108 protein-coding genes, 2 pseudogenes and 2 riboswitches (2 of these 112 only partly in view) are annotated in these 115,343 nt (G+C 38.0%); of the genes and pseudogenes, 80 read left to right on the top strand and 30 right to left on the bottom strand.

What is annotated here, in order from left to right; genetic code table 11:
- From lptA to AC1PJ9_RS17455, 8 genes are all read left to right on the top strand, one after another.
- Positions 1-459, top strand: partial view of a lipopolysaccharide transport periplasmic protein LptA gene (gene lptA / locus AC1PJ9_RS17490; RefSeq protein ID WP_263613332.1) — the 3' portion only. It extends 90 nt beyond the left edge of the window; only the last 459 of its 549 coding nucleotides appear in the window; its start codon lies beyond the left edge, outside the window; its stop codon occupies positions 457-459.
- Positions 459-1,205 (top strand): LPS export ABC transporter ATP-binding protein, encoded by a 747-nt coding sequence (gene lptB / locus AC1PJ9_RS17485; protein WP_002051056.1) that lies wholly within the window; start codon positions 459-461, stop codon positions 1,203-1,205. Before lptA ends, lptB begins: the two co-directional genes overlap by 1 nt.
- Positions 1,206-1,478: 273 nt before the next feature.
- The gene (locus tag AC1PJ9_RS17480) at positions 1,479-2,945 is read left to right on the top strand and encodes a TolC family protein (RefSeq protein ID WP_409070592.1); all 1,467 of its coding nucleotides are present in this window, start codon (positions 1,479-1,481) and stop codon (positions 2,943-2,945) included.
- Complete coding sequence (locus AC1PJ9_RS17475) at positions 2,942-5,077, top strand: type I secretion system permease/ATPase (RefSeq protein WP_311087955.1); 2,136 nt, start codon at positions 2,942-2,944, stop codon at positions 5,075-5,077. Before AC1PJ9_RS17480 ends, AC1PJ9_RS17475 begins: the two co-directional genes overlap by 4 nt.
- Positions 5,078-5,080: 3 nt before the next feature.
- A complete protein-coding gene (locus AC1PJ9_RS17470) occupies positions 5,081-6,271 on the top strand; it encodes a beta-barrel domain-containing protein (protein ID WP_263613335.1) in 1,191 nt (396 codons plus the stop codon).
- Between the two features lie 92 nt (positions 6,272-6,363).
- Positions 6,364-6,963, top strand: coding sequence for an IMPACT family protein (locus tag AC1PJ9_RS17465; protein WP_311087954.1), 600 nt, complete (start codon positions 6,364-6,366; stop codon positions 6,961-6,963).
- Positions 6,956-7,567 carry a DapH/DapD/GlmU-related protein gene (locus tag AC1PJ9_RS17460; protein ID WP_311087953.1) on the top strand — a complete coding sequence of 204 codons (612 nt, stop codon included), beginning with the start codon at positions 6,956-6,958 and terminating at the stop codon, positions 7,565-7,567. The genes AC1PJ9_RS17465 and AC1PJ9_RS17460 overlap by 8 nt, the downstream gene beginning before the upstream one ends.
- 155 nt (positions 7,568-7,722) lie before the next feature.
- The gene (locus AC1PJ9_RS17455) at positions 7,723-8,565 is read left to right on the top strand and encodes a universal stress protein (protein ID WP_263613338.1); all 843 of its coding nucleotides are present in this window, start codon (positions 7,723-7,725) and stop codon (positions 8,563-8,565) included.
- 116 nt (positions 8,566-8,681) lie between these two features.
- Here AC1PJ9_RS17455 and AC1PJ9_RS17450 read toward each other — a convergent pair whose 3' ends face one another.
- From AC1PJ9_RS17450 to AC1PJ9_RS17425, 6 genes are all read right to left on the bottom strand, one after another.
- Positions 8,682-9,350 (bottom strand): O-methyltransferase, encoded by a 669-nt coding sequence (locus AC1PJ9_RS17450; protein WP_002051063.1) that lies wholly within the window; start codon positions 9,348-9,350, stop codon positions 8,682-8,684.
- 198 nt (positions 9,351-9,548) lie between these two features.
- Positions 9,549-10,271 (bottom strand): D-Ala-D-Ala carboxypeptidase family metallohydrolase, encoded by a 723-nt coding sequence (locus AC1PJ9_RS17445; RefSeq protein ID WP_311087952.1) that lies wholly within the window; start codon positions 10,269-10,271, stop codon positions 9,549-9,551.
- 131 nt (positions 10,272-10,402) lie between these two features.
- A complete protein-coding gene (gene fdxA, locus AC1PJ9_RS17440) occupies positions 10,403-10,726 on the bottom strand; it encodes a ferredoxin FdxA (RefSeq protein WP_002051033.1) in 324 nt (107 codons plus the stop codon).
- A 345-nt stretch (positions 10,727-11,071) separates the two neighbouring features.
- Positions 11,072-11,602, bottom strand: a complete 531-nt coding sequence (locus AC1PJ9_RS17435) for a GNAT family N-acetyltransferase (protein WP_311088074.1) — start codon at positions 11,600-11,602, stop codon at positions 11,072-11,074.
- A 64-nt stretch (positions 11,603-11,666) separates the two neighbouring features.
- On the bottom strand, positions 11,667-14,312 hold the full coding sequence (gene mutS, locus AC1PJ9_RS17430) for a DNA mismatch repair protein MutS (protein ID WP_311087951.1): 2,646 nt from the start codon (positions 14,310-14,312) through the stop codon (positions 11,667-11,669).
- A 299-nt stretch (positions 14,313-14,611) separates the two neighbouring features.
- Positions 14,612-15,523: a LysR family transcriptional regulator gene (locus AC1PJ9_RS17425; RefSeq protein ID WP_311087950.1), complete on the bottom strand. Its 912-nt coding sequence runs from the start codon at positions 15,521-15,523 to the stop codon at positions 14,612-14,614.
- A 102-nt stretch (positions 15,524-15,625) separates the two neighbouring features.
- Here AC1PJ9_RS17425 and AC1PJ9_RS17420 point away from each other — a divergent pair, with 102 nt between their 5' ends.
- The 8 genes from AC1PJ9_RS17420 (at position 15,626) to AC1PJ9_RS17385 (ending at position 23,630) form a co-directional block, all read left to right on the top strand.
- Complete coding sequence (locus AC1PJ9_RS17420; RefSeq protein WP_311087949.1) at positions 15,626-16,816, top strand: MFS transporter; 1,191 nt, start codon at positions 15,626-15,628, stop codon at positions 16,814-16,816.
- 221 nt (positions 16,817-17,037) lie between these two features.
- Positions 17,038-17,976: a CDF family Co(II)/Ni(II) efflux transporter DmeF gene (gene dmeF, locus AC1PJ9_RS17415; protein WP_263613343.1), complete on the top strand. Its 939-nt coding sequence runs from the start codon at positions 17,038-17,040 to the stop codon at positions 17,974-17,976.
- 38 nt (positions 17,977-18,014) lie between these two features.
- Positions 18,015-18,195, top strand: a riboswitch (yybP-ykoY riboswitch).
- A gap of 29 nt (positions 18,196-18,224) precedes the next feature.
- On the top strand, positions 18,225-19,223 hold the full coding sequence (locus tag AC1PJ9_RS17410; protein ID WP_263613344.1) for a sodium:calcium antiporter: 999 nt from the start codon (positions 18,225-18,227) through the stop codon (positions 19,221-19,223).
- A 362-nt stretch (positions 19,224-19,585) separates the two neighbouring features.
- Positions 19,586-20,959: a putative bifunctional diguanylate cyclase/phosphodiesterase gene (locus AC1PJ9_RS17405; protein ID WP_311071790.1), complete on the top strand. Its 1,374-nt coding sequence runs from the start codon at positions 19,586-19,588 to the stop codon at positions 20,957-20,959.
- 267 nt (positions 20,960-21,226) lie between these two features.
- Entirely contained in the window at positions 21,227-21,682 is a 456-nt protein-coding gene (locus AC1PJ9_RS17400) for a hypothetical protein (RefSeq protein WP_311071789.1), read from the top strand.
- Between the two features lie 169 nt (positions 21,683-21,851).
- Positions 21,852-22,046: a hypothetical protein gene (locus AC1PJ9_RS17395; RefSeq protein WP_139887838.1), complete on the top strand. Its 195-nt coding sequence runs from the start codon at positions 21,852-21,854 to the stop codon at positions 22,044-22,046.
- Positions 22,047-22,258: 212 nt separating this feature from the next.
- On the top strand, positions 22,259-23,191 hold the full coding sequence (locus AC1PJ9_RS17390; protein ID WP_311071788.1) for an LpxL/LpxP family acyltransferase: 933 nt from the start codon (positions 22,259-22,261) through the stop codon (positions 23,189-23,191).
- Between the two features lie 202 nt (positions 23,192-23,393).
- Complete coding sequence (locus tag AC1PJ9_RS17385; RefSeq protein ID WP_311087948.1) at positions 23,394-23,630, top strand: hypothetical protein; 237 nt, start codon at positions 23,394-23,396, stop codon at positions 23,628-23,630.
- A gap of 135 nt (positions 23,631-23,765) precedes the next feature.
- Here the strand turns inward: AC1PJ9_RS17385 and AC1PJ9_RS17380 are convergent, their stop codons facing one another.
- Complete coding sequence (locus tag AC1PJ9_RS17380; RefSeq protein WP_022574763.1) at positions 23,766-24,233, bottom strand: Lrp/AsnC family transcriptional regulator; 468 nt, start codon at positions 24,231-24,233, stop codon at positions 23,766-23,768.
- A 118-nt stretch (positions 24,234-24,351) separates the two neighbouring features.
- Between AC1PJ9_RS17380 and AC1PJ9_RS17375 the strand changes: the two genes are divergently transcribed.
- Both AC1PJ9_RS17375 and AC1PJ9_RS17370 read left to right on the top strand, forming a co-directional pair.
- Positions 24,352-25,212: an EamA family transporter gene (locus tag AC1PJ9_RS17375; protein WP_311087947.1), complete on the top strand. Its 861-nt coding sequence runs from the start codon at positions 24,352-24,354 to the stop codon at positions 25,210-25,212.
- 199 nt (positions 25,213-25,411) lie between these two features.
- Positions 25,412-26,038 carry a hypothetical protein gene (locus tag AC1PJ9_RS17370; protein ID WP_311087946.1) on the top strand — a complete coding sequence of 209 codons (627 nt, stop codon included), beginning with the start codon at positions 25,412-25,414 and terminating at the stop codon, positions 26,036-26,038.
- A 27-nt stretch (positions 26,039-26,065) separates the two neighbouring features.
- On the opposite strand, the gene AC1PJ9_RS17365 is transcribed toward AC1PJ9_RS17370, so the two are convergent.
- Positions 26,066-26,956, bottom strand: coding sequence for an AraC family transcriptional regulator (locus tag AC1PJ9_RS17365; protein ID WP_311087945.1), 891 nt, complete (start codon positions 26,954-26,956; stop codon positions 26,066-26,068).
- A gap of 200 nt (positions 26,957-27,156) precedes the next feature.
- Here AC1PJ9_RS17365 and AC1PJ9_RS17360 point away from each other — a divergent pair, with 200 nt between their 5' ends.
- The 3 genes from AC1PJ9_RS17360 to AC1PJ9_RS17350 all read left to right on the top strand — a co-directional run bounded on the left by AC1PJ9_RS17360 (position 27,157) and on the right by AC1PJ9_RS17350 (position 30,660).
- Positions 27,157-27,849 (top strand): alpha/beta hydrolase, encoded by a 693-nt coding sequence (locus AC1PJ9_RS17360; protein WP_311087944.1) that lies wholly within the window; start codon positions 27,157-27,159, stop codon positions 27,847-27,849.
- Between the two features lie 770 nt (positions 27,850-28,619).
- On the top strand, positions 28,620-29,180 hold the full coding sequence (locus tag AC1PJ9_RS17355; protein ID WP_263613350.1) for a TetR/AcrR family transcriptional regulator: 561 nt from the start codon (positions 28,620-28,622) through the stop codon (positions 29,178-29,180).
- Between the two features lie 175 nt (positions 29,181-29,355).
- On the top strand, positions 29,356-30,660 hold the full coding sequence (locus AC1PJ9_RS17350) for an MFS transporter (protein WP_263613351.1): 1,305 nt from the start codon (positions 29,356-29,358) through the stop codon (positions 30,658-30,660).
- Between the two features lie 95 nt (positions 30,661-30,755).
- Here AC1PJ9_RS17350 and AC1PJ9_RS17345 read toward each other — a convergent pair whose 3' ends face one another.
- Complete coding sequence (locus AC1PJ9_RS17345; protein ID WP_263613352.1) at positions 30,756-31,193, bottom strand: DUF2147 domain-containing protein; 438 nt, start codon at positions 31,191-31,193, stop codon at positions 30,756-30,758.
- Positions 31,194-31,824: 631 nt separating this feature from the next.
- On the opposite strand from AC1PJ9_RS17345, the gene AC1PJ9_RS17340 reads away from it, so the two are divergent.
- On the top strand, positions 31,825-32,295 hold the full coding sequence (locus AC1PJ9_RS17340) for a Csu type fimbrial protein (RefSeq protein ID WP_263613353.1): 471 nt from the start codon (positions 31,825-31,827) through the stop codon (positions 32,293-32,295).
- A gap of 51 nt (positions 32,296-32,346) precedes the next feature.
- On the opposite strand, the gene AC1PJ9_RS17335 is transcribed toward AC1PJ9_RS17340, so the two are convergent.
- The 4 genes from AC1PJ9_RS17335 to AC1PJ9_RS17320 form a co-directional block, all read right to left on the bottom strand.
- Positions 32,347-33,030: a hypothetical protein gene (locus AC1PJ9_RS17335; RefSeq protein ID WP_311087943.1), complete on the bottom strand. Its 684-nt coding sequence runs from the start codon at positions 33,028-33,030 to the stop codon at positions 32,347-32,349.
- Positions 33,031-33,078: 48 nt separating this feature from the next.
- Positions 33,079-35,250 (bottom strand): TonB-dependent siderophore receptor, encoded by a 2,172-nt coding sequence (locus tag AC1PJ9_RS17330; protein WP_311087942.1) that lies wholly within the window; start codon positions 35,248-35,250, stop codon positions 33,079-33,081.
- 158 nt (positions 35,251-35,408) lie between these two features.
- A complete protein-coding gene (locus AC1PJ9_RS17325; RefSeq protein WP_311087941.1) occupies positions 35,409-35,993 on the bottom strand; it encodes a GNAT family N-acetyltransferase in 585 nt (194 codons plus the stop codon).
- Between the two features lie 49 nt (positions 35,994-36,042).
- Positions 36,043-36,861 carry an isocitrate lyase/PEP mutase family protein gene (locus tag AC1PJ9_RS17320; protein WP_311087940.1) on the bottom strand — a complete coding sequence of 273 codons (819 nt, stop codon included), beginning with the start codon at positions 36,859-36,861 and terminating at the stop codon, positions 36,043-36,045.
- Between the two features lie 314 nt (positions 36,862-37,175).
- Between AC1PJ9_RS17320 and AC1PJ9_RS17315 the strand changes: the two genes are divergently transcribed.
- The gene (locus AC1PJ9_RS17315; RefSeq protein ID WP_240060858.1) at positions 37,176-37,880 is read left to right on the top strand and encodes an SDR family oxidoreductase; all 705 of its coding nucleotides are present in this window, start codon (positions 37,176-37,178) and stop codon (positions 37,878-37,880) included.
- 121 nt (positions 37,881-38,001) lie between these two features.
- On the opposite strand, the gene AC1PJ9_RS17310 is transcribed toward AC1PJ9_RS17315, so the two are convergent.
- The gene (locus AC1PJ9_RS17310) at positions 38,002-38,322 is read right to left on the bottom strand and encodes a pyrimidine/purine nucleoside phosphorylase (RefSeq protein WP_004702576.1); all 321 of its coding nucleotides are present in this window, start codon (positions 38,320-38,322) and stop codon (positions 38,002-38,004) included.
- 238 nt (positions 38,323-38,560) lie between these two features.
- On the opposite strand from AC1PJ9_RS17310, the gene AC1PJ9_RS17305 reads away from it, so the two are divergent.
- The 3 genes from AC1PJ9_RS17305 (at position 38,561) to metC (ending at position 41,223) form a co-directional block, all read left to right on the top strand.
- Complete coding sequence (locus AC1PJ9_RS17305; protein WP_004702573.1) at positions 38,561-39,031, top strand: Lrp/AsnC family transcriptional regulator; 471 nt, start codon at positions 38,561-38,563, stop codon at positions 39,029-39,031.
- Positions 39,032-39,072: 41 nt separating this feature from the next.
- The gene (locus AC1PJ9_RS17300; RefSeq protein WP_311087939.1) at positions 39,073-39,801 is read left to right on the top strand and encodes an AAA family ATPase; all 729 of its coding nucleotides are present in this window, start codon (positions 39,073-39,075) and stop codon (positions 39,799-39,801) included.
- A 240-nt stretch (positions 39,802-40,041) separates the two neighbouring features.
- The gene (gene metC, locus AC1PJ9_RS17295) at positions 40,042-41,223 is read left to right on the top strand and encodes a cystathionine beta-lyase (RefSeq protein ID WP_311087938.1); all 1,182 of its coding nucleotides are present in this window, start codon (positions 40,042-40,044) and stop codon (positions 41,221-41,223) included.
- A gap of 176 nt (positions 41,224-41,399) precedes the next feature.
- Here the strand turns inward: metC and AC1PJ9_RS17290 are convergent, their stop codons facing one another.
- On the bottom strand, positions 41,400-42,122 hold the full coding sequence (locus tag AC1PJ9_RS17290; RefSeq protein ID WP_311087937.1) for a type 1 glutamine amidotransferase: 723 nt from the start codon (positions 42,120-42,122) through the stop codon (positions 41,400-41,402).
- 749 nt (positions 42,123-42,871) lie between these two features.
- Here AC1PJ9_RS17290 and AC1PJ9_RS17285 point away from each other — a divergent pair.
- Positions 42,872-43,084, top strand: coding sequence for a cold-shock protein (locus tag AC1PJ9_RS17285; RefSeq protein ID WP_002054492.1), 213 nt, complete (start codon positions 42,872-42,874; stop codon positions 43,082-43,084).
- Between the two features lie 166 nt (positions 43,085-43,250).
- Here AC1PJ9_RS17285 and AC1PJ9_RS17280 read toward each other — a convergent pair whose 3' ends face one another.
- A complete protein-coding gene (locus tag AC1PJ9_RS17280) occupies positions 43,251-44,279 on the bottom strand; it encodes a MerR family transcriptional regulator (protein ID WP_311087936.1) in 1,029 nt (342 codons plus the stop codon).
- Between the two features lie 242 nt (positions 44,280-44,521).
- Complete coding sequence (locus AC1PJ9_RS17275; protein ID WP_311087935.1) at positions 44,522-45,220, bottom strand: DUF1826 domain-containing protein; 699 nt, start codon at positions 45,218-45,220, stop codon at positions 44,522-44,524.
- Positions 45,221-45,476: 256 nt separating this feature from the next.
- Between AC1PJ9_RS17275 and AC1PJ9_RS17270 the strand changes: the two genes are divergently transcribed.
- From AC1PJ9_RS17270 to AC1PJ9_RS17260, 3 genes are all read left to right on the top strand, one after another.
- A complete protein-coding gene (locus tag AC1PJ9_RS17270) occupies positions 45,477-46,427 on the top strand; it encodes a 3-hydroxyacyl-CoA dehydrogenase NAD-binding domain-containing protein (RefSeq protein WP_311087934.1) in 951 nt (316 codons plus the stop codon).
- Between the two features lie 157 nt (positions 46,428-46,584).
- Positions 46,585-46,779 carry a hypothetical protein gene (locus AC1PJ9_RS17265; RefSeq protein ID WP_217486288.1) on the top strand — a complete coding sequence of 65 codons (195 nt, stop codon included), beginning with the start codon at positions 46,585-46,587 and terminating at the stop codon, positions 46,777-46,779.
- 251 nt (positions 46,780-47,030) lie between these two features.
- Positions 47,031-47,489 (top strand): hypothetical protein, encoded by a 459-nt coding sequence (locus AC1PJ9_RS17260; protein WP_311087933.1) that lies wholly within the window; start codon positions 47,031-47,033, stop codon positions 47,487-47,489.
- A gap of 102 nt (positions 47,490-47,591) precedes the next feature.
- Here the strand turns inward: AC1PJ9_RS17260 and AC1PJ9_RS17255 are convergent, their stop codons facing one another.
- Positions 47,592-47,834, bottom strand: coding sequence for a DUF6130 family protein (locus tag AC1PJ9_RS17255; protein WP_409070591.1), 243 nt, complete (start codon positions 47,832-47,834; stop codon positions 47,592-47,594).
- 38 nt (positions 47,835-47,872) lie between these two features.
- On the opposite strand from AC1PJ9_RS17255, the gene AC1PJ9_RS17250 reads away from it, so the two are divergent.
- A complete protein-coding gene (locus AC1PJ9_RS17250) occupies positions 47,873-48,286 on the top strand; it encodes a TetR-like C-terminal domain-containing protein (protein WP_311087931.1) in 414 nt (137 codons plus the stop codon).
- A gap of 110 nt (positions 48,287-48,396) precedes the next feature.
- Here AC1PJ9_RS17250 and AC1PJ9_RS17245 read toward each other — a convergent pair whose 3' ends face one another.
- The 3 genes from AC1PJ9_RS17245 to AC1PJ9_RS17235 form a co-directional block, all read right to left on the bottom strand.
- Positions 48,397-48,825: a GNAT family N-acetyltransferase gene (locus tag AC1PJ9_RS17245; protein ID WP_311087930.1), complete on the bottom strand. Its 429-nt coding sequence runs from the start codon at positions 48,823-48,825 to the stop codon at positions 48,397-48,399.
- Between the two features lie 125 nt (positions 48,826-48,950).
- Positions 48,951-49,628: an HAD family hydrolase gene (locus tag AC1PJ9_RS17240; protein WP_311087929.1), complete on the bottom strand. Its 678-nt coding sequence runs from the start codon at positions 49,626-49,628 to the stop codon at positions 48,951-48,953.
- A 162-nt stretch (positions 49,629-49,790) separates the two neighbouring features.
- Entirely contained in the window at positions 49,791-51,038 is a 1,248-nt protein-coding gene (locus AC1PJ9_RS17235; protein ID WP_311087928.1) for a serine hydrolase, read from the bottom strand.
- A 709-nt stretch (positions 51,039-51,747) separates the two neighbouring features.
- Here AC1PJ9_RS17235 and AC1PJ9_RS17230 point away from each other — a divergent pair.
- From AC1PJ9_RS17230 to AC1PJ9_RS17190, 9 genes and pseudogenes are all read left to right on the top strand, one after another.
- Complete coding sequence (locus tag AC1PJ9_RS17230) at positions 51,748-52,308, top strand: TetR/AcrR family transcriptional regulator (protein ID WP_311087927.1); 561 nt, start codon at positions 51,748-51,750, stop codon at positions 52,306-52,308.
- 200 nt (positions 52,309-52,508) lie between these two features.
- Positions 52,509-55,571 (top strand): DUF2345 domain-containing protein, encoded by a 3,063-nt coding sequence (locus AC1PJ9_RS17225; RefSeq protein WP_409070590.1) that lies wholly within the window; start codon positions 52,509-52,511, stop codon positions 55,569-55,571.
- The gene (locus tag AC1PJ9_RS17220; RefSeq protein ID WP_311087925.1) at positions 55,568-56,998 is read left to right on the top strand and encodes a hypothetical protein; all 1,431 of its coding nucleotides are present in this window, start codon (positions 55,568-55,570) and stop codon (positions 56,996-56,998) included. Before AC1PJ9_RS17225 ends, AC1PJ9_RS17220 begins: the two co-directional genes overlap by 4 nt.
- 2 nt (positions 56,999-57,000) lie before the next feature.
- Positions 57,001-58,068 carry a PoNe immunity protein domain-containing protein gene (locus AC1PJ9_RS17215; RefSeq protein ID WP_311087924.1) on the top strand — a complete coding sequence of 356 codons (1,068 nt, stop codon included), beginning with the start codon at positions 57,001-57,003 and terminating at the stop codon, positions 58,066-58,068.
- Between the two features lie 52 nt (positions 58,069-58,120).
- Positions 58,121-58,192: pseudogene (locus tag AC1PJ9_RS17210) on the top strand (hypothetical protein); the annotation flags it as partial.
- A gap of 2 nt (positions 58,193-58,194) precedes the next feature.
- Positions 58,195-59,262 (top strand): PoNe immunity protein domain-containing protein, encoded by a 1,068-nt coding sequence (locus AC1PJ9_RS17205; RefSeq protein WP_311087923.1) that lies wholly within the window; start codon positions 58,195-58,197, stop codon positions 59,260-59,262.
- Positions 59,263-59,511: 249 nt separating this feature from the next.
- Positions 59,512-59,829: a hypothetical protein gene (locus AC1PJ9_RS17200; protein WP_308960640.1), complete on the top strand. Its 318-nt coding sequence runs from the start codon at positions 59,512-59,514 to the stop codon at positions 59,827-59,829.
- 212 nt (positions 59,830-60,041) lie between these two features.
- On the top strand, positions 60,042-60,986 hold the full coding sequence (locus AC1PJ9_RS17195) for a DUF4424 family protein (protein ID WP_311087922.1): 945 nt from the start codon (positions 60,042-60,044) through the stop codon (positions 60,984-60,986).
- A 91-nt stretch (positions 60,987-61,077) separates the two neighbouring features.
- On the top strand, positions 61,078-61,875 hold the full coding sequence (locus tag AC1PJ9_RS17190) for an SDR family NAD(P)-dependent oxidoreductase (protein WP_311087921.1): 798 nt from the start codon (positions 61,078-61,080) through the stop codon (positions 61,873-61,875).
- Here the strand turns inward: AC1PJ9_RS17190 and AC1PJ9_RS17185 are convergent.
- The gene (locus AC1PJ9_RS17185; RefSeq protein ID WP_019458644.1) at positions 61,872-62,474 is read right to left on the bottom strand and encodes an HvfX family Cu-binding RiPP maturation protein; all 603 of its coding nucleotides are present in this window, start codon (positions 62,472-62,474) and stop codon (positions 61,872-61,874) included. The genes AC1PJ9_RS17190 and AC1PJ9_RS17185 overlap by 4 nt on opposite strands.
- A gap of 164 nt (positions 62,475-62,638) precedes the next feature.
- On the opposite strand from AC1PJ9_RS17185, the gene AC1PJ9_RS17180 reads away from it, so the two are divergent.
- The 13 genes from AC1PJ9_RS17180 to AC1PJ9_RS17120 all read left to right on the top strand — a co-directional run bounded on the left by AC1PJ9_RS17180 (position 62,639) and on the right by AC1PJ9_RS17120 (position 75,316).
- On the top strand, positions 62,639-62,947 hold the full coding sequence (locus AC1PJ9_RS17180; RefSeq protein WP_004702533.1) for an HvfA family oxazolone/thioamide-modified RiPP metallophore: 309 nt from the start codon (positions 62,639-62,641) through the stop codon (positions 62,945-62,947).
- Positions 62,948-63,016: 69 nt separating this feature from the next.
- Positions 63,017-63,880 (top strand): HvfB family MNIO-type RiPP peptide maturase, encoded by an 864-nt coding sequence (locus AC1PJ9_RS17175; protein WP_311087920.1) that lies wholly within the window; start codon positions 63,017-63,019, stop codon positions 63,878-63,880.
- The gene (locus AC1PJ9_RS17170) at positions 63,831-64,592 is read left to right on the top strand and encodes an HvfC family RiPP maturation protein (RefSeq protein WP_311087919.1); all 762 of its coding nucleotides are present in this window, start codon (positions 63,831-63,833) and stop codon (positions 64,590-64,592) included. Before AC1PJ9_RS17175 ends, AC1PJ9_RS17170 begins: the two co-directional genes overlap by 50 nt.
- On the top strand, positions 64,589-65,209 hold the full coding sequence (locus AC1PJ9_RS17165; RefSeq protein ID WP_311087918.1) for an RNA polymerase factor sigma-70: 621 nt from the start codon (positions 64,589-64,591) through the stop codon (positions 65,207-65,209). Before AC1PJ9_RS17170 ends, AC1PJ9_RS17165 begins: the two co-directional genes overlap by 4 nt.
- A complete protein-coding gene (locus tag AC1PJ9_RS17160; RefSeq protein WP_004702527.1) occupies positions 65,203-65,382 on the top strand; it encodes a zf-HC2 domain-containing protein in 180 nt (59 codons plus the stop codon). The genes AC1PJ9_RS17165 and AC1PJ9_RS17160 overlap by 7 nt, the downstream gene beginning before the upstream one ends.
- 90 nt (positions 65,383-65,472) lie before the next feature.
- Positions 65,473-66,384: a LysR family transcriptional regulator MumR gene (mumR, locus tag AC1PJ9_RS17155; RefSeq protein ID WP_004702525.1), complete on the top strand. Its 912-nt coding sequence runs from the start codon at positions 65,473-65,475 to the stop codon at positions 66,382-66,384.
- Positions 66,385-66,725: 341 nt separating this feature from the next.
- A complete protein-coding gene (locus AC1PJ9_RS17150) occupies positions 66,726-67,979 on the top strand; it encodes an NRAMP family divalent metal transporter (RefSeq protein WP_077164203.1) in 1,254 nt (417 codons plus the stop codon).
- Between the two features lie 34 nt (positions 67,980-68,013).
- Positions 68,014-68,778, top strand: a complete 765-nt coding sequence (locus tag AC1PJ9_RS17145; protein WP_114271545.1) for a LamB/YcsF family protein — start codon at positions 68,014-68,016, stop codon at positions 68,776-68,778.
- Between the two features lie 12 nt (positions 68,779-68,790).
- A complete protein-coding gene (locus AC1PJ9_RS17140; RefSeq protein WP_311087917.1) occupies positions 68,791-69,597 on the top strand; it encodes a putative hydro-lyase in 807 nt (268 codons plus the stop codon).
- A gap of 32 nt (positions 69,598-69,629) precedes the next feature.
- Entirely contained in the window at positions 69,630-71,213 is a 1,584-nt protein-coding gene (locus AC1PJ9_RS17135) for a 5-oxoprolinase subunit B/C family protein (RefSeq protein ID WP_311087916.1), read from the top strand.
- Positions 71,213-72,931 carry an acetyl/propionyl/methylcrotonyl-CoA carboxylase subunit alpha gene (locus AC1PJ9_RS17130; protein WP_311088073.1) on the top strand — a complete coding sequence of 573 codons (1,719 nt, stop codon included), beginning with the start codon at positions 71,213-71,215 and terminating at the stop codon, positions 72,929-72,931. The genes AC1PJ9_RS17135 and AC1PJ9_RS17130 overlap by 1 nt, the downstream gene beginning before the upstream one ends.
- A 303-nt stretch (positions 72,932-73,234) precedes the next feature.
- Entirely contained in the window at positions 73,235-74,455 is a 1,221-nt protein-coding gene (locus AC1PJ9_RS17125; RefSeq protein ID WP_311087915.1) for a chloride channel protein, read from the top strand.
- A gap of 561 nt (positions 74,456-75,016) precedes the next feature.
- Entirely contained in the window at positions 75,017-75,316 is a 300-nt protein-coding gene (locus AC1PJ9_RS17120) for a hypothetical protein (RefSeq protein ID WP_000025441.1), read from the top strand.
- Positions 75,317-75,394: 78 nt separating this feature from the next.
- Here AC1PJ9_RS17120 and AC1PJ9_RS17115 read toward each other — a convergent pair whose 3' ends face one another.
- The gene (locus tag AC1PJ9_RS17115; protein ID WP_000214749.1) at positions 75,395-75,697 is read right to left on the bottom strand and encodes a helix-turn-helix domain-containing protein; all 303 of its coding nucleotides are present in this window, start codon (positions 75,695-75,697) and stop codon (positions 75,395-75,397) included.
- Between the two features lie 578 nt (positions 75,698-76,275).
- A complete protein-coding gene (locus AC1PJ9_RS17110) occupies positions 76,276-76,518 on the bottom strand; it encodes a hypothetical protein (RefSeq protein ID WP_238973404.1) in 243 nt (80 codons plus the stop codon).
- A 762-nt stretch (positions 76,519-77,280) separates the two neighbouring features.
- Between AC1PJ9_RS17110 and AC1PJ9_RS17105 the strand changes: the two genes are divergently transcribed.
- The gene (locus AC1PJ9_RS17105; RefSeq protein ID WP_311087914.1) at positions 77,281-77,835 is read left to right on the top strand and encodes a TetR/AcrR family transcriptional regulator; all 555 of its coding nucleotides are present in this window, start codon (positions 77,281-77,283) and stop codon (positions 77,833-77,835) included.
- A gap of 52 nt (positions 77,836-77,887) precedes the next feature.
- Here the strand turns inward: AC1PJ9_RS17105 and AC1PJ9_RS17100 are convergent, their stop codons facing one another.
- A complete protein-coding gene (locus tag AC1PJ9_RS17100; RefSeq protein ID WP_077164194.1) occupies positions 77,888-78,319 on the bottom strand; it encodes an SRPBCC family protein in 432 nt (143 codons plus the stop codon).
- Positions 78,320-78,544: 225 nt separating this feature from the next.
- A riboswitch (guanidine-I (ykkC/yxkD leader) is annotated at positions 78,545-78,640 on the top strand.
- A 28-nt stretch (positions 78,641-78,668) separates the two neighbouring features.
- Between AC1PJ9_RS17100 and AC1PJ9_RS17095 the strand changes: the two genes are divergently transcribed.
- Genes AC1PJ9_RS17095 through uca form a run of 3 tightly spaced genes read left to right on the top strand, consistent with a single transcriptional unit; the run spans position 78,669 to position 83,686 of the window.
- Positions 78,669-79,409: an urea amidolyase associated protein UAAP1 gene (locus AC1PJ9_RS17095; RefSeq protein WP_311087913.1), complete on the top strand. Its 741-nt coding sequence runs from the start codon at positions 78,669-78,671 to the stop codon at positions 79,407-79,409.
- 15 nt (positions 79,410-79,424) lie between these two features.
- Positions 79,425-80,078 (top strand): urea amidolyase associated protein UAAP2, encoded by a 654-nt coding sequence (locus tag AC1PJ9_RS17090; RefSeq protein ID WP_039255520.1) that lies wholly within the window; start codon positions 79,425-79,427, stop codon positions 80,076-80,078.
- A 2-nt stretch (positions 80,079-80,080) separates the two neighbouring features.
- The gene (gene uca / locus AC1PJ9_RS17085; protein WP_311087912.1) at positions 80,081-83,686 is read left to right on the top strand and encodes an urea carboxylase; all 3,606 of its coding nucleotides are present in this window, start codon (positions 80,081-80,083) and stop codon (positions 83,684-83,686) included.
- Positions 83,687-83,726: 40 nt separating this feature from the next.
- On the opposite strand, the gene AC1PJ9_RS17080 is transcribed toward uca, so the two are convergent.
- A complete protein-coding gene (locus AC1PJ9_RS17080; protein ID WP_311087911.1) occupies positions 83,727-84,263 on the bottom strand; it encodes an NAD(P)H-dependent oxidoreductase in 537 nt (178 codons plus the stop codon).
- A 92-nt stretch (positions 84,264-84,355) separates the two neighbouring features.
- Between AC1PJ9_RS17080 and AC1PJ9_RS17075 the strand changes: the two genes are divergently transcribed.
- The 6 genes from AC1PJ9_RS17075 to AC1PJ9_RS17050 all read left to right on the top strand — a co-directional run bounded on the left by AC1PJ9_RS17075 (position 84,356) and on the right by AC1PJ9_RS17050 (position 88,914).
- Positions 84,356-84,709: a winged helix-turn-helix transcriptional regulator gene (locus tag AC1PJ9_RS17075; RefSeq protein WP_000024061.1), complete on the top strand. Its 354-nt coding sequence runs from the start codon at positions 84,356-84,358 to the stop codon at positions 84,707-84,709.
- Between the two features lie 86 nt (positions 84,710-84,795).
- Positions 84,796-85,335 carry a hypothetical protein gene (locus AC1PJ9_RS17070; protein WP_311087910.1) on the top strand — a complete coding sequence of 180 codons (540 nt, stop codon included), beginning with the start codon at positions 84,796-84,798 and terminating at the stop codon, positions 85,333-85,335.
- Between the two features lie 171 nt (positions 85,336-85,506).
- Positions 85,507-85,632, top strand: a complete 126-nt coding sequence (locus AC1PJ9_RS17065) for a hypothetical protein (RefSeq protein WP_001000625.1) — start codon at positions 85,507-85,509, stop codon at positions 85,630-85,632.
- Positions 85,633-85,636: 4 nt separating this feature from the next.
- Positions 85,637-86,071: a CopG family ribbon-helix-helix protein gene (locus AC1PJ9_RS17060; protein ID WP_001118705.1), complete on the top strand. Its 435-nt coding sequence runs from the start codon at positions 85,637-85,639 to the stop codon at positions 86,069-86,071.
- Positions 86,072-86,083: 12 nt separating this feature from the next.
- The gene (atzF, locus tag AC1PJ9_RS17055; RefSeq protein WP_311087909.1) at positions 86,084-87,895 is read left to right on the top strand and encodes an allophanate hydrolase; all 1,812 of its coding nucleotides are present in this window, start codon (positions 86,084-86,086) and stop codon (positions 87,893-87,895) included.
- The gene (locus tag AC1PJ9_RS17050) at positions 87,892-88,914 is read left to right on the top strand and encodes an ABC transporter substrate-binding protein (RefSeq protein WP_311087908.1); all 1,023 of its coding nucleotides are present in this window, start codon (positions 87,892-87,894) and stop codon (positions 88,912-88,914) included. The genes atzF and AC1PJ9_RS17050 overlap by 4 nt, the downstream gene beginning before the upstream one ends.
- A 52-nt stretch (positions 88,915-88,966) precedes the next feature.
- On the opposite strand, the gene AC1PJ9_RS17045 is transcribed toward AC1PJ9_RS17050, so the two are convergent.
- From AC1PJ9_RS17045 to AC1PJ9_RS17030, 4 genes are all read right to left on the bottom strand, one after another.
- A complete protein-coding gene (locus tag AC1PJ9_RS17045) occupies positions 88,967-89,848 on the bottom strand; it encodes an ABC transporter ATP-binding protein (protein ID WP_001000088.1) in 882 nt (293 codons plus the stop codon).
- Entirely contained in the window at positions 89,848-90,792 is a 945-nt protein-coding gene (locus tag AC1PJ9_RS17040) for an ABC transporter permease (protein ID WP_311087907.1), read from the bottom strand. The genes AC1PJ9_RS17045 and AC1PJ9_RS17040 overlap by 1 nt, the downstream gene beginning before the upstream one ends.
- Before the next feature lie 95 nt (positions 90,793-90,887).
- On the bottom strand, positions 90,888-91,289 hold the full coding sequence (locus AC1PJ9_RS17035; protein WP_199987111.1) for a hypothetical protein: 402 nt from the start codon (positions 91,287-91,289) through the stop codon (positions 90,888-90,890).
- The gene (locus AC1PJ9_RS17030) at positions 91,282-92,622 is read right to left on the bottom strand and encodes an MFS transporter (protein WP_262770800.1); all 1,341 of its coding nucleotides are present in this window, start codon (positions 92,620-92,622) and stop codon (positions 91,282-91,284) included. The genes AC1PJ9_RS17035 and AC1PJ9_RS17030 overlap by 8 nt, the downstream gene beginning before the upstream one ends.
- A 98-nt stretch (positions 92,623-92,720) precedes the next feature.
- Between AC1PJ9_RS17030 and AC1PJ9_RS17025 the strand changes: the two genes are divergently transcribed.
- The 17 genes and pseudogenes from AC1PJ9_RS17025 to tagF form a co-directional block, all read left to right on the top strand.
- Positions 92,721-93,617: a LysR family transcriptional regulator gene (locus AC1PJ9_RS17025; RefSeq protein WP_311087906.1), complete on the top strand. Its 897-nt coding sequence runs from the start codon at positions 92,721-92,723 to the stop codon at positions 93,615-93,617.
- A 103-nt stretch (positions 93,618-93,720) separates the two neighbouring features.
- Positions 93,721-96,351, top strand: coding sequence for a type VI secretion system Vgr family protein (locus AC1PJ9_RS17020; RefSeq protein ID WP_311087905.1), 2,631 nt, complete (start codon positions 93,721-93,723; stop codon positions 96,349-96,351).
- Positions 96,348-97,289, top strand: coding sequence for a hypothetical protein (locus AC1PJ9_RS17015; RefSeq protein WP_311087904.1), 942 nt, complete (start codon positions 96,348-96,350; stop codon positions 97,287-97,289). The genes AC1PJ9_RS17020 and AC1PJ9_RS17015 overlap by 4 nt, the downstream gene beginning before the upstream one ends.
- A 4-nt stretch (positions 97,290-97,293) precedes the next feature.
- Entirely contained in the window at positions 97,294-100,071 is a 2,778-nt protein-coding gene (locus AC1PJ9_RS17010; RefSeq protein WP_311087903.1) for a T6SS effector BTH_I2691 family protein, read from the top strand.
- A complete protein-coding gene (locus AC1PJ9_RS17005) occupies positions 100,072-100,863 on the top strand; it encodes a putative type VI secretion system effector (RefSeq protein ID WP_311087902.1) in 792 nt (263 codons plus the stop codon).
- A 3-nt stretch (positions 100,864-100,866) separates the two neighbouring features.
- Positions 100,867-101,650, top strand: a pseudogene (locus AC1PJ9_RS17000) (putative type VI secretion system effector).
- A 3-nt stretch (positions 101,651-101,653) separates the two neighbouring features.
- The gene (locus AC1PJ9_RS16995) at positions 101,654-101,884 is read left to right on the top strand and encodes a hypothetical protein (RefSeq protein WP_311088079.1); all 231 of its coding nucleotides are present in this window, start codon (positions 101,654-101,656) and stop codon (positions 101,882-101,884) included.
- Positions 101,885-102,485: 601 nt separating this feature from the next.
- The gene (locus AC1PJ9_RS16990) at positions 102,486-103,175 is read left to right on the top strand and encodes a hypothetical protein (RefSeq protein WP_311087901.1); all 690 of its coding nucleotides are present in this window, start codon (positions 102,486-102,488) and stop codon (positions 103,173-103,175) included.
- Positions 103,176-103,191: 16 nt separating this feature from the next.
- Entirely contained in the window at positions 103,192-103,695 is a 504-nt protein-coding gene (gene tssB / locus AC1PJ9_RS16985) for a type VI secretion system contractile sheath small subunit (RefSeq protein ID WP_004702470.1), read from the top strand.
- The gene (gene tssC / locus AC1PJ9_RS16980) at positions 103,688-105,169 is read left to right on the top strand and encodes a type VI secretion system contractile sheath large subunit (RefSeq protein WP_004702469.1); all 1,482 of its coding nucleotides are present in this window, start codon (positions 103,688-103,690) and stop codon (positions 105,167-105,169) included. The genes tssB and tssC overlap by 8 nt, the downstream gene beginning before the upstream one ends.
- Before the next feature lie 49 nt (positions 105,170-105,218).
- Positions 105,219-105,722, top strand: coding sequence for an Hcp family type VI secretion system effector (locus AC1PJ9_RS16975; protein ID WP_000653195.1), 504 nt, complete (start codon positions 105,219-105,221; stop codon positions 105,720-105,722).
- 79 nt (positions 105,723-105,801) lie between these two features.
- A complete protein-coding gene (tssE, locus tag AC1PJ9_RS16970; protein ID WP_039255167.1) occupies positions 105,802-106,278 on the top strand; it encodes a type VI secretion system baseplate subunit TssE in 477 nt (158 codons plus the stop codon).
- A gap of 16 nt (positions 106,279-106,294) precedes the next feature.
- Complete coding sequence (gene tssF, locus AC1PJ9_RS16965) at positions 106,295-108,106, top strand: type VI secretion system baseplate subunit TssF (protein ID WP_311087900.1); 1,812 nt, start codon at positions 106,295-106,297, stop codon at positions 108,104-108,106.
- Complete coding sequence (gene tssG, locus AC1PJ9_RS16960) at positions 108,070-109,068, top strand: type VI secretion system baseplate subunit TssG (RefSeq protein ID WP_311087899.1); 999 nt, start codon at positions 108,070-108,072, stop codon at positions 109,066-109,068. The genes tssF and tssG overlap by 37 nt, the downstream gene beginning before the upstream one ends.
- The gene (locus tag AC1PJ9_RS16955) at positions 109,065-110,477 is read left to right on the top strand and encodes a hypothetical protein (RefSeq protein ID WP_311087898.1); all 1,413 of its coding nucleotides are present in this window, start codon (positions 109,065-109,067) and stop codon (positions 110,475-110,477) included. The genes tssG and AC1PJ9_RS16955 overlap by 4 nt, the downstream gene beginning before the upstream one ends.
- Before the next feature lie 30 nt (positions 110,478-110,507).
- The gene (tssM, locus tag AC1PJ9_RS16950; RefSeq protein WP_311087897.1) at positions 110,508-114,347 is read left to right on the top strand and encodes a type VI secretion system membrane subunit TssM; all 3,840 of its coding nucleotides are present in this window, start codon (positions 110,508-110,510) and stop codon (positions 114,345-114,347) included.
- A gap of 37 nt (positions 114,348-114,384) precedes the next feature.
- On the top strand, positions 114,385-115,343 hold the 5' portion of the coding sequence (gene tagF, locus AC1PJ9_RS16945; RefSeq protein ID WP_017398210.1) for a type VI secretion system-associated protein TagF. Its footprint extends 1 nt past the window's final position; the window shows 959 of its 960 coding nt (coding positions 1-959); the start codon lies at positions 114,385-114,387; only part of the stop codon is in view: it crosses the right edge, with 2 bases visible at positions 115,342-115,343.

The following is a 115,343-nucleotide window of genomic DNA, read 5'->3' as shown; positions in this document are numbered from 1 at the left end:
TTTGCTTTGCCGTCTGACCGTAATCAACAAATTTCATTGGTCGCAGACCGTGCAACTTATAATGACAAAACTGGTTTGACGACTTACACAGGTAATGTTGTGATTGAGCAAGGTACGATGAAGCTTCAAGCTGACTCAATTGTTGCGAATCTAAACTCGAAACGTGAAATTCAAGTGATTACCGCAAAAGGTCGTCCAGCTAAGTTCCAGCAGCAAATCAGTGCCAATAAAGGTGTTGCACGTGGTGAAGGACAAACCATTGTCTATAATGCAGACACAGGCATTATTACTTTGTCTGGTGGCGCATACTTATATCAAGATGGTTCAAGTATTCGTGGTAACTCTCTGAAATATAGTATGAATAAAGGCGATGTTGAAGCTCAAGGTTCTACTTCAAACCGCGTACAAATTATTATTCCACCTTCAAGTTCTAAAAGTTTCCCAGGAGCGCGTGACTAATGCAGCAAGCTCTTCAACAACCGCAAACTTTGTGTATTAAACACTTAGCCAAAAACTATAGTAAGCGTTGGGTTGTCAAAGACGTCTCTTTTAGTATGCAAAGTGGACAGATTGTTGGTTTGCTTGGTCCTAACGGTGCCGGAAAAACGACCAGTTTCTATATGGTCGTTGGACTTGTGCGTATGGATAAGGGCGAGATTCATCTTGATGACTTGGATATGTCAGACCTAGCGATGCATGAGCGTGCACGTAAAGGTATTGGTTATTTGCCTCAAGAAGCTTCTATCTTTAGAAAATTGACGATTGCTGAAAATATTATGTCGATCTTAGAGACGCGTAAAGATTTGAATAAGCAGCAACGTCAACAGCGTCTTCATGAGTTGCTAAATGACTTTAAAATTAGCCATATTAAAGATTCATTAGGAATGAGTGTATCGGGTGGTGAGCGCCGCCGTGCGGAAATTGCGCGTGCTTTGGCAGCAGACCCTAAATTTATGCTCTTGGATGAACCGTTTGCTGGTGTCGACCCAATTTCAGTGGGTGATATTAAAGATATTATCCAGACCCTAAAAGACCGTGGCATTGGTGTACTCATTACCGATCACAACGTTCGTGAAACTTTAGCGATCTGTGAGCGTGCTTATATCGTAAGTGAAGGCTCAGTGATTGCTGAAGGCACACCACAAGAAATTTTAGACAACGAACAAGTACGTAAAGTCTATTTGGGTGATGATTTTACAGTTTAATTGAAGTCATTAATCTAATTGGTTAAAAAGAGGTCAAGGCCTCTTTTTTGTTTTTTGAGGTTTTGTAAATAAAAACAATTACATATACCAATCATTTAATAAAAAAATAATGTGTGATTTATTCGACCAATTATGCTGTTTTCATTGAAAAACTATGTAGAATGGAGATGCTTTTAAACGATAACAAACAAGATCAACAAGATAAGCATGATTGGATATAACCAAAGAAGAGTAGAAGGGAAATGTAGAAAGCAGGCTTTCCTGAAAGGGCTGATGCTTCTAAGTACACTACATGTACCTGTTGTGATATATGCTGCTAAACCAAGTGAGCAATACCACACCCTGAAAGAAAACTTGTCACAACTTTTTGTCCCTAAAAGTAGTGATGATTTCAAAGTTGCCAAGATGCACGAGCTGAGTAATTTCAAGCTAGATCGTTCTATTGTGCAGGAATTTCCAACTGTTCAACTTAATGATAAGTCGGCTTCATCTTTTTCTAACTTGCCATCTCGAACGATGACGTTGCAAGATGCGGTAAAAATTGCCATTCAGCGTAGTCCAGATATTTCACAATCTATTGCAACTTTAGCGGGTCAAAATTCAGGAGTTGACGTTGCTAAAGCCGGTTACTATCCCCAGCTAGCAGGCGGGATTTCAACTGGTGATTTAAGCAGTGGAGAACGTGGTAGGCAGCTACTTACTTTAAGTGCCACTCAAATGCTTTATGACTTTGGTAAAGTCAAATCAGGTGTTGATGTTGAGCAAGCTAAGGTTCAAGTTGAACAAGCCAATGTTTTGGTCAGTGTTGATACTCTAGCTTTGGATGTTGCACAAACTATTGTCAATATTCAGCGTTATCTTCAGCTTAATAAAATTGCTGAACAGCAAATTGCCGGTATTCAACGTATTCAAGACATTGCTAATCTACGTGCAAACGCTGGTGTCGCGAGTCAGGCAGACCCAATTCAGGCGCAGTCATACTTACAAGCAGCGCAGTCTACCCTGATTGCTCAGCAATCATTGTTACGCCAGTATCAACAGCATTTAAGAACACTACTCGGTGCAGATGTTACTCGTACTGGATGGATTATTTCCGAAGATCTAGTTAAGCAATCTGATCTTTATGGTGAGCCTGAATTTAATACTATTCCTAAAATGATTGCCGCGCAGGCAAGTGTTGAGGTCGCTAAAGCACAAAAAGAACAAACCCGTTTAACACGCTATCCGACCTTAGCCGTGAAAGGCTCAGTCAGTCAGGCGCTTAACGGTAAAAACCCAAATAATGACAAGGATGATGGTTTATATAGTTCGGTTATGCTTGAAGCAACAAGTCAGTTTTACCAAGGTGGTGCAACCGCTTCACAAGTAAAAATGGCAAGTTATGCAGAAGAAGCAGCTAAATCTAAAGTCAATTCTGTTTATTTAGATGTGTTAGACCAAATTAGAACAAGTCGTGAACAAATTGAAAATAAACAACGTCAAATGCAGGTTTTGGTAAGCCGCCAAGCAACGACGGTTCGTACACGTGAACTGTACCAAGAACAATATAAGCTCGGTACTCGCTCACTGGTCGATTTATTAAATGCTGAACAAGCCATTCATAGTGCAAACTCAGAACTCGAATCAGCACGTTATGACATTTATAACAGCATTGTTCAGTACATTGCAGCAACAGGACGTTCCCGCCAAGCCTATGGCTTAAATAATATTTCAATTCAGGGGTTCGAAGTACAACCATGATGACAAAAATAAATTACCAGCCTTGGTTACAGGCGGTCTTAACTATTGCCAAACACTATCGAATAGAACCGTCAGAAGAAAGAATTCGTTTACAACTTGATTGGAACCAAAACCAGAATCTAGACGATGTCTTACAGTTAATGACACGTCAGGTCGGTTTAATTCTTCGTAAGGCACCCTTTTCTTTAGACTTGTTAAATCCATGGCGTTTGCCGGTTATGGTGGAGTTTAATGATGGGCAAGTTGGTGTAATCGATAAAGCAGATACGCAAGGCAATGTCAGTATCCAGTTCAGTGGAGATCAGGGCCTTTCTCAAAATTTATCATTAGACGTTTTAAAAACGACACTGAAAAATGTCTATATTTTGCGTCCAGAAACGTCTATTCCAGATGCGCGTATTGATGAATATATCAAGCCGTACGAAGCAAACTGGTTCTGGTCCATCGTTTTAAGAGACTGGAAGCGTTATATCGATATTATGTTTGCCTCTTTAATTGCCAATATTTTGGCACTGGCAACCATTATTTTCTCGATGCAAGTCTATGACCGTGTTGTGCCATCTCAGTCGATTCCGACTTTATGGGTACTGGCAGGTGGTGTACTGATCGCGGCTCTGTTTGAGTTTACCTTGCGTGTTTCGAGGGTATATTTATCCGATATTATTGGTAAACGTGCTGACTTACGTGTCTCAGACCGTGTATTTGGCCATGCTTTACGCATTAAAAATAAAGATCGCTCGAAATCTACAGGTAGTTTTATTTCCCAGATTCGTGAACTCGAAGGTGTTCGTGAACTGGTGACTTCGACCACTATTAGTGCAATTGCAGATTTTCCATTCTTTTTCTTATTCCTGATTATCTTTGCGATTATTGGTGGGAAAATATTCTGGGTCATGTTGCTTGTTGTGCCTTTGATGATCTTGCCGGGTATTCTGGTGCAAAAGAAATTGGCCCAGCTTGCTCAAGAAGGGATGAGAGAATCTTCAATCCGTAACGCAATTCTTGTAGAAGCGGTGCAGGGTATTGAAGACATCAAGCTATTACGCGCTGAATCACGTTTCCAAAATCAGTGGAACCACATGAACGAAGTTTCAGCCGACATTGGTATGAAACAGCGTAAAATTGTAGGTACCTTAATGGCTTGGACCCAAATGGTTCAGGGGTTAACTTACGCTATTGTGGTGTTAGTTGGCTGTTTTGCGGTAATGGAAGGGGAAATGACCACGGGTGCGCTCGTTGCGTGTTCAATTCTTTCTTCACGTATGTTGGCACCAATTGCCCAAATTACAGGGGTTTTAGGTCGTTTACAGCAAGCAAAAGTTGCGAAACAAAGTCTCGATGAGCTCATGCAACGTCCAATTGATCAGGCTGATCGTGCTCATTTAGTTCATAAAGCTGTTTTAAACGGTAATTACGAATTAAAAAATGTGATGTTCCAATATGGTGATGACGACCCAAAACCAAGTCTTGCAATTCGTCATTTGCAAATTCGTGCTGGTGAAAAAATTGCAGTTTTAGGCCGTAATGGTGCTGGTAAGTCAACCTTGCTTCAGCTTTTATCTGGCATGCAATCTCCAACTCAAGGTGCTGTGCATTTAGATGGTTTAGATCTTTCTTTAATTGACCCATCTGATGTACGCCGTGATATGGGATTACTAAACCAAAATGCCCATTTATTCTACGGAACAATCCGTGAAAACTTGACCTTGGGTGCACCGCTTGCAACCGATGAAGATATTCTTCGTGCTTTGGTCGTGACAGGTGCATTACCTTTCATTCAAGAGAAGAAAGAAGGGCTAGATCACTTAATTTTAGAAGGTGGTGTCGGTTTCTCTGGTGGTCAAAAACAAGCTTTATTACTTGCACGTTTATTAATTCGTCAACCGAATATTCTATTGCTCGATGAACCAACAGCAGCCATTGATGATGTTGCCGAGAAGCAACTGATTGATCATCTAAAAGGCTGGCTGGCGCATCGTACATTGATTGTGGCAACACACCGCCGCGCTGTTTTAGAACTGGTTGATCGTATTATTGTCGTGAATGAGGGCAAGATCGTAATGGATGGGCCAAGAGATCAGGTACTTAATCAATCAACAGCCCAACAAAAACAAGTAAGCCAAGGGGGATAATTCATGAGCGAACAACAACAAGAACTCACCCGTTCAATGAATGTATCTTATAGTGAACCACCATTACCGCGTGCCAGTTTAGTGATTTGGATTGTAGGTATTGGGCTCGTTAGTTTGTTTATTTGGGCATGGTTTTTCCAGTTAGAAGAAGTATCTACAGGTACAGGTAAGGTTATTCCATCGTCTAAAGAACAGGTCATCCAGTCTTTAGAGGGTGGTATTTTAACTAAGCTGAATGTACAAGAAGGTGACATTGTTCAAAAAGGCGAAATCCTTGCTCAATTGGACCCAACCCGTTTTGCGTCAAATGTAGGTGAGTCGAGATCTTTATTGATTGCAGCTCAGGCAACCGCAGCGCGTTTACGTGCAGAAGTAAACGGTACACCGTTAGTTTTTCCTGAAATTGTAGCGAAAGATCCAAAGCTTGTGCATGAAGAAACAGCATTGTATGAGTCTCGTAGAGCTGATTTACAGCAAACGCTTTCAGGTTTAAAGCAAGCATTAGAGTTGGTTCAACAAGAACTCGCCATGACTGAACCTTTGGTTGCTAAAGGTGCTGCCAGTGAAGTCGAGGTTTTACGCTTACGCCGTGAAGCGAATGATTTACGCAATAAAATGAATGATGCACGTAACCAATATTACGTTAAAGCTCGTGAAGAGTTATCTAAAGCAAATACTGATAGCCAAACTCAACAACAAGTCGTGATGGGGCGTAATGACAGTTTAGAGCGTGCTGTATTTAGAGCACCTGTGCGCGGCGTTGTAAAAGAAATTACAGTGACAACGCATGGTGGTGTCGTTCCGCAAAATGGTAAGTTAATGACGATTGTTCCAATTGATGAACAGTTGCTCATTGAAGCACGTATTTTGCCACGTGATATTGCGTTCATTCGTCCTGGTCAAGAAGCTTTAGTGAAGATTACAGCTTATGACTATTCAATTTATGGTGGCTTAAAAGGTAAAGTTACCGTTATTTCTCCAGACACAATTCGTGATGAAGTTAAACAAGATCAATTCTACTATCGCGTTTATATTCGAACTGATACAGATAAGCTCTACAATAAACAAGGTAAAGCTTTTGGTATTACACCGGGTATGGTGGCAACGGTAGATATTCGTACTGGTGAGAAAACTGTACTCGACTACTTGCTTAAACCGTTTAATAAAGCGAAAGAAGCATTACGAGAAAGATAATAGTAAAAGCCCCGAAATTCGGGGCTTTTTTATGGGTTTGCTTCTACTAAATTCACGCTATAATTTGATTTTTATTATGCTTTATTTAATTTATGGCTTTTACGATTGCAGCACCGGTTACATTTGAAGAAGAAATTAAAAAAAGTAGATTTCAGGCGATTGCTGCGCCAGTAGAAAATGAACAGCAAGTGAAAGAATTTTTAGAACTAAATAAAGATATATCGACCACCCATCAATGTTGGGCGTGGAAAATTGGACATAACGTTCGCTTTAATGATGATGGTGAGCCATCTGGTACAGCAGGACGTCCAATCTTGGCTACGATTGAAGGTAATGACTTAACGAATATCATCGTTATGGTGAACCGCTGGTATGGCGGTATAAAACTGGGAACAGGTGGTTTAGTACGGGCTTATGGCGGTTGTGCTGGGCAATCATTATTATTAGCTGAGCGAATTGAACTCATTGCAAAGAAAACCATTCACTTTTCTTGTCATTTTAATGAATGGGCAATTTTTCAATATGAGCTTACGCAGCAGCAAATAGAATATCAGGAAACTTATACCGCAACAGGTGTAGATATTGAAGCGAGACTGCAAGTCCACCAAATTGAACCACTTGCCTTGAAGCTCCGCGATGTCACTCGTGGCCGTGAAGAATTAAAAGTTGAGGAGGAATTAACTGATGACTGACTCCTTACTCAAATACCGTGAGCAACATAAGCACCGTTTAAATTATATGCCATGGCTATATTGGACGCTAAAGCCTAAACATCGCGCTTGGGCAGAAGAATGGCAAAAAGAATATCAGGCGTATTTAATGGATATGGAAACAGTTGAGATAGGAGAGAACTGTTTTATTTCACCGTTAGCCCATATTTTTGCCGAGCCGGGTCGCAAAATTACGATTGGTGATAATTGTTTTATTGCGGCTGACTGTAGTTTGCATGGACCGCTTGAGATTGGTAATGAAGTCGCAATTAACCATCATTGTATATTAGATGGTGGTCGAGCTGGTATCAAACTACATGATCAAGTGCGTATAGCTGCTTATTGTCATCTCTATGCATTTGATCATGGTATGCAACTAGACCGCCCGCTTTACCAACAACCTGTTCGATCTCAGGGAATCGAAATTGAAAAAGATGTTTGGCTGGGGGCGCATGTTGGAATTAAAGACGGTATTAAAATTGGTAAACACGCCGTTATTGGTATGAATAGTATGGTCACCAAGGATGTCGAACCCTACCATATTGTGGGGGGAAACCCAGCAAAATTTATCCGTTTAAGAGAATAATACAGTCTTAAGAGTGTAATAAAATGTTTGATCTATAAACAAAAAAGCGGATTTTAATACATAAACCTTAACATACGGATTTTTATCTATGTTAAGTTAAAGCTAAGTTATAGAAAAATCTCCAAGGCAAATAGACCTGAAGAAGAGAGGCAAAAATGAACCGTGTGATTGCGTGTATTGACTCATCACCTTGTATTAATGCTATTGCAGATGCAGCGGCTTGGGTTGCGAAAGCGACTGGACGAGAGCTTGTGTTATTACAAATTCTAGATTATTACCCAGCAAGTTATCACTTAGGTGAAATTAGCGGTGTAATCGGCTTTGAAAGCAATGCAATGTTGCTTAAAGAGTTGGCTGAATTAGAGCAAAAGCAAAGTGAACTCGCTTTAGATTACAGCAATAATTTACTTAGACATATCTCTGACTTAATTAAAGAAAAACACGGTATCACTTGCTCAAAAATTCAGGAAAAAGGGGATTTTCTAGAGCAAAGTTTTAATCTCTTACATGAAAACGATATTGTTATTTTGGGTAGGGTGGGTGAACGAGCTGCCGAAAAACATAAACCTATTGGTAGTAATGTCGAGAACTTTATTCGAGGCGCAAATTGCACAGTTTTGACGATTGGCGAAAACTTCAAAGTACCGACTCGTTTTATATTCGCCTATGAATATTCTCCTACGTGTCAAAAAATGATGCGCCGTATTGCACAAAGTGATCTATTACGGACTTTACAGTGCCATTTAGTATATGTGGGCGACCATCCTGAAATATTGAATGAGCCAGAGCATTACCTGAAAGAAGCAGGCCTAGATGTAGTGACTGTTTACCGATATGGTGATGTAGCCCAAAATATTCTTGAATATCAACAAGAGCACGGCATTCAAATTATTGTGCTCGGTGCATTTAGCCATAGCAAAATTCATCAGTTCTTCTTGGGAAGTATTGCAACGACCATCTTCCGGAACGCGACTGTGCCTTTACTTGTGGCTAAATGATGAGATCAGCATATAGTTATCCGCAAATCTTGTGGATAACTATATGGAAAAGCAAGGGTAATAAAAGTAATTGATTGATTATAAATAATAAAATAAAAAAGATGATTTTTTGATCATTATTTCACAATTGCAATCGCGAAGCCGTCATGACCTTTTGAGCCAACCGTTTGCAAAGCTGTGCAAGACAGAATTTGCGGGTGGTTTTCTAGAGCTTTAAAGGTTTCACGGATACCTTCAATACTTGGTTTTTTGTTTTCAGGATTCAAAATATCACCAGCACGAATGACATTGTCTAGCACAATAATCGTGCCTGATTTTGAGAACTTAAGGCTGAGTTCTAGATATTCTGGATAGCCCTGTTTATCAGCATCAATGAAAATAAAATCAAAAGGTTCAATTGACTGTGGGTCAATTGCAGAAAGTATATCTGCAGCGCGGCCTGCTTTTAGCTCAACTTTTACAGGAAGATTGGCATGGTCGATATTTTTTTGAGCCATTTCTGCGTGAGTATCACGGCCTTCAATGGTAAGTAAATAGCCATCTTCAGGGAGTGCGCGTCCTAACCAAATCGTACTGTAAGCAGCAAAGGTTCCAATTTCTAAGACACGCTTGCACTTATTCATCTGAATGAGCATTTGCAAGAACATCCCTTGGTTTGGAGCAACTGCAAGATGATTTGAAAAGCCGTGTTCGTCGGTATTTTTTAATGCAAAGTCGAGTCGAGGATCTTCGGGAATTAAATGTGAGTCGATATATTCGTCAATGTCTGTCCACAACTGCTGCATAGTCAAATTTACCTGTATGTTGATAGGCGTATTTTAAACGTTTATGACTAGAGTGCAAAAATCTTCGGATTAAGAAATTTTGGTTGATTAGGGAATGAACAAATTAGCAGTTAATTTAAGAGTGTTTCTTTATGAGAGCATTTAAAAGAGAGGAATAAAAAATCCCCTTATACTTGAATGCATAAAGGGATTTTAATTTTAGAAATTACACATTGAAGTATTGCGGGTTAAGTCAGGTCCCCAAGTACGATAGCCTTGAGTATCAATATGGATTTGTCCTGAACTATATAAACCAATACCTAAGTTTAAACTTTGACCATGTTGGGCCCAGAACTGACACAATTTAAACTTGGTGTTTTCAATAAACGCATAGTCTTGTGGCTGTGGAACTTCTGGTCCAATACGGAAATCGATGGCAGAGTTAAACAAATGTTTAGAAGAACTTGCACCACCAGCACATTGGTTTAAAGGTAAGTCACGATAAACCGAAGTCACTTCAAAGTCGGTTAAAACTTTGGCAGCAATTAAATATTTAAAGACACGTAAGGTTGATAAAGAATTATTCCAAAGTTCGCGGTTTGGTACAGCGTATTCCGAACTGCCACATTTTTGCCAATCACGAGCTGATCTTAATAATTCAAAACTTGGTACGATGCCTGCTACGTCATGACGTGCTAGAAATTTTTCATACTCGCGGACGCGTTCATAATGATCGCCAGCATTTAACCAAGAGCGATAGGAAGCAGGCTCAACTTTAGGCGGAATAGGATGTTCGATAATAACGCGTTCTTGAGGAATGAAGATGCGTTTACCACTTGGAGAGGTTTTGCCTGTTGTTGTGTGTTGGGGAGAGCTGGCACAACCGACCATAATCGCAGGGATTATGCATAGGGGCAGCAGACTCTGCAAAAACTTCCGCATAAGAAAAATCAAAAGCTTAATAAATATTGCGCCTATTTTAATGCAAAACAGTGCACAAATTACGAGGAATTTGCAATGAAATGTTTGAATAGGGTATAAAAAAGATCAGCAGTTGCTGATCTTTTTTGAAATTATTTTTCTAGATACTGTAACTTATCTGGTTTGCCGTTCCATTCTTCACGGTCAGCAGGTTGGTCACCAATTTGAGTAATGTTAGGCCATTTTTGAGAAAGTTCAGCATTTAATTCAATAAATACTTCTTGACCTTCCGGTAACTCATCTTCAGAGAAAATTGCATTTGCAGGGCATTCTGGTTCACACAATGCGCAGTCAATACATTCATCCGGATTAATCACTAGGAAATTCGGACCTTCGTAAAAACAGTCTACAGGACAAACTTCTACGCAATCTTGGTATTTACATTTAATACAATTTTCAGTGACAACAAAGGTCATGGCGACAGCTACCTAAAAAATATGGTTTCATTTCGAATAGCTTATTTTAGGCAAAAAAGGGGTAAACAAACAATTGCTTTTATTGATATTGTTTATTTATACATATGAAGATAAGTTAAAACTTTGATATTTAAAACAATGTTGTAGGCTTAAGATCAGCCAAATTGTAAATTTAAGATAATAATATGTTTTTAAAAACAACAGCTTGAATAAATTTTTTCTAATGACTTTAAATGTCATTTGGGTCAAGGTATCTATTTGATTAGATACCTTAAATACAACTTTCACCTTTGAAATTTGTTTTTATGACATATTGATAGCCAAAAAATCGTTAAATAATGAACTTTAAAGCATACAAAGCAAATGAATGTCTTCTGGTTCAAGCTCCCATAATTGCCGATCTGGATGTTTTAATACTGCCGCACCATGCTTCATATAAAAGTCGACTGTACGTTTACTTGGCGTAGCTGAAATATAAAGTTGAAGAGCGCCTAGTTGCTTGGCCGATTCTTTTGCCGCTTGCATGAGCTTTGCACCAATGCCTTGACCTTGTTGATCGGCATCGACATAAAAATATTGCAGTAATTTTGCATCGGGATAATCAGCAATGCGTTGATTTGATACGACACTAATGCCCACGAGTTGTTCAGCCGTATTAAAAGCACCTACAAATAAAGCACCTTGTTGATAGAGTTCTTTTAATTTTGGTGGATCATTTTCTAAATGATATGCATCCCAATGCTTAACATCATAAAAACAATCTGTTAATTCGAGTTGATCTTGTTTTTGTATGTAGAGTTGGGTAATCAGTTCACGTCGACTAATTTGTTGCCAAATTAAATCGATCTCTGTGTATTGTAGTGGCCTTAAGAAAATAGAAATTTTATTCTCCTTCAAGTAAGAGCAAACATGCCCATAGACATGTTTGCTCAATCAATAATTATGATTTAAGTGCAGCTTTTAGCTCATAAAGTTGTTCAAGTGCTTGGCGAGGCGTCAAGTTATCGACTTCAATTTGCTTAAGTAAGTCTAGAGCAGGTGACGGTACTTCGATTTCAATCACTTTCTCTATGACTTGAGTATTTGATTTCGCGTCCGAATCTAAAGTTGCAAACAAATCATCTTGAACACTGGTTTGTAAGTGTTGCTGTTGTTGCTTCTCTAAAATGCGTAAACGTTTTTGAGCTTCTTTAATAACATTAGCAGGAATACCAGCTAATTTCGCAACTTGTAAACCGTGACTTTGACTTGCAGGTCCTTGTTGAACTTTATGCAATAAAATCAGGTTGCCATTTAACTCTTGTGCCGTTACATGATAGTTATCAATTCCTGCTTCACTACCTAACTCAGTCAGTTCGAAATAGTGCGTGGCAAATAGACATAGACATTTTACGCGCTTGGTTAAATCAACTACACAAGCCCATGCTAAAGAAAGTCCATCGTAAGTACTAGTACCACGACCAACTTCATCCATTAACACCAAAGACTGATTGGTTGCATGGTGCAAGATTTGTGAAGTTTCAGTCATCTCGACCATAAATGTCGATTTACCAGTCGACAAATCATCGGCAGAACCAATACGCGTAAAAATACGGTCAATAGGGCCAAGTTTGGCAGCTCGTGCAGGAACATAACTACCACAGTAAGCCAGTAAACTGATTAATGCAGTTTGACGCATAAAAGTAGATTTACCGCCCATGTTTGGACCAGTAATAATCGCCATACGGTGCTGAACATCAAGGAACGTATCATTTGGTGTAAATGGTGCTTTACTTAACGCTTCAACCACTGGGTGACGACCACCTTGAATTTTAATACCAGTTTCTGGGGTAAATTCAGGACGAGCCCAATTGTTTAAACGTGCTTGATGAGCAAAGTTTGCAATTACATCAATGTGTGCAATTGCTGAACTCATCATTTGTAGATGAGCAATATTTTCGCGAAGGTTTTCAAGTAAAGCTTCAAATAATGCTTTTTCACGCGCTAATGCACGAGATTCACTTGATAAAACTTTATCTTCAAAGCTTTTTAGCTCAGGCGTAATGTAACGCTCTGCATTTTTTAATGTTTGACGGCGAATATAGTCGGCAGGGGCTTGCTCAGCTTGAGCACGTGTAAGCTCAATGTAGTAGCCACTCACACGGTTATAGCCGATTTTTAAGGTATTAATGCCCGTGCGTTCACGCTCTTTTATTTCTAAATCAATGAGGAATTGGCCTGCATGATCACGAATTTGGCGCAATTCATCGAGTTCTGCATCATAACCTTCTGCAATTACATTGCCATCACGAAGTAATACAGGCGGATTTTCGACAATGGCTGCCATTAAATGTTGATGCAACGATTTAAAGTCACCTAATTCCTGATCAAGTTGTCCTAGTAATTTAGACTTTTTCGATTGAATAACAGGCGCTAAAGCATTTCTTAAAAAGGGAATTTGCGCGCAAGCATGACGAAGCTGAACCAAATCACGTGGTCGCGCACTACCCAGTGCAACACGGCTAAGCACACGTTCAATATCGCCAATTTCTTTTAGCACTAAGCGAACTGGAGTTTCATGATAGCCTTGAATGAGTTGTTCAATCGCATCTAAACGGGCATCGAGTAATGCCGTATCACGAACAGGCTGCATGAGTGTGCGGCTGAGTAAACGGCCACCCATTGCAGTTTGGCAGTCATTCACCAGTTGGAATAATGATGTTCCGTGTTCAAACAACGGTTCAATAATCTCTAAATTACGGCGCGTGATTGGGTCAAGCGCAATAAAGTCTGTGCTTTGTTCCAACAAAATTGAACGAATATGCGGTAACGCCGTTTTCTGAGTTTCTTTGGCATAGTGAATAAGTGCCGCAGCAGCAGCTTTAGCTAAAGGTAATGGATCGAGTCCGAAACCAGAAAGCGTTGATACAGAGAACTGGTCACATAAGGTTTTTTGTGCATTATTTAAATTGAAGTCTACATTTGGGCGCTTAGTTACAGGGCAATCTAAATGCTTTTTAATTTGTTCGATAATGTTCGGATCAACCAGATCTTCATCAATCAAAATTTCACTTGGCATGAGGCGTGCCAGTTCAATTGGAAGTTGTTCAGGTTTGTAGTCTTGTTGTTGAACTTTAAAAATACCCGCACTTAAGTCAAGTAACGCAAAACCGATTTGATTTTGATGAATACATAGCGCAACAAGGTTGGATGACTGATAGCTTGTGAGTAGTGCGTCGTCAGTTAATGTACCAGGTGTAAGAATACGAACAACTTTACGCTCAACAGGACCTTTACCAGTGACTTCACCGACTTGTTCGCAAATGGCTACAGTGCGGCCTGCTTTTACCAAACGTGCTAAATAACCTTCGGCTGAATGGTAAGGGACACCCGCCATTGGAATTGGGTTACCGTTTGCTTTACCACGATGGGTTAGGGTAATTCCTAAAAGTTTGGCTGCTAAATGCGCGTCTTCAAAGAAAAGTTCATAAAAGTCGCCCATACGATAAAACAGCAACGCATGTTGATAATCTTTTTTGACCTTGAGATATTGCTGCATCATTGGAGTGTGGTTAGAGAGATCAGCCATGATTTCAGCGCTATTCATGCGTAATAAACCCTTAAAAAATCAATAATATTTTACGTTTGGTCATCTAGCCAATTCTACCAACTTCTGTGTGAATTGGACTTAATCTAAGAAAAAAGTATACCTTTTCGTGTACTTTTTTTATGTCAAAATTGAGTCAACAGTGTGTGAGCTTAACTTAATTTCTCACGGTTGCCATCTTAACAAATTGCGACTGATTGGCAAAAAGGATTCCTAAAATGAGCGAGGAAATAAACAGCAAAAGAAAGCGATCTTTGGGGAAAGATACTGTTTTACGATTGTGTGTGAAAAGATAATCCTTATAAGGATATATCACTCAATTTCTGCTGTATGAAATCAATCAGTGCTCTTGTTTTAGCGGGTAAATAACGACGATTTGAATAAAGTGCAAACAATTGCAATGGGGCTGCCGATTGTTCAAACTCTATCTCGACTAGCCGTCCGTCACTAAGATAAGGTTGGCAAGCTTGTTTCGATAAAATTGCGAAACCGACACCTGCTACAGCAGCTTGGCCTGCCATTTCTCCGCTGTTTACCCGATAGTGTCCTTTAACCTTGATGGTCTCGAACTCATCCTTTTTATTAACAAATTGCCAAGGAGCACCTTTGAGCGCACTGACTGTTGTAATACACGGTAATTCTTCAAATTGCTGGATATGAGTAGGCGTGCCATAACGCTGAATGAGAGAAGGAGCTGCCACAATGGTGCAAGGGATAGTCACCAGATGACGAGCGATGTAGTCACTGTTATCCATTTGACCGCGGCTAATAATAATAGCTAAATCCAGATCATCTCGCAGAGACTCAAAACCCGACAAATTTGTGACACAGCTTATTTCTAGTTCTGGATACTGACAGGCGAATTCTGCAATCACAGAACCTAGCAATGCAGGGCCTATTTCAGTGGGAATACAGATTCGTAAAGGACCTTTGAGCTGCATTTGCCGCAATGTTAACTCTGTCTCCGTTTGCTCAAGCGCTTCGAGTAATGGCTTTGCTCTGGTATAGAGTAGCTGCCCCGCCTGAGTGACTTTCATATGTCGGGTGCTGCGCTCAATGAGCTGAAGATCGAGTTTTTCTTCTAACTGAGAAATACAGCGACTCACGTTTGATGTTGGCATTTCAAGGAGTTTCGATGCACCCACAAAACTTTCTCTTTCAACCACAGCAACAAACACTTTCAGGGTATTAAAATCCAGAGCCGGACGCATCAATTGTCCCATATTTGATAATAATAAATGCAATTTTTACCATATAATCAATACTATTGATAGCAGTTAAACTCGGACATCTTTTATCTATAGGTTACTGCGATGTCCCTAGCCAAACAGACGTTTAATCATAAAGCCCTCATGTGGATAGCCACTGTCATTGCTTTCGTCCAGTTCACGAATGCACTGGAATATATGGTGTTTAATCCTATTTTTGTTTTTATGGCGACAGATTTTGCAGTGCCAGTATCATTCTCAGGTTATGTTTCAGGGATGTATACGCTTGGCGCGGTCCTTTCAGGAATTATTGCTTTTTACTGGATTGATCATTTCAATAAAAAGCGGTTTTTAATTATCAATATGGCGCTGTTGGGTCTACTAACACTTTTAACTACCTGCACATCTAGTTTTAGTCTTCTACTTGCACTTCGATTTTGTGCAGGGTTGGTCGGCGGTACCACCATGGGAGTGGGTATCAGTATATTAATAAACAACGCACCGCCTAATTTACGGGGGAAAATGTTAGCGACGGTGATCGCGTCATTTTCAATAGTAAGTATTGTTGGAATGCCCACCATATTATTTCTATGCACTCACTATGGTTGGCATGTGGCTTTGTGGCTCATAAGTGCATTGTGTGTGTTGGCATTGCCACTTATTGTATCGTTTATACCCAAAGACCAAGTCTCTTTAGATACGGTTAGTGCGTCGCCTTTAGATGCAGATACTCTACTGTTTGCCTCTGCTAATGCGCTCGTACAGTTTAGCCCTATGCTGGTTATTCCTATTTTGGCACCCTTAATGATTCAACAGTTGGGCGCTTCGCAAGACCTACTGCCTTGGCTATTTTTTTGCGGGGGCATGATAGGTTATTTATCTACAAAAATAACAGGGGCGTTAACCTCCCGTTTTTCTGCTTTGGTACTGGCTACAGGTTCAACTATTGTCTTTATACTAAGTTTGCTTATACCAGTGCTAGGCTATGAGCATGCAGCGTTATTTATTAGTTTATTTCTCGGTGCATCTTACAGTCGTTTGGTGTCATCTTCAGTGGTTACGATTCAGTTTCCTAATGATCGGCAACGAGCTGGATTCTCTTCATTACAAACATCAATCATGTATCTGATGACAACCGTCGCATTTTTCCTATCCGTTTTTCTATTACCAGACCATGACATGGCACCACAAAGTGTAAATAAGTTACTGGCGATATCCGCAATTTCAGCAGCAGGCTTCCCAATTCTCGTTATTATTCTGCAAAAGAAGCTGGCTAAACGTGTGCCCATGAGCTAATTCTAAAGCCACTATTTTTCCGTACATTAAAATAGTGACGATTAAAAAAAATTGGCCTCTGGCTCATTACCCATTTTCTTGAAATTACATTTAGGCGTTCTGGTACATGAGCCTTGAAGGTCAAATACTTATTAAAATTTTCCTTGCCTCAATAGAGAGACAATATATTTCCTTCCCAAAAAATATATACTATGGGGGAGTATCATCAAAAGACCATAAATATGGAAATTAACAGTAATTTAGAACGCTACCACTCTCATCAGTTCGATGAAGGAAACCCGCTGGCTCAAAAGAAAATTTTGATTGCAACGATTTTAACTGCCGTGATGATGGTCTTTGAAATTGTGGGTGGCTGGGTCTTTAACTCCATGGCTCTTTTAGCTGATGGCTGGCACATGAGTTCACATATGGTTGCTCTAGGGCTGGCTTATGTGGCTTACAAAATGGCTCGTCGTTATGCCTACGACAAACGCTTTAGTTTCGGAACTTGGAAAATCGAAATTTTGGGTGGGTATAGCAGTGCAATATTATTAATGGTCGTTGCACTTTTAATGGGGTTTCAATCTATCGAACGGTTACTCCATCCTGTTGATATTCATTATAATGAAGCGATTTCTATTGCTGTTGTAGGTTTGGCAGTCAACTTAATCTGTGCGTGGTTATTACATGATAATCATGAACATCACCACCACCATCATGACCATGAGCATAGTCACCACCATCATCATGATCACCATCACGATTTAAATCATAAAGCTGCGTTTCTACATGTGGTTGCCGATGCCGTAACGTCTGTATTAGCCATAGCCGCACTTATAGCGGGTAAATATTTTGGGTGGAATTTTTTAGATGCTTTATTAGGTATTGTAGGGGCGATACTTGTTGCACAGTGGTCGTGGGGACTTTTGCGTGACACAGGAAAAACTTTATTAGATGCTGAAATGTCACATCCAGTTGTAGCTGAAATACAAGAAGTGATTGAGCAATTATCCCAAGTAAAAATTACAGATTTACATGTATGGAAAGTCGGTAAAGGAAAATTTTCATGTATTTTGGCTTTAGAAACGGACCGAACAGATTTAACACCTGATTCAGTTAAAAAAGCCTTGTCTATCCATGAAGAAATTGTACATGCCAGTGTAGAAATACATTTTGTCTGACCATCTCTGTAGAGTTAGGATGAAATCACTGGTAAAATCCTCAGCATTGTCATTGGGGAGTAGCCATTCCTAGTACCCGCTAGGAAGACCACGTCAACAAACTTGAGATCAGTATCTCATGGCGTGTTCAGCCACTGTATATACAGTAAGAGCTAGGCGAGACCTTTGGCCGCAACGTACTTTGCTAGTCGGGCGAGGAGCGTTGTCGCGCCAATGGTTTCTTATTTCGCCCGGCTGGAACTATTCCTATGCTCCTCACGTTCATCTTATTCTTTTTGTCCGCCGCGGCAATTTACCTAGCCTGTGAATATTTCGTCAATGGAATTGAATGGTTTGGTAAACGTCTTAATCTTGGTGCAACCGCAGTAGGTTCAGTACTCGCAGCTTTTGGTACAGCGTTACCTGAAAGTGCGGTGACCTTTATGGCCGTTGTGTTTGGTAATACCCCAGAACAAAAAGACCTTGGTGTTGGAGCTGCAATGGGTGGTCCATTGGTTTTAGCAACCTTGGGTTACGCCGTTGTAGGTCTGGTATTAATTCTTCATCGTAAAAAGTTAGCTCGAACTTCGCATAAAGTACAAGTTGATTACGGTCGCTTAAGCCGAGATCAAGTCTCTTTCCTTGCCATCTTTGTTTTAAAAGTAGCACTTGGTTTAGTCGCGTTTGCCATTAAGCCTTGGTTAGGTATTCTATTTTTAGCGGCCTATGCAGCTTATGTTTGGCGTGAGATTAAGGAAGCAGATACATCTGCCGATGAAGAGGAACTTGAACCTCTCAAGTTTCGTCCAAACGCAGCCGAACCGTCACTGGGGTGGGCTGGCCTACAGGTATTGGTCGCTTTAGTCGTCATTAGTATTGCGTCGCATACTTTTGTGGCTCAGCTTGAAGCAATTGGTACAGCGCTAAGTTGGCCACCACATTTGGTTGCTTTATTACTGAGTCCAGTTGCGACCGAATTACCTGAAATTATGAATGCGCTGATTTGGGTACGCCAAGGTAAAGAGCGTTTGGCTTTAGCGAACATTTCTGGTGCCATGATGATTCAGGCCACCATACCAAGTGCTTTGGGTATATTTTTCACACCGTGGCGCTTTGATACGTTGCTACTAGCATCTGGCATTATTACTGCACTGGCGATTGTGTTTTTATGGAATTTATTCCGCCGTGGTGCGGTCGATGATCGATCATTAGTTGCAGTAAGTGCTTTATATGGCGTTTTCGCAGTTTTGGTTGTGATTTATCTCTAATACGCATTCATGCGTTGCAAGGTGACCAGCGCGTTTCAGCTATTTTCATGACTATTGAACGGCTAATCTTATACACTCACGGGTGTATAAGATTACGATACAGAAAATTCTTTAGAATTCGCCTAATTTTTCACTAGTTAGGGGCTGTACCTGAGCCGTAGACGCATGTATCGTTAAGTCTTGATACTTTAAAATTAAAAAGTGTTCGAAACGCAGTATCGTTCAGTTAAACCGCTGAACTGTAGCGACGCTGTTGAAGAACACCAAATCTCAAAATGAATAGTACAAATAAGAAAGGAATAAAATATTACGTTTTATTGGTAAATATTGAGATGGAGTATCAATGACCAAGCTGGGGGTCTTTGAAGAAATATTTTACGGTTGATTTATTTATGATAGCTTCGTCTTACTTTAAAAAACGCAAGAAAAATTACCGTAACGTAAAAGACCAGCAGCTTACAATTGCAGCCAAAGCAAATATCTTTATTTGTATTATTTTTTGTTTGTTTTGGACTATTTATTTCGCATTTGCACACATGTGGCTGATTGTTTGTATGGATATTGGTTTCACACTAGTTTCCATGTTTAGCCTTTTTCTCATTTATAAAAACCGTATTTCGGCGGGCATACTTTTATCACAAGCGGTTCTACTGATTTTCCCAGTCGTTTTTTGCCTGTTTTTCGATATTGCTACACCTCATCGGCCTCAAGTGGCGCATTTATTTTTGCCTGCCGGCGCAATACTGGGGTATTTAAATTACCGCCGTGATCCAAGCTTTTTACAAATCATTTTAATTTTATTATCGATTGGGTGTTTTATATTTTTTAGTGGTACGTCTTTTACGCTTAATAGCGCAGTACCTTTGTCGGAAGATATCCGTAATCATGGTGGGTGGATTGCAACTTGTGTGGCTACTCTCATGATTTGTATATCAATTTATACCATGCAGTTAGAGATACAAATAGAAAATAGCATGGTGCATGACCTACGTTTAGCACTCAGCAAAGAACAATTTGAGCTTTTCTATCAACCGCAAATCAATTCCTCTGAACAATTAATTGGCGCAGAAGCCTTGTTAAGATGGCATCACCCAACTTTAGGGTATATTCCTACGCAAGATTTTATTCCTGCAGCAGAAAGTTTTGGATTAATGCCAGAGATAGGCGAGTGGGTGTTAGTTCAAGCCTGCAAAGTTTTACAAGACTGGAGCAAAAAAGAGGAAACTAAAGATCTTACACTTTCAGTCAATATTAGTGCTGACCATTTCATGCAACCACTTTTTGAGCAAACTATAATCGCTATGGTTGAAAGATATGGCATTACTCCATCTCGACTCATTTTAGAAATTACTGAAAATATAGCCTTAAATAACTGTGCAAGCATGATCGAAAAAATGAATTTCTTGTCTAGACATGGCATTCAGCTTTCACTTGATGACTTTGGTACAGGTTATTCATCTTTAAGCTATTTACAGAAAATGCCCATTAGCCAAATCAAAATTGATCGTAGCTTTGTAGAGGCAGCTTTGGATGATAAACGCAGCAATAAACTGGTCACGGGTATTATTAAAATTGGTCTAGATTTAAACCTTCGCGTGCTGGTAGAAGGTATAGAAACGGCTGAACAATTTAGTGCTTTTAAAAGTAATGGCTGTACCGAGTTTCAGGGCTTTTTATGGGGCTGTCCGATGCCTTTAAATGACTTTATCAAACAGTTGCCGCATTTTAATAAATAAGCAAAATAGCTTTTGATAAGAAACGTAGTTGATAAAAGAGATTTGATTTTATTTGTTGGAAAGATAACGCAATGAAGTTTGATATAGCGCTCTTTCTCTATTGAAATTAAATAAAACTTAAAAATAGCTGTTTAATAGCCATAAAGTAACATAATATAAACAATACTTACTCAATGTTACACAAACCTACAAGTTGAAATATAACTTGAATCATACTTACTTTGAGAGACCACCTAATACCGCTTCAAAGATAAGGGAAAAACCTTAATGCCACAATACTTAGCTATTGCAGAAAGTGTGTATAGGAAAGTTAAAGACGTTGAGCTTTTTTCAGATGACACTATTGAAAATCTTAATAATTTAATGATTTTTATACGCAAAGAGATAACGGGGAGTGTATTCAAATTAAAGTATAACTACATTGATTTTGAAGAAGCTTTAACAAAACCATTAAGTGAATGCAAAGTAAAAATAGATGTTAGCCTTATTCCACACCATAGTATGGAGGACGAATATATTTTATGGCTAGCTGGATTTATTGAAAAAATTACGGAAGGTGGGCCTAGACCACCGCCACCTATTAAGAAATATATTCCTGAATTTATTAGCCTCGAGTCAGAACTAGATTTTTTGAATATTCCAAAGGAAAAAGTTTTAAATGAAGGCGAAGAAATTAAGAACTATTTTAATTCGGAAACATTTATCAAAACTTTGAAAAAGTAATTGTTGAATGCACTCATCAATAAAAGCCGCCTTATAGCGGTTTTTTATTGAGTTAAAGAATAATGAGTGACTTTTAGCTTTTAATGATTTCTAGTGAACAAAATCTTTAAAAATTTTCTTTATTTGTTCTATAGTGATGAAATCTTAAACTTTTGAATAGAACGTTGTTATGGCAAGAGAATATAAATATTACCAAGTAGGATCTACTCACTACAACCTTGAACAAGTTGTTAAATTTACAACCAGTGCCGATTTGAGATCTGTTCTAGTTCGGTTTACAGATGGCTCAGAAGTAGAGTTTACTTTTGAAAGTGAAGATGAGTATTCAGAGTTTCTGCAAGTGATGAGAGGGTTAGCATTTTAATTTTTGTATATAATTTATATAATCATTAAAGTAGTTAAATTTTTATAAGTAATTGTTATTTAAAATATAATAAGGAAATAAATATAAGAGGTAATGTTCAGGAAATCTAAATCTTCTAAAGAAAATAAGTCTAATATTAAGACACACTTTGCAAACGCGTGTAGATTCGGGGTGTGTTAGCATGATTTCCTATACCTCTAGATATTTACAGTATGACGAAATCTGAACCGCAGTATCAATCTGGGCAGTTTCAATTTTCCTTTCTATCATTAAAGTATTGGGGTATCTGGTTTACAGCTTTTACTCTTATGTTTCTTGCGTACTTGCCTTGGGCAATCCAGTGGCGTTTAGCAAAACTTTTTTCAAAAATTGCTTGGACTCTATTAGCTTCAAGAAGAAAAACAACTTTAAGAAATTTAGAAGCTTGTTTTCCTGAAAAAACACCTGAGCAAATTGAAACCAAAGCCAAGTCAGTTTTTACAGATACAATGATTGGTATATTTGAAGCCTTAAATGCTTGGTATTGTCCTGCATGGTTTAAAAAAAGGGTTCATATAAAAGGTTTAGAACATCTGGAACAGAATCGGGATAGGGGTGTTTTGTTGTTAGGCACACATAGCACTTTATTAGATGCTGGAGGCGCTGCTTGTACCTTATTTTTCGATATGGATGTGGTGTATAGACCCCAAAATAATCCTTTTATGGATTTTCTCATTCATCGTAGTCGTGCTCGGGTTTATAAAAACCAAATTGCGAAAGACAATATGCGTAGCTTAATTGCGAAACTGAAAAATGGTCATGCAATCTGGTATAGTCCTGATCAGGACTTTGGTTTAAAGCAAGGTGTCATGGCATCATTCTTTGGAATACAAGCCGCAACAGTAACGGCCCACCGAAGACTCATGGACATTTCAAATGCTGTCGCAATCCCATTATATTTTTATAGAAGTGGGGATATTCGAGACCCTCAATACAATGTACTGATTGAGCCTAAACTTGAAAATTTTCCAAGTGAATGTGAAGTGAATGATGCTGAACGCGTCAATAAAATTATTGAAAATCAAATTCGAATCGCGCCAACACAGTACATGTGGTTTCACAGACGGTTTAAAACTCGTCCTGTCGGTGAGGCAAAGTTCTACTGATTAATTTGAATATCATCTTTAGTGACTTAAGTTTTAAATTTTTATTATTTTCAATGATCTATTTTATGTTGCTTAAACAGCGTATGAAGTAGATCAGCTTTGCTTAGCCAGCCTTACACTCCCGTACAGATTATCACTTGTTTCTAGCTGTACATTTATGTATTACTTTAAATTCCAGTACTACAATAAAAAGGAATTTTGTATGAAGTACATTAAGTATATTTTTGCCGCATTAGTCATCGCGCTTTCTGCTCCGACTTTTGCAAAAGGCCATGGTTATCACGGCTCACATCATGGTTATGGTCATGCTTATCACGGCAGCCATCATGGTAAAGCATATGCTTATCATGGCACTCATCATGGTAAGGGTTACTATCATAATAAAGCACATGGCGATCATGGTTCTGATATGCATAGCCACGGACGCGGTCATATGTAATTCAACGCACTACAAAAAATCCCGCCATACACTGCGGGATTTTTTATGACATCGTCTTACGTAGTTATTCTCTTGATTTGTTTAGGTGGGTAAAACTCTAACTACTGTAAGGTCTTAAAGCTTAGATTGAAAAGTTTAAATATTTAACTCAAAGTTTACCTTTACGCGATCTAAAACAATAAGTGTTCTATAGGTTTTGACGTCTTCATTATCAGCGAAATGTTTTCTAACCAAACTTTCAAAATGAGATAAGTTGTTGCTCAGCATGATAATGATAAAAGAGACCCCGCCATTCACAAAATAGCACTGCTGAATTTCTTCAACGGAAGCAAAGTACAGTTTTGCTCTGTCCATAACAACAGAACGGTCTTCGCTCAGTCGGACTTCAATAATAGAAGTAATTTTTTCACCAAATTTAAGCGGATTTAAGATAGCGCAATTTCTTAAAATAATTTCCTTTTCTTCCATACGCGATATGCGCCGTTGAACAGACGCAGCGGATAGTCCAATTTTTTCAGAAATTTCTCGATGAGAAGTTTTATTGTCTTTTTGCAGTATTCTTAAGATTGCGTAGTCAAAATTATCTAAAGAAATTTCTGACATGAGTAAATCTCTCATTAAGCTTTAAATATAGAGTTATTTAATCGTTATATTGAGAGAAATAGAAGAAATATATTGATTATATAGAACTAAAATTTCAATCATTCCCAGAGCGGTAAATATGATGATTGAGACAAATTCCAGACAAGGCATAGCATTTGCAGCCGCATTTTTATCTTTAGTTTCTGTGCAAATAGGTGCATCAATAGGAAAAGTCCTTTTTCCAATTCTTAGTGCAGAAGGAGTGACCTTAACTCGACTTGCTTTGGCAGCATGTTTCTTATGGATTGTTTATAAACCTTGGAGAGACTGGAACAAACAGACCAATTGGAAAAATCTCATTATTTATGGATTAATCCTAACCTTAATGAATACTTTAATTTATAAAGCATTTTCTTATATGTCTGTTGGCATTGCTATTTCCATTGAGGTGTTGGGACCACTTACAGTTGCTATTTTAATGTCTAAAAATAAATTAGATTATTTTTGGGGTGGATTATCTATTATTGGTTTGCTTTTTTTACCTATGGGCAATTCAAACCATAACTTTAGTTTTATTGGTATGACGTATGCGCTTGTGGCTGCCGTGGGTTGGGGACTGTATATTATTTATGGCTCTAAAGTTGCACAAGGTGGTGGCAGCTCGGTTGCAACAGGAATGTTTCTAGCGGCTTTGTTTGCAACGCCTTTAGGGGCAACTCACTTTATCCATATTTTTGATAGTTATAAGATTCTTCTTACCTGTTTACTCATGTCGATGCTCGCGAGTGCTATACCATTTATATTAGATATGGTTGCTATGAAAAAACTGCATCCGCGAGTTTTTGGAATATTAGTGAGCGCATCACCAGCGGTGAGTGCTTTAGCCGGGTGGCTGATTTTAGATGAACGATTAAATCATTTTCAAATCATTGGGATCGCAATTATTATGGCATCGTGTGCCGGATGTTCTTATTTTTCTTATAAACGTAATGCTGCATAAACCTGTTCTTCTATGATGGCTTATTTCTAAAGCTGGATGAGTCATTTGAGGGGGAGAGAAATAATAAATAGAGCCCCCTTAAAAAGGCTGTCTCTGTACAAAAAGAATATAAAAACAGCAAGTAACACTTACTCAAGTATCATTTTAATCTGATTGATATTTATACAATATAGTTACCAGATCACAAGGATATGAACTCATGAAATTTCTAAAGTTTTTAACTTTTAGCACGATTCTTACGTTATCCGCACATAGTTATGCGACAGTGGGCGGTGGACAAAAAATTGAAGTATTGGGCTATCAGCAAAAAGAGAAGAAGCTTTATGTATTAAGACATTATGAAGATGGTCGAGGACGTCTACCACAACTCTATTATTATCTATTAAATAGTAAATCGCCTGATAAACTTATCGAAGTTAAATCTCTCTATATCAATCCAAAAACAAATAAAATTGATTATGATCAAGATAGTACAGCGTTTAATAAGGCGCTTAAAAAAATTAAAAGGAATTTAACTCCTTTGATTGTAAGTAATAGTAAGACCGTAAAAATTCAAACAATAAAAACTCATCAGAATCAAGTATCGTCTTGGTTTGATCCTTCAGGAAAGATCACGCAATATAAAACAGAATATGTTGTAAAATCGCCGTCTTTACAAAGTAAGACCCATGTTGCGGTTCATTACACCAAAGCAATAAAAATTTCCCAAAATTATAGTGTGCCTAAACACAATAAGAGGTTGGTTGTCGTTAAATATTTGGGGGTTCCAGAAGAAACTGGTTACGATATTGAAGACCCTGTTTTACTGCTACCTATGAAAAAATAAGTTGAAGTATCGCTTTTTAACCTTTTATTATTTAGCTTTAGTTACTGAAATTTCTCTAAATTTTCTTGGGCTATAACCATAAGTTTGAATAAAAGATCTGGTAAACGCAGCTGGTGAAGAATAGCCAACTAAATCAGCAATTTGTGAAACACTTTTATTCGTTTCAATTAAATATTGTTTTGCTAACTTCATTCGCCAATGTTTGAGATAATTAATTGGGGTAGTACCGACCAATTCTATGAAATTTTTTGAAAACTTTGATTTAGATTGATTCGTTTCTCTGGCAAGAATTTCTACGGTCCACTCTTCAGTAGGATCAGAATGCATTAAGAATAAAGCTTTGCTAATAGAAGGATTCTGCAAAGCTGAAATCCAACTTTTATGGTTAAGTGTTTCTTTATTTAGCCAGAATCGTATTGACCACACTAACAGCAAATCGATAACACTTGAAAGCATAACCTGACTACCTAAAGAAGGTTGATCAAGTTCTAATTTTATTGCAGCTACTGTCATTGGTATCCATTCAGCAACTTTACCATCTTGGTCGGAGGGAACGACTATATATTTAGGCAATCCTTCAGCGATTGTTTGTCCATATACACCATTTAATTGAAAAACACATGTAATAACAATTGGTTCTGCAGCTTTATCTTCTATAATTTCGATAGAATGCTTAAATCTCGAAGGAATAACGATAACATCTCCGTCGTTTACGATCTCATTTATTTTTTGTTCATCACTTTTAATTTTAAAACTACTTCCTTGAAATATATGAATATACGAATAATCACTATCCAGAAAAACAATATTTTTATTTTTATAATTTTCGACTTGATAAATTTGTCCTGATATTTTTGCATTCTTATAAATATCAAAAAAAATATCAGTTAATTTATTTACATCTTGCTCATTTTCCATCTCACTACATCTCATCGAAAAAAATGTTTCTGCAAAAAAATATGCTGTTTTGGTAATTGTGGAAAGTAGTTTTATAACAAATAATCATTTTACGGAGATTTTATAGTTTGATATTTGATCAAATTATCGAAACTTTATGGATAAATATTTTTAATTTAATTTATTAAATTCAATGTCATAGAAAAATCTAGGAGTAAACGATGAGTAATAAACCAACAATTATATTAGTACATGGCTTTTGGGGAGGTGCAGCCCACTGGAGTAAAGTTATTATTGAACTTTCCCATAGAGGCTTTACCTCATTACATGCAGTTGAATTGCCTTTAACTTCACTAGCTGATGATGTTGAACGTACAAAGAAAATGATAGCTCAGATTGATGGCGACGTAATATTAGTTGGACACTCTTATGGAGGTGCCGTTATTACTGAGGCTGGTAACCTTCCAAATGTAGTTGGTCTAGTCTATATAGCAGCGTTTGCTCCTGATACAAATGAGAGCCCAGGGGAGATTACGCAAAAGCATCTACCTGTCGCTGCTCCTAATTTATCACCAGATAGTGATGGTTACCTCTGGCTTAAAGTAGACAAATTTCATGAAAGCTTCTGTCAAGACTTAACAGAAGATGAAGGTCTAGTGATGGGAGTAACACAAAAAGCTCCGTTAGCAAGCACCTTCGGCGACACGATTTCGTCACCTGCTTGGAAAACTAAACCTTCTTGGTATCAAATTTCTACTCAGGATCGAATGATTAGTCCAGAAAATCAAGAGTTTATGTCTTCTAGGTTAAATGCTAAAAAAGTTATTTCTTTAGATGCGAGCCATGCTTCATTAGCTTCCAAGCCAGTTGAAGTTGCGGATTTAATAAATGAAGCTGTTTCTTTTTTTAATTAATAAAGTTATTTAATTTAAATAGATAATCAAATTAAGAAGTTAAGAAAATAATAATTTTTTTAACTTCTATTTCAGTATAAATATAAGTTCATCTCATAAGAGTCATCGCTAGCAATGTGTATTATTGTTAATGAAAAGTTAATTATAATGTTTTGAATTCACCTCTTTATAAACCCAATTTAACAATAACCTACTCATTGTTTAGCCTTACTTTTTTACTGATCTAATTTAAAACAAATGTCATTTTGTGTGCTTGACGCCAATAAACTTGGGCACTATTCTTTGCCTGCTGGCCACATTGCCAGTCGGTTTTAGCAGACCGTGATGAAAGATCGCATCAGAGTTATTCCGTCTGAGGAATACTCTTATGTGTAAACTCCTAGTCTCCTCCCGTAGCGGTAGGACGGGAGAGGGACACCTTCGGGTGTGCTGGTTATATCTTTCACCAGTCTGCTAACCCTTTCTCGTTCTGCCACCATAATTTTAATGTCGGCAGAACTCCCAATAAAAAAGGAGTTGGCTTTGCACATCCATCATTTCTTGGCACCCTTTGCCAAAAGCTATAACGATACAGCTTAAAAATTTACAGCAGCTTGAACTCCATAAGGTTTTCAGGCTTTAAGTCATTTTTACTTAAAACTTAGCAACAACAAAACTTGAGATGTGCCAAGCACAGTCTTTACGGCTTTGCTGTGCCTTTTTTTCTCCCAAAAGGGACACAGGCTTTTTATCTCATTTAGAAACAACAAGAATTTTATAACGGTAAAACTATGTCAACTTTAGAACTATCTTCTAAGAAATTACAGGTTATTCAAACCGCAATCCAACTCTTTACCACTCGTGGCTTTCACACCTCAGGCGTAGACCTGATTGCTAAAGAAGCCAACATCACCAAATCCACGTTTTACAAATATTTTGGCTCGAAAGAACGCTTAGTCGAAATGTGCATCGCCTTTCAAAAAAGCTTACTCAGAGAAGAAGTGCTCGCCATTATTTACTCAAGCCGTTACTACACTTCAAAAGACAAACTCAAAGAAATTATTGTTTTACATACCAATTTAAACAGCCTGTATAACCTTTTGCTTAAAGCTATTTTTGAAATAAAACTGCTTCATCCGCAGGCTTACCGTATGGCGATTGAATATCGAAAATGGCTGCGCCATGAAATTTTTGATCTGATTTTTAGCGGAGAAATTAATGAGCCAAAATTTGATGCCAACATGGTAGTAAACCTGATTGATGGTTTGCTGCTACAGGTTTTAAGCTCGAACAGCATTGAGCATAGGGATATAGCCGTAGAGTGCTTTTTTAAGTCGACTTGTTTGAAGTAAAGGGGATTATTTAAATAATAGGATATATGGTTTGCTTGGGGTTTTGTGAGATGAGCAGACCATAGACGCCGTGCGATGAGGTGTGTTATTTTGTTTTACGCTAATCGTAAATAGATTACGTATATCATAATTAAAATGAAATTAATTTAAAGCGCCTCATGGAGAAAGGAATACCATGAAAGAAGTTGCATTGAGTGATTTGATCAATCAGCAGAAAGTTGGACCTTATCAAAAATTTATTCTGGTTACCTGTTTACTGCTCATGATTATGGATGGTTATGACATCCAGTCCATGGCTTACGCAGCCCCAATGATTATAGAAGACTGGGGCGTTCAAAAAACCATGCTAGGCGTTGTGTTTAGCGCAAGCTTATTTGGCTTATTTGTCGGATCATTTTTATTAAGTTCACTTTCCGATCGGTTTGGTCGCCGTCCGATACTACTCATCTCGACCTTTATGTTTTCGGTATTAATGCTGTTGACACCCCATGTAGGCAATATTGAACAACTGACCGCAATCCGCTTTGTTACAGGAATTTTTTTAGGCGGTATCATGCCAAATGTGATGGCTTATAGCTCCGAAATTGTTCCATACAAATCTCGTATTTTTACCATGATGGTCATTTCTTGTGGCTATACGGTAGGGGCAATGTTAGGGGGCGGTATATCCGCCTTATTAGTTCCTTGGGGCGGATGGCAGTCGATTTTTTATTTTGGCGGAATTATCCCTCTAATCATTTTCTTTATTACATTCTTTAAGTTGCCAGAGTCTTTATATTTTTTGAGTGAAAATAGCAAAAACACGCCTAAAATTTTGTTTTGGTTAAAGAAGTTTTATCCCACATTAACGTTTAATTCAGAAATAAAAATTATCAATAATACTGAAGTTCAAGCTAAAAAATCACCGCTTGAGTTGTTTAAAAATAAGCGTGCGTTTTTTACCTATTCCATCTGGATTATCAGTATTTTAAATATGATCAGCCTTTATTTCCTGTCGAACTGGCTACCGACTTTGGCCAAAGAGTCAGGACTTTCATTAAATCAGGCATTAATGATCGGCTCCACTCTACAATTAGGCGGGACGATTGGTAGTGTGGTGATGGGCCTTAAAATTGATAAGACTGGATTTTATAAAGTATTAATTCCTGTTTTTTTGGTTGCAGTGATTAGTGTCGCTTTAATTGGCTATGCTGTTAGCCATATCGTTTTATTGTTTATTATTATTTTTATTGCTGGTTTTGCCATTGTGGGTGGACAACCTGCCATTAATGCCTTATCTGCCAGTTATTATCCAGTTTCACTTCGTACTACAGGGGTGGGCTGGAGTATCGGTATTGCCCGTTTGGGTTCGGTCATTGGGCCGTTATTTGGTGGGTACCTCTCTCAATTTTTGGTCATTACCCATTTATTTGTGATTGCTGCCATACCTTCGCTATTCGTGATTATTATGCTGATTATTCAGGCTAAGTACCGATCATAACACTGTCTACATACAGAATTTACATAGTGCACATATAGACTGTAATTATGATCGGTGAATAGCTACAAAGAGTGGGTCACAAGCTACTTCATGAATTATTTAACTCGATACCACGTTTGGTTTCGGCCAATTGCAGAAATACCAATGTAGCCACGCGCGGTGAGTTTTTCACCATCTGGCGATACAGTTACGCTAAAGCGATAGGTCTTGTCTGACTGAGGGTCGAGAATAGATCCTTTGTCATATTTATTTTTACCTATACTTTTTAAATTTTTGACGATGGTTAAACCAATTAAAGATTTGTTTTTATAAGTACCTTCACACATCGTACATTTGTTGGCTTCGCTTGGAACAAGGATTTTTTCAATATTCGCAAAGAGAAGACCGTTTTTGTCTTCGCTAAATCTAACTAGTGCTCTAGGTTGATTGGTTGCATCATCAATCGTTTTCCAAACACTGCCATGTAGTTTGTCCGAAGCAAATGAATGAATCGAATAAAAGCTAAGTAAAAGTAATAATAAATATTTTTTCATATCAATGGATTCTCGATTTAAAGGTGGATGATTTTAGCCGCTAGAATTATTCATTTTAAATTTAACTTCACAGTTTTCTTAGTATTCAATCTATAAGCTAAACAATATGTAAAGTTATATTCTATCGGGGATTATATTATTTTGATGCCTTTTTTTATGCAATTGCGAGAATGGACAGAATTCTTCGGTTTTTAAAGATTTTTATTTATCCATGCTTTTTACACACTTCTTCAATGCTGTATACACAAAGAAGTGAATAATGAGATTTATAAATTTTTAAGTTTAAAAGCTGTTTATGACACGTCCTCAATTGAACCTCAAAAAGAAAATAGGCTTAGTTTTATTAGGATTTGTTGCTTTGTATTGGATTTCGTTTCCTATTCTTCCTTAGAAAATTAATTTATATTGAATGGAAATAAAAAATATTAACTACTTTTTAAACTAAATAAATTACGTTTAATTCATCACAAATTATAAAAATAATATGAAAATCATGTGATTATTATTGATTGACAGTAGGTGATATTAAGTTTTATAACTTAATGACCCTGAAACTGTTTCTTTAGTAAAACAGAAAAATGACATTATAAAGATGAGTAGAAATTAGAACAAAAAAAGATAAGGAGAAGAAATGAAAGTCATTAAATACGCCTTATTTTCCCTTATGGGAGTGTTGATAATAAATAACGCAGAGGCTGGAAATGCATCTACTTCATTAAAGGTGAGCTTAACCATTGTAGACACTTGTGAAGTTTCAACCCAAGGAAATTTAGACTTTGGTTCAGTTGTACGCGCTCAGCCAGTCGCTGCTGCAAGAACCGATGTATCTGTCCAATGTAGCCAGAATACGCCATATCAAGTGGCGGTCACCTCAGACAATAACTTTGAACTTAAGTCAGCTACCAGTCCAGCATCTGTGGCATATGTGCTGTATCAAGATGCTGGTCATACTCAAATTTGGGGCGGGGCAGGAAGTAACATACACTCAGGTGTAGCAACAGGTATGAAAGAAAATATTCCTATACATGGAGTAATTACATCGAGTACCAATGTTCAGGCTACAAAGTATGAAGATTGGGTGCGCGTAAATGTTGTTTATTAATTGCAGCTCTACAAAGGATAATGAGAAACCTTGAGAGCTGCACAAATAGTTTTATTTATTGGTGAGCCATTCAATTGAGGCATCAAACAGTTTTAAGCCGTCGTCAGATAGATTGGTAAATGTGTCATTGTTAAGAAAAAACATAAGACGTTTTGCAGGCGCTAAAGATTCATAATCCATGGTTGCACCTTTCTCATATCCCCAAATTGCTACTTTTTCAGGTTGTCCATAAATCGTTGCGATAATGGTGGCACCTAAACCCGGCTTACCCCAACTCATAGGGGCTTGAGCTTTATATACATTGCGAGTCCCCGCAGGAAGCTGTGCAGAGAGGGGATGTGGTGCATTGACCAACCACAAATAACGCTCTTTCTCGACTTCACCAAAATCGGTATTAATACGTTTACCTGTCATAGCCAAATCATCAAGATAATCGTTTTCCCACGTCATGAGTGGAATGGGAAGTTGACGCCAACCAGATTGAAGGTTTTTAGAAGCAACTGTAGAAGAAATAATGACTAAGTCTGTGTTCTTTAAACTATTTGGTGAAACAGATTGATCTAACACCTCAACTTGGTAGCCCTTGCTTTGCAAGTATTTTTGAATGGCAATATCTGTACTCGCCGATGCGCCTTTAACTTGAGAGATGAGGGCAATTCGTGTTTGAGCATAAATAGAAGATGTCCATACACAGAGTGCACTGACCATCATCAGGGTAGAAAGAAGCTTTTTCATAATGTTCTCAAAAGAGCAGTGATTTAGGCACTGCTCTGATCCCATGTTTTAAAATTTAAAGGTTGCGCGTAATACTGCTTGGCGAGAGTCACCTTGAGACACAGCTAAATTATTGACGCTAGCTGTGTAGTAGGTTTTGTCAAAGATATTATTTAAGTTAAATTGGAACGTGACCGCTTGTTTGGCAATAGTTGTGTCATAACTCACAAAGGCATTGGCAAGGGTATAGTCTGGCAGGTCAAAGGTATTTTCCGAATCGCCCGCACGTTTACCCACATAATTACCGCTTACGCCAAAACGTAAATTACCGTTGTAAAGTTCACCATAGTTATAGGCCAATGCTAAAGAAGCAGTGTTTTTCGCTACATTATTTAAGCGATTGCCTTCAAGGCCACTTTCATCTTCAGTCACTTTCGCATCTGTATAAGCATAGGTGAGGGTTGCATCAAGCTGGTCAGTTACACGTCCTGTTAGGTCAAGTTCAGCACCTTTAGAACGTACCGCACCTGTCGTATGCAGTTCAACTTCACCAGTTGATGAGTTAGTCACTTTAGCTAAAACGTTACGTTTTTTAATATCGTAGAGTGCAAAGTTAGCTTTGATACGGTCATTTAACTCATATTTCGCGCCAACTTCATAAGACTTGGCTTGTTCAGGTTGAACATCAGAGTTAATAACAGCATCGCCACCCAAAGGTGCAATAGAAGAAGACGGTTTAAGTGACTCGGTATAGCTGCCATAGAATGAAAGCTGGTCATTCCATTTATAAACTAAACCTGCATGTGGTAGCCAAGCATCATCGTTAGTGTTGGTATTTTCTTTAAACGGTCTGCCACGTCCAGCCGTTTGTTGATAGTTCAGGTAACGACCACCAAGTACAGCAATCCATTTTTCATTTAAGTGAATTGCATCTTGCACATAAAAACCGTAAGTGTGCAGTTTATCGGTTTGGTCACTATCTGATGCGACAACATTTTGAGATGGCTCAACAGTTCCATAACTTGGATTTAAATAATCTAAAGTTGAGGTGTTGCCACGAACCATATCTGGACGGAAATACTTACGGTATTCGATGTCTGAACCGAATTGAATATCATGCTTTAAACCAAACAAACTGGTTGAACCATTAATATATGCTTGAGCATTACTGTCTACGCTTTGGGCATTTAAAGTCGCATCGGTACGGCGTGTCACGGTGTGTTTAGCTGTATCTAACTTGGTCACACGTAACTGGTTGGCATCATAAGTTTCGTAGTTGTAGGTATAGCCGAAGTGAGCTGACCAGTTATCATTAATTTGGTGATCTACCAACAATTGCGCCAAATGATCTTCGCCTTTCATTTGGTTAAACGCCTCATCTAGACGTTGGTATTTAGAGATGGGTAGGGCTTTATTGGTTTTCGGGTCAAAAACGGTAGAGCGGTCAAAAGGTACATCAAAGTGACGGTATTGATAGCTTAGGTTCACTTTAGTTTGACCATTATCCCACGCTACAGACGGAGCAATTAAAGTCTGTTTGAGATTACCAAAGTTACGCCAATAGTCCGCATCAGAATGATCGGCAATAAAGCGATAGGCAAAGTTACTATCGCTAATTGCGCCTGTGGTATCTATGCTTGCACCTAAACCATTTTTACCTGCTGCAAAGCTTGAGCCGTAAACGGAAAGTTCAGTTTTCTGGGTAGTCTCAGGTTTTTTTGTAATGACATTGACCACACCACCCGGGTCCATAATGCCATAGAGCAATGAAGATGGGCCTTTTAAAACTTCGACTTGTTCAACTGCCGCATTCATGGTTCGGCCTTGCACAATTGGCATACCATTTACGGTAATTGAACCGTCACGGTTATCACCAAAGCCGCGTTTCATTACGGTGTCTTGTGTACCGCCTAAAGTATTACCCTGCGTAATGCCGCTGACTTGGGTCAGTGCATTGTCCAAGTTTGCAGGCAAATAATCTTTCATGTATTGCTTAGATACAACGTTTACGGTTTGCGGGCTTTCTAAATTTTTTTGTTTGCCTCTGAGGGTCGACGCCGTTTGTGTTGCGATATAACTTGAGTCTGCTTCAGCCTGAACTTTAATCGTTTCTAGTTGTGCTGGTTGAATTGCAGTTGCTTCTGCCCAAGACATCATCGGGATGAGGGATAAAAGTAAGGGGCTACTATGTTTTAAAATTTCAACAGTAATTAAATTTTTACGCGGGGAGAAAGTAAACATAAGTATACCTAAGTGATATAAAAATCGTGAAAGGCTAAAAAAGAGCGACTATTCAAGCGAACAAACAGGAGTGCCGACTAGACTCAAAAAAGTGTGTAAAGTATATATAAATGAGACTCATTTGCAATGTTTTGCAGGCAATAAAGCCGCAGGAAAAATTAATAATAATTTAACTTTTTAATTAGATTATCTTTTATGCTCGGCCACTCTTCATCAATAATACTGAACCTGACTGAATTCCTTTTTCTCCCATCAGGCATAATTCGCTCATTTCTAACCACACCTTCTTTCTGGGCACCGAGTCTTAAAATCGCATTCTGGGATTTTTCATTAAGTACATGTGTTGTGAACTGAACTCTAATGCAATTTAGCTCTTCAAAGGCATATTGAAGCAGCAAATATTTTGCTTCTGTATTTGCGTATGTTCGCTGCCACGATTTTGAGTACCAAGTACTTCCAATTTCTAATTTTAAATTTTTTCTATCTATTTTCCAAAATCTGGTAGACCCAATAACTTTTCCTGTAGCAATATCTTCGACTACAAAAGGCAGAACCGTACCAGCTTGGTAACCTTCAAGTGCATGGTGAATATAGTCATTTACTGTTTCTGCTGAAGGAACTACAGTGAAAGGAAGGTTCCATAGTTCTCCATCTGAAGCAGCGGTAATAAGGTCTTTTGAATCTTCAGTAGTGAATAGGCGTAGTCGTATACAATGGCTTGAAAGCGTTATGTTTAAAGGCATAACAGAGGTCCTAGCTAAAAGGTACTAAATAAAGAGGTTTATCCAAATCTTATTTAAATCGACTATTAAGATCGCCACTTGAAACCGAAGTATTGAGCGAATGGAAATTACCTGACTCGGCAATCGCACTTGCTGTTTTAATAAAACCATCCCAAGCTGAACGAGCTAATGCTCCACCAAGACTAATACGTCTTACACCTAAGTCTGCAAGCTCTGCTGCTGTTAAATCACTATCCCAACCAATTAAAACGTTTACAGGTTTTGGTGAAACGGCATTCACCACAGCGATGATTTGTTCACGAGTTTTAATACCAGGCGCATACAGGCAGTCAGCACCAGCTTCTGAATATGCTTTTAACCTGTTAATGGTATCTTCTAAATCGGGTACACCCACAAAGAAGTTTTCAGCACGACCAATAAGCATGACGTTAGTTCCACTTTGGTCGATTGCTAAGCGTGCTGCTCGTATTCTTTCAACTGCGTCAGGAATATCACGAAGCGGCTTTTCACTATTTCCAGTCGAATCCTCAATAGAAATACCCGCTATACCTGTATCAATTGCCATCAGAACATTTTCAATGACGCCTTGAGTGGTATCTGAAAAGCCACTTTCAAAATCAGCATTTATAGGTAGGTTGGTGGACTGAACCATATAACGTAGATGAGCCAAAGTTTCATCTCGGTCGAGTTGACCATCGGCCTTTCCGCAAGACCATGCATAACCTGAGCTTGTTGTTGCCAGTGCTTTATAGCCCAGTTGTTCGAGTATTTTTGCGCTGCCTGCATCCCAAGGGTTGGGTAAAATAAAGCATCCGTCTTTATGGAGATCGCGGAAAATTCTTCTTTTCTCATCGACTGAATTTTTCATTATTTCCTACTCTTTTTAATGTATTTACTTAAACTTAGCCACTCAATTTTGTCTTTAAACTAAGAGCTTGAAAGATCAATTCAAGTCGAATGACTATAACAACTTTTTAACGTATACAAATACAACCACTTCTTAATTTCAAATAAGAAAATCAAAATAAAGTCATGTCCATTTTGGAGATATTGATTATAGTTTTCTTGAGTTTATATAAATCTGCTTATCGTCATAAAAAATCATAGTGAGTGTTTTATTATTTTTGTAGTTAACAGGGGAGAACCAACCAGAAACTATTTTATGTCTAATAAGGATCCGCTATGAAAAACACTTATTTAGTTACAGGCGCTACGAAAGGTATTGGAAAAGCAATTAGCGACGAACTGTCCTTGCAGGGGCATCACGTGATTGGTATTGCCAGAAATATCGACCATATAGACTTTCCCGGACAGCTTTTTAGTTGTGATTTATCCAATATTGAACAGACTGAAGAAACCTTAGCTTTAATTGCTAAATCTCATGTCATACATGGAATCGTAAATAACTCAGGAATTAGTTTGCCCCAACCTTTGGGCCAGATTTCCTTCCTTGCCTTAGAGGAAGTTTGGAACTTAAATGTAAGAGCTGCTATACAAGTGACTCAGCATTTTGTTGCGCAACTAAAAGAACAGCGCTTTGGGCGAATTATTAATATTGGCAGCAGGGCAATTTACGGAGCAAAACAACGGACAGCATACTCGGCAGCAAAAAGTGCATTGGTCGGGTGTACTAAAACTTGGGCACTTGAGTTGGCTGAGTTTGGTATAACGGTAAACTGTATCGCGCCGGGGCCAATTGAAACGGAACTTTTTAGAAAAACCCGACCCGTTGGAAGTGAAGCTGAAAAAGCGATATTAGAAAGTATTCCTTTGGGAAGGATTGGTACTCCACAAGATGTTGCACATGCAGTCGCTTTTTTATTATCAGATCATGCAGGTTTTATTACTGGCCAAGTTCTCAATGTTGATGGTGGTGGAAGCTTATAGATAATTGTAAAAGTGCTTAGGTACTAAAAATTTAAACTTCATCTTGTCTAGTTTTAAGAAAAGATGAACATATTCATAGGAAAACCACATCCTATGAAAGGTATGACTTTGTAATTTTAATTCATTCTAAATGGCAGACGTAATCAATAACTTCATCTGTGATAATTTTAAATTTACTATTTTCTGGAACATTAAAAGACTCACCACTTGAATAGACTTTAGTATCCGGATCATCGCCAATTTGAACACTACATTTTCCTGAAATAATCTCAATGCGTTCCGAAACGTGGGTCTTAAAAGTTAAAGCTTTCTCTGTTGGAAGAATCACACCTAAAGTCTTTTTTGTACCGTCTTCAAGTTCAATAACATGGCTAATAGAGTGTCCTTCGTAATGAACATTCGCTTTTTTTGTTATAGAAACAGCATCAAATTGATTTGGCATTTTTCTTGTCTCTTTTATTGTACCGAATATGTACAAGATAATAATAAAAGCTCATCTAAACTTTCAAGCTTTAAAAATAGATTGTTAGGTAGACAATAGAAATAAATGCGTCTCGAATGCACGAAGATCATTTAAAATATAGGTAAATATCTTTTTTATTAAAATTAGAATAACAATCTAATATATTGTTCATTGATTTGATTTATTGCAAATACATAGTGCAGAGAAGCTTGAAGGTATGAAGTTAAATTTAGATAAATATGACCGTGTAATATTAGATCTTCTACAGAAGGACTGCACATTAGCAATAGGTGATATTGCTGAAAAAGTGGGATTAAGCAATACGGCTTGCTGGCGCAGAATACATAAAATGGAAGAAGAGGGTATTATCCGTGCAAAAGTCGCTTTGCTAGACCGTAAAAAACTCAATATTAATGTGATTGTGATGGTGTTTATTAAAACTGCACAACACAATATTGAGTGGATTCAAAAATTTCATTCTCATATCTATAGCATAGATGAAGTTATTGAAGTTTATAGAATGGCAGGTGAAACAGATTATTTACTTAAAGTCGCCGTATCGGATGTTGCTGAGTTCGATAAAGTTTATAAAAAATTAATTGAAATTAATGGTTTGGCCGATGTGAGTTCTAGTTTTGCCATGGAGCAAATTAAATATACGACAGAACTTCCTTTAAATTTTTTCTAATAAAAACTGCGAATACTATTAAAAATTAAGGACCAGCAAAAATGCTAGAAGCTAAGCCTTATTTACGTTCGGTACAAATTAAAGCAAATATGCAGGCAGACTGGTCAATTTATCCTTTTGCGATACCAGCCGTTAATGATATTGAACAATTAAGCTTCCATCCAGACGTTACTTTTTTCGTTGGTGAAAATGGCTCTGGTAAGTCGACGATTATGGAAGCCATCGCTTTGGCACTTGGCTTTTCCGAAGAGGGCGGCACTCTAAACGTGCGACTTAATTCAGCGAGTAGTTCATCAGGGTTATTTCAGTATTTAAGAATGATTAAAAGCTTTAAAAAGCCTAAAGACTATTACTTTTTAAGAGCCGAAAGTTATTACAATGTCGGCACATATATGAATGAACTGAACTATGTAAAAAGTTATGGTGGCAATATCCATGCTTGTTCACATGGGGAAAGTTTTTTAAAGTTGCTGACCAATAAATTACAAGGTGAGGGGCTTTATTTATTAGATGAACCTGAAGCAGCTCTTTCACCTACTATGCAATTTGTCGCTTTGTCGGCTATTCATGAATTATGCAAAAAACAGTCACAACTCATCATTGCAACACATTCCCCAATTTTACTGGCTTATCCCAACGCTAAAATCTATCACTTTTCTGACACTGGAATCCGTGAAATCCAGTATGAGCAAACGGAACATTTCCGCGTGATGCATGATTTTTTAAATAATTACCAAAAACGTATCCAGCAAATCATGGATGAAGAATAGTGTGAAAAGTACCTTTCAGAACAGCAAGTTCGAACAACAGGCAGATCAATGCAAAGGACGCTATAAAATCATATTTTGCTCTTAGAAATGAATATTAGATTAAAATTCTAATTTTAAATAAAAATAGGAAATAAAAATCTAATATCAGGATAAAAAATAGAAAAGATTAAAATTTATATCCATTGAAATCTCACTATCATCAATTGGTAATAAAGTTGATATGTTTCTCGGAATATAAAAGTGAATCAATTCAGTACAGATGTCATTAATTTAGGACGAACACCCGAGCGCTTTGATGGTCTAGTCAACACACCTGTTTTTCGTGGTTCTACTATTGTTGTAAATAGCTTTAGTGAGTGGGAAGAATTTAAACGAAATGGTGGAGTATATCGACATTATGGCCGTTTCGGCGCCGCAACAGCTAAATCTTTTGAAAGTGCAATCAGTGCGCTTGAGGGTGGTGCGGGTAGTATGGTGTTTCCATCTGGCTTATCGGCATGTACACATACACTTATGGCTTGTGTAGAAACAAATAGTCATGTCTTGATTGCCGATAATATCTACGGCCCAACACGAAATTTTGCTGACAATATCTTAGTTCGTATGGGGGTAAGTGTTGAATATTTTGACTCTACCAGTCTTGAGGCATTAACCGAAAAAATTAATCATCGTACTAGTGTGGTGTTTATTGAGTCTCCGGGTTCAATGACATTTGAATTGAGTGATGTAGCAGCAATTTCTGCAATTAGCCATCAATACGGCGCAAAAGTATTAGTTGATAACTCTTGGGCAACGCCGTTACTTTTTCAACCGTTAAAGCATGGTGCTGATATTTCTATTCAGTCCGTAACCAAATACATTGGCGGTCATTCTGACATTCTAATGGGTGTGGCTACTGCAAACGCCGAAACATATGAACAACTCGCTAAAACTGGACATTTGTTTGGTGAGACCACAAGCCCAGACGACATTTATTTGGCTTCACGGGGCTTGCGAAGTTTAGCGGTAAGGTTAAAGCAGCATCAAGATAGTGCTCTAACTATTGCTCAATTTCTAGCAACACATCCGGCTATTAAGGAAGTGCTTCATCCTGCCTTAGAAACTAGTCCTTATCATGATTTGTGGTTAAGAGATTTTCATGGTTCATCTGGAGTATTTGCTTTTTATTTAAAAGAATCTGAACCTTCCTATGTGCAAAAATTCTTTGATTCGTTGCAATTATTTCACATTGGTTTGTCTTGGGGTGGGTTTGAAAGTTTGATTTTACCTGTTGGGCAAGCTTATCGAACTCATACCAAACTACCCAAAGATGGCTATTTGGTGCGCTTAAATATTGGACTAGAATCGGTGGTCGATTTACAAAAAGATTTGCAACATGCCCTACAGTGCGCAGAACAAATGCGTGTTGAAAGTGTGATATAGCCGTCTTAAAACCTAAAAGCTAACTTTGCATATCAGCCGCTTCATGTGTGACAGGCGCTATTATTTTATTAGATGTTGTATAGCGACCATCTACTACTTGGGTCTCTATTGCTAACTGCATGACAGCTCAACTCACTTCACGAAAGAAAGCCCTGATAAAAGGGCTTTACTGTGATTTAGTTGAGTTGTAAATATTCATATTTTAATTTATCTAGAAAAATAAATAGATTTTGATTCATTTCTTGGTAATCGTGTTTTCTTAATTCTTCACGGGTGTTAACAAATTTATAATCATGAGCTTGATCGAGTTCAGTTGCTGAATGTTGAATGAGTAATTCGACGACTTCAGGGGTTAGCTCCATATGACACTGCAAACCATAAACTAATTTCGAATATTCAACGATTTGTCGCGGACAACCTGCACTAAAAGCAATAATTTTTGCATCGCTCGTTAACCCGGGCATATCATTGTGCCAGTGGCCAACCTCTGTCATTTTTCCTAAATGTGAGAATAGAGAATGTTTAAAACCGTACTCTGTCAGCATAATAGGAAACTTACCAATCTCTCTTTCAGGGCTATGTTCAAACTTGGCACCTAAAGCTTCACCGATGAGCTGTGAACCTAAACATATCCCTAAAACAACTTTGTTTGCTTGGATGGCTTTCCTAATGACAGCTTGTTCAGCGAGTGAATTAAAATGAGAACATGCTTCAATGGTCGTATCTGGACTTTGCGGCCCACCCATCACAATAAGAAAATCAATTTCTTCAACCGTAGAAGGTAATTCTTCATTTAAATACACTCTTGAATATGTCATTTTGAAGTGATTATTTTGACCCCAAATTTCATATGCACCAGGTGCTTCAAAATCTTCATGAACAATAAAATGTAGGCGCATGATAGTCCTCAAAATTTAAAGAGTGTATAGATAGGTTCATTGCTAGATATAAGCCAAAGATAGGTTACGGAGCCTATGGCCTAATGAATACATCCAGTTTTTTAAAGTTATATGGTCCAGTGAAAGGGTGATGTGCCTATGAAAAGGCGCTTACAACAGACTGTTTATTTAATAATGATTTTAACGATACTGGTTAAAATATAATAATGATTGAATTTTTATTTTAAAATTAATTTGATTTATATTTATTCTAATAGTGTTTTTAATAATATTTATATTCTTATATATTTTTAACCGTGATAGTTTTTGAATAGTATAGGGTAATCATAATATTTAGTAATATTATAGAGTAGGACAGAGACATAGCCTAAGTTATTGTAATTAATCAATACTGTTAAGCCGGATAAAGGTTTTAAATTAATATAAATCTAAGATTTAAGAAGGGGCTATAACAAATAAAATGTTATATGTTTAGATCATAAAGTGTAATTATTTGTACAGATGTAAACAAATGTTTAGTATAGTCGTAATAAATAATTCATATAAAAAGTTTGTATAAGTGATTTTTTGGTGTATAATTAGCTTAACTAGAAAAAAGACTTATTAGTTTAGTAAATCCTCTTTTAGTATCGAAGCTTTATTCATAATCCTCCGTTTTTAAGATCTTAAGCTCAATTCGTTATTTTTTCCAAGTTAAACCCGTCATGTCTCATGACATTAAGTTCTTAAAATTCAATAGGATGTATATCATGTCTAACAACACAGCTACTGGTACAGTTAAGTGGTTCAACGAAACTAAAGGTTTTGGTTTCATTCAACAAGATTCTGGTCCAGACGTTTTTGCTCACTTCAAAGAAATCGCATCTTCTGGCTTCAAAACTTTACATGAAGGTCAACGTGTGACTTTTAATGTTGTGCAAGGTCAAAAAGGCCCTAGCGCTACTAACATTATTCCACAGTAATTATTTCTGTAGAATAAATAAAAAAAGCCCTCTTTAGAGGGCTTTTTTTTGGCAATAAGGTTTAGCTTTTCTTTCTCGATTTTAAATTCGATATTGAATAATTACTTTAATAACCTAGGGAAAACCACCCTTATTAGTATAAAAAGAATGATTTAACCTGATAGAACTAAGCACTGCGCATTAAAGCTGCTACTGCTTTTTCCAGAAATTGTAGGGTAACTGGTTTGAGCCAAGTGCCGTCCGCAAGGCTCGGTTCATTTTGCATTGCCTTACGAATTTTTTCTTGAGTACTTGGGTTATTACCAGCATAGCCTTGTAGCATAGAAAGCCATTGTTGAGCCAAACGCCGTGCACCTTCACTATCTGGTTGGACTTCGGCATCAATCAATTTTTCAATATCGACCAACAATTGAGGCCATTTTTTCATCTCACGAATGTAGTTTTCTTTTAGAAAAGCAAATTCATTGTCAGATAAATAGCGGGCAAAAATACTCAGCTTACTTTCAGAAAACGCTTGAAGTAAAAACTCAACAACTTCTGGTGTAACTCCTAATTTTTCCTGAAATTCAGGCTCGGCTGAATTTATGGCATTTAATTTAACAAGCCATTCGGGGTTAGCTCGCGTATTATGCTCAAGAGTTTTCATCCACTTTCGTGCCAGATCTTGAGCGGCTTCACTATTAGATGGTTCGCCAGCATTAAATAGTGCATTTGCTGCCTGAGTTAACTCTTGCCATTCTTGGTGACTTTTACTACCTGCTTGTAAGAAAGTAAGTTTTTCAAGCTCTTCTTTCGTAAAGTATTTCTCAAACATTGCTATAAGCTCCATTGTTTTTAGCCAATCCTCCAAACCAAGTTCTTCACCACTCATAATCTGAGATTTCAATTTACTGAGCTGATTTCGCAATTTCTTTTGCTCGTTCAGTCTCTGATCAATTGCTTGAATCTGCTGATCAATAATGGGTAAAAGCGCAAGATTGGGGTCTTCAAGAACCGTATGGATTTCGGCTAACGACATTCCCATTCCTCGTAATGCTTGAATTTGATGCAAACGAGTAATGTCTTTACGGGTATATAGTCGATAACCAGCATCGGAACGGACCGAAGGCTGAAGTAAACCGATATCGTCATAGTGATGAAGAGCACGGACAGTAAGTCCTGTTTGTTTAGCCAATTCACCAACTTTTAACAGCATCTTTTTAGCTCCTTCTTCCTTAGGCATGTTTTATGCTAGGGGCTTACGTTACGTGAGGGTCAACTACTTTAAATCATAATTTTTCATTATTTTCGCTTTAGTAAATATTCAAATTTATTTTATTCATTATTGGAGTGAACGACGAGAAATTAGAAATGCTTTTTAATATAAATTGACTTTAAGCCAATTCAATAATGAAAGAACAAATATTTAAGTCTTTAAAATTAGCAATATGTCGGAAATTAACAGATGAGTAGCAACCGATACTCGTCATCTTTTTCAATTGGAGCTCGATGAACACAAGGCAAAACCTTTTGAGTGGGATGATCTACTGCTAAACGCCAAATATGTCCCGTACCTAAATTTACAGGTTGGGCATTCGGTTTAGGCTGGTAATGTAAATCAAAAAAATACTCTGCTAAAAAGCTTTCAAATTCCGCTTCTGGGCCGTCGTGTAATGCTTTGAGTTTTTCTCTAATTTCTGGAATTAAAACTTTTTGCTCAACCTGATCATTAAGCACAATATCGCTAGCCGCACCGTGATAAGTACATAAAAAAGTATCAGTTTCTATAGGGGAACGATCAACATGAAATGAATAGACATCTGTTGAAATAAAATCTAGCTCTTCATCACGTTCATAATGTTTAAGTAAATTAAGTACAGGTGATGCACCCATATCAGTTAAAAGCTGCATGTCTTTTAAAATAACGTCTCGAGCCAAATTACCTTGTTCTGAAAGCTCAAGTGCTAACAGGTCTTCAGTAGAAATTTCGGTAATATTTTCTTTTAACTCAAGCTTAGCCACAATTTCTTTAAAGTCGCCAAGCAAATTTCTGTGCCAACAAATAGCATTCTTATCTCCCTGAAAATGTGTATTTACAAGTTCAGCAAAAGTAGACACCACTTCAACTTGCTTGTGGTCAGAAAATGTATTTGTCATATGAAATTTAAATCGCTCAAAACCCTGCCAATCATACACGTTTAGCGCTTCTAGGGCTGCAATCTTTAGCCGCAATTTTAGCTGTTAAAAATGAATATAATGCAAGAAAAGTACAATAATGATATGAACTTTGGGTTCAGCTTGCCTATTATAAAATGGCTTTAAGTAACCAAGATAAGATGATAAGTCGACTATTTTTATGGTCGTGTAAGGAAATAAGGACAGTTTTTAAAAGTAATAGGGTCGCGAGGAAACTATGGAAGAAATTAAAACAATCGGTGTGGTTGGTGTTGGTGTCATTGGCGCAAGTTGGACAGCATTATTTTTATATAAAGGCTTTAAGGTAAAGGTATATGACCCATACCCCATAGATGAAGAATTATTTAAAAAGAGAATACAAGCAAATTTAAAAGATTTACGAGATTTAGATTTGCAAAAGCAGTCTAGCCATTCTTTACAAGATGTTCTTTCAAATCTAGAGCTTCACAACAACTTAAAAGATGCCGTAACCGATGTCGATTTTATTCAAGAAAATGCACCGGAGCGTTTGGACGTAAAGCAAAAGTTATATCAAGACATCACGTCATATTGTCCACAAAAGACACTGATTGCCTCAAGTTCTTCAGGCCTAAAAGTTTCAGACTTTCAAAAAGAAGCAGCTCATCCCGAGCGTATACTTTTAGGCCATCCATTTAACCCACCTCATCTGTTACCTTTGGTTGAAATAGTAGGCGGAAATTTAACAGATCCACAGTTTTTAAAGCACGCTTCCGAGTTTTATCAAGGACTAGGCAAACACCCGATTATTTTAAATAAAGAAGTAAAGGGGCATGTCGCGAACCGCTTGCAAGCGGCCTTATGGCGAGAAGCTTTTTCCTTGGTTAAAGAAGGAGTGTGTTCAGCCGAAGATGTTGATATCGCAATTACCAGTGGGCCAGGGCTGAGATGGGCATTATTTGGCCCCTATATAAATATGGAGCTTGCGAACCAGAAAGGCTTTAAAGAGGCAATTCATCACCTTGGGCCACCTATGACCGAATGGTGGAATGATATGCAGGCTTTCCAACACTCAGAAGAAACGACAGAGTTGTTAGAAGAACAAACCAAAGAGCTTTTAACACATTATAAAGATGTCGATTTATATCAAAAAAGAGATAAAGGGCTAGTCGATATTCTTAAACTAAGACAACAGCTAGAGTTAGATTAAACTCATTTTTAGAAGTGCCAAACAGGGCTTTACTGCAATGTTTGGCTTTTTTATTGTGGCGTATTTCGGTAGTATTCCTATTCTTCTTTCTGCTCAAAACTTATAAAGAGCTTGCTGTATGCTTAAGCTTTTTATGGTCATAAATTTACTCAGGTATATGAAACGTTACTACAAGCAAACTGAATCGGTGGCTTCACATTGGACGACCGAACAAGACTGTTTTTTAATAGAAAATAATTCTCTTTCTATAGATGAGTTAAAAGAACATTTACCATTTTCTGAAGAAGAAATTAGAGTTCGTAGATCAGTTTTGGGGTTGGTAAGACGAGATCAGCAAATGCGACCGTATTAATTTTACCAAATGGTAAATTTTAATTGAAAATAAATATTTCAAAACATCTTAATAATTTAGAAAAATTGCGGATGAGTTATCAAAACCATACTTTTTTTATGTGATTGTTTAGTGATGTTTACATAAGGCTTTAACTACTTACTTTCGACTATAATAATGTTTCACTCCTTTACATTTGTTTCACCATAATCAGAACCATAAAACATTTTAAGATCAAAACTTTATAACAATTGAGATTGAGGAGGGTAAAAATGCCAAAGTATTTAGCCGTGGCTGAAAAGGTTTATAAGAATATTAAAAAAGACGACTTATTCACCAATGACCTTACACAAAATCTGAATTGTTTAATCAGTCAGATACGTAAGGCCATTAAAGGGACTGAGTTTAAACTTAAGTTTAATTATATTGATTTTGATGAACAGCTCACCAAGCCTCTTAGTGAATGTAAAGTCAAAGTCGATTTAAGTGTCATGCCTAAGTTTGAAAATGAAGGAGAGTATTTACTCTGGTTAGCAAGTTTTATCGAGCGGATTACAGAAGGAGGGAAACCCAAATTTCCACCAATTTCACAGCTCATCCCGTACGGATTTAAAATGACGAAAGAATCATTTCCTGTGACAGCTGCTCCTCAAAAAGAAGAGCATGCGGATATGATTATTAATTATTTTAAATCGAAAGATTTTCTGAAAACCGAGAAAACTCCTTCATAAAAGAATATAGAAGTATTCGTCCACCATACTTCTATATACCTGCTGGTTTATACTCAGCGACCGCCTTCTGGGGCGGTTTTTTTATGGGTGCACCATTACTGGTCAATGGGGATGCGTATTTCTAGAATCTATGTTTGTGGTTACAAACGTCAATGTCTGATGATCTAACACTTGATGTGTTGCATCAGCTAAATCAATGGAAACCGTATGTTCACCGGGAGCTAGTCCCTGAAGGACGATTGGCTCTTCAGATGCTTGTACCCAATGCCAAGAATTGTGATCAAGCGAAACGTGCAGGTGGCCGAGTTTTGGTTTAACCGCGAGCGCCGCATCTCCATTTTCCATCGAGAACTGCACTGCTGAATGCGGTCGCAGAAGAGGCTATGGTTCGTCTCACCATGCAAATCGATCAGGCACTCACACAAGCAGCGAGTCTCTCACCCTTAGAGCAATACCGTGCATTGGGACAGGCATTCCTGATTTGGGCCTTTGAAAATCCGCATCACTTTCAAGTGATTTCCACACGCGCCGTCATCGATTTCGAGGGAAGTGGGCTTCGGGCATCCAACGACAAGATTCGTCGTCAGATGCGACAACTGTTGAATGATGCTGTATCGAGTGGAGAGCTCGTCGGTATTTCGGCTGAAGATGCCTTGTTATCTACTCGTGCATTGGCTTATGGCCTTGCCCGTATGAACATTGATGGGCAGTTACAGAGTTGGGACGTTGAGTCAGGGAACTACCTTGGGCTTGCACAACGTCTGATCAATGAACAAATTGATCGCCTCAAACGTTGAGATTTCATTCTGATTTCTAAGTCGTGCTCAATGTCATAAATAGGGTGGGCAATGCCTACTGGTTTATACTCAGCAACCGCCTTCTGGGGCGGTTTTTTATGAGTTTTACATCATTTACTTCTTTCTAAAAGTAAAACAGGTTTGTCGTAATTACTATTACACCACTCATGTTTTTTGATTACAGCTTGAGGAACCTGAGCCATGTCTTTCACGGGAACAAAACCCATCGAACCGTAAAAACTTTCTAGTTCTGCAAAAGGTAGACAGTAAAGCACAGAAAAATCCGAGTTTTTAATTAAGAAATCGACCACTTTACGGGCGATGCCTAACCCTTCATTGTCAGGGAAAACATAAATTCCACCGAGTTCGCCGCTATTCGAATCAATAGACACAACTCTACCTTGTCCAACAGTTTTATCACCAATAGAGGCGAGTACAATAAGTTCATCTTCATGTGATGGAACAAAATCAACCTCAGCATAACGTTTGTTTATAGCTTTGATATCAGCAGCGTTAGCAAGTCTTAATGAAATTTCCATTACTCTTCCTATAAGTACTATCTGTAATTTTTAAGTTTGGCTTTTCGATGATAGCTATAAAACTCAAAATAGGCTAAATACTTTATCAAAGCATTTAAATTAAGCTTTTTATAATATTGATTGGCTTAATAAAGGGGATTAGTAACTAATCTCTTAATTGTTTCTTCAAGTTCATCGTAATGATTAATACTTGCATCAGAAAGAGGGTGTTCAAGAGTGAGAGTTGGGTGGAAAAATATTGTTTGCATACCCACTTTTTTGGCACCTTCTATATCTGCTTTGGGATTGTCTCCAATAAAAATGCAATCGGATGGTTTACAGCCCAATTGAGTGCAAGCATATAGATAAATTGCTGGGTCAGGTTTTCTTAAACCTATGGCTTCAGAAATCACGATAGTTGAAAAATAATCTGTTATTCCTAAAGCATAAAAATTATGTTCTTGAAACGGTGTTTTTCCGTTTGATACTAAGCCCAATGTATATCCTTGAGCATGAAGGTTTTGAATGGTTTTTTGAGCATTTTCAAAAGCTGTAGAGAATTTATTAAAATTATTAATATAAGACTGTAGCAATTCATTTGTATCATATCCTTTAATATTAAAGTCTTTAATTAATTGATCATAAACAATATCTTTCCAAACACTTCCATTGTTATCTAACTTGATGAAGCTTTTAATAAAAGACTCTTTTAATTCTTGTGGTACTAATTTGAAGAAGTTTACTTGCCAATTTAGAAATTTTATAAGCGATTCATTGCGATTAAGAATGGTTTGGTCTAGGTCAAACAAAAGTACTTTTTTCATTTTAAAATCTTTAAGAAATAGATTAATACTTATAGCGAATTTCTATTTATTGTTCAGTTTAATTAAAATACTTTTACGATTCTTTTCTGAATAACTCCAAATCAAAAACAACCCATCATAAGGCGTTGCTAAATGCCTTCTAGTCATGATGGGTCTTTATAGTTAAGGATTCATAGAATCAACGGCTTGAAGTATGCCTGTAAATAATATTGCCAGTTTTGACTCAGGCTGCGGCTCATTTCCATTTGCGGTAAATACTGCACAAACTTTATGACCTTTTTGAGTTTTACCAATCACGGAAAAGTTAATCACGCCGTATTCGGAACCACCTTTAAAACCAATTTTTTGCCAATTTAAATTTTTAAACAATGGATTTAAAGAACTGTTCAGAGCAGGGGCATCTTGAACACTTTCAAGCAGAGGGCAAATCTCGTTGGCTGACATATACCATTCAGCATCTTGCCAAGTCGCCGATTTTCCAATGCTACTCACACTCGGTAGCGGGAGTTTGCCTAGCTCAGAGAGCGCTTCTAGACGAGCCGACTTTGTACCTGTTTTAAACTTATTTTTTAGCTTTTCATTACTTGGATCAATCAGTTGAAATAGCTCTCGTGTTGTCAGCATCGGGATGTTTCTAGGTGACAACGCTTCTATACGAGGTTTCTTTAATACCTCTATCAGGCTATCGGTTGCTGTATTATCGCTAATTTGTATCATTAACTGCGCGAGAAGTTCCAGATTTACAGGTGTACCATTAGGCAAGTTTTGTAAAACTCCAGTTGGCAATGAGCGATTCTTTTCTTTTAAAGAAACAATAGTTTCTCTTTTTAATTCGCCTTTTTTTATCGCATCTTCATATGCTTTTAAAACAAGTAACTTAAAAGTTGAACCCACAGCCATCGGGGTTTTATCGTTTTCAACAACCACAGGTTTGTTATCTACAACAACTAAAATAGAGGTTTTACCGACTGCGTTTTCATGTAGTCCTTTAACCATTTCGTCTAGGCTTACGGTCTTAAAATGAGGCGCGCTAAACCAAAGGGTGCTAATTTGCCCTTGCTCATCTAAGCTAATTGAAACAGGTAGTTCTCCTTTCTCGAAATCAATCGTCCCAGAGCCATTTGAAACATTAATACTTTTAAGCGTGCCTAAAGAGGCTTTTAAATCATCAACGATTTTTTGAATTTGTGTTATGGAAACTTGTCCTAAAAATTGAGGACTAAATAAAGCAGGTTCTACGGGTTTATCTGCAAAAATTGATGAAAGCTTAGTCGATAAATTATCCATTTTTTGTTCTGTCGCTGCATGAGTAATAGAAATAACAATAGGGGAAACATTCAAAGCCATAACGCCTACAGCAAAAAATAAAGCTCTAGTTGTGTACATTTTCTTGGTGAGAAAGTTCTTCATTAAATGTCCTCTTATATTCAGACTCATCTACAGTTTTTTATAAATGGTTTTAAAATAAACATTCATTTTGACCCATCAAAACTTATATATCTATATAAATTTCTTCGATTTTATAAACCCTAATTTAATAATAAAACTAAATTATTTACCCTTACTTTTTAATGATTTATTTTAAAGCAAATGTCATTTTGTGTGCTTGACTGCACGTAACTTGGATAATATCCTTTCCGGACTGGCCTACATTGCCAGGTGGTTTTGACAGACCACTTAGGACCGCATCAGATTTATTCCTTTCTGAGGGATACTTCTATGTGTACTTCTCGTTCCCTCCCGTAGCGGTAGGACGGGAGAGGGACACATTCGTGTGTGCTGGAGTCCTACCAGTCTGTCAACCCTCTTCCGTTCTGCCACCATAATTTTAATGTCTGGCAGAACTCCCAATAGAAGGAGTTGGCTTTGCACATTCATTATTTCTTGGCTCTCGATGCCAAAAGCTATAACGACACCACTTAAATCATCTTTAAACAGCTTGATGACCTTTAAGGTTTTCAGGCTTTAAGTCATTACGGCTCAAAAATTTGTATCAACAATAAAACTTGAGATGTGCCAAGCACAGTCTTTACGGCTTTGCTGTGCCTTTTTTTCTCCCAAAAAGGGCACAGGCTTTTTTCTCTTTTAGAAACAACAAGAATTTATAACGGTAAAAACTATGCGAAATTTAGAAACCTCTTCCAAAAAATTACACATTATCCGTACGTCTATTCGACTATTTACAACTTACGGATTCCACACAGCAGGCGTAGATCTGATTGCCAAAGAGTCCGAAGTTCAAAAAGCTACGCTTTACAACTACTTTCGTTCAAAAGAGGGTCTGATTGAAATGTGCATTGCCTTTCAAAAAAGTTTACTTAAAGAAGAAGTGCTCGCGATTATTTATTCGAGCCATTACCGCACGCCTATCGATAAACTCAAAGAAATAGTGGTACTACATGTTAACTCTAATAGTCTGTATCACTTGTTACTTAAAGCCTTTTTTGAAATTAAAGTAGCTTACCCGCAGGCTTACCGTATGGCAGTTGAGTATAGGAAATGGTTGCTTCATGAGATTTTTGATTTGATTTTTAGCTTAGAAATACATGCGTTAAAACCAGATGCTGAGATGGTTTTAAACTTAATAGATGGTTTAATGTTTGAGTTTCTAGGTACAAACAGTTTGAAACACAGGGATGTAGCCGTGGAGTATTTCTTTAAGCCTATGTGTTTAACATAAATGAATTTTTTAAATTAATGGTAGAGCTTGGGATTACTGAAGTGCGAGCATTGTAGGTGAGTAGCGCTCACCATTAATTTAGTATTAATTAAGTGTAATTCATCAGCATGTAAACCTATTTTTAAATACCATAAAATAGACAGTTCTGTATATTTTGTTATAAAATATAGTTGATTATGACCCCAATTTATAAAAATGTAATGTTTAATAATATTTCCCAAGTTTTAGAGAGTATAGGTTTTCTCTCACAACATCGTTCGGTGTATCTCCAGTTTTCAGATGCATCACTGAATAGTCAGGTTTTCTTACAACGTATAGATGGGCAACATTCTCTTAATCAGGGCATGACAGCCGAGCTGATTTGCTTATCAACTAATGCCCATATTGCACTCAAGACATTTATTGGAGTGCGGGTTGCTGTTGACCAAGTAACAGATCGAGGAAGTTTTTTCCGTACTACAGGTATTATTACAGGAGCATCACAGGGGCAAAGTGATGGTGCTCTAACCTTATATAAACTCACCATAAGTGATCCAACTTATCTCTGGCATAAACGCAGAAACAGTCGTGTGTTTATGAACAAGAGTGTGAAAGAAATTAGTGAGATTCTTTTTCAGGAATGGCAGGGGAAAAGTCCATTATTTGCATCTAGTCTGACTTTAGATTTGAGCGGGTTGAAACAGACCTACGATGTCCGTCCTTTTGTAATGCAGCTCAATGAAAGTGACTATGACTTTTTAACTCGTTTATGGCGTAGTGAAGGCATTAACTGGCTTATTGATGAAACTGAGCTTACTGTACCAAGCAATACAGATCATATTCAGCCACAAAAGTTACGTCTTATTGATGACAATAACCAATATCAAGCTTTAACAAGAAGAACAATTCGCTACCATCGAAGTCATGCAACTGAACAATTTGATAGCATGACCAGCTTAATGGCTGACCGTAGTTTACAGCCGACTTCTGTTTTTGTGCAGCGTTGGCAGTCAGATGTATTAGAGCAAAAAGATGGGGTGGGTAGTGTACAAAGCAAACATGAGCATAGTTCTAACTATGACAATCAAAGTTTAAGTCTTGAAGATGCATGGCACTTTAGTCCGGCATGGATGCAAGATTTAAAAGGTGAAGATGATGCAACCTCAGCAAGTAATCAACAATTAGAAAAGTTCAATCAGAACTTAAGCGCTTACCATGATGCCCAGTCTAAACAGTTTATTGCCCAAACCACTGTACGAGATACCCAAGTTGGTTACTGGTTTGAGCTGAATGAACATCCTGAAATTGATCTTCATGACGGTGCGGATAAAGAGTTTCTAATCATTGGTAAGCATTACTATAACCAAAACAACTTACCGAAAGACTTAAACCAACAAATTCAAGCTTTAGTTCAACAAAGCCATTGGCAAGCGAGTCAGACAGACGAGCGCCAAGGTAATGAACTGATTTTACAACGCCGTAATATTAAAGTCGTTCCAGAGTATCAACCTTTGGAAAATCGACCTAAAGCCTCTGTACAACGTGCGCGTGTAGTTGGACCAGAAGGTGAGCAAATTTATGTTGATCAATGGGGACGTATTAAAGTTCGTTTCTTGTTTACCCGAGCTGATGACCACCGCCATGATAGTGGAGCAGGAAGTAACGACAATGACACAGACTCGGCTTGGGTTGATGTTTTAACCCCATGGGCTGGAAAAGGTTATGGGGTACGGTTCTTGCCACGTGTCGGTGAAATTGTTGTGATTGATTTCTTTGACGGTAATGTTGACCGACCATTTGTGGCAGGACGTATTCACGAAGCTGAACGCTACCCGACCCAGTTTGACCAGAAAGGACACCTACCCGACACTAAAAAGCTGAGTGGTATTCGGTCAGAAGAAGTAGGTGGCAAAGGTTTTAACCAACTACGTCTTGATGATACGACTGGACAAATTAGTGCTCAGCTACAAAGTAGCCATGCGGCTAGTCAGTTAAACTTAGGTAACTTAAGCCATCCAAAAGACAAAGCGCAAAGTGATGGTCGTGGCGAAGGTTTTGAACTGAGAACTGACCAGTGGGGTGCTGTTAGAGCAGGTAAAGGCTTACTCATTACCACTCATAAACAAGATCAAGCTCAAGGCACACATTTAGACGCAGCCGATGCCAAACAACAAATAGAAGGTGGTCTTAATAATGCTAAGGCACTTAGCGAAGTGGCTAAAAACCAGCAAACTGACCCATTGGAAGTATTAGATAATCTAAAAACTTTCTTAGAACAGATTGAACAGCAAGATAAAGACAAAGCGGCCGCATTCAAGCAAGCCTTGATGGTATTAACTGCACCTAACAGTATTGCGGTAGCGAGTAATGAAGACATACACCTAAGCGCAGATGGTCAGTTAAGCCAAAGTGCCGGCGACAGCATTAATATAAGCACTCAAAAGAACCTGATTGCACATGCTCAAAATAAGATTAGCTTTTTTGCAGCGCAACAGGGAGCACGGCTGTATGCGGGCAAAGGAAAAGTTGAAATACAAGCCCAAGGTGATGGAGCAGATTTAATTGCTCGTAAAGGCATTCAGATTATTTCAACAGAAGACAAAATTGCTATTAATGCTTCTAAAGAAATTGTGATTACAGCCGGTAGTTCTCAAATCAAGATTAATGGCTCAGGCATTTTCCCTGTCACTGGCGGTAAGTTTGAGGTGAAAGCTGGGCAGCATGTGTTTATGGGGGGAGGGGGTGCTTCTGCTAATTTACCTGCTTTACCTCAGTTGAATATGCCACTTAAAGAACTTGAACTTAAATATGTATATGACGATTTAAAACCAGTTGCTCAAGCCCCGTATAAGCTTATATTTCAGGATGGCACGATACAAGAAGGCCTTCTGGATAGTAGTGGTTCTGCTAAAGTTCAGATTCCTGCTGATAAAATCCAGCCTAAGGTCTATTACGGTTTTAGCAATATGGAGGCTAAACCAGATCAACCCAAACAGCAGAATAGCTTTAAAGATAAAAAAGTGATGAGTATTGTGGCAGCAGAACAATTGATCGAACAATATAACAAGCAAGAGCTTGACCACTTATTAGATGAATATTTCCCTGATGAAATACAAGCGATGATAGATGGGCAGGGTATTGAGTACGATGATCATATTAATGATTATGTGGAAAAAGATTTAAAACAACAAAATAACCCAGATGATGCTATTGCTGATCATGCAGAAGAAATCCCATTGAGTGAACAAGCAGCTCCACATGTGGGGCTTGGGGAAGATTTATGAGTACAGCCGTTGCAAAATCACCTACTAAAACGATTAGAGTAACCCAGAAAGGGGAACAATCGGCAGCAGACTGGATAAAAGGTGTATTAGACGGGAGTGGGTCAAGCCCGGCACAAATTATTGTAGCTGTTGTGATTGGCTGCATCCCTTTTGTTGGTCAAGGTGTTGATGTTGGTAATGTGATTGTTTCAATTGTCAAAATTGCAGAAAACCCCAACAATAAAGATAACTGGTTTGACCTAGTCTTTAATTTAATTGCGTTTGTTCCTGTAGCTGGAGATGGACTTAAAATTGTATTTAAGCAATTGCGCTCAGGTAAGGCCATGGGGGCGATATTAGATGCGATCCCTAGCAAAACCATGCGTGGCAATGTTGAAAAATGGTTTCGTAACTTAAACTGGAGCGCTTATACGAAAGAGTTGCAGACCACTAGTAATAAAATGATTGATGGCTTAATTGATGTTTTTGATAGCTGGATGACCAGAGCAGTCTTGGGACAAGCGCGATTAAAGACACTTGTGTTGCAACTGAAACAAATGAAAAAAGTTGCGAACAAGCAAATCGAAATGGTGATGCAAGATTTGCAATTAGCCCATAAAAAAGCTTTGGCAACACCATACCCGAATACCACAGCGAAGGCACCCGTTCATACATCGGGTTCAAAGAAGCCTAACTCCACTTCTGCGCCACGTACACAGCAGAATGGTCAGGTTCTTAAAAATACCAGTGGTAATACAGCCAAGACAGGAAGCAAGAATACATCAACCAAAAGAGAATCAAAGAAGCGTAGCAATCAGGAACTAGGTTCGGGTGGTGAACACATCACGGATTATTACTTTGTGAAGCGGAAAAAGAATCGCAGCAAAATTAATAATAATGGTGTGTTGTATGAATATCATGATACTGGTCACAATGGTATTGACCATGTCTGGCATAGCAGTAGTATTGGGCATAAGTACCGTGTTACAGATAGTAAATCGACGAATTTGGCTAGCCATAAAAAACTGATGACCCCTAAAGCTGCAATGGCTGCTTTAAGAATGGGTTTAGATGTTTACATGAAATCTGATCAGGAAAGTAAAGCAAAACGGTCAGTAGGTACAACAGTTGGTGACGGTGTGCAAATGTCACATCTTTGGATTTCGAAAAAAATTGGTAGTGCTAAAATTATTCCTGCGCATGATGAGTTGGAAGATGATATTGAGGCTTGGAGAAGAGTTAAGTTTAAAGCAAGTACTGAAAAAAGAATGGGTAAAACAGTTGCGGTACAGTGCCCTTATGATCGGAGTTTAGTGACGATTACGGGAAATCTATTTGATCATCATAGTCAGTGTAAAGGTCTGGATAAACCAAAATGTACCCGTACCGTGACTGCACATGCGATTACTTTAGAATTTGTAATGCCAAATGAAATGCTGGAGCGTTAAGAATGTCAATAACAGTCAATGATCAAGAAATAGATTGGCAGAAATGGTTAGGATTAGAGGTTACCGATGAGAATTTATTTAGAGATAATCTTTTAGAAAAAAAAATGTATCACAAAAGGTTTGATACATTTATAAATGGTTTGTATTCAGTTACTGATGGCTTTAGTAATTATAAAAAAGAAAAGAAGTTTGGTGGTTATATTGCTGCGGGTCACCAACGTTTATACGATGCTCTGAACTTAATGTCTTTGCAATATTCAGCGGGTGGGGACATTGGTTTCATTAAAGAGCTTTATCCTTACTTACTGCATTGGACTGAAGAATATGCTGAAACCAGTCATTTATATAATTTAAGCCCTGATGCCGATGGGCGTTATGTTTGGCATATTAGCTTAGGTACAGAAGACTACTGGTATATTGCTTTACGTTTAGTCTGTTTTGGTTTGTTGACTGGCTATGCTGATCAAATGTATCGGATTATGCCGATTATTGATTATGTTGAAGCCACACCAGAAGGGCAAGAAAAAGATGGTTTAATCGAGCGACTGGTTGCCCCATTTGTAGCAGACCGTGGAACTCCACCTGATGAAGCTAGACGACATTTGCCTTATCGAAAGTTAATTAAGGTGTTTAATGCTGCACCTGAGCAACGCCCCGCTTTAATGCTGCAATATTTAGAAGGTTGGTATGAGGCGAGCCGTAGAGAGCCTTATCATGATCAACATCCACAAACAGATATCCGTTCAGGAAGAAATTATTACGGCTATTGGTCATGGGAAGCGGCAGCGGTGACATGGCTGTTAGATATAGATGATGCTTTATACCGTGATCATGAGTTCTATCCAAAAGACTTAGTAGATTTTGCGCGTACACAATCAAATGTAGTTCCAAATGAGGAACAGCCAGAACGTATAAAAGTAAAAGGTGGCGAAGCTTGTATTAAAACAGGTCATTGGATTACTCCAGCTAAACCCGATACACGACTTTATTTTACGCAAGGTGCAATCTTGCCGATCCTTTCAGAAACGGACTGGGGTGAAGTGTATTGGTACTGGGATGGTGAGAACTAATTAAATGCTTGTAAGGGCATTTCTATTTAGATATTTACAATTTCAACAGACATGTACCCGTACAGTGACTAGACATGCGATTACTTTAGAATTTGTATTGCCCAATGCAATGCTGGAGCGTTAAGAATGTCAATAACAGTCAATGATCAAGAAATAGATTGGCAAAAATGGCTAGACTTGGAAATTACTGATGAGAACAATTTTAGAGATAATCATTTATTAAAACAGGATTATCATGAAAACTTTGATGAGCTTGTAAATGGATTGTATTCGGTTACTGATGGCTTTAGTAATTATAAGAATGAAAAGAAGTTTGGTGGATACATTGCTGCGGGTCATCAGCGTTTAAGAGATGCTTTAGATTTGATGTCTTTACAATATTCAGCGGGTGGGGATATTGGCTTTATTAAAGAGCTTTATCCTTACTTACTCCATTGGACTGAAGAATATGCTGAAACCAGTCATTTATATAATTTAAGCCCTGATGCTGGTGGTCGCTATGTCTGGCATATCAGTTTAGGTACAGAAGATTATTGGTATGTTGCTTTACGTTTGATCTGTTTTGGTTTGTTGACTGGCTATGCAGACCAAATGTACCGGATTATGCCGATTATTGATTATGTTGAAGCCACACCAGAAGGGCAAGAAAAAGATGGTTTAATCGAGCGACTGGTTGCCCCATTTGTAGCAGACCGTGGAACTCCACCTGATGAAGCTAGACGACATTTGCCTTATCGAAAGTTAATTAAGGTGTTTAATGCTGCACCTGAGCAACGCCCAGCGTTAATGCTGCGATATTTAGAAAGCTGGTATGAGGCGAGTCGAAGAGAGCCTTATCATGATCAACATCCACAAACTGATTTGAGGTCGGGCGTTAGCTATTATGGCTATTGGTCATGGGAAGTAGCCGCGGTGACATGGCTGTTAGATATAGATGATGCTTTATACCGTGATCATGAGTTCTATCCAAAAGACTTAGTAGATTTTGCGCGAACACAATCAAATGTGGTTCCAAATGAGGAACAGCCAGAACGTATAAAAGTAAAAGGTGGCGAAGCTTATATTAAAACAGGCTATTGGATTACTCCAGCTAAACCTGATACACGACTGTATTTTACGCAAGGAGCCATATTGCCAATACTTTCAGAAATGCACTGGGGTGAAGTGCATTGGTGCTGGGATGGTGAGAATTAAATGAGGACTGAGATTATTAGTTATTAAAATGTAACGATAGTAGTCAAAGTAAATGCTGGCAAAAGAAAGAACTCAAAATAGAAAGGTTGGCAATCACAACAAGTTTTTTGGAACTTAACAGATACCTCAACTATCAATAAATCTGACAGAATCTAACTTTTAGTATCAAATAAAAGCAGTTATCTTAATTCTACTTGAGCACAAACTCTTATGATGCTCACCTTTTCGTTAAATTTTTAGGTATTTAAAATGAATAAAATGCATGTAACTTTGGCTGTAGTAGTCGGTTTAATTGTTGGTGGTGTGATCGGTGCTCTAGGTTATTCTAAAACTGCCGCACGTTATGATGCGATGACCACCGCATGTGTAATGGTCAATCAGGCAGTTGAACACGGAATTTTAAAGCCTGAACAAGTAAAAGAGTTAGGTGAGCTTACAGGTCAAACCCTTAAGAAAGATTATGCTTCTGTGGCATCAAAATTTAAGTTTTCTGAAAAGCAGTTAAGTAATGCTTCTGAAGGTTCTAATTGTAGCCAGTTTATTGTTGGTGTGAATGCAGCGAAGTAATCACGTGTAAAGCTATAAAAGAATAAATTCGCTTCATTTATTCTTAATTTAAAATGCATCAATCACATTTAAGGGTGGTTGATGCAATCTATTTACCCTATTTTATATTGGTATGGTTTAGAAGAATCAAAAATATTAACAGCACTTAATCTTAAAACAGCTATCATTTAGGTTGATATTTCATAATCAAAAAACGATATAGAGACTTTAAAATGAAAAAGCTTGTAATAATCTTAGCTGTTTTGATTCCACTTTCAAGCTATAGCTTAGCCAATGATTCGACGGGTTATGTCGGTACAGGGGGCATTCAATATCTTAAAAATTCACAAATTGAGATGCAAAGTGAAGATCTATTTATTAGTAAAAAACGAATTAAAGTCGATTATCTATATAAAAACCTAAGCAATAAAGACGTCACTGAAACGATTTTATTTCCGCTACCACATGTAGATAACTTTTTTGAAGCTGATTTTGCAGACACAGACGCACTTTTAAAAAGCTTTAAAATTGTAGTGGATGGTCAAAATATAAAACCCGAAATGCATGTCAGAACGTTTATTCAAAAAGATGAAAAATCACCTTTAATGGATGTAACCGAAGAGTTTAAGCAATGTGGCTTTACTGAAAAAGACATGCTGAATCCATGGATTCGTAGTAACTATGATTATTTGAATTATCAAGATAAGCTAAACAAATGTAATAAACCACAAATGCAGAAAATTTTAGCCCAATTTGAAAAAGATGATGTGATCCCGTGGTCATCTCAAGTCATTTATAGCTGGAAGCAAACCTTTAAAGCCAATAGTTTGACTAAAATTCATCATGAATATAAACCTTTGGTCGGTGGTTCTGTTGCGCTATATCCAGACGAAGATAGCAAGCAATTTTGTATGGATAAACAATTTAAGCAGGGTCTTAAAAAAGCTCAGGCAGAACATTCGCCGTTTAGTGCTTTAGGCTATATTTTGACGACAGGTGCTAACTGGGCAAAGCCTATTGAAAAATTTAAGTTAACAATTGAACGTGATAAAGGTGAACTGGTTTCATTTTGTTGGGATGGCAAAGTCAACAAAATTAGTCCGACTCAATTTCAAATGACCAAAACCAAGTTTGTACCAAAACAAGACTTAGACGTTATTTTTGTTCATCTGCCATAAGCTCATACAAACTCTAAACTGTATAAAATTGCATCACTTTTGATTGTGTGTCATAACCTAACCATGGCGCACAATAACAAGAGGATGCCGCATGTTGCTCAAGGGAAAAGTAGCAGTAATTTTTGGAGGCAGCGGTGCAATTGGCACTGCGATTGCGCAGGTTTTCCTTCGTGAAGGAGCGCATGTTTATTTATGCGCAAGAGATTTAAATAAACTGCAAAACATCGCGGCACAACTACAAAAATACGAAGGCGCGATACATATCGTTAGTGTTGATGTGCTAGATAGCCAAGCAACCAGTGAGGCAGTTGCTCAAATTGCCCAAGCGACGAATGGCTTAGATACCGTCATTAATGCGACGAGTTTTATACATAATCAAGGGAAAGAAATTTTTGAATTAAATCTTGATGAGTTCGTCGGGGGAATAAATCCATTTCTAACGGCGCAGTTTAATATCTCTAAAGCTGTGGTTCCTTATATGGGCGGTAAGCGCGGTGGAACCATCATTTCAATTGTGGCACCTTCAGCACGAATGGCAATACCGGGGCATTTAGGACATATTGTGGGCTGTGCTGGAATTGAGGCCTTTATTAAAGCTCTTGCCAGTGAGCTAGGCCCTAATAATATACGGGTACTCGGTGTGCGCTCACATGCAATTATTGATGCTGTTCAAGCGGGTTCTTATACACGTGAATTGTTTGAGTCTAAAGCACAGGCCATGGGACTCAGCATAGGACAATGGCTTGAAGGTGCTGCTCAGGGTGCTATGCTAAAGCGATTACCCACACTTTCACAAGTTGCAGAAACCGTTGCTTTCCTTGCATCAGAGCATGCGAACTCAATGACCGCAACGGTTGTAAACATGACTGCTGGTGCAATAATCGATTAGTGCAGTTTATTTTTAATCCAATAATCTAAACTAAAATAACGGCCGCCTCCAAGTACAAGTAGAGCAAATAGCATCACCATATAGGTCGCGGCAAATTCAATTCCGTTATTTAAAATAACAAACGAGCCGCTCGATGTAAGCCAGTCATAGTTGCCATAGTTCTGTAGGATTTCACGAGCTTTATCTAACTTTTCAGCGGAAGCCAATACTTGCATGTTGGCAAAGGGTGCATGCGGATCAGCAATTGCTTGCCATCCATTCGGGAGGTGTACCGTAAATATTGCAACCAACATGGTAATAATGAGTGGAATACTAATTAAACGGGTAAATAAACCTAATGTTAAAAGTATTGCACCTGCTAGTTCAGTTGACGTTGCAAGCACGGCCATTAAATAGGGAAAAGGAAGGCCCAATCCACCATCTGAACTGCCGAACCATTCGACAATGTCGTTGAAGTGCATCAGTTTATTTGTACCCGCCATCCAAAATATAGGAACTAGATACAATCGAATAGCCAATGCGGCAATGCCGTCAATATGTTGTAAAGACTTACCGAGGTTTTGATAATATTGAGATAAGCCATAAATAAAGTTCTTCATGATAATTTCACATCCAATGCGATTGAATAATAATTAGTCGGATGGAAACTGTATTTCTTACATAAAAAATTTTTTTATTTACGGTGTAATAAAAAAGGATTTGGTCCGTCTAACTTTATGTACATGTGTACAAACCGAGAAATTAGCATTAAAGGAATACGAAAATGAACAAACTCAACTCAATGACTTCAGTGGCAGCATTATTAGCACTTTCAGTTGCAGGTGCTACGCAAATGGCTGTAGCAGCAACCAATACAACAACTGAAGTACATGCAACTAAAGCAGCTGATGGTAAATGTGGTGAAGCGAAATGCGGAGCTAACAAAATGAAAAAACATGAAAAATCTGCGGAAGCAAAATGTGGAGCAGCTAAAAAAGCAGCAGATGGTAAATGTGGTGCAACTAAAAAAGCAGCGGACGGTAAGTGCGGTGCAGATAAAAAAGTTGCTGATGGCAAGTGTGGCGCTAAGTAAACCATCTGATCATGGATGATGTCGGCCTTCTATTAAGTGTCGGCATCATTTCCAAAAGGAGAAGTCACCATGATGCAGTTGAATGGTGTAGGGCTTGGTTTAAGACGTGACTTTATTGATGCGTTTCTAACGGCAAAAACATATCCCGACTTTATTGAGGTTGCCCCAGAAAATTGGCTAGGTTTTGGTGGTCGACATGCAAAATTACTTGCACAGTGTGCAGAAAAAGCACCGTTAATTTGTCATGGCTTGTCATTATCTATTGGAGGACCGCATCCACTTAATCTCGAATTTATAGGTCGAGTAAAAAGCTTTTTAGAACAATACGAAGTACCAATTTATTCTGAACATTTAAGTTATACAAATGATGGCGGCTATTTATATGATTTGTTGCCAATACCCATGACGGAAGCCGCTGTTAAATATGTGGCTGAACGCATTTTGCGTGTACAGGATATTTTAGGGAAAAGATTAGTCATAGAGAATGTTTCTACTTACGTCATGCCGAATGCCGAAATGAGTGAAGCCGAATTTATTCGTGAAGTGATTCAACATGCTGACTGTGATTTGCTTCTTGATGTAAATAATGTCTATGTCAACAGTACCAATCATGGTAGCGATGCATTCGGATTTATTCAGAACATGCCAAAGGAACGAATTCGTTACTTACATATTGCTGGACATGAAAAAGTTCAGAAGAACTTATTAATCGATACCCATGGGGCGGAAGTTTGTGACCGTGTTTGGGAGTTGTTGAGATATACCTATCAAGTATGCGGAATAAAACCGACATTATTGGAACGCGATTTTAATATTCCATCATGGCAAGAATTAGAAGAGGAACTCGCCAAAATCAAACTCATTCAACAACAGGAGACTGGCTATGAAGGAAAATCAAATATCCTTCCAAACCATGCAACGTCAGTTTTGTGACTGGATTAGAGATCCTGATTTGGAAATACCTCAAGCACTTCCTCCTCAAAGAATGCAAATTTATCGGGATTTACTTTTTAATAATGTCAGTTCATTTATTAACTTAGTTTATCCTGTCGCTCGTGCGATGTTGCCAGAGTTAAAGTGGCAACAAATACTCTCCGAGTTTTTTCAAAAAGCTGAGTGTCGTTCACCTTTATACAATGATATCTCTTTAGAGTTTAGAGAGTATTTAACAGAGCAACAGCATCCAGTATTACAAGAGTATCCTTGGTTGGCTGAGTTATTACAGTTTGAATGGCTAGAATTATATTTAGACACTGTTGAAATTGAAAATGTTGTTTTACATGAAAATTATGCTTGGCAGTTAACCACCAAAGTATGGGTATTGGTTTATCAATATCCTGTTTATAGGTGGACGACTTTAACGACACAAGAACAAGTTGAGCTTTCACCGGGTGCAGTCATGGTCTGGCGCGATGATCAGGACAGAGTATGTATTGAACAACTCTCTCCATTGTTTGCTATGCTAATTGAATATTTAACTCAAAATATAACGTTAACTGACCATGATATTTTTGCACTCATTCGATCTGTACTTGTTGACTTGACCGAGCCTGAAATTTATCTGCAAATTCAAGAACTAAAAAATCTACTAACTCGGCTACAATTAATTCAAATTCCCAATGATTTAAAAGAGGTACAAGGATGACTTCAGCCGCGGCATCACGTCATGACGACCTAGGGGATCAACTGCATAATCCAGCCTTTTTACAAGACTTAAGACAGCAAATGATTAAATTTGCTTTTTTACAGTTGTCTTCGTTTCCGCAAGCTGAGGATGTAGTGCAAGAGGCATTAACGAGCGCTTTTCAAAATTTAGATTCATTTAAAGGGCGGGCTGCGTTTAAAACATGGGTATTCGCGATTTTAAAAAATAAAATTATTGATGTGGTTCGGCAAAAGTCACGCTTGGTCGCCATGTCTGAATTATTTAAAGACGAGGAAAGCGAACTCAGTGTTGATGAATTGTTTGATGCTTCAGGACACTGGCATAAATATGAAGCACCTCAAGCATGGCAAAGCCCTGAAGAAATGATGGAGCAGTCAGATTTTTGGATAATTTTTGAAGCCTGTTTAGATCATTTGCCTGCCAAATATGCTCAGGTTTTTATGATGAGAGAAGTGGTGGAACTGAGTACTAACGAAATTTGTAGCAAGCTGGAGTTATCTATTTCAAATTTTAATGTGTTGATGTATCGAAGTCGTACCCGTTTACGGGAATGCTTAGAAAATAAATGGTTATTGAAGGAGGATTGTTCATGTTGACATGTCGACAAGCCACTCAACTGTTGTCTGAAAAACAAGATAGACCGCTTTTTTTACGTGAGCAAAGTAGTTTACAACTGCATTTGTTGGCATGCCGATCATGCCGCCGTTATGCAAAACAGATCAAAACAATTAGTCAGCTTTCCAAAGCATTTAAAAATTTGGATAACTAACTTTAGTTAAAAATTTATTTATTGCTGGCCTTAACATGTTAAAAGCTTACATACTATAAAAGTAAAGGAATTTTTAAGACAGGATGAAACGTGAATTTAAAGAATCTTGAAGCATTTTATTGGGTTGTGACGTTAAATAGCTTCAATAAGGCGGCAATTAAATTACAAACGACGCAGCCTGCTGTCTCTCAAAAAATCACATCTCTTGAAAATGAATTAGGTTTTAAGGTTTTAGACCGAAGCTTGCGGCAGTTTAAACTGACCCATAAAGGTATGACTTTATTTAAATATGCCGAAAAGTTTATGCGTTTAGAAACCGATCTAGTCGCAGAGCTTACCGAAAACCAGCATCTGACGGGAACCATACGTTTAGGCGTTTCCGAAACCATTGTGTATACGTGGCTGGTTGAATATATCGAAAAAGTTCAACAAGAATTTCCAAAAGTTTCGGTCGAAATTGTGGTTGACCTGACACCTAATTTACAAGAAGGCGTTCGTACAGGTGACTTGGACATGGCCTTTTTACTTGGCCCAACCTTGGCTTTTGAATGTATTGAGCAGTCCCTTTGTAACTTTGAACTGAGTTTCTTGGCAGCACCATCGTTTAAAGGTGGAATTGGACAAATGTCTTTTAAAGCCTTAATGTCGCATACCATTTTAACTTATCCAAAAATTACCTATCCCTATAAAGAATTAAAGGCCAAAATGAAAGAACAGGGCATTGATGAGCCCCTTTCAATTACCAGTTATTCATTAGCGACGTTGTTGCGTCTTGCTGAGCAAGGTTTAGGTATTGCAGTCGTACCGACTTTAACGGCTTTAAAGGAAATTACCGACGGACGATTGGAGATATTAGATACACCTATTCGCTTAAAAACCTTTCATTTCACGTCTATTTATATTCACGGAAATGACGTTGCCTTGAAAGAAAAATTAACTGAGGTCGCTGTTAAAGTCTCGGCGAGTGCCATGAAAAGGTTGAATGAGCAAATTAAAAAATAAGCAGAGTTGGTAATCTTTTCATCTCATTTTTCTTCTCTAAATTATCGCTGCTTGTATGTAAAGTCATAAAAGCAGCTTATGTGCTTCGATAAGTAAAATTTATCCTGAGTTTTAATTAAATTAAAAAATAATAAAAATTAAATACTTATAAATTTAAATTTATGTAAAAAGTCTTATTGTCCGTAGGGATGAGCTATGTTTTTATTTGAGATACAAGATTTGATCACCGATTAAGTTGATTGGGGAATAGGGAATCTTTGTCATTTTAAAGGATTAAAGAATATCGTTTGGGACAAAAATGATGTTCTTGGTTCAACTTGAAATAGCGTTGTTAAGCTCAAATGGATGAGGAACGCATTAATATGTCTTTACTGAAATCTTCTTTTTTATCAGATCGCCAATGGGCCATTGTTGCCTCAATCTTTATGATGGCGACCTCTGCAATGGGGCCAGGATTTTTAACCCAAACTGCTGTATTTACAGTGAAGTTAGGTGCTGCATTTGGCTTTGCAATTTTAGTTTCCATTCTCATTGATTATGTCGTTCAACAAAACATTTGGCGAGTAGTAACACTCACTCAAATGCGTGCATCAGATATTGCCAATAAAGCATTACCGGGTAGTGGTTATTTACTGGCGTTTCTGGTGATTTTGGGCGGTTTTTTCTTTAGTGTCGGTAACATTGCAGGTGCGGCTTTAGGTTTAAATGCACTTTTTGGCCTAGACACAAAGTGGGGCGGTATTTTAAGTGGTGCCTTAGCCATTTTGATTTTTGCATCAAGAAAAGCAACGCTTGCCATGGATAAAAGCATGATCGTGTTGGGATTGCTTAAAATCCTGCTGATTATTATTGTTGCTGTCATTGTAATGCCTCCAGTTGGGCAAGCTGTACATCAAACCTTTGCTCCAGATCATATCGACTTTGCCATTATTACCACCATTGTTGGCGGTACGGTTGGTGGCTATATCTGCTATGCAGGCGCACATCGTTTACTCGATAAAGGCGCGGTTGGCCCTGAGAATATTGATGAAGTTGCTAAAGCTGCGACCAAGGGCATTATTGTTGTCGGTATCATGCGCTATGTGCTGTTCTTAGCATTCTTAGGTGTGGTGGTGAGCGGTGCAACTATTGATTTAGCCAGCCATGATGCCAATCCGGCAGCTCAAGCATTCCAATATGCAGCGGGTACATTTGGTTTTAAATTATTTGGTTTAATTTTCTGGGCAGCAGGTATCAGTAGCACCATCGGCGCAGCATATACTTCGGTTTCATTCTTTACTGCATTTAAAAAGAATTTAACGCCAAAACAAACCAACTATACGACCATTACCTTTATCGCATTGGCTTTATTGCTGTATGTGTTATTGGGTGCAACTCCGGCAGGTCTACTCATTTTTGTCGGTGGTTTTAACGGTTTGGTGTTGCCAATTGGTCTTACAATTTTTGTATACGTTGCTGCTTGCCGTAAAGATTTAATGGGTAATTATAACTATCCCAAATGGTTGCTTATTTTGGGTGGTTTAACATGTCTGCTGACGTGGTGGATGGGTTATATGTCATTTACGACAGTATTTAACTATTTGACCAAGCTTTAAGCCAGACTGCGTAAAGTAATAAAGGAATAATGTCATGTTTGTAGATTTAAATAGTGATTTGGGTGAAAGCTTTGGCTCATGGAAAATGGGTAATGATGACCAGATTTTACCAGTCGTGACCAGTGCCAATATTGCTTGTGGCTTCCATGCTGGCGACCCGCTTGGCATTTTAAAAACGGTTCGTAAAGCAGTTGAGCTTGGTGTGACCATTGGCGCTCACGTGTCTTATCCAGACCTTGTAGGTTTTGGTCGTCGTAATATGGATTTGTCACGTGATGAACTGATTGCCGATGTGCTTTATCAAATTTCTGCACTCGATGGCTTGGCTAAAGTGGCAGGTTCAAAAGTGCAATATGTTAAACCACATGGCGCACTTTATAACACTATTGCACATGACCAAGCACAGGCAGCGGCAGTAATTGATGCGATTAAAATTTATAACCCTGAACTGGTTTTGGTGGCTTTGGCTGGGTCAAACTTAGTCGAGCAGGCACGTGCGGCTGGTTTAAAAGTTGTATCTGAGGCATTTGCAGACCGTGCTTATAACAGCGATGGTTCATTGGTATCTCGTCGTCTAGAAGGTGCGGTTTTGCACGACTCGGCATTTGTAGCAAGCCGTGTGGTGTCTATGCTTAAAAATGGTGGGGTCGAGTCAATTGATGGCGTATTTACCCCAATTCAAGCCGACACCATTTGCTTACATGGCGACACTGACGGTGCGCTTGAGATGTCGGCAGCCATTAAAGCCGAGCTTGTAAAAAACAATATTGAAATTCGCCCGTTTGTAAATAAAGCATAAGGATGAGCAACCATGTATAAGGATATTAAAGTCGACCCAGCTCAGCTTGAAGCCGCGTTAAATGCGCGTTTAAAAATTCGTGCAGGTTTTGATAAACCGACAGCAGGCATGGCTGCGGGCATGACGCAGGTCAACATGATTTCGGTGCCAAAAGAGTGGGCATATGACTTTTTGCTTTATGCACACCGTAATCCGCAAAGCTGTCCAGTGCTTGATGTGCTCGAAGAAGGCATCTATGCAACTAAGCTTGCGGCAGATTCAGACATCCGAACCGACTTTCCGCGTTATCGCATTTGGAAAGATGGCGAAATGATCGATGAAGTGACCGATGCGAGTGAGATTTATAACGCGCATCCTAATTTGGTGACTTTCTTAATTGGTTGTAGTTTCTCGTTTGAAACAGCTTTGCAAGAAGCGGGCATCGAAGTGCGCCATATTCATGACGACACTAATGTGCCGATGTATTTAAGCAATATCAAGTGCGAACCAGCAGGGCGAATCTCAGGAAATATGGTGGTTTCCATGCGACCAATTCCATCTCATCAAATTAGTGAAGCAGTGAAAATCACTGCACGTATGCCAAGTGTGCATGGAGCACCTGTACATATTGGGCACCCTGAAAGCTTAGGCATTAAGGATGTAAACAAGCCAGACTTTGGCGATGCTTCCCGTATTGAAGCAGGTGAAATCCCAGTGTTTTGGGCATGTGGCGTAACACCGCAAGCTGCGGTGATGAATTCGAAAATTCCTTTTGCGATTAGTCATGCACCTGGTCACATGTTTATTACTGATATTCCTGACCGTGCTTGGATTGGCTAATTGGACTAAAGAAGAATTAAAAGGATAAGCAAATGCGTTTTTTATCGGTAAACGCCGATTGTTTCCTGATTGAGCTTGCGAGCCTAGAAGAAACTTTGGTGTTATACAATAAATTGCAAAATACGCAATTGAATGGAATTAAAGACTTAGTCCCCGCTGCAAAAACAATTTTGGTTTTTTTCAACGAGATTGAAACCAACTTTAAAACGCTGGTTGCTTCAATTCAGAGCCTCAAAGTTGATTCTGGATTTGAGCGCAGTAGCCAAGAAGTGATTGTTCCGATTCGTTACGATGGCGAAGACCTTGCTCAGGTTGCCGAGCTACAAGGGTTGTCTGTAGCTGATGTGATTAGAAAACATCACCAAAGTGTGTGGAATGTGGCTTTTATTGGTTTTGCGCCTGGCTTTGCTTATATGAGCAGTCCCGATAAACCTTTTACCGATATTCCGCGCTTAACGGTTCCGCGTAAAAAAATACCGTCAGGTTCTTTGGGCTTGGCTGGAAAATACTCTGGTATTTACCCAAAAGACAGTCCTGGTGGCTGGCAGCTGATTGGGACTACATCAGAAAAAATGTGGGATTTAGAGCGTAAAAATCCTGCACTACTTTTACCAGGCATGAATGTACATTTTGAAGATGTTACGCATAGTCCAACCACTGTAAATGTACCGCAGCAAATCACACGTAAGGTTGAGCCGAAACAATCTCTGCCACTATTTACGATTACTGCGCCAAGTTTACAGATGCTCATTCAAGACGAAGGGCGCCTAAACCAGACCAATATTGGTGTTGGTGTGGCGGGTGCAATGGATTTGTCTGCGATGCATAGTGCTAACCGTATTGTCGGTAATCCAACTGATACACCTGTCATTGAAGTTTTAAATGGTGGCTTAAAAGCCAAAATGCAGCATGCTGGCGTTATTGCGGTGGCTGGGGCTATTTCAAACATTCGTGTGAAATTTACCGATGGTCAAACCGCAGACTTTGCAAGCTATCAACCGATTGATCTGGATGAAGGTGATGAATTTCAAATTCAGCCACCAACAGCAGGCTTAAGAAACTATCTGGCAGTTCGGGGTGGTATAGACGTTGAACCAGTACTCAATAGTGCTTCGTTTGACAGCTTGGCAGTGTTAGGGCCAGAGCCTTTAAAGCTTGGAGATACCATTTACCAAGGAAAAGTGAAGACAGCCAACATTAATGTAAATGAAGTGGGCAAAAGCGACTTACCAAAAGCTGGCGAAGTCGTTGAGCTAGACATTGTGATGGGGCCACGCACTGACTGGTTCGAACAAGACAGTATTGAACTGCTCTGTCAGCAAGAATGGCTGGTAACCAATGAAAGCAACCGAGTCGGGCTAAGACTTTCAGGTGAGCAGGCTTTAACTCGCAAAATTACCTACGAGTTGGAAAGTGAAGGTACATGCATTGGTGCTTTGCAGATTCCACCGAGTGGTCAACCCGTTTTGTTTATGAATGATCACCCTTTAACTGGTGGCTATCCGGTCATTGGCTCTGTTGCTAAACACCATTGGGACTTGGTGGCACAGATTCCGGCAGGTTGCCGCATCAAATTTAAAAAAATTGCCGAATTTACAGATTTTGAGAATGAATGATGAATACAGAAAAATTATTGATTGCTAACCGTGGCGAAATTGCCGTTCGTATTATTCATGCTTGCCGTGATATGGGCATTTCATCGATCGCGTTATATGCAGATGATGACATTGGCAGCATGCATGTCGAACTTGCAGATGAAGCATGGGGCTTGGCTGGTGCAACTGCTAGCGAGACTTACCTAAATATTCCTGCCATTATTGAAGTTGCTAAGAAATCAAAAGCGACGATGGTACATCCCGGTTATGGTTTTTTATCTGAACGTGCCGAGTTTGCCCAAGCCGTGATTGATGCAGGCTTAAAATGGGTAGGGCCATCACCAAGTGCTATTGAAAAACTGGGTGATAAAATCGAAGCGCGTAAAATTGCTGCTTCGGTCGGTGCGCCATTAGTTCAAGGTACGCAAGATCCACTCAATAATGCAGATGAAGCTTTAGAGTTTGCTAAACAGTTTGGTTTACCGATTGCCATTAAAGCGGCGTTTGGTGGTGGTGGGCGCGGCTTAAAAGTTGCGTGGAAACTCGAAGAAGTGAAAGAGCTTTATGAGTCTGCAGTACGCGAGGCAAAAGCTGCCTTTGGTCGTGGTGAATGTTTTGTCGAGCAATATCTCGATAAACCGCGCCATGTAGAGGCACAAGTCATAGCCGACCAACATGGCAACATTGTGGTACTGGGCACACGTGATTGCTCGTTGCAACGCCGTAACCAAAAGTTAGTCGAAGAAGCGCCAGCCCCATTTATTAGCGATGAGATTTACCAGCAAATTTTAACCTCGGCAAAAAACATTTGTCAGGCTGCAAACTATGTAGGTGCAGGTACAGTCGAATACTTACTAAGTCGTGACGGCAAGCTTTCATTCTTAGAAGTAAATACGCGTTTGCAAGTTGAACACCCAGTGACTGAAGAAACTTCAAAAGTCGATTTGGTGGTTGAGCAAATTCGCGTGGCACAGGGCCATGAGCTTTCGATTAAAGAAACACCAAAAGCACAAGGTCATGCGATTGAGTTTCGTATAAATGCCGAAGACCCAGCACGTGGGTTTATTCCAGCCTTTGGTGTGTTGAGTTTATTTGAAGCGCCGTTTGGTAACGGTGTACGCGTGGACACTGGTGTTCGTACTGGTTCTCTAGTGTCTAGTCACTTTGACTCACTCATGGCAAAACTGATTGTGACTGGCCCAACTCGTGAAGTTGCAATTGCTCGCGCTAAACGTGCTTTAAAACAATTTAAAATTGAAGGCGTAGCTTCGGTTTTAGACTTTCAACGCGCGGTACTCAACGAGCCTGACTTTACCGAAGAATTTAATGTACATACGCGTTGGATCGAAAATGATTTTAAACAAGAGTTAAAGCCGACGAAACGAGGCATTCCAAACCATCAACAACCAATGCTACTCAGCTACATTGAAATTGATGGCAAGTTACACCGTTTAGGTTTACCTGCGGGTATGTTTGCACAAGGCCCAGCAACTGCCGCTCAAGCACAAACTGTCGAGCCAGAAGTGAGTGCCGAGCATTTACTTGCCCCAATTAATGGTGTGATTAGTGCTTGGAAAGTTGAAAATGGTGAGCAAGTAACCGAAGGGCAAGTGGTTGCCATTATGGAAGCTATGAAAATGGAAGTGCAGGTACTGGCACACCGTATTGGTGTGATTCAGATTGGTGCAGAGAAGGGTGCAACCTGCCATGCAGAAACTGTGATTGCGACTATTAATTAATATTTAAATAGGCCATTTGGCTTGATGATGCTTGTAGTTTGATCAAGTCAAATCGAATGTTTATTAATTAACTCAATCAGGCATTTTTCAGGTTTTCATTAACCATTTACAACTTGAAAGCCTGTACGGGTTATGAGATATTTGTCACAGATTAGTGGTATAAATATTGATCACTGTATTTAAAGCTCGCTTATGCGAGCTTTAATTTTTAGCCCAGTTTAAGCATTTCTCACTTAATGAGCTGGCGGCATAAAAATAATTTGAGAATTTGGCACTCACTCAAAGGCGAATTGAAGAAAGCGAATGAAAATTCTACCTTCATCTGAATATGATCAAATTCTAAAATACAGTGTCTATTGGCTCGTCATCTCGATTGTGATTGGAGTCGTAGCTGGACTGGCATCGACCTTAATTTTTGTCGCTTTTGATATTTCAAACAAAGTCCGAAGTTTACATCACTGGCTCATCTACTTTTTGCCTTTCGTGGGTTTTGGTATTGGTTACCTCATTAAAAAATATGGTTCACCGATTGAACGGGGAACACATTTACTCCTAGATGAAATTCACCAGCCGAAGTCGTTTATTCCAAAACGAATGAGCCCTATCATTTTTATCACTTCAATTTTAACGCAACTGTTTGGTGGTTCGGCAGGGCGTGAGGCACCAGCGGTTCAGCTTTCAGGTGCCTTAATTGACCACCTAAGCCATATATTAAAAATCTCGGAAGATAACCGAAAAATTTGTTTAATCGCCAGTATTGGTGCAGGCTTTGCAGGGGTGTTTGGCTTGCCTTTGGCAGGTGCAATTTATGGTTTAGAAATTACCGCTTTAGGTAACTTAAGATACTCAGCCATTTTCCCATGTTTTGTGTCGGCGCTTATTGCATCGACTATCCCTGAGCTATTCGATATTGTTCATCCGCATATCTACTATGTGATTAGCGAGTTTCCAGCCATTCATTTTGGCGTGCTCATGAGCTTAATCGCGGCAGGGTTAGTCTTTGGTTTAGCTGCGCGTTTCTTTATTGCAGCCATTCACTTGGCAAGTGATCTCTTTTATAAATACATTCGCTATTTGCCATTAAGAACCATGGTCGGTGGTATTGTGATTATGTTACTTACTTTGTTCACTGCGCATCAGCAATATAACGGTTTAGGTACAGATAAGATCATTGCATCTTTTTATGTACCGATTGAATTTTATGACTTTTTTAACAAGACTGTTTTTACCGCCATTACTTTAGGTTCGGGCTTTAAAGGTGGTGAAATTACGCCGTTGTTCTATGTGGGTGCGACATTAGGTAATGCTTTAGGGGCGGTTTTAAACCTACCACTTTCATTGCTTGCAGGCTTAGGGTTAGTCAGTTTGTTTTCTGGGGCAAGTAAGGCACCGTTAACGTCTATTATTTTAGCGATTGAACTATTTGGAATGAATGTTGCCACTTACGCCATTATTACTTGTTTATTGGCAGCGTTATTTTCAGGGGATTGTGGGTTGTATCGCCGTAAAAAGTTGATGGATTGATTAAGGCTTTGTAAGGAGTTGAGTGGTTTCAAATTGCTTAACTCCTATTAACTCTCTTTTTTTTATAACAATGATAAAAAATGGCATATTAAATGCTTAATAAAAATTGATAAGCAAATGAAAAGAAATGAAGTTCTATCTCTTGTTGGGAACTATAATGAGAAATAGAAAATTATTTTAATATTAAAAAAGGAATAACTTAAACTGTGCCAATATTTATTCTAATACTTACGTTTTTTGTAGGTTTACTTGTTGGGCGATACACTATATTTTTAATTGAAAAGTCTTTGTCTGTTTTTTTATATGCTGTTAATAAATTTTTAAATAAATATTTAGTTCTTTTACTTTCAATTGTTTTTTGCTTTCTCTTTTTCTCTATCTATTTAACAGGAGGATTGATGCTGTGGCACATTCTTAGTGATGGAATAACAGAACTGGGTAAGCTTGTATATCTATCTGGATGGGTAGTCGGAGCAATATTTTTTGGATTTCATCCGGAAGATAATAATTTTAAATGAGGGGTAAGTAGTTAATGTAAAAATTAATATGAAAGAGGGTGTTATGTCTATATTAGGTTTCGCTATTTTTTTTATATTCTTATATGGCATTGGCTATTTTGTAGTTAAAGCAGGGTGGAAGCTTCGCTATTTAGCGCCAATATGGTTTTTATCGTTTTTTATTATCACTCTATTTGTTTTAGCAATTTTATTTCCTAAAGATTGGACCAATGCGCACTTTTTTACTATAGATGGTCCTAATCACTTAGCACTTCTTTCTTTATTAATATCTTCATTTTTAAGTTCACTTATTACGTTTATTTTAGTTTTGGTTGTGTGGGCTATTCGGCATGATGTCTTTTAAATTAATCTGATTAAAAGGTCGGAATATAGTTTAAATAGAAGGAATTTTTATAGCTCAGTATATTAAAAAATAATAAGACTACTTCTGGTCTTTCATTTTCTGGGTCATTTCTAGTACGGCAATAATATTTGCAATATCAATTTTTTTTGAGAGCTCTTCAAAATCATTTATTAACTCTTCTGATTCTGTAAAGTCATCTAAGGTAACATTAAACAATTGAGCAGCTTTTTTTAAGACTTTTGAAGATGGTTTTTTTTTGCCTGATTCAATTAGAGAAAGGTAAGTAGGCGTGATGTCTAAAGCCGTAGCTACTTCTAAAGCTTGTAGGTTATGTTTTAACCGTAAGCCTTTTATTTTGAAACCTGAAAAATATGTTGTCATAAATGTCACCTGAAGAATTTAAAAAGAAAATTGATTCTTAATATTTAATAACGAGACTTAAAGTGAACTAGGGAAGCCCACATCTGAGCACTACTTTGATTTGGTTCTGACATGCAAATCAAATATTGGGTATGTTGAGGATAGTTGGATAAAAATAGAGGTATAAAATCTAGGCTCAGTTCTATAGGCATGTATAGATATCTAGTTAAAGAAGACAAAGCAGTTCTAATAGCTCTCTCTACTCTTAAGCTGTATGGAATAAGAATTTCCAATCCAGTTGATACTATTACCATCTTATCACCTTCTATTTCGATCTTTTTCGACTGAATTACTAACTGAAATAAAAAAATGTCAGTTTTTTTATTTCAAACAAGAAAATGATTGCTCCATTTTCTTGTTTATATTCAGAGTATTAGTTAGAAATTTCTGTTGCAGGGTTCTGGTTCAACGTCTTCATACGCTAACTCCTCTTTACTAAAATTTTATTTTTCAAGATATTTACCTCCATTATCTTGAAGTCCAAAAACTTATAGGGCAGAAAATAACGTGTTCTATTGCAAGAAGAACTGAGGTCGCTGTTAGAAATCATTAAAAATTTTCTCTAAAATTTCCATAAGTTTCAAAAGATTAAAACTCATATTAACAACTGTATGTAAGTCAACAGGAAAATCTTGATTACTTGGACTTTCTAAAACTGATGAATTTTTTATATATTCATCAATTATTTCAGCAAGTTGAAACTCTTTATGTTTCCGTAAAACCTCAGCTATTTTCTTCAAATCATTAACAGCTAGAAGGATTGTTTCTTGTTCAACATTCATTTGGATGTCCTTAAACTAGGGCAGAACTTGAAACAATCACCTCTGTATATAAGTAATTTGTCGAAACTATCTAAGAAGAATATTATTACGGTGAAAAGTTAAAATCAATATAAAAGTTAAAGTATTTAACTTTTAGAAAATAAATTTTAATAAGGAATAACTTTTTTAACCTTATTTTAATCTCATCATCCAACCGCTCTACTTTAATACAATTGTCATTTCCTACGCTTGACGATAACAAAAGCGAATACTATCCTTTGCGGGCTGGCCTACATTGCCAGTTGGTTTTAGCAGACCATCAGCCAAAGTACACGAAAAAGTCTAACTTTTTTGTGGAAATCCCTGCGTGCCCCCTCTGCGGCGGAACGGGAGGGGGACACCTTCGGGTGTGCTGGATTCTTTGGCTCCAGTCTGCTAACCCTCTTTCGTTTCGCCACCATTATTTAGCAGTAATGCGGTGAAACTTCTTTTATAGCCAAAGGAGTTCGCTCATGCGTACTATTTCTTCTCATTTATTGGCCTTTGCCAAAATCTCTCTATTTATACCGTTTAAACAGTCTATAAATCGGTTTAATCGACTCTAGGTTTTCTGCACCTTAAGAATCGTTTCGACCCAAAAATCATAGCAACAATAACCCCGAGATAGGCGAGCACACCTTTATTGTGCCGCTTTTGCATGCCTGTTTTTAGCACTCATTTTAAGAGTGACGGCATTTCTATCTCTTTTACATACAACAAAAAATTATTTTAAAGGGTACAACTATGTCACCTTTAGTACTTTCTACACGTGCTTTAAAAGTTGTGAATAAAGCAATTGATTTATTTCATCACCACGGCTTTCATCTCGTTGGTGTCGACAGAATTATCAAAGAGTCTGAAATTACAAAAATGACGTTTTATCATTACTTTCAGTCCAAAGCGCGATTTATTGAAATCTGTCTACTTTTGCAAAAACAACGGCTTCAAGACAAAGTCATTGCAACGGTTGAATATGACCAAGACTCAAATGTGAGAGACAAACTCAAAACACTATATGACTTACATACAGACTTAGAAGGGCCGTATTACCTGTTATTTAAAGCCATTTTTGAAACTAAAAATAATTACCCAAACGCTTATCAAACTGCAGTGAGATATAGAATGTGGCTCACTAATGAAATCTATAGTCAGCTAAGAATGCTTAAAACGGATGCTTCATTTCACGATGCCAAACTACTTTTACATATAATTGAAGGAACCATTATTCAAAGGCTCAGTCATACCGATGTAGATGAAAGAGACAAGCAATTCGAATATTTTATAGCAATACTTTCGTAGAAATATTTAAAAAATAAAAGCCCATAATAGGGCTTTTATTTATTAGGATGGGTTAAAACTTAAGTTTTTTAAGACCACGGCTCACGCCATTTTCTAAGGCCGCTTTAATAATCGGGCCAATAAAAGGAACGCGACCTTTAAAGCTAATGGTGTAATTCAAACGAGTTCGGTTATTTCCCAAGTCAGTAAATTGCATCACACCGCGATGCGCCTTAATTGGGCTAATGCCGCTTGTAATCGCGTACTCGATCAGTTCATTTTCTTTATAGACTAAATTTGTTTCAACAAATGAAGGTGTAAACGGAATAGACATCTTGCGGGCAGAGCCAACACCGTTACGTGCATCCTTGCCATTACTAATACGAGTGACTTTAGCAGGAGCAAAAAGTTTGCTTAGGTTTTCATGTTCACTCAAGGCTGCAAAAACCTTGTCTATAGGTGCATCAAATTCTTGTACGATGTTGATTTTTTGAGTTTTTAACATCTTGTTCCCTCTAAAGTAAATTTGACATGAGTAATTGTCAGAATTTGGATATTAGCACGCTTTTTAATAGTGTGGAATTTTTGTTCAGTTACATTTAAATGCACAATTTTGAGTGCAGTTTTTTATTTTTGAACTCAAATCGCACCTAAACGGCTCAAGTTTAGTATTACTTTTAATCAAAATCGTAATACTAAGCTGGCATGTCCTTTGCATAGTCATAAACAATCAAAAGTGATCTAGGGTTCCGATACTTTACGTATGACTGGACCGAGAGTTCACGGTTCCTAGCGAACTACACGGAGGGATAAAAGCCCGGGAGGAAGTCTAAAACTATCCGACAGGAGTAGCTATGAACACTGCAAGTTATCATAACAATCAGGCGATTTGGACCGAACTTTTACCCGGAGGACATCACTGGTCGGGTCGTATTCAAAAAGGAACTATTCTTAGATTTACATCGCTTGGCGCTCAGGCAAATGTTTCTTTGTTTTGTGTAAATGCTGCCGATGTGCTTGAACGTTTTAACATGCCCGACAGTTTAAAAGGGCAACATACCGCCTATTTAAAAGCTTCCAATGTGCTGTACTCAGACCTTGGCCGTGTCATGGCTTCCATTGTTCATGATGATCATGGTTGGAACGATGCACTTTGTGGCCCAAGCCGACCTGAACAAATTGAAAAGCAATTTGGCAATCGCACATTTCAAGATGCCCGCAATGATATGTACCAAAATGGCTTAGACAGCTTACTCATTGAAATGTGTAAATACGGACTTGCCAGCCAAGACCTGAGTGCCACGGTTAACCTATTTTCAAAAGTTGCACCAGATGAAAACGGCGCTTTGTCTTATGTCAGTTCTGATAACACCAATCAAAGCATTGAACTGCGTTTTGAAATGGACTGCCTGCTATTTTTATCTGCTACGCCGCACGGTTTAGACACCAGCCAAAGCTATCAACCAGCCGATATTCAACTCAGTTTATTTAAAGCCAATTCTTTAACAGACAGCGATATTTGTCGTGATGCATGTTCGCAAAATCAGCGTGCGTTTCAAAACACAGCCCGCTACTACGCGCTTAGCAATATTTAAATCAGGAGAAGCATCATGACAGTTTTACAATCATTTGAAAAAGCAGTTTTAAATGAAGTTTGTCCTGCGGGTGAAGCGTGGATGTGCGAGGTTAAAAAAGGCCAATATTTTCGAATTATTGACCTTGAGGGAAATCAAGCGGTCGATACTTTGTTTATGAGTGCCGAAAACCCGACTGAGCGTTATAGTGCAATGGATACTTTGGCTATCAACCAACAAATCTATTTAGAAAAGGGCACCAAGCTCTATAGTAACTTTGGCCGACCAATTGCCGTTATTCATGATGATAACTGCGGTCGCCATGACACTATTGGCGGTGCCTGTTCATGTGAAAGTAATACGGTTCGCTATGCACATGAAACCTACCCAATGCATAGTTGCCGTAACAACTTTATGTATGCCTTGGCAAAACACCCGATTGCAAAAAAGCATGGATTAAATGTCCGTCATATCGGCCCAAACATTAACTTCTTTATGAATGTGCCAGTAACACCAGATGGTCAGCTTAAATTTGATGACGGAATTTCAGCGCCGGGTAAATATGTCGAAGTTCGGGCGGAAATGGATTTAATTGTTTTAATTTCCAATTGTCCGCAGCTCAATAACCCATGTAATGCCTATAACCCAACCAAAATTCAACTGGTTGTCCGTGAAGCGGAAGGGGTATAAGCATGTTTAAAAAAGTTCTAATTGCTAATCGCGGTGCTATCGCATGTCGCGTCATTCGCACCCTTAAAAAACTCGGGATCGCTTCGGTTGCAGTTTATTCTGAGGCCGACCGTGATTCATTACACGTGACTTTAGCCGATGAAGCTTTCCTAATTGGCCCTGCGCCTGCGCACCAAAGTTATTTAAATATTGAAAAAATCCTTGAGGTAGCAAAACAGTCGGGAGCAGAAGCCATTCATCCCGGTTATGGTTTTTTGTCTGAAAATGCCGAGTTTTGTGATTTGTGCGAAAGCCAAGGTATTGCGTTTATTGGGCCTACTTCAAGCCAAATGCTCGACTTTGGTTTAAAACATACCGCACGTGAACTCGCTATTAAAAGCAATGTGCCTTTACTTCCGGGTAGCTCATTACTTGCCGATGAAGCTGAGGCGTTATTTGAAGCAGCCCGTATTGGCTATCCAGTCATGCTGAAAAGTACCGCGGGCGGTGGTGGTATTGGCATGCGTCTGGTATGGAATGAAACCGAGTTAAAAGATGCTTATCAAACCGTGTCTTATTTAGCTCAGGTCAATTTTAAAGATGCAGGTTTATATTTAGAAAAATTTGTACAACACGCACGCCATATCGAAGTGCAAATTTTTGGTGATGGGAAAGGGCAAGTTTTAGCGTTGGGTGAGCGTGATTGTTCGGTGCAACGCCGTAATCAAAAGGTGATTGAAGAAACACCTGCGCCACATTTAAATGAGCAACAACGCGACTACCTTCAAAAAGTTGCGATTCAACTCATGCAGTCGGTGAACTACCGCTCGGCAGGCACGGTTGAGTTTGTCATGGACACCGAAACCCAAGAGTTTTATTTCTTAGAGGTGAACACCCGTTTGCAAGTCGAGCACGGCGTGACCGAGCAAGTGTTTGGTGTCGACTTGGTCGAGTGGATGGTTACCTTAGCAAGCGGTGACTGGTCAGCACCGACTGAAAAGTTAGAGCCAATTGGACATTCCATTCAGGTACGTCTTTATGCCGAAGACCCAATTAAACAGTTCCAACCAAGTGCGGGCTTACTCACCCATGTTAAATTTGACCCGCAAGCACGAGTCGAAACATGGGTAGAAACAGGGTCAACGGTGTCGTCTTTTTATGACCCAATGATTGCCAAAATCATTGTGACTGCTGCAACACGGGACCAAGCCATACAGGCAATGAGCGCTAGTCTTGCCAACACGCAAGTCGCAGGCATTGAAACCAATCTGGAATATTTACAAAATATTATTGCTTGCGATGTGTTTGCTTTAGGTACTCAAACCACTCGATTTTTAAATACCTTTGAATGGAAAACTCAAAAAATTGAGGTGTTGCAGGCTGGTATTCAAACTGCCATTCAAGACGTAACAGGTCGGTTAGGTTATTGGGATGTTGGTGTGCCGCCATCAGGTGCCATTGACCCACTCAGTTTAACTGTTGCAAACCAGCTTCTAGCTAATGAGCCAAATACCGCAGGGCTTGAATGTACCTTGCAAGGGCCAACTTTAAAGTTTCACTGCGACAGCCAAATTGTGATTACGGGCGGTGACATGCCTTCAAAACTTGATGGCGAACTTGTGCCGATGTGGCAAACCATCAATGTGAAAAAAGGCCAAATTTTAAAATGCGGACTTATCCGTTCAGGTTGCCGTAGCTATATAGGCGTGAAAGGTGGTTTCGATGTTCCTGACTATTTAGGGTCACAGGCAACTTTCACTTTAGGGCAGTTTGGTGGGCATGCAGGCCGTAATTTATTAATTGGTGATATGCTGCCGATTACTGAATATTCCGCTCAAATGACTACAGCTCTAGCTCAAGCACAAATTCCTAGCTTTACCCAAAGCTGGGAAATTGCAGTCATGTATGGGCCACATGGCGCACCAGATTTTTTCACCAAACAAGATATTGATACCTTCTTTGCCAATGAGTTTGAGATTCACTATAACTCAAGCCGTACAGGCATTCGCTTAATTGGTCCAAAACCTCAGTGGGCACGTGAAGATGGCGGTGAGGCAGGCTTACATCCATCCAATATTCACGACAATGCTTATGCGATTGGGGCAATTGATTTTACGGGCGATATGCCAATTATTTTGGGTCCGGATGGTCCGAGCTTAGGCGGCTTTGTCTGTCCTGCGGTAGTCATTCATTCCGAGCTTTGGAAAATCGGGCAGCTAAAAGCAGGCGATAAGGTCAAATTTGTACCCGTGAGTTATGCGCAAGCAAAAGCACTCGATCAAAAATATCATCAAACCTTAACCGCGACCGATACAACGCAGATCGATTTCAACCCAATCATTCAAGCAGAACCCGACACTTTAAAAGATGCCGTTTTGGCAACTTTAGACGGTAAAGCTGATTTACCAAGCGTGACCTATCGACCAGCAGGAAATAGCTATTTGTTGGTGGAATATGGTGAGTTAGTACTTGATCTAAATTTACGCTTCCGTATTCATGCACTCATGCAATGGGTCAAAGATCAAAACATTCAGGGCATTATCGACCTAACACCAGGCATCCGTTCACTACAAATTCATTTTGATTCAATCCAGCTCGATCAACGTGAACTTTTACAGAAACTTCAGCAAGCAGAAGCCGAGTTACCTGACATTCAAAATATGCAGGTGCCTTCACGGACTGTCTATTTGCCTTTGGCTTGGGAAGATTCGCAGACTCAACTTGCCACCGAGCGCTACACACAAATTGTTCGTCCAGATGCGCCGTGGTGCCCAGATAACGTCGAGTTTATCCGCCGTATTAATGGATTGGCTTCCAAGCAAGCAGTTAAAGATGTGGTCTATAGCGCAAACTATTTGGTGATGGGTTTAGGCGATGTGTATTTAGGTGCACCCGTTGCCACACCGCTCGACCCACGCCAACGTTTAGTCACTACAAAATATAACCCTGCGCGAACTTGGACACCTGAAAATGCTGTAGGTATTGGTGGTGCGTATATGTGTGTGTACGGTATGGAAGGACCGGGTGGCTATCAGTTTGTTGGCCGTACCACTCAAATGTGGAGTCGTTACCGTAAAAATGCCGACTTCGAAGATGGCAAACCGTGGTTATTACGTTTTTTTGACCAAGTTAAGTTTTATGAAGTTTCTGAGACTGAACTTTTGCAAATGCGTGAAGACTTTAAGGCGGGCCGCCTACAACTTCGTATTGAAGACGGTGTACTCAATTTAAAAGAATACAACGAGTTTTTAAAAACACATCAAGACAGCATTCAAGCCTTTAAAGACATGCAACAAGCCAATTTCGAGGCTGAACGTCGCCGTTGGCACGAAGCAGGTTTACAAGAATATATCTCTGAAAGCCTAGATGCTGTAGATGAAGGTGAAACCGTGGTTATCCCTGAAGGCGGTTGTGCAGTCGAATCACACATGCCGGGGTCAATCTGGAAAATCGAATGTGCATCGGGAGATATTGTTGAAGAAGGTGCAACCCTTGCGGTGATTGAGGCAATGAAAATTGAAATTCCAATTATTGCGCCCGAACGCATGAAGGTTGAAACCATTACCATTGAAAAAGGGCAAACCGTAAAAACAGGACAAGTGCTATTTACATTGGCACCTGTGGCCTAAATTAAAAAGAGAGCATCGATATTGATGCTCTCTTTAAATCTTATGCTTCAGATAAATGCTTTAATACTTTATGACCATGTTCAACCGCTTCTAATTTAATTTTTGACTCTGGGTTACCTGATAAAGGCGAAACGTCATAAAGCAAGTAAGTGGCGCTTAACTGCATTTGCGTATATTGAATTGAATATTGAACCGCTTTTAAAAAGCTATCGATTAAGTTTTCTTGGTCGTTCACCATGTTGGCTTCTGTTTGGCCGACCGTCATACTAATAATGACTTTTTTGTCTTTTAATTTATCGCCCTGAGAGCCATAAGCAAACTGATAAGTAAAAACTTCATCAAACCATAATTTCAAAATTGCCGGCATATTAAACCAGAACATTGGATATTGCAGGATGATGGTGTCATGGCGTAGCAACGCTTTTTGTTCAGCACTCACATCAATTTTATAGTCCGGATAAAGCTGGAAAATATCTCGGACTTCAAGGTCCGGATAGGTTTTTATAAGTTCATTCACTATCGTTTTATTTGCAATTGATTGAGTGTAGTAGGGATGGGCCAAAATAAGTAAAGCCATAATAATGCCTTGTAGCTATAAAAATCATAGTCACTATAATTTTTATAGTATGGGTGTACAATAACTATCAAAGTTGATAGGTGGCGTTAAAAATGGCAAATACTGAAAATAAATGTGAAATCACCATGAATGGAAAAACTTATCCATGTCATATCAGTATGGCTATGGATTTGGTGGGTGGAAAATGGAAAGGCGTTATTTTGTATTATCTAAAAGATGGGCCAAAACGTTTTAATGAAATCAATCAATTAATGCCAACGATCACAGAAATGACCTTAAGCCTTCAACTCAAGCAATTAGAGCAAAGTGGCTTAATATCTCGAACCGTTTATGGTGAAAAAGCACCGATTAAGGTGGTGTATGAAATGACTGAATTAGGTCAATCTTTTAAACCTGTTCTAGAGTCTTTATCGGTATGGGCACATACGATGATTAATCAGTCATAAGACTAAAAATATTAAATTATTGAATAGATTAGACTATTTTAGTGATATTTAATATTATTCTTCATGAATAAAAAAAGGAAATTATTATGAAGAGAATATTATTACTATCATTTATTTTTTTTAATTTACTTACTTCGACATATGCTCAAGAAGTAAAATATAAAAATATTGTAGTTAATTTAAAAGATCACTGGGATATTAGTAAAGGTCAAAATGGAGAACTTGTTGCAATAAAACAGGAGAGTAAACAGGCAATTATAATTTCAATATATTATCCCAAAGGTATAGAAGAAGGTATGCAATATCTGGTTGCTTCTCTACAAATTCCTAAACAAGGATTAGTAACAATGAAAGGGGTAACATTGGTTAATGAGGATATTAATATTCCATTGAGTAGTGGTATGAATTATCAAGCGAATGTTTTTACAACCAACTTTGATAAACGTTTTCTTATCAGTGCTTCATCAGGTACTAATGCTGGAGTTGTCTTAGTAACATATGAAGGCGAAGGTAACGATACAAATAAAGCAATTAATGATTTTAAAAGTTTAATAAATAATATAAAGATAGAGGCTCCTAAAGATGGATTCCTTTTTAATCAGAATGATTTATTGAAACATAACTAAGGATTAAAAGAGATAGCCCCATCCCTGTGCATGGGGCTTTTTTTTGCCCAAAAATCACTCATAAATTCCTACCAAGCCCATCAAAACGACGCTTAAAAACTGGCACATTTTCTGCATCTCTTATCAGTAATACAAAAACTGAATTTGGTAATACCAAACTAGAGGTGCGATATGAACGATGTAAAACCTGTGGTTCAACCAAAGCCAACTTTAAAAGCCTTTTTAGTCGAATTGCTCAGCGTACGTGCAGGCGTATATATCAAGCAAAACAATCAGCCGCCTAAAACAAAAGGATAAGACTGTGGCAAAACAAAAGTTGGCTCGAATCAGTATTACCGTACCTGAAACAACCCTCAACGCACTCGATCAAAAAATTGTCGAGCAGAACTATGAAAGTCGCTCGCAAGCCATTGTCGACATGATTAATAAACACTTGATTGCAGAGCAAGCACAGGCTAATGAAGTCATGGTTGGCACCTTGACGCTGCTTTATGACGCTAGCCAAATGACCTTACGCAATCAATTGGTCGATTTACAACAACAGTTTTTAGCGCAGGTGATTAGTTCACTTCATATTCAGCTCGACCAACAAAAGATATTGCAAGTCATGTTAATGCAGGGCGCAAGTTCTGAGCTTAGACAAATTAGCCAGCAATTTATTGTGCTGAAAGGGGTAATCAAAGGACATCTAGAATTGATGGATGCCGTCATGCCGCCTATACAGCAAAATGACTAAATGAGGAGTAGCGTGTTGAAAAATTTATGGACCATCCAAGACTGGAAAACAGCATATCAAAATGGACAAATCTATCTTGAAGATTTGATTAGTTACGTTGCAGAAATTAAAAATGATGACCATGCATGGATTGAAATTGCATCGAACGAGCAGATTCAGGCACAAATTAATGTTTTAAAAGACCAGAATGTTGCTGACTTACCTCTATACGGTGTGCCATTTGCAGTTAAAGATAACATTGATGTTGCAGGTTTTCACACCACTGCTGCCTGTAAAGAGATTCAATATTTAGCGACTCAAGATGCTACCGTAGTAGCCAAACTGAAAAAAGCAGGGGCAATTGTGGTTGGTAAAACCAACCTCGATCAGTTTGCGACTGGGCTGGTTGGCGTTCGATCTCCATACGGTGCAGTAAAAAATAGCTTTAACCCTGAATATATTAGTGGTGGTTCAAGCTCGGGTTCGTCAGTGGTGGTTGCCAACGGTATTGTACCTTTTAGTTTGGGTACAGATACGGCGGGGTCAGGGCGTGTTCCTGCGGGCCATAACAATATTGTGGGCCTTAAGCCGACAAAGGGCTGGTTTTCTACCACAGGTTTAATTCCTGCATGTCGGACCATTGATGTCATTTCTATTTTTGCGCTACATATTGATGATGCTTGGACCGTTGCCAGTTTAATGCAGGGTTACGATGAAATAGATGAATATTCACGAGCACATCCAGCCAATGTACCGACTCAATTTTCTAAACAAAAAATTGCTATTCCAGCTCAGCTTAAATTTTATGGTGATCTTGAATCTGAAAAAGCCTTTTTAGTTGCAGTCGAGCGTGTAAAAAAACTAGGCTATGACGTTGAGAGTATTGATTTCAGTGCGTTTAATGAGCTTGCTGCTGCACTGTATAACGATGCTTGGGTAGCGGAAAGAACAGCCGCCGTTGAACGCATGACAACACGTGAAAAGGCTCATCCAGTTATTGCTCAAATTATTGCGCAGGCAGATAAATTCAAGGCAACAGATGCACTTCAAGCTGAATATAGCCGCGCCGTTCTGGCTCGAAAAATTAATTTGGCATTACAGCCTTTTGATGCCTTGATGGTTCCGACAGCGCCAACCATTTATACCATTGCCGAAGTTGAAGCCGACCCATTGACTAAAAATGCGCACATGGGGGCCTATACCAACTTTGTCAATTTTGCCGATCTTTCGGCTTTAGCTTTACCTAATGTGCTCCGTGAAGATGGTCTACCAAGTGGGGTAACCTTCATTGCACCAGCTTGGCACGATCAGGCACTCGCTAATTTTGCGCAGCTTTGGCAAACCGAAACATCGCTGAGTTTAGGTAAATCAACTCAACATTATCAAAAAAGTATAAACATCCAGTCGAATCATTCAGTGCAGCTTGCTGTTGTGGGAGCACACTTAACAGGCATGCCACTTAATTTTCAGCTGACTAGCCGCAATGCAACTTTGCTTAAGAAAACCCAGACCGCAGAGACTTATAAACTCTTTGCCTTAAAAAATACCACGCCACCAAAGCCGGGGCTGCAATGCGATGCAGCAGGTACTTCAATTGAAGTTGAAGTGTGGGATGTTCCATTAGCAAATTTTGGAGCCATTATGGCTGAAGTACCTGCACCTCTTGGCATTGGGAACTTGAAATTAAAAGATGGAACATGGGTCAAAGGCTTCATTTGTGAAGCGTATGCCATTCAAGATGCAACCGATATTAGCCATTTTGGAGGCTGGCGAGCTTACGTACAGTCACTCAATCAAACCGCTCAAAGTGTTGTTAGTAAAAATGTTGGGGAAGTTTCTATATGATTAAAAAAGCGTTGTTATCCATATCTATTTTATCGGCAGTTGTATTGGGTGGGTGTGACAATACCGCTAAAGTGCCCGAGGCTAAACAAGACGCTCAGGCATCTACAAATACAAAACCAATTACCATTGGATATAGTGATTGGCCGGGCTGGGTGGCTTGGCAAGTGGCTATTGAAAAAGGCTGGTTAAAAGAAGCAGGGCTAAATGTAGAGTTTAAGTGGTTTGATTATTCGGCTTCTCTTTCGGCCTTTTCGGCAAATCAGCTCGATGCTGTGTTGGTCACCAATGGCGATAACTTGGTAACTGCTTCTGGCGGTACGCAAGGCATGATGATCATGGCAACAGATTATTCTGCGGGCAATGATGTCATTATTGCAAAAGAGGGCATTAACACCATTCAAGACTTAAAAGGAAAATCGATCGGCGTCGAAAAAGGTTTGGTTGATCATCTTTTACTAGCGACAGCTTTAATCGACCATAACATTAAAGCTGATGACGTGAAGTTGGTAAATTCAGCGACGAACCAATTACCTCAAGTATTTAATAGCCCAGATATTTCCGTGATTGCTGTTTGGCAACCTGTTGCAGGTCAGGCATTAAAAGCAGTGGCAGGCTCTAAAATTATTTATACTTCGAAAGACAAGCCGGGTTTAATTTACGACACATTAACAGTCAACATGGGCCATTTAACAGCTCATCAAGAGGAATGGAAAAAAGTCATTCAGGTGTGGGATAAAACAGTTAAATATATTAATGACCCTGCAACTCATGCCGATGCGGTTAAAATTATGGCAAATCGTTCAGGGGTTGACCCAAAACAATATGAGTTGATGGTTAGCGGTACGCATTTATTAGATATCAATGCCAATAAAAAAGTATTTACTAAATCTCAAGGCTTTGACTCGATTTATGGCTCTAGCTATCACGTCAATAAATTTAACGTCGAAAACGGTATTTATAAAACTGAACAAAATGTAGATGGGCTGATTTATCCAACACTCATCGAACAACTTAAATAAACCCCATAAATAAAAAAAGCCCAAGATGAACTTGGGCTTTTTTATGTCTGACTTATTTTTCTGTACTGACCTGAGTCATACGCGGTATTTTTGGTAAATCTTGTAAAGCTGGGTCAAGCTCATCTTCTTCGGCGTGTACCAGATAATCTACCCGTGAACGGAGCTGTTTAAACTCAGGAGTACTCATTAAATCGAGTGAGCGTGGACGCGGCAAATTAACCTCAATAATTTCTTTAATTTCACCAGGATTGGCTTTAAGTGCCACAATTCGGTCTGCCAGTAAAATAGCTTCATCCATGTCATGGGTCACAAAAATAATGGTGATATCAATGTTTTGCCATAAATCCATCAAGTGCTTTTGCATTTTTTGACGGGTGTGTGGATCGAGTGCACCAAAAGGTTCATCCATGAGTAAAATTTTAGGTTGATTAACCAAAGCTCTAGCTATCGCAACACGCTGTTTCATGCCACCAGAAAGTTGGTGTGGATACTGATTTTCATATTTTTCTAAACCAATAATATTGATCCATTCACGTGCTTGAGCTTCGGCTGTCATTTGACTAGCGCCGCGCATTTGCGGACCAAACATCACGTTTTCTTTTACAGTTTTCCATGGAAAAAGGGTATAGCCCTGAAACACCATGCCGCGTTCAGGACATGGGCCTGTAATGCATTCGCCGTCTACTAAAACTTCTCCGCTATGGTATGGGTCTAAACCTGCAATAACACGGCTTAATGTCGATTTGCCGCAGCCAGAGGGGCCAATCACACAAATAAATTCTCTTTTATGAATTTTTAAATCGAGCTTATTTAAAACAGTGCGTTCGCTTTGACCATGCTTAAAGACTTGGCTCAGTTGTTTAGCTTCTAAAATAACAGGACGTTCATAAATTTTTTGAAAGTATTCATGTGCGTTAAATGTTGAATCGTTCATTATTTTGCTCCTACTTTCCAAGTGAACATCCGCTCACCTAACTTCATTAATAGCCAATCACAGACCAGACCAATCACCCCAATAATCAAAATAGCTGCATAGACATTGTCAAAGTTTTGATAGCGTGCCTGTTGGGTAATAAACCATGTAATACCCGAGGTCGTACCAATCAATTCTGAAACAATTAAATAGGTCCAAGCCCAGCCCAGTAACACACGTAAGTCACGGTAAATATCAGGTAAGGCAGCAGGAATCACCACATGAAATAAACTTTTGAGCTTATTGGTGCCAAGCGTATAGCCAGCTTCAATTAAGCTTCGATCAACCATTCGGGTGGTATTGGCAATAATTAGAATTTGCTGAAAGAGAGTACCAATCACAATAATGGCAATTTTAGGTGCGTCATTAATCCCTAAAATTGCTACAGCAAGTGCGCCAAAGGCGGGAGCTGGTAAGTAACGGAAAAACTCGACAAAAGGTTCCGTCAATAGGGATATACGCTTAGAAAAACCACACAAAATACCCAGTGGAATCCCAATCAGCGAAGAGATAAAAAAGGCTGAAAAAACCAGTTTAATACTGTGCCATAAACTTTGATGAAACCACGGCGAATCAGGTTGTTCTGGTGGTGTGGTAAAGGCGGTGACCAAAGCCTTAGCGACTTCATGGGGAGCGGATAAATAAATCGGATTGACCAAAAGACCTTGTGGTGGTGCAGAATTTCGATTGACTGCATTTTGTGCTTCGAGATAGAACACATTTTTATCAATGCGACTTCCTACTTGTAAGTAAGAAACACTTCCCGAACTCGTGATTTGTACTTGAGGATGCCAAACAAAAGGTAAGTAACTGATTGCGCACCAAAGACATATTGGAATAACGAAAGAACAAATACTGAGAATCAGCTTGTTCTTTCGCGTAAATTCCTTTGCAACATAACCCATATCGAGAGCTCCCCATTTTGATCAGTATTACGATTTTCATAAAACGTAATATTGTTAAGCAAAATAGGTGCCATCTTTAAGATGCTCCAGATGGGTTAAGAAGACAAGGGAACTAAAGTTTCATGTAAATAAATCCAATAACATTTTTCGTCTTCTACTTTAATGCAGGCTGTCGAAGTGCGTAATGTTTCGGTTTCATCAGTTTGTTGATGTTCCTGATATTGCACCCAACAATAATTTTCAAATTCGTATAAAGCTGTACTCTTAAGAATGTCGATTTTTAAAGAAGGTTTTTTTCCGATATTCTGACTAAATAAACTATTCACTTCTGCGAAACCAATGCTGTGACCTTGAACTGTTACCATCTTAAAATTTTGATCAAAGCTATCTAAAAGCGGGCTCAGACTTTGCTCTGCATTTTTTCCTGTAAATACATTTTCGATCAAAACATGTAGGTCAATGACACTTTGAATGGCTTGATCCATTTGTTTAGACATGGGTTTTCTCCTTTAAAACGGGAATGAGTGAAAGTAAGCAGAGTAAAGCTGCAATTAAAAAAGTATGTTGATAGCGAAGTAGATCGCTTGAGCCAGACATCAAGTTATATATCGAAATGAGAACGACAGTACCGACACTGAATGAAACTTGTCGATTAATATTCCAGAGCACACTTCCTTGTAATAAATCTTGGCCTGAAAAATCAATCAGTGAGCTAATTTGGGCAATGTTGGCACTTAGACCGCCACCCATACCCATTAATAAATAAGCAATCACTAAAAAGCTCAAAGGGCTAGTGTTTGAAATACAAAATAAAAGAAATATGCCAAGGCTATGTAGGGTTATTCCAATAATAAGAAGATACTTTTTTCCTAACCGTTGATAGAGCAGACCGCCACTAATCATGGCAGTGAGTGCCCCAGTTGCATAGAGCAACATGAATAAACCGGTTTGTTTTGCATTAAAGCCAAAGTTAAGCTGTAAATTAAAAATATTGAGTAAATTAACGCCTGTAAAAATACCGGGAACGGCGTAATAGACAATAAATGCATTACGTAAATTTTTATTTTTTAATAACTCAAGATTAAGAACAGGATGGGAAATTCTTTTCGCATGTCGAATGTAAAAAATAAGCATTCCAATTGAAATTAGAAAACTAGTTAGAGCGAATGAGGCGTTATGGTAATCACTATAAAATGAAAAGGAGAGTAATAAAGATAATAGGCTTATATTAAAAATAACCAAGCCTTTTATGTCTGGTTTTTCACTCGATACATTCTCTGTTTTTTTAATCCATAACCATGCCAGAGCTGCTGCCAGTAAAGAAAAAGGAAGGTTTGATAAAAATACCCATCGCCAATTTAATGAATCAATAATCACGCCGCCAATCGCAGGTGAAAAAGCTGGTGCAATTAAAGCAATTGCCATAATTAATGTAGAAATACGTTGGCGTTCTTGGTTCGGGAATAATGCATATACGAGTGCTTGTCCTACTGGAATTAATAAGCCTCCAGCTACGCCTTGAATAAATCGCCAAAAAATTAAGCTATAAATCGATTCGCTAAAGCCAATAAAACAGATGCTTATCGAAAATAACAGCATCGAATAACACAATAATTTTTGGTTCCCAAGTTTGCTGGCTAACCATAAACTCATGGGCATAATTAAAATGAGACCGAGAATATAAGCATTTGTTACCCAAGCGACCATGGATTGGCTAACTGAAAATGACGATGCAATATTAGGTAATGCAATTGCAGACATAAAAATGTTGATGCAATCAATAAAGAACCCAAGTAAAAACACTGTTGCTATTTTATATCGATAAGACATACCTACCTCCGTGCAGGCAGGGTAAGATCCAGCTCTTTTATTGTCGATGCAAGCGAAGTAAAATCATTGTTTGATAATTTTAAACAATTGGCCTAATTGTGCAAAAAAACCTCAAGCAAATTACCAGTTTTTTACAAGTCGTTGATTCTGGCTCTTTCACCAAGGCTGCTGAAATTTTAGGCTTAAGCCGATCAATGGTGAGTATTGATATAAAACAATTAGAAAAGCAGCTCAATACAAGCCTATTAATTCGCAACACCCGTAATATTGCATTAACTGAAATTGGTCAGCATTTTTATGAGGATTTTAAACAAATCCAACTTCAGATTGATGAGGCATTTGAACGAAGCCAACACTTAGGTACAAGCATTACAGGCACTTTACGGTTTTCGTCTACCAATGAATTTGGCCAACGTTTCATTTTGCCTTTACTTCCTGAGTTTTGTCGGCTTTACCCAGATTTACGTTTACAGTATTCGTTTAATTCATCGCTTGATGATTTAGTGACTGAAAAATTAGATCTGGTTATTCGGCTAGGGAATTTAAAAAACTCATCTCTAAAAACTCGAAAAATCGGAGAATATCCAATTTATCTTGTGGCTACTCCGCAGTTTATAAAAGACCATCCTATAGAAAATATATCTGATTTAGCGAATGTTCCTTGGATTGGCCACACTTTATTAAATTGGCAAGATTCACAATATATTTTGCAAAACAGTTTAGGGGAGCAATATTCATTACCTTTTATTCGAAGTCAGTATGAATCAAACTCGGTGACTGCAATTCATCAAATGGCTCTTTCATCTTTAGGTTTAGCGATTTGTCCTGCATGGTTAGTTGATGAAGATATTCAACAAAATCGCCTAATTCGGTTATTTCCTGATTTTTCGTTACCGCTACAAAGTATTCAATTACTTTATCCTCATACCTCTAATTTACCGGCCAAAACGAGAGCATTTATAGATTATTTAATAGCCAATCTTTCTTTCAGTTAAACTAAAAAATATCTAAGTCATGGAAGATAAGCTAATTTATATAAATAGACAATTCTGTCTGTTTTTTATAAAATATCGATGATTATGACTCAGTTTTATAATAATGATGTCCTATAAAATATTTCAAATTTTAGATAGTTTAGGTTTGGTCGCACAGAATCGTGTACTTCATGTGCAATTTTCCAACCCATCATTAAACAATCAAGTCTTCTTACAGCGCATTGAAGGCGAGCATACGCTCAACCAAGGTAGCGTTGCTGAATTACTGTGTCTGTCGACGAACGCGCATATCGCATTAAAACAATTTATTGGCTGTCAGGTTGCTGTTGATCAGGTCACTGACACAGGCCAGTTTTTTAGAACAACAGGTATTATTACCGAAGCGAGCCAAGGCCAAAGCGACGGCTCACTCACCATTTATAACTTAACCTTAAAAGACCCAACTGCACTCTGGCATAAACGCCGTAATAGCCGCGTGTTTATGAACAAAAGCGTGCGCGATATTAGCGAAATTTTATTTAAAGAATGGCAGGGGAAAAGCCCGTTATTTGCCTCAAGTCTAACGCTCGACACAGCAGGCTTAACGAAAGACTACGATGTGCGTCCATTTGTGATGCAGTCAAACGAAAGTGATTATGAATTCTTAACCCGTTTGTGGCGTAGCGAAGGCATCAACTGGCTGGTCGATGAGTCGCAACTTTTTGTTGCTGACCCGAATACGTCCATTCAGCCACAAGTCTTACGCTTAATTGACGATAACCAAAATTATGAGGCCCTTGAACGCCGTAACCTACGCTACCAACGCAGCAGTGCTACAGAACAGTTCGATACCATTACCCAAGTCAAGGCAGAACGACGTTTACAACCGACTTCGGTACATGTGCAACGTTGGCAAGCCGATACCCTACAACAAGAAGAAGGCAGTGGCAGCGTACAAGTTAAGCAGCAGCACAGTGAACACTATGACAATGCAAGCTTGAATCTTGAAGATGCATGGCACGTTAGCCCAGCTTGGATGCAGGACTTAAAAGGCGAAGACCAAGCCACAGCTTCAGGTAATAGCCAGATTGAACAGCTTAACCAGCACATTAATGCTTACCATCACTTGAGTTCTAAACAATTTACCGTTTCAGGTAACGTCCGTGATGCACAAGTGGGTTACTGGTTTGAACTGAATGACCATCCTGAACTCGACCAACATGATAGTGCGGACAAAGAATTTTTAATCTTAAGCAAGCACTACTATAACCAGAATAATTTACCGAAAGAATTACAACAGCAACTTGAGCGTCTGTTGCCAAAAGACAAACTCAAGGCAGCTCAACTCGACAGTCAAAACCCTGAGCAGCGCCACTTTGCTGAACTCAATGTCGTTCGACGCAACATTAAAGCTGTCCCAGAATATAACCCGCTAGAGCACCGACCAGCAGCTTATCCACAGCGTGCTAAAGTGGTTGGGTTAGAGGGCGAAAGCATTCATGTCGACCAGTGGGGACGCATTAAAGTCCGTTTCCTGTTTACTCGAACTGATGACCATAGTCATGACGGTGGAGCGGGAAGTAACGACAATGACACCGACTCCGCTTGGGTGGATGTGCTGACCCCATGGGCAGGTACGGGTTATGGAACACGCTTCTTACCACGTGTCGGCGAGATCGTGGTGATTGACTTCTTTGACGGCAACATTGACCGCCCATTTGTAGTGGGGCGTATTCACGAAGCTGAACGCCATCCAACCCAGTTCGACCAGAAAGGCCAACTACCTGATACTAAAAAACTCAGTGGCATTCGTTCCGAAGAAGTCGACCGCAAAGGCTTTAACCAACTCCGTTTTGATGACACCACAGGTCAAATCAGTGCTCAGTTACAAAGTAGCCATGCGGCCAGCCAACTCAACCTCGGTAACTTAAGCCATCCAAAAGACAAGGCAGAAAGCGATGGTCGTGGTGAAGGCTTTGAACTCAGAACTGACCAGTGGGGCGCGGTACGAGCTGGTAGTGGCTTACTTATTAGTACCCATAAACAAGACCAAGCTCAAGGTGTACACCTTGATGCAAATGAGGCCAAACAACAAATAGAAGGCAGCCTCAATAACGCCAAAGCACTCAGTGAAGTTGCTAAAAATCAGCAAACTGACCCGTTAGATATGCTTGAGAATATTCAGATTTTCTTAGAAGTTCTCAAACAAGAAGATCCTAAAAAGGCTGCTGAGTTTCAATCAGCAGTGATGCTGCTGGCATCTCCAAAAAGTATTGTTGTAAGTAGTAATGAAGATATACACCTTAGTGCAAATGGACAGCTCACTCAAAGTGCTGGAGATAGCATTAATATGACTACGCAAAAGAATATAGTAAGTCATGCGAGTCAAAAAATAAGTCTATTTGCCGCCCAAGAAGGTGCTCGGCTTTTTGCTGGTCAAGGTAAAGTTGAAATTCAGGCGCAAGGTGATGCTTTGGATGTGATTGCTCGAAAGGGCGTGCAAATTACTTCAACCGAAGACACAGTTTTTATTACTAGCCCAACTGAGATTAATCTGACAGCAAATGGATCTCAAGTAAAACTGAATAGCTCGGGTATTTTCCCTGTCACAGGTGGTAAGCTTGAGGTGAAGGCTGGGCAGCACTTGTTTATGGGAGGCTCATCAATAAATCCACCTGCATTAGATTTACCAGACTGTTCGGCTAAACAGACTCAAGCTGCTCAAAATGGTTCAGCTAAGGTAGATTTATCATGAGCTTACCTGTTTTCAATACAATCCAATACGATGATTATTCGAAAGATATTACTTCTAAAATTGAAGAACAGTGCATCCAAATTCTGAACAAATATGGTCAGATTATTTTTTTATTAGATACTACACTGAATGATTCTATTTTTAACGGTGTAATAGATAATCTATCAAACAAAAATATTGCATATATTCCTTTAGCGCATAAAAAAGAAATTGCAAAGTCAAATCTCTTTTTTATTTGTATTGATGATAAAAAAGTATTTGAGCAGGTCAAAGAGGACTTATTGCAAAATCTATCGAGAAATAAAAATATTACGAATGATTGCTATTTTGTTCATGGGTTTGGCGTGGCGAAGACACGCTCACTTGAGGAATTGCGAGATCAGATAAAAACTAAATTAGTGATTTCTGATCAAGGTAAAAAAATTCTTTTCCGTTGGTATGATCCTAGAGTCATGATCTACTTGGATGAGATTTTTAAAACAGAATATATAGATGGCTTATTGGATGGCTTTAAAGAATGGCATTTTTTACACCCAAAAGGTCTATTTAGTTTTAAGACTTATGATGAATCGCGATCAATCTTGAATCTAACAAAAGTGAACCTTGAGCAATCTATAGATTTAGATTTAATTGAAATTGCTAATAATGTATTTCAACAATTAAATGAATTTGAACAAGTTGATCTAATAAAAATTCATCCAGTTGAAATCCATCAAAATCTTAAAGAGGCTTACTATGATTATGGTCTTCAAAATTATTTAGATTTAGTCACATACGGCCTTTATAGCCAAATTATACATAAAAATTTTATAAAGCATCCTGTGGTAACCAATGTGCTCTACGACCATTGTGTAATGAATAAAATGTCTTTTACAGACGCTATGGATTATGTATCGAAAGACTTATATGAACAGATAGCTAAAGAGTTGAATGGATAAAAAGATGACAGCAAATCAAAAAATGATATTGGGTAAGTCAAAAACGAATAATTCATTTAATGAAATTATTGCTCAGCAAAAACAGAAGCAGGGTCAAATTCCTGTTATGGGAAAAACAGCAACAGTGGGTGATATGCGTAACCCAGCAGTTGCTAAAAATATTAATAAGAAGATTGAAGAAAGTGAAATTGCAAAGTCGGCAAAACAGTCAACTGCTGCAAATATGCAAAATAGTAGTGCGGGACAAACACAGAAAGAGTGTTCAAACTTTTGCCGTAAAAAAGGCTTTAATATTTTACCTTTACGATACACTGTTGTTAAAGATAATCCACCTGCTTTACCTGCAACATTAGGGAAAAATGTCAAAGATATTCAGTTAAGCCATCTCAAATATGCGGTTGAGATGATTGATACTGGTTATATCTATCGCTTAGTAAAAAGAACATCTGGAGCTTTGGAGTGGGCTGGGTATAAAGTTACTCCAAATGGACATTTGTCTTATTTTCCTGTAGGTAAAGAAGCTCCTAAAAGTGTTCCAGAGTTCGCATGTAAAGGAGCAGGTCATAGTTTTAATTCATCTGTGATAGCTGTAGAAAGTAATCCTAAAGATGAGGCGAAGATTGCATATATTATTCATACGCATGTGCCTATGAGTAAAGCCAAAATATCCGAATATGAAAAAAATGCTGATAAGTTTGTAACAGAAGGAAAATGGCAGAAAATTTTAATTAATGGTGGAAGTGCACAAGAACATTGTATTGCTGCAAGCCAATTTAAAACTACGGTTTATAATCTAAACAGTTTTGGTAAAAACCGTATCGATGCGACATTAAATAAGTTTAAAGATGAGCCTAAATCGCTTGCCTGTATGGCTTTATATGATCCTGTAGGAATTACAAGAAAATTAAATACATTGCGCAATTCAGAATTTAAAAAAGTAATGGATTTTTTAGCAAAAAAAGAAGGAGATTTTACAAACGAGCACCGTTTACATAGTTCTCAATGTATTGATAGTATTAAAATCTGTTTAGAAAATAAATTGTTAAATGAACGTAGCCAATTGAGTAGTCAGGTAACCAAAAGTCAAGTATTAATGGGTTTGTGGGATGAACTACCAAAGAACTTAACAGATGCTGATGATATTAATTATGAGTTAGAAAAAATATATAAAAGAAAATCAAAAGAAGAACAAGAGAGGCTATTAAAGGAGGCTCAAGAGAAACAAAGAGCAAATAAAGGTCTCTATACTGAAGATATGGGTAAATTAAGTAGGAGGGACGGAGAGCAGATTTGGGTTAAAAAATATAAGCCAAATTTAGATATGGTGGCTAAAACAAATTTTGATAAAAAAATTAACGCATTAATTCAAGAGTGTTTAGCTGGAGCAAGAGCTATAGGAGATGACCATATTAAATGGTTATTGTCTAAGGCTGTAATAAATGCCCTTCATGCTTATGATGATCAAGTGCAAGTTCCATATGGAAATATTTTTTATGTTCATGCGATGGATATGATTAATGGGATGAGTGGGGTGCAGAGTGGACAAGCATTACTTGAAACTTGGTTAGGTGTAGAAAAAATTGCCAAAGAAAATATTTATATGAGGGCAATTTGTTATAACCAAGAAAGTTTAAAAAATAAATATAATGCAGCGGCACCAAGTATTATCGATATTTCTTGGGATGATGGACAAAATGCAGCTAAAACTGCGATTGCAGCATTTGTTGCGGCAGATAAAGCTTGGCAAGAATGGGCAGCAGATAAAACCAATAACGGTTATATGTTACATGGGCAAAAATTTAGCCTATTAAAAACGTTTTACTGGATGTCTGAACTGACCCAAAGTGCAGTGAAATGGAGTATGAAATATACGCCAAGTTCAGAATTTGCAAAAAAACTTGGGCGATTAACGTTTTATACTTTTGCTCATAGTGGGGCATTGGTTGAGCATGTTGCAAAGAACTCTCTGTATTATCTTATCCCAGTTCAAACTTTAACGGGTAGGGTTAAGCTGACACCTGAAATGGTGCAGAACAACTGGAAAAAGTATTCTTCATCCGCAACCAACCCAAGTAAAGCAGCCAAACAAATTGATCGGATAATTGCAAATAGTTCACCAAGTGCAGGTCTGCGTGTATCTGGTGTGGTTGCAATATTTGAGCTGATTAACTTAGGAACACAGATTTCTAAATTTAATATCGATCCATCAGTAGATAATGCTCTTTCATATATGTCAGGTATGATGGCAACAACTGCTGCTATTTTAGAAGTAGGTAGTAGCTCAATGGAGAAGTTCTCATTTGCAGAGCGCGCCGCGTATATTGCTAAGTATGGTGCATATTTTGCGATTGCAGGTGCAACGGTTTCTTTAATAATTGATGGTAAAAGTACATTTAAGGCTGCAATGGAGAGAAATCCATATGCAATAGCACTTAACGTTACAAAAGCTTTCACTTCCTTTGCGACATTGGTTGTTGGTTTCAGTGCATTTTTGAATTTGCCAGTTATGAGAAATACAGCCTTGCACTATACGATTGAGCGTTACGCACTTGGAAGAGCAATTTTGGGTATACGAGCGTTACAGGCAGGTGCGATGTTAAGTATCGCTGGCATTGCACTTGTTGCCTTGGAAATTTATTTAAAGAATTATGTCTTAGACAACGCAATGCAAGACTGGTGTCAAAAATGTGCATTCAAACTAAAAAAGGAAAATGGTGAAGATGCTTTTAAAGACGTTAAGGAAGAGGAAAAAGAGTTTAATAGTGCTGTGGTGAGTGTTTAGATGAAAGATTTAAAGTTAAATCTAAAACTGGTAGAAGGTCCGATTCATTCTCTAGAGAAGGCTAAGTCTAAAATTCCAGTGAATCAGAATATTGGTGGAATTGCGGCTGGGGCTGCTTTTGCAGGTGTGCTCGCTGAGAGTAGTTCGTTGCTGACCAGTGCACCTATATTGGTAATGGCTGCTAAGGCTAAGGATGGTATAACTTTTATAGGTGAAATAGAGGGGTATCCATTAGTAGGACAATTTACCACAGCACGTTTTGAAGAAAATGACGAATTAATTGCTGTAATTAGCGAAAAACCTGTGGATGGACGTCATCAAGTTTATGCAATTGTCGATCCAAAATCTGGTTTGCTTTATATGATCTATGAAATGGGTCGTTCAGTAAAAAAGGGTTATAAAGCGATTATTATGCAAACGTATTATTTCACCCTAATTTGTTGGGGAGGGATGTCAATAATGCTTTTACTTTTTTACATTTTTGATTTCAATTACTCTTGGGACTCTTTTCTATATTTAATGATGTGGATACTTATAAGTATTTTTATCTGTATTCCATTGATGGCTTTTGTAAATTATTTTGGTTATAGAAAATCATATGAGAATTTTGGTACATTATCTGAACAAATATTTGAAAAATTAGGTTTTGAAGATCCTAAAGAGCAGGATTTTTATAATGATTATTTAATTAATGATGGAATCAACATCAGTGTTATGGATTATAGAAAAAATCTGAAAGGGAAAGACCCTTATCCTCAGGATTATTTTAGTAAGAATACAACAAGCGAATAAGTAGTGGAACATAAATTAAACCTTAAGTTAGTTAAAGGTCCAATACATTCTTTAGAAAAAGCTAAGTCTAAAATTCCCGTAAATCAGAGTATTGATGGAATTGCGGCTGGAACTGCTTTTACAGGTGTACTTGCAGAGAGTAGTTCGTTGCTTACCAGCGCTCCTATACTAGTAATGGCAGGTAAAGCTAAAGATGGCATCACCTTTACGGGGGAAATAGAGAAACATTCTTTACTAGGGCAATTTACGACGGTTCGTTTTAAAGAAAATGATGAACTGATAGCTGTAATTAGTGACAGCCCTGTAGATGGTCGCTATCAAGTTTATGCAATCCTCGACCCTAAGTCTGGCTTATTATATATGATTTATGAAATGGGGCGTTCAGTAAAAATGGGTTATAAAGCCATTTTTAAGCAGACTTATTATTTTACATTGTTGTCATGGGGTTTTCTCTTAATTTTTATTTTATTTTATTTTTAATTTTTCTTATTCTGTGAATACCATTTTATATTTTCTAGAGATTGTTGGCATTACTTTATTTGTTAGTGTAGCAATTTCTGGTTTTGTTAATTATTTTGGTTATAAAAAATCGTATGAAAATTTTGGAGCATTATCGGAGCAAATATTTGAAAAGCTAGGATTTGAATATCCAAAAGAACAGGATTTCTATAATGATTTTTTAACGGATGATGGTGTCCAGATTAGTGTAATGAAGTATCGAAAAAATTTAAAAGGTAATGATCCTTACCCTCAAGATTATTTTAGTAAGAATACAACAAGCGAATAAGTAGTGGAACATAAATTAAACCTTAAGTTAGTTAAAGGTCCAATACATTCTTTAGAAAAAGCTAAGTCTAAAATTCCCGTAAATCAGAGTATTGATGGAATTGCGGCTGGAACTGCTTTTACAGGTGTACTTGCAGAGAGTAGTTCGTTGCTTACCAATGATTCTAATTTGTCAATATCGTTTAAAAAAATTAAAGATAACTGGATAATTTTTAATAGAAACTCTAATCTATGAAAAAACATACGAAAGTATAAGAAGTTACCTAGAAGGCAGTTCGTTATCACATTTTGATACTAAGATTAGAGAAGATACATAAGTATCTTCTTTTATAAATATTAATTTTAGACGTGCTCAATTTTTTTATCAAAATAAAATAAATAGACAGATTAGTCTTGACAAGTTTATTTGTTTTATGTAATGAGTTAAATTTCGTAAAATTAGCTGGATTGTTACTAACCAGATAGAAGTAAATTTTAATTAATATATGATTAAATATTCTTAAGAAATTGTTTCAAAAACTAAAAATTCTTATATTTGAAATAAAATTTTAATAATTTTAAATAAGTTAAAAAATGATATTTATTAATAACTTATTTTTAATTACAAAAAATAACATTATTATTTTTTTGTTAGAAAAACTTTATTAAGCTATATTTTATAAGCATCTAAACTATTTACTTTTAGTTTAGTTTGATATGAATTTTATATAAAATATGTTTAATTATATGATAAACTGCGTTCAAATTTTTTGAATATAAGGTTTAAGCCTGATTTTTTGATATTTATAAAATGTTAATTTTTCAGTAAAACCTTGATTAAATAAGAAGATAGAGGAATGAAAGTTGTGTTAAAGCAAAGTGTTTTGATACTTTTTTTAATTGGTAACTGTGTTGGTTTATCTTGTGCACAAGCTGCAGAATTAGAACCTATAAAACTAAAGAAAAGCTGTATTAAGAAAAACCCTATAATTGAAGGTCAAACTGATCCTGAGTTATTAAGTCTTTTTAAACAAGTATGCGATACAGATAATTCTACTCAAAAGAATGATTTATTAGCTAAAGCAGCGATGCGGTTTTATCAGACTAACCAACCAGTTAAAGCATTAAATTTAGCTAGTCAATTACAGAGCCAAAACGTTCGTGGTTCATTATTAACAGATGTATTGTTTTTATCTGGCGTAAGCATTGCAAATAGCTCTTTGCAACAAATGCGTGGTCAGGAAATGCGATATTTAACGAATGACGTAACATATCCTCCTGCAAAGCAATTAATTGAAAATATTCATACAGCAATGCCTGCACCTGATCCATCGAATTTCAAAGCGAGCTCGGAAGGTGGTTCGGCTGATAATGAAAAAAGAAGTTATAGAAAACAAAATGTAGTACGTAATCGAGTCTCTACTCCTCGAACGACAACTAAACATACAGTAACTCCAGTAAAAACACCTGCGGTTAAACCAAAAGCAGCGCCTGTTGCGAGTGTTAGTAAATCAAAAAGTTCGCCTTTTGACCCTTTAACTAAATAATCTGGGATAGAACCTTATGGCTAAAAGAGAAAGCGTACAAAAGAAGCTTCAACGAATTCGACCTCCTCGTGTTCAGCTTACTTACGATGTTGAAATTGGTGATGCAAAAGAAGCAAAAGAACTCCCGTTTGTTGTTGGTGTAATGGGTGACTTTTCTGCAGCATCTGAGCTTGAACGTACAAAGTTAAAAGATAAAAAATTTATTAATGTAGATTTAGATAATATCGATGAAGTAATGGAGTCGTTGTCTCCACGAGCGGCTTTTCAGGTAGATAATACGCTAACTGAAGAGGGTGGACGAATGGCCGTTGATTTAACATTTAAGTCAATGGAAGATTTTCGTCCAGAAAACGTTGTTCAACAAGTTGATCCATTAAAGAAACTCGTTGAAGCGCGTGAACGTTTAACTGATTTAAGAAATAAAATTTCTAACAGTGAACGTTTAGAAGATTTGCTTGATGAAGTCCTTAAAAATACTGATCAAATTCGTAAATTAAGTGCGGAGGCTGATCATGAATAATACTCAATCAGCAGCGATGCCACTTGTTGAAAATGAAGAAGTTAATCTTTTAGATTCGATTGTTGAGCAAAGTCGTATTGCACGAAATGACGAAGAGCATACGCGTGCTAAAAGTCTAATTGGTGAACTTGCTAAAGAAGTCATGGCTGGAACCATTACTGTTTCTGAAAATATGACTTTATCAATTGATAAGCGTATTGCAGAAATTGATGCACTGATTTCAAGTCAGTTAAGTCAGATTATGCACAATGAGCAATTTCAAAAAATTGAATCAACGTGGCGTGGTCTTTATTACTTCTGCCAAGAAACTCCTTCAAATCCGCTCATTAAAATTCGTATGTTAAATACGACAAAGAAAGAGTTGGTAAAAGATTTTCAGGGTGCTACAGACTTTGATCAAAGCACTTTATTTAAGAAAATTTATGAAGAAGAGTACGGCTCTTTTGGTGGTGCACCATATTCAGCATTAATTGGTGATTTTGAGTTTGACCGCACACCATCTGACATGTATTTGCTTGAACAAATTTCTCATGTTGCAGCAGCAGCGCATGCGCCATTTGTTTCAGCAGCTAGCCCAAGCATTTTAGGCCTTGAGTCATTTACAGATATTGATCGTCCTAGAGATGTTTCAAAAATCTTTGAAACGGCTGAATATGTACAATGGCGTTCATTCCGTGACAGTGAAGATTCACGTTATGTTGCATTGACGTTGCCGCATGTTCTAGGTCGTCTCCCATATCATCCAAAAGAAGGTACTGCGACAGAAGGCTTTAACTTTATTGAAGATGTTTCTGGTGAAAACCACAATGAATATTTGTGGATGAACGCAGCTTATGCTTTTGGTACTCGTTTAACAAATGCATTTGATATGCATGGTTGGTGTGCTGCTATTCGTGGTGTTGAAGGTGGTGGTTTGGTCGAAGGTTTACCAGTCCATACATTTAAAACACAAGATGGTGAAGTCGTATTTAAGTGTCCAACTGAAATCGCAATTACAGATCGCCGTGAGAAAGAGCTAAGCGATCTAGGCTTTATTCCGTTAGTACATTGTAAAAATACAGATTACGCAGCTTTCTTTGGCGCGCAATCAACTCAAAAACCTAAAAAATATGACAATGATACTGCCAATGCAAACTCGGCTTTATCAAGTCAAATTCAGTACATCATGGCTGTTTCACGTATTGCACATTACTTAAAAGCAATGATGCGAGATAAAGTGGGTAGTTTTGCTTCTGCTGGCAATGTTGAAGCATTTTTAAATGAGTGGTTGTCACAGTATGTATTACTTGATGACGGTGCTTCTCAAGAAGCAAAAGCTCAATACCCATTACGTGAAGCGTCTGTAAAAGTTGTAGAAGATCCTGCTCAACCAGGTCACTACAAATCTGTGGTTTTCTTGCGACCACATTTCCAGCTGGATGAGTTGTCGGTTTCTTTACGACTTGTCACTGAGTTACCTCAGTCCTCAAATTAATCAAGGTCAGCTAAAGAATAACTTTAAATTAAAAATAGGAAAGTTCTAAATGAAAGATATATACGTTGAGTTTCGCGGTAAATACAAAGTTGATGGAGAATCTCGTGATTCTGAGCACAAAGGTTGGTTAGAAGTTAACTCTTGGTCTCATAACATTCGTCAACCTAAATCTGCTACTTCAAGTAGCGTAGGTGGCCACACTGCTGAACGTGTTGAACATTCTGACATGGTTTTCGTGAAAGACTTAGATGCTACTAGCCCGAAATTATGGGAAGCATGTTCAGCTGGTTATACATTTGATGAAGTACAAATCGACTTTTATCGTGCAAATGGCGATAAACGTATCAAGTACTTACAAATCAAATTGAAACACGTTCTAGTTTCTAGCGTGACTCCAACTGTTAACGAAGAAGGCGTTCCTACAGAAGCATTTGGCTTGAAATATGCTGCTGTTGAGTGGACTTATAACCAACAAGATATTAACGGTACTGCTAAAGGTGCTGTTACTAAGAAATGGTCACTTTCTAATAATACAGCTTCTTACGCAGCTTAATTATTTAAGTGAATATTTGGTGGAGGCTGACATAAAGTTAGCCTCTGCTGTCTCTAAATATGCTTTGTTGTGAACTCGAATGAACTTAGATCGGCTTTATCCATACGGATTTCGTTCAACTTTATTTGATCGCTTAATTCCAGAAAGTGAAGATTATGCAAAAGGTCTTTCTATTCAGCAATTAAGAGAATCAGTCGCAAACGATTTAGAAGACTTGCTCAATAGTCGGGTAGCAAAGTTAGATCATGTGGTTGATGACTATCCGCTTGTAAAAAAATCGATACTTCAGTTCGGGATTATTGATTTTGTTGGGCTTTCTACAGCCAATCCTCTGGATCGGGATAAAATCTGTCAATCCATTGAGCAATCAATAGCAGCTCATGAACCTCGGCTAAGACAAATACGGGTAGAGATGTTGTTAGATGGACATAATATGGGCGCGTTATGTTTAAGTATTCAGGCTTATCTAAATATTCACCCTCTATATGAACCTGTTGTATTTGATGCATTGTTAAAACCAACAACGCAGCAGTATGTAATTTCAGCGAGAACTTAAGCGTAGTGGGTGTGTTGTGATAGAAGAGCTTTTACCGTTTTATGAAAAACAATTACAAGAATTTGGTCAGCAATCTCGAGAATTTGCCCAAAAATATCCAAAAATTGCTCAGCGCTTATCTTTAAATCAAGAGCAAATTGATGACCCACATATTGAACGTCTGATTCAGGCTTTTTCGCTGATTGCCGCTCGAATCGATAAAAAACTTACAGACAGTTATGATGTTTTTACTCGTTCTTTATTTGAGGTGATGTTTCCTCAATACTTGCGTCATTTTCCTGCTTGTTCAGTTGTTAGCTTTGAAGATATTAATAAAATTAAACAGCTTAGAGAACCTCATCTTGTACCTGATCATACAGTTTTGAAATCTCGTAGTTTCAAAGGGGTACAGTGTGAGTTTAATACAACTCAAGATGTTAAATTACTACCTATTCATTTAAGTGGTTTAGATTTTAAAACTACACCCAGTGCACATATGCACTTAAACCAAAATGCGACGTTGAGCCTTAAATTTGAAATTTTTAATAGTGCTCATGCATGCTTAATTCATGAGAAGCTTCCTATTTATTTAGATGCTATCTCTAATTTTCCTTTACAAGTACTTGATAGTATTTTCAAAAAAGGGACCAGTTTTGCGGTTAAACATGGTCAAATGATTGTCGAGTTGGGTAAGAATCCATTCGAGTTAATAGGTTTTTCTGAACAAGAAAGTTTATTACCTCTCGATCAACATACGCATCATGCTTATCGTTTGTTGATGGAATATTTTTGTTTCCCAGAAAAGTTTAGCTATCTGAAACTCGATTTAGATTTCTTAAAGGCTGTACCTCAGCAAGTATCCGAATTTGAGCTTTTAATTCATTTTAAATTAAATTTAAACGATCAAGCCGTTGTTAGAAACTATTCTGAGCTAAATATTGCAAACTTTAAATTGTTTACTACCCCAGTAATCAACTTGTTTGAAAAATATGCGGAACCTCAAAAAATAGTTCATAAGCAACTCGAATATCCACTGGTTACAGACGCTCACCATCCTGAATTTTATCAAGTATATTCAATACTTGAGATGAATATGGTGCGTGAAAAAACAAATCAGGAAGAAAGCTATGTTCCTGTTTTACCGTTTTTTGCGATGAGTCATTATCACAATGATACAGCTCGCTTTTTTTACTCAGTGAATTATCAAAAGTTACAGTCTAATTTCGTTGAAATGGGCTATTCCATTATTTCTAAAAATCTAAATCCATTTTCAACACGTTCAGATTTTATTAGCACCAAATTATTATGTTCAAACCGTGACTTACCTCATGAAGCGTTGGGTCAGTCTAATAACGTATTAAATTTAAATGACAGTAGCTTGGCGAGACGTGCCATTGTTTTAAAGCGACCAACAAAGCCTTATAAGTTTGAACAAGGCCAAAGTGAGCAATGGCGTGTGATTTCGCATCTTTCATTAAATAGCTTAGCACTTATGAAAGGGGATGCTGTTTCTCATGTTAAGGAGCTGCTGGCTTTATATAACTTACCGCAGTCAAAAGAAAATTATTTAATTATTGAATCAATTAAAAAATTAGAATTTTCACTTACCCATAAACTTGTAGATGGCAAACCATTTCCGATGTTTGTGAGAGGGGTAAAAGCTGAATTACAAATTGATTCATCAGTGTTTAGAGGGCATAGCTTATATATTTTTAGTCAACTATTAAGTCGTGTTTTTAATTTAAAGGTTCAAATTAATAGTTTTGTTGATTTGGTGGTTAAGGATTATTCATCTCAGCAGGAGTTATACCAATGCAGTCAGAACGTTGGTGGCAAGACTCTTCTATAACGGCTGAGTTATTTCAACGCCCTAAATCTTTTGAATTTATTCAAGCAACACGGTTATTGCGTCATAGCCCAGCTACAGATGCTTCTTCGTCGTGGACTGACCATTTTAAGTTTGAGACCTCATTTAACTTAAACTTTCCGGCTACTGAAATTGAAAGTTTAGAATTAGTAGATGAGCGTGTTCATTTAACAAACTTGATTGTTGGTCTTACCGGTATACAAGGTGCATTACCGTATACCTATACAAATAAAATTAAGCAGGCTCCACGGCAGCAACGAGCCGAAACTAAAGAGTTTTTGAGTTTATTTAATCATAAATTAACGAGTCAGTATGTCGAGTCAAGTATTACTTATCACTTGCCTGTGCGATATGAAATAGAGAATAAAAATGATTATCTGGATATTCTGCACGCTTTAAATGGTTATGTTCGATCACAACATCAACAACAAGATTTAGATGAATATTTTGCCGAATTTTCAGGCTTAATGCAGGGGCAAAATAATACCGTTCATGCTTTGAAAACAATGTTGAGTTGTATATTTAAGCATGACATTACAATTAAAGAGTTCATACAAGAATCATTTAAGTTGGCAAGTGATCAGTTAACAACTTTGGGCGGAAGCCAGCCTAGCTTACTTGGTATAAATACGTTTTGTGGAGAAACGATTCAACAAATTGATGGAAAAATTGAGATTCAGATTGGTCCGCTTAAGCGTCAGCAATATTTAAAGTTTTTACCTCATCAAGAGCTTAGTTTAAAGCTCAAAAAAATCGTAGAAACATGGTGCAGTCCGACTCTATCAATCGATTTAAGATTGATACTGGATGAGTCGGAAATACAACCTGTTCGCCTAACTCAAAGCCAAGAAAGTGGCTTAGGGCAAGGTGCTTTTTTAATATCTCGCAAGCCTAGCACACATAGCTATGAAACATGTTATAGCCTTATTGGAGAGCAAATATGATTAAAAAAATATTACTCTCATTCATCGCTATTTTTACAATTGTTAGTGGATTGATTATTTTCTACTGGCGTGATGTTCAATATAACCCTGATAAAGGGGATTTTTTCCTTTATTTTCTTTTGTTACCGGCAATCATTACACTGGCGATTTTATCGCCTTGGCTGATTTATAGCGCTTATAAAAGTTATAAAGAAAAGAAAGAGAAAGCTGCAAATCAAAGTCAAGATGATGATAGTCAAAAACAGCAGACTACACCTGATCAGCCTTTAGAACAGCTAGATTTTCATATTTACTCTGCTTTCGCTATACATGCGTTAGGTGAGAATGAAACGATTATTGAAGAAATACAAGATTTCAAAAGCCCAGAACTTGATGATCAGTTGTTAAATTCTTATGGATTGCCTCTTCTATCTTATCGAATTAAAGATTTAACTGAGTCGAGTGAAGAGGATTTTCAATACGCAGCTTCACCAAGACAAGTTCGGATCATGTCTTTAATAAGACAGCAATTAGAACAAAATATAGAGAATTTGTATCACTTGGCTGAACATTTAAAGCGTTCAATTTTATTTTATGAATCTCATCAGATCCGTGAATATCACATGCATCCTGCATGGGTTGACCCAAATTCTGAATATGAAGATACAGAAACACCTGTAGTTGAAGTACATCGTTTAAATCGACTGAATTTACACATTCTTCTTCCAGAGGATTTATTGCATATATGGAATGATGAGCAAAGTAATGATTTGATTTTAGAATTCTTTACTGAAGTTGGCATTATTTCCCAAAAAGTTCATATCGAATATCACTTTTTGGGAGAGCGTGTAGCTTATCAAGAATTTATTCATTTATTAAAACGTATTCAAAAGAAAGAGCATGAAGTTTTTCTCGTGCTTGCTGTTGATTCAGAAATAGATCAAGACCTGATTGATGAAAAGTCTTGGATGGTTAAGGACTATATTCCGGCGGAGTTCGCGGCAAGCTGCCTTATTGCAGATCCCTCTTTAAAAATTGAAGAACTTGAACCCGCTAAAAATTTAAAAATTGTGATTGGTCAAGAAAAAACAGCAAAAGTTCTTAATACGCTGAACTTAAATGAATTACCGCAGTACGCAGGGGAAGAGCCATATGTACTTATTCTTTCAGACCAGACAGATATAAAAGCAGCGAAGCATTTGCAGCAGCAATTTACACAAACTTCTGTTGAACCACATCACTTTATTTATGTGAAATCTTCATTGGGGCATACCCAGCATTTAGTTGATATTTATGGCTTTATGCTCAGTATGCATTTTCCTGAACATATCGTTCCTTTTGTCTTTGGTGAAAATACGGTGTCAGCACATACCTTTGTGCAGAGTGTCACTGAAAATTCAGAAGATGATGCGATGGTGTTGAATAGCTAATTTAAACTTTGAACTTAGAACGAGAATAGAATGCATACAATTTTAGGCTACTTGTGGCAGTACATCACGAATCCTAAAGCAATTATCGCCTTGTCATTGTTCGTGGCATTGATGTCTTCCTATACTTCAATTCCTCGCCATATATTTTGGGCTTTAGCATCTGCATATGCTTTAGGGCTCATTGTTTATGGAATTTATTGGCTAGTTCAGCGCAAGAAGCATGCGGTTCAAGGTGAAGAGCTTGCTGAAGCGATTGAAAAAGATACTCAAGCAGAATACGGCAAAAATAAAGATAAAGAAGAACTGCAACTTATCAGCCAACAAATGAAAGAATCTATTCAATTGATTCGTAAGTCAAAGTTAGGCGATAAGAAGGGCAATGCGGCACTATATGAATTGCCGTGGTATATGGTTATTGGTAACCCAGCCGCTGGTAAAAGTTCTGCGATTTATAATTCTGGTTTAAAGTTTCCTTTTGAAGAAACCCATCAAAAAATGGTTTCGGCCGGTTTAAGTGGTACCCGTAATTGTGACTGGTTCTTTTCTACAGAGGGTATTTTATTAGATACGGCTGGTCGTTATTCGGTATATAGCGAAGATCATTCAGAGTGGTTAGGTTTTTTAAATATATTAAAGAAGAACCGTTCTAAAGCTCCGGTAAATGGCTTAATTCTTATTGTAAGTATTGCTGAGCTAGTGAGTCAAAGTCCTGAACACTCATTGAAGCTCGCTAAAAATTTACGTGCTCGTATTCAAGATTTAACTGAACGTTTAGAAGTTGTAGTGCCTGTTTATTTAGTCTTTTCAAAAATGGATTTGATTGCGGGTTTTACCGAATTTTTCGAATTCTATGAAGTACAAGAATATAATCAGGCATGGGGTGCAACATTACCATATGAGCAAAACTCTTCTCATAATGCGGTAGATCTTTTTGAGAAACATTACACTATTCTTTATGACGGCTTAAAAGGGGTAAGTTCGACCCACCTTAGCCGTCGACATTCTCAAAATATCTCACCGAGCGTGATGACTTTCCCATTAGAATTTAAAACATTAAAACCTGCACTCAAAAGTTTTATTGCTACATTGTTTGAAGACAATCCTTACCAGTTCCAGCCAGTTTTCCGTGGTTTCTATTTCACAAGTGCCTTGCAAGAAGGTGTAATAGAAAGTCCAATGACTGAGCAAATTGCACAAGAATTTCAGCTTTCTCAAATTGCTCAAAATGAAGTAAGAGATCAATTAAAAACAACGCCTAACCATGGTTATTTCTTAAAAGGCTTATTTTCAGAAGTCATTTTAAAAGATAAAGATTTAGTTAAACAGCATGTTAATACAAGCAGAAAACGTCAACGCTACATTGCATTTATTGGTGCTTTAGCGGGTGTTTCAATTATTCTGGGGGTATGGGTTTGGTCGTATCGCAATAACCAACAGCTTATTTCTGAAGTTCAAGCTGATTTAAATAAAGTTGTTCAGTTAGAGAAGGGTTCAAGCCAACAATTATCAACTCAATTGGAAGCCCTACTGATTTTACAAAGACGTCTACAACAATTAGACGAGTTTGATGAAAATAGACCTCTAAAATTTAGTTTTGGTTTATATCAAGGCAATGAGTTACGTGAAAAATTAAAAGCTGAATATTTAAAAGGCGTTAAACAAATTGTTTTAACACCTACTCAGCAAAATATTGCTCAGTATTTGCAACGTGTGAAAAATAACGAAGCGACTTTAAAAGCAAATCATACCAACGTTGAGATTAAGCAAACTGCTCAAACTCAGCAATATTTAGAGCCGTCAGATACCAATCCTCAAGATGCTTATAATGCATTAAAAGCATATTTGATGATGAGTAATCCACAGTACATGGATGCAAGTCACTTAAGCGATCAGGTAACGCGTTTCTGGCGTTCTTGGCTTGATGCCAATAAAGGGCAAATGCCACGTGCAGATATGATTCAGGAAGCTGAACAGATTTTATCGTATGCAATGACATTAGCAAATGACAAGCAATTCCCGATTTTGGATGCTGACTCTCAATTAGTTGATCAGACACGTCAAGTATTGCTCTCTGTGATTAGAGGTATGCCAGCACGTGACCGCGTTTATAACGAAATTAAAATGCGTGCAGCTGTTCGCTTCCCAGCTTTGACAGTAAGTCAAATTGTTGGTGAGGCAAATAAAAATGTTGTATTGGGCAGTTATGCATTACCAGGGGTATTTACTCAAAAAGCTTGGAATGACTATGTAGAAAAAGCCATTGAGGAAGCAGCAGATAAGCCTACAGATAGTAAAGACTGGGTGCTTAATAGTCGTCAATCTGATGACTTAACTTTCTCGGGTAGCCCAGAGCAAATTAGAAAGCAGCTCACAGCACTTTATAAGCAAGAATATATTGCGGAATGGAGAAAATTCTTAAGTGGTATTCACTATGCAAAAGCAACTCAGTTTGCTCAGCAAGTCAAAAATATTGATGTATTAGGTGAGCCACAAAATTCGCCAATTCGTACTCTTATTGAACGTGTAGCTATTGAAACAAATTGGGACAATCCAGTTGTTCAAGCGGAGTTAGCTGCTCCTCAAAAAGGATTTGTTGCTTGGTTTAAACGTAAAGTCCTAAACCGTGATGATAAACAATTAGCAAATCAAGCAGTTGCTAATGCTCAAGGTGCGATTTCTCAAGAATATCAAATGTTCTATCAGTTGGTTCGTAAGCGTGATGATCAACAAGGTAAATCTTTACTTGATGAATATATGACGAATCTTGCTTTGGTACGTAGTAAGTTTAATGAACTTAAAAATGCGGGTGAGGTTGGACCAAGTGCAATGACATTGGTTAAGCAAACCCTAAATGAGCAGACATCGGTATTTAATCAGACTCAAAAAATTGTAGATGAAAAAATGGCGGTTGGTTTCAGTGAAATTGATCAGCAACTTTTACAAAAATTAGTGGTGAGTCCTCTTACACAAGCCTTTGAAAGTTTAATTACGCCTACCCAAGATGAAATTAATAAACTTTGGGTTATGCAAGCGTACCAGCCATTTACTACAAATCTTGCTAAGAAATATCCATTTAACTCATCCGCTTCTTTACAAGCAACAAGTAGTGAAATTGGTCAAATTCTTGGTGAAAACGGTAGTATTTCCCGTTTTGTTAAAGAGAGCTTAGACCCATTTGTTATTCGTCGTGGCTATACCTTAACTTCAAAAACATGGAAAGATTTGGGTATTAGTTTAAACCCGCAATTTGTGATGAATTTCCAACGTTATGTTGCACCTACAAATGGTATGGCAACTGGTGAATTAAATAGTCAAGCACCAGCGGCTCCGGCAACAAATCAGTCTAACTTCCAGTTCTACCCAATTCCAAACCCGCAATTGCTTTCATATACCGTTGATATTGATGGTCAGCGTATGACTTATGAAAATGGTGTACAGCAATGGGTTAACTTTATTTGGCCAAATCAAGGCAGCATTCCTGGTGCGCGTATTACGGCTGTAGATTTACAAGGTCAAACACATACGATTTTTGATGAACCAGGTGAATATGGTATTAACCGCTTAATTGATAGTGCACAGCGTAAAGAGCAGAACGGTGGTTTCGAAATGCTTTGGCGCAGTAAGACGGATCCATCATTGTTTGTGAAAATGAACTTCCGTCTTATTAGTAGTAACTCAGGCAGTATTGGTTCAAGTCGCGGTTACTCTGGTATGCAATTGGTTGACAAAGTTACTGCTGATAAAGCTGCCCGGGTTGTATCGGCGCAGCAAGCACCAGCTCAGGCAGCTGCTCCTGCGAAACCTGCAAATCCAGTTGCTGCATTAACACAACCTGCTGCAACTCAACCAGCTGCGGGAGTTAAGCCATGACAGGGAAAATAACCTCAACATTAAAGGAGGAGGTCTAATGCATACATTAAAAACAACTCCTCTGTATTATGGGAAAAGTCCGGCACGTGGTGATTTCTTAAAAACAAAGGGTCAATATGCCTTAATACAGGTCCTTGACCAGTGGATTACAGAAGCGCTGGAATATGCAATGCAATCGACTACGTTCAAAGAGGCATATGGTACGTTGCCTCCATTGGACTTCTTTATTGCAAATCCACAAGAGAATATGTTTTTAGCTGCAAATTTACTGGCGAGCGAAGACAGTTCAGGTCGAGCTTTTCCAATGGTACTCAGTCATTTACTTGAGATTGATTTACCATACGAAAATTTATTATATGCACCTTATAGTTATAAGCATGTTTTAGTCGATTTATTTCAAAATAATCGTGCTTTAAGAGGTATTAAAGATTCTGATTTATTATTTGGTAAGCTCAATCATTTACCAAATCAAATTCAAGTTTTATCTGAACGTGAATGTGTCGGTTTTTATGAAAACCATACAATGCATTCGTTTGCTCAGTTAATGAAGCTGAGTATTTATGAATTAGCTCAAAGTATGATTGGGCTGGGATTATTACTGCAGCCAATTTTACAAAATGGAACCAGTCGCTTAAATAAAGTGCTGATTTTGCCGATTAATAATCCTGCTTATTGTTATGAAATAGCAGCATTCTGGGTCAGTATCATTTGTCGTTTTTTAAAACAACATAATACTGAAGTCTTGATTGGATTGTTACATCGAGAGCAGCCAGTATTATTCTTTGGTTTTCAGGGTGCGGATATTTTAGCTCTTAGCGATATTTTTACTCAGAATATGGATAGTAAACATTGGGTTTCTTTAATAGAAGCTCAATGGATTGATACTTATTTGGAACAAAATGCTGGTTTAGCTACGCTAGAACAATCTTTATGTCAACGCCAATTAAGTTTAAATCAAGGTTTAAAACTATTTAGACAGACTTTTTTGGGTGAATA

This window comes from Acinetobacter sp. 70_2 (assembly GCF_056736115.1).
The sequence above is the reverse complement of the archived record's forward strand: the minus strand, read 5'-3'. Positions and strand labels throughout refer to the sequence as shown.

Bases quoted from the DNA above. Each gene is read 5' to 3' on its own strand.
- AC1PJ9_RS17235 (WP_311087928.1), bottom strand. From the start codon at position 51,038: ATGAAGAACTTTCTCACCAAGAAAATGTACACAACTAGAGCTTTATTT.
- AC1PJ9_RS17080 (WP_311087911.1), bottom strand. From the start codon at position 84,263: ATGGCTTTACTTATTTTGGCCCATCCCTACTACACTCAATCAATTGCA.
- AC1PJ9_RS17375 (WP_311087947.1), top strand. From the start codon at position 24,352: ATGATGATTGAGACAAATTCCAGACAAGGCATAGCATTTGCAGCCGCA.
- tssB (WP_004702470.1), top strand. From the start codon at position 103,192: ATGGCTAAAAGAGAAAGCGTACAAAAGAAGCTTCAACGAATTCGACCT.
- AC1PJ9_RS17340 (WP_263613353.1), top strand. From the start codon at position 31,825: ATGAAAGTCATTAAATACGCCTTATTTTCCCTTATGGGAGTGTTGATA.
- AC1PJ9_RS17195 (WP_311087922.1), top strand. From the start codon at position 60,042: ATGAAAAAGCTTGTAATAATCTTAGCTGTTTTGATTCCACTTTCAAGC.
- AC1PJ9_RS17425 (WP_311087950.1), bottom strand. From the start codon at position 15,523: ATGCGTCCGGCTCTGGATTTTAATACCCTGAAAGTGTTTGTTGCTGTG.
- AC1PJ9_RS17215 (WP_311087924.1), top strand. From the start codon at position 57,001: ATGTCAATAACAGTCAATGATCAAGAAATAGATTGGCAGAAATGGTTA.
- AC1PJ9_RS17365 (WP_311087945.1), bottom strand. From the start codon at position 26,956: ATGGAAAATGAGCAAGATGTAAATAAATTAACTGATATTTTTTTTGAT.
- AC1PJ9_RS17135 (WP_311087916.1), top strand. From the start codon at position 69,630: ATGCGTTTTTTATCGGTAAACGCCGATTGTTTCCTGATTGAGCTTGCG.
- AC1PJ9_RS17315 (WP_240060858.1), top strand. From the start codon at position 37,176: ATGAAAAACACTTATTTAGTTACAGGCGCTACGAAAGGTATTGGAAAA.
- AC1PJ9_RS17470 (WP_263613335.1), top strand. From the start codon at position 5,081: ATGAGCGAACAACAACAAGAACTCACCCGTTCAATGAATGTATCTTAT.
- AC1PJ9_RS17390 (WP_311071788.1), top strand. From the start codon at position 22,259: ATGACGAAATCTGAACCGCAGTATCAATCTGGGCAGTTTCAATTTTCC.
- AC1PJ9_RS17330 (WP_311087942.1), bottom strand. From the start codon at position 35,250: ATGTTTACTTTCTCCCCGCGTAAAAATTTAATTACTGTTGAAATTTTA.
- tssE (WP_039255167.1), top strand. From the start codon at position 105,802: ATGAACTTAGATCGGCTTTATCCATACGGATTTCGTTCAACTTTATTT.
- AC1PJ9_RS17110 (WP_238973404.1), bottom strand. From the start codon at position 76,518: ATGAATGTTGAACAAGAAACAATCCTTCTAGCTGTTAATGATTTGAAG.
- AC1PJ9_RS17350 (WP_263613351.1), top strand. From the start codon at position 29,356: ATGAAAGAAGTTGCATTGAGTGATTTGATCAATCAGCAGAAAGTTGGA.
- AC1PJ9_RS17355 (WP_263613350.1), top strand. From the start codon at position 28,620: ATGTCAACTTTAGAACTATCTTCTAAGAAATTACAGGTTATTCAAACC.
- AC1PJ9_RS17475 (WP_311087955.1), top strand. From the start codon at position 2,942: ATGATGACAAAAATAAATTACCAGCCTTGGTTACAGGCGGTCTTAACT.
- AC1PJ9_RS16990 (WP_311087901.1), top strand. From the start codon at position 102,486: ATGAAAGTTGTGTTAAAGCAAAGTGTTTTGATACTTTTTTTAATTGGT.
- AC1PJ9_RS17250 (WP_311087931.1), top strand. From the start codon at position 47,873: ATGGTTCGTCTCACCATGCAAATCGATCAGGCACTCACACAAGCAGCG.
- AC1PJ9_RS17285 (WP_002054492.1), top strand. From the start codon at position 42,872: ATGTCTAACAACACAGCTACTGGTACAGTTAAGTGGTTCAACGAAACT.
- AC1PJ9_RS17465 (WP_311087954.1), top strand. From the start codon at position 6,364: ATGGCTTTTACGATTGCAGCACCGGTTACATTTGAAGAAGAAATTAAA.
- AC1PJ9_RS17335 (WP_311087943.1), bottom strand. From the start codon at position 33,030: ATGAAAAAGCTTCTTTCTACCCTGATGATGGTCAGTGCACTCTGTGTA.
- AC1PJ9_RS17120 (WP_000025441.1), top strand. From the start codon at position 75,017: ATGTCTATATTAGGTTTCGCTATTTTTTTTATATTCTTATATGGCATT.
- AC1PJ9_RS17140 (WP_311087917.1), top strand. From the start codon at position 68,791: ATGTATAAGGATATTAAAGTCGACCCAGCTCAGCTTGAAGCCGCGTTA.
- AC1PJ9_RS17275 (WP_311087935.1), bottom strand. From the start codon at position 45,220: ATGACAAATACATTTTCTGACCACAAGCAAGTTGAAGTGGTGTCTACT.
- AC1PJ9_RS17445 (WP_311087952.1), bottom strand. From the start codon at position 10,271: ATGCGGAAGTTTTTGCAGAGTCTGCTGCCCCTATGCATAATCCCTGCG.
- fdxA (WP_002051033.1), bottom strand. From the start codon at position 10,726: ATGACCTTTGTTGTCACTGAAAATTGTATTAAATGTAAATACCAAGAT.
- AC1PJ9_RS17480 (WP_409070592.1), top strand. From the start codon at position 1,479: ATGCTTCTAAGTACACTACATGTACCTGTTGTGATATATGCTGCTAAA.
- AC1PJ9_RS17205 (WP_311087923.1), top strand. From the start codon at position 58,195: ATGTCAATAACAGTCAATGATCAAGAAATAGATTGGCAAAAATGGCTA.
- AC1PJ9_RS17260 (WP_311087933.1), top strand. From the start codon at position 47,031: ATGCCAAAGTATTTAGCCGTGGCTGAAAAGGTTTATAAGAATATTAAA.
- lptB (WP_002051056.1), top strand. From the start codon at position 459: ATGCAGCAAGCTCTTCAACAACCGCAAACTTTGTGTATTAAACACTTA.
- tssM (WP_311087897.1), top strand. From the start codon at position 110,508: ATGCATACAATTTTAGGCTACTTGTGGCAGTACATCACGAATCCTAAA.
- AC1PJ9_RS17090 (WP_039255520.1), top strand. From the start codon at position 79,425: ATGACAGTTTTACAATCATTTGAAAAAGCAGTTTTAAATGAAGTTTGT.
- AC1PJ9_RS17105 (WP_311087914.1), top strand. From the start codon at position 77,281: ATGTCACCTTTAGTACTTTCTACACGTGCTTTAAAAGTTGTGAATAAA.
- AC1PJ9_RS17165 (WP_311087918.1), top strand. From the start codon at position 64,589: ATGACTTCAGCCGCGGCATCACGTCATGACGACCTAGGGGATCAACTG.
- AC1PJ9_RS17240 (WP_311087929.1), bottom strand. From the start codon at position 49,628: ATGAAAAAAGTACTTTTGTTTGACCTAGACCAAACCATTCTTAATCGC.
- AC1PJ9_RS17075 (WP_000024061.1), top strand. From the start codon at position 84,356: ATGGCAAATACTGAAAATAAATGTGAAATCACCATGAATGGAAAAACT.
- AC1PJ9_RS17325 (WP_311087941.1), bottom strand. From the start codon at position 35,993: ATGCCTTTAAACATAACGCTTTCAAGCCATTGTATACGACTACGCCTA.
- AC1PJ9_RS17200 (WP_308960640.1), top strand. From the start codon at position 59,512: ATGAATAAAATGCATGTAACTTTGGCTGTAGTAGTCGGTTTAATTGTT.
- mutS (WP_311087951.1), bottom strand. From the start codon at position 14,312: ATGAATAGCGCTGAAATCATGGCTGATCTCTCTAACCACACTCCAATG.
- AC1PJ9_RS17305 (WP_004702573.1), top strand. From the start codon at position 38,561: ATGAAGTTAAATTTAGATAAATATGACCGTGTAATATTAGATCTTCTA.
- AC1PJ9_RS17455 (WP_263613338.1), top strand. From the start codon at position 7,723: ATGAACCGTGTGATTGCGTGTATTGACTCATCACCTTGTATTAATGCT.
- AC1PJ9_RS17170 (WP_311087919.1), top strand. From the start codon at position 63,831: ATGAAGGAAAATCAAATATCCTTCCAAACCATGCAACGTCAGTTTTGT.
- AC1PJ9_RS17015 (WP_311087904.1), top strand. From the start codon at position 96,348: ATGAGCTTACCTGTTTTCAATACAATCCAATACGATGATTATTCGAAA.
- AC1PJ9_RS17180 (WP_004702533.1), top strand. From the start codon at position 62,639: ATGAACAAACTCAACTCAATGACTTCAGTGGCAGCATTATTAGCACTT.
- uca (WP_311087912.1), top strand. From the start codon at position 80,081: ATGTTTAAAAAAGTTCTAATTGCTAATCGCGGTGCTATCGCATGTCGC.
- AC1PJ9_RS17100 (WP_077164194.1), bottom strand. From the start codon at position 78,319: ATGTTAAAAACTCAAAAAATCAACATCGTACAAGAATTTGATGCACCT.
- tssC (WP_004702469.1), top strand. From the start codon at position 103,688: ATGAATAATACTCAATCAGCAGCGATGCCACTTGTTGAAAATGAAGAA.
- AC1PJ9_RS17255 (WP_409070591.1), bottom strand. From the start codon at position 47,834: ATGGAAAATGGAGATGCGGCGCTCGCGGTTAAACCAAAACTCGGCCAC.
- AC1PJ9_RS17040 (WP_311087907.1), bottom strand. From the start codon at position 90,792: ATGGGTTATGTTGCAAAGGAATTTACGCGAAAGAACAAGCTGATTCTC.
- AC1PJ9_RS16955 (WP_311087898.1), top strand. From the start codon at position 109,065: ATGATTAAAAAAATATTACTCTCATTCATCGCTATTTTTACAATTGTT.
- AC1PJ9_RS17320 (WP_311087940.1), bottom strand. From the start codon at position 36,861: ATGAAAAATTCAGTCGATGAGAAAAGAAGAATTTTCCGCGATCTCCAT.
- AC1PJ9_RS17395 (WP_139887838.1), top strand. From the start codon at position 21,852: ATGGCAAGAGAATATAAATATTACCAAGTAGGATCTACTCACTACAAC.
- AC1PJ9_RS17010 (WP_311087903.1), top strand. From the start codon at position 97,294: ATGACAGCAAATCAAAAAATGATATTGGGTAAGTCAAAAACGAATAAT.
- AC1PJ9_RS17290 (WP_311087937.1), bottom strand. From the start codon at position 42,122: ATGCGCCTACATTTTATTGTTCATGAAGATTTTGAAGCACCTGGTGCA.
- AC1PJ9_RS17370 (WP_311087946.1), top strand. From the start codon at position 25,412: ATGAAATTTCTAAAGTTTTTAACTTTTAGCACGATTCTTACGTTATCC.
- AC1PJ9_RS17230 (WP_311087927.1), top strand. From the start codon at position 51,748: ATGCGAAATTTAGAAACCTCTTCCAAAAAATTACACATTATCCGTACG.
- AC1PJ9_RS17450 (WP_002051063.1), bottom strand. From the start codon at position 9,350: ATGCAGCAGTTGTGGACAGACATTGACGAATATATCGACTCACATTTA.
- AC1PJ9_RS17125 (WP_311087915.1), top strand. From the start codon at position 73,235: ATGAAAATTCTACCTTCATCTGAATATGATCAAATTCTAAAATACAGT.
- tssG (WP_311087899.1), top strand. From the start codon at position 108,070: ATGCAGTCAGAACGTTGGTGGCAAGACTCTTCTATAACGGCTGAGTTA.
- AC1PJ9_RS17160 (WP_004702527.1), top strand. From the start codon at position 65,203: ATGTTGACATGTCGACAAGCCACTCAACTGTTGTCTGAAAAACAAGAT.
- AC1PJ9_RS17185 (WP_019458644.1), bottom strand. From the start codon at position 62,474: ATGAAGAACTTTATTTATGGCTTATCTCAATATTATCAAAACCTCGGT.
- AC1PJ9_RS17115 (WP_000214749.1), bottom strand. From the start codon at position 75,697: ATGACAACATATTTTTCAGGTTTCAAAATAAAAGGCTTACGGTTAAAA.
- AC1PJ9_RS17150 (WP_077164203.1), top strand. From the start codon at position 66,726: ATGGATGAGGAACGCATTAATATGTCTTTACTGAAATCTTCTTTTTTA.
- AC1PJ9_RS17190 (WP_311087921.1), top strand. From the start codon at position 61,078: ATGTTGCTCAAGGGAAAAGTAGCAGTAATTTTTGGAGGCAGCGGTGCA.
- AC1PJ9_RS17265 (WP_217486288.1), top strand. From the start codon at position 46,585: ATGAAACGTTACTACAAGCAAACTGAATCGGTGGCTTCACATTGGACG.
- AC1PJ9_RS17145 (WP_114271545.1), top strand. From the start codon at position 68,014: ATGTTTGTAGATTTAAATAGTGATTTGGGTGAAAGCTTTGGCTCATGG.
- AC1PJ9_RS17070 (WP_311087910.1), top strand. From the start codon at position 84,796: ATGAAGAGAATATTATTACTATCATTTATTTTTTTTAATTTACTTACT.
- AC1PJ9_RS17280 (WP_311087936.1), bottom strand. From the start codon at position 44,279: ATGCTGTTAAAAGTTGGTGAATTGGCTAAACAAACAGGACTTACTGTC.
- AC1PJ9_RS17380 (WP_022574763.1), bottom strand. From the start codon at position 24,233: ATGTCAGAAATTTCTTTAGATAATTTTGACTACGCAATCTTAAGAATA.
- AC1PJ9_RS17030 (WP_262770800.1), bottom strand. From the start codon at position 92,622: ATGTCTTATCGATATAAAATAGCAACAGTGTTTTTACTTGGGTTCTTT.
- AC1PJ9_RS17400 (WP_311071789.1), top strand. From the start codon at position 21,227: ATGCCACAATACTTAGCTATTGCAGAAAGTGTGTATAGGAAAGTTAAA.
- AC1PJ9_RS17345 (WP_263613352.1), bottom strand. From the start codon at position 31,193: ATGAAAAAATATTTATTATTACTTTTACTTAGCTTTTATTCGATTCAT.
- AC1PJ9_RS17035 (WP_199987111.1), bottom strand. From the start codon at position 91,289: ATGTCTAAACAAATGGATCAAGCCATTCAAAGTGTCATTGACCTACAT.
- AC1PJ9_RS17300 (WP_311087939.1), top strand. From the start codon at position 39,073: ATGCTAGAAGCTAAGCCTTATTTACGTTCGGTACAAATTAAAGCAAAT.
- AC1PJ9_RS17095 (WP_311087913.1), top strand. From the start codon at position 78,669: ATGAACACTGCAAGTTATCATAACAATCAGGCGATTTGGACCGAACTT.
- AC1PJ9_RS17020 (WP_311087905.1), top strand. From the start codon at position 93,721: ATGATGTCCTATAAAATATTTCAAATTTTAGATAGTTTAGGTTTGGTC.
- AC1PJ9_RS17310 (WP_004702576.1), bottom strand. From the start codon at position 38,322: ATGCCAAATCAATTTGATGCTGTTTCTATAACAAAAAAAGCGAATGTT.
- AC1PJ9_RS17050 (WP_311087908.1), top strand. From the start codon at position 87,892: ATGATTAAAAAAGCGTTGTTATCCATATCTATTTTATCGGCAGTTGTA.
- AC1PJ9_RS17420 (WP_311087949.1), top strand. From the start codon at position 15,626: ATGTCCCTAGCCAAACAGACGTTTAATCATAAAGCCCTCATGTGGATA.
- dmeF (WP_263613343.1), top strand. From the start codon at position 17,038: ATGGAAATTAACAGTAATTTAGAACGCTACCACTCTCATCAGTTCGAT.
- AC1PJ9_RS17410 (WP_263613344.1), top strand. From the start codon at position 18,225: ATGCTCCTCACGTTCATCTTATTCTTTTTGTCCGCCGCGGCAATTTAC.
- AC1PJ9_RS17220 (WP_311087925.1), top strand. From the start codon at position 55,568: ATGAGTACAGCCGTTGCAAAATCACCTACTAAAACGATTAGAGTAACC.
- AC1PJ9_RS17225 (WP_409070590.1), top strand. From the start codon at position 52,509: ATGTTTAATAATATTTCCCAAGTTTTAGAGAGTATAGGTTTTCTCTCA.
- AC1PJ9_RS17385 (WP_311087948.1), top strand. From the start codon at position 23,394: ATGAAGTACATTAAGTATATTTTTGCCGCATTAGTCATCGCGCTTTCT.
- AC1PJ9_RS17045 (WP_001000088.1), bottom strand. From the start codon at position 89,848: ATGAACGATTCAACATTTAACGCACATGAATACTTTCAAAAAATTTAT.
- AC1PJ9_RS17130 (WP_311088073.1), top strand. From the start codon at position 71,213: ATGAATACAGAAAAATTATTGATTGCTAACCGTGGCGAAATTGCCGTT.
- AC1PJ9_RS17270 (WP_311087934.1), top strand. From the start codon at position 45,477: ATGGAAGAAATTAAAACAATCGGTGTGGTTGGTGTTGGTGTCATTGGC.
- AC1PJ9_RS17360 (WP_311087944.1), top strand. From the start codon at position 27,157: ATGAGTAATAAACCAACAATTATATTAGTACATGGCTTTTGGGGAGGT.
- AC1PJ9_RS17245 (WP_311087930.1), bottom strand. From the start codon at position 48,825: ATGGAAATTTCATTAAGACTTGCTAACGCTGCTGATATCAAAGCTATA.
- AC1PJ9_RS16975 (WP_000653195.1), top strand. From the start codon at position 105,219: ATGAAAGATATATACGTTGAGTTTCGCGGTAAATACAAAGTTGATGGA.
- AC1PJ9_RS17460 (WP_311087953.1), top strand. From the start codon at position 6,956: ATGACTGACTCCTTACTCAAATACCGTGAGCAACATAAGCACCGTTTA.
- AC1PJ9_RS17005 (WP_311087902.1), top strand. From the start codon at position 100,072: ATGAAAGATTTAAAGTTAAATCTAAAACTGGTAGAAGGTCCGATTCAT.
- AC1PJ9_RS17175 (WP_311087920.1), top strand. From the start codon at position 63,017: ATGATGCAGTTGAATGGTGTAGGGCTTGGTTTAAGACGTGACTTTATT.
- AC1PJ9_RS17065 (WP_001000625.1), top strand. From the start codon at position 85,507: ATGAACGATGTAAAACCTGTGGTTCAACCAAAGCCAACTTTAAAAGCC.